The 112,619-nt window shown below is 55.3% G+C and carries 112 protein-coding genes, 1 tRNA gene, 2 pseudogenes and 1 other annotated feature (2 of these 116 only partly in view); of the genes and pseudogenes, 65 read left to right on the top strand and 50 right to left on the bottom strand.

Features of this window, described 5'->3' with window-relative positions:
• Together CU081_RS03680 and CU081_RS03675 are read left to right on the top strand one after the other, a co-directional pair.
• Positions 1-419, top strand: the 3' end of a protein-coding gene (locus CU081_RS03680; protein WP_000802152.1) for a replication protein RepA. It extends 535 nt beyond the left edge of the window; 419 of the gene's 954 nt are visible here — the last part of the coding sequence; its start codon lies beyond the left edge, outside the window; its stop codon occupies positions 417-419.
• 362 nt (positions 420-781) lie between these two features.
• Complete coding sequence (locus tag CU081_RS03675) at positions 782-1,108, top strand: helix-turn-helix domain-containing protein (protein WP_001158411.1); 327 nt, start codon at positions 782-784, stop codon at positions 1,106-1,108.
• 30 nt (positions 1,109-1,138) lie between these two features.
• Here the strand turns inward: CU081_RS03675 and CU081_RS03670 are convergent, their stop codons facing one another.
• From CU081_RS03670 to rpmH, 6 genes are all read right to left on the bottom strand, one after another.
• A complete protein-coding gene (locus CU081_RS03670) occupies positions 1,139-2,296 on the bottom strand; it encodes a site-specific integrase (protein ID WP_000868608.1) in 1,158 nt (385 codons plus the stop codon).
• A 196-nt stretch (positions 2,297-2,492) separates the two neighbouring features.
• Positions 2,493-3,857: a tRNA uridine-5-carboxymethylaminomethyl(34) synthesis GTPase MnmE gene (mnmE, locus tag CU081_RS03665; RefSeq protein ID WP_003861139.1), complete on the bottom strand. Its 1,365-nt coding sequence runs from the start codon at positions 3,855-3,857 to the stop codon at positions 2,493-2,495.
• 72 nt (positions 3,858-3,929) lie between these two features.
• Positions 3,930-5,573 (bottom strand): membrane protein insertase YidC, encoded by a 1,644-nt coding sequence (yidC, locus tag CU081_RS03660; RefSeq protein ID WP_003861138.1) that lies wholly within the window; start codon positions 5,571-5,573, stop codon positions 3,930-3,932.
• A 2-nt stretch (positions 5,574-5,575) separates the two neighbouring features.
• A complete protein-coding gene (gene yidD / locus CU081_RS03655; RefSeq protein ID WP_001307474.1) occupies positions 5,576-5,833 on the bottom strand; it encodes a membrane protein insertion efficiency factor YidD in 258 nt (85 codons plus the stop codon).
• Positions 5,797-6,156: a ribonuclease P protein component gene (gene rnpA / locus CU081_RS03650; protein WP_003861126.1), complete on the bottom strand. Its 360-nt coding sequence runs from the start codon at positions 6,154-6,156 to the stop codon at positions 5,797-5,799. The genes yidD and rnpA overlap by 37 nt, the downstream gene beginning before the upstream one ends.
• A gap of 16 nt (positions 6,157-6,172) precedes the next feature.
• Positions 6,173-6,313 carry a 50S ribosomal protein L34 gene (gene rpmH / locus CU081_RS03645; protein ID WP_000831330.1) on the bottom strand — a complete coding sequence of 47 codons (141 nt, stop codon included), beginning with the start codon at positions 6,311-6,313 and terminating at the stop codon, positions 6,173-6,175.
• A gap of 626 nt (positions 6,314-6,939) precedes the next feature.
• On the opposite strand from rpmH, the gene dnaA reads away from it, so the two are divergent.
• Genes dnaA through gyrB form a run of 4 tightly spaced genes read left to right on the top strand, consistent with a single transcriptional unit; the run spans position 6,940 to position 12,952 of the window.
• Positions 6,940-8,334, top strand: a complete 1,395-nt coding sequence (dnaA, locus tag CU081_RS03635) for a chromosomal replication initiator protein DnaA (RefSeq protein ID WP_003861124.1) — start codon at positions 6,940-6,942, stop codon at positions 8,332-8,334.
• Positions 8,335-8,338: 4 nt separating this feature from the next.
• Positions 8,339-9,439: a DNA polymerase III subunit beta gene (gene dnaN, locus CU081_RS03630; protein ID WP_003861122.1), complete on the top strand. Its 1,101-nt coding sequence runs from the start codon at positions 8,339-8,341 to the stop codon at positions 9,437-9,439.
• Entirely contained in the window at positions 9,439-10,512 is a 1,074-nt protein-coding gene (recF, locus tag CU081_RS03625) for a DNA replication/repair protein RecF (RefSeq protein ID WP_022646527.1), read from the top strand. Before dnaN ends, recF begins: the two co-directional genes overlap by 1 nt.
• A 28-nt stretch (positions 10,513-10,540) precedes the next feature.
• Complete coding sequence (gyrB, locus tag CU081_RS03620; protein ID WP_003861119.1) at positions 10,541-12,952, top strand: DNA topoisomerase (ATP-hydrolyzing) subunit B; 2,412 nt, start codon at positions 10,541-10,543, stop codon at positions 12,950-12,952.
• 33 nt (positions 12,953-12,985) lie between these two features.
• Here gyrB and CU081_RS03615 read toward each other — a convergent pair whose 3' ends face one another.
• Entirely contained in the window at positions 12,986-13,921 is a 936-nt protein-coding gene (locus tag CU081_RS03615; protein ID WP_003861115.1) for a LysR family transcriptional regulator, read from the bottom strand.
• Positions 13,922-14,035: 114 nt separating this feature from the next.
• Here CU081_RS03615 and CU081_RS03610 point away from each other — a divergent pair, with 114 nt between their 5' ends.
• The 8 genes from CU081_RS03610 (at position 14,036) to CU081_RS03575 (ending at position 22,323) form a co-directional block, all read left to right on the top strand.
• On the top strand, positions 14,036-15,061 hold the full coding sequence (locus CU081_RS03610; RefSeq protein ID WP_022650084.1) for a zinc-dependent alcohol dehydrogenase family protein: 1,026 nt from the start codon (positions 14,036-14,038) through the stop codon (positions 15,059-15,061).
• Between the two features lie 113 nt (positions 15,062-15,174).
• The gene (yidA, locus tag CU081_RS03605) at positions 15,175-15,987 is read left to right on the top strand and encodes a sugar-phosphatase (RefSeq protein ID WP_023295661.1); all 813 of its coding nucleotides are present in this window, start codon (positions 15,175-15,177) and stop codon (positions 15,985-15,987) included.
• Between the two features lie 226 nt (positions 15,988-16,213).
• Positions 16,214-16,903: a D-galactonate utilization transcriptional regulator DgoR gene (dgoR, locus tag CU081_RS03600; RefSeq protein WP_003861109.1), complete on the top strand. Its 690-nt coding sequence runs from the start codon at positions 16,214-16,216 to the stop codon at positions 16,901-16,903.
• On the top strand, positions 16,900-17,778 hold the full coding sequence (locus CU081_RS03595; RefSeq protein ID WP_022650086.1) for a 2-dehydro-3-deoxygalactonokinase: 879 nt from the start codon (positions 16,900-16,902) through the stop codon (positions 17,776-17,778). Before dgoR ends, CU081_RS03595 begins: the two co-directional genes overlap by 4 nt.
• Positions 17,762-18,379, top strand: a complete 618-nt coding sequence (locus CU081_RS03590; RefSeq protein ID WP_003861105.1) for a 2-dehydro-3-deoxy-6-phosphogalactonate aldolase — start codon at positions 17,762-17,764, stop codon at positions 18,377-18,379. The genes CU081_RS03595 and CU081_RS03590 overlap by 17 nt, the downstream gene beginning before the upstream one ends.
• On the top strand, positions 18,376-19,524 hold the full coding sequence (dgoD, locus tag CU081_RS03585; RefSeq protein WP_022650087.1) for a galactonate dehydratase: 1,149 nt from the start codon (positions 18,376-18,378) through the stop codon (positions 19,522-19,524). The genes CU081_RS03590 and dgoD overlap by 4 nt, the downstream gene beginning before the upstream one ends.
• Positions 19,525-19,704: 180 nt before the next feature.
• Positions 19,705-21,042, top strand: coding sequence for an MFS transporter (locus CU081_RS03580; protein ID WP_015570129.1), 1,338 nt, complete (start codon positions 19,705-19,707; stop codon positions 21,040-21,042).
• Between the two features lie 51 nt (positions 21,043-21,093).
• Complete coding sequence (locus CU081_RS03575) at positions 21,094-22,323, top strand: DUF3748 domain-containing protein (RefSeq protein WP_022650088.1); 1,230 nt, start codon at positions 21,094-21,096, stop codon at positions 22,321-22,323.
• Here CU081_RS03575 and CU081_RS03570 read toward each other — a convergent pair.
• On the bottom strand, positions 22,320-22,652 hold the full coding sequence (locus CU081_RS03570; RefSeq protein ID WP_003861096.1) for a YceK/YidQ family lipoprotein: 333 nt from the start codon (positions 22,650-22,652) through the stop codon (positions 22,320-22,322). The genes CU081_RS03575 and CU081_RS03570 overlap by 4 nt on opposite strands.
• A gap of 247 nt (positions 22,653-22,899) precedes the next feature.
• Positions 22,900-22,974: a sequence feature (ROSE (Repression Of Heat Shock gene Expression) occurs in the 5'-region of heat shock genes and acts as an RNA thermometer to modulate expression.), on the top strand.
• On the opposite strand from CU081_RS03570, the gene ibpA reads away from it, so the two are divergent.
• The 3 genes from ibpA (at position 22,968) to CU081_RS03555 (ending at position 25,794) form a co-directional block, all read left to right on the top strand.
• Entirely contained in the window at positions 22,968-23,378 is a 411-nt protein-coding gene (ibpA, locus tag CU081_RS03565) for a small heat shock chaperone IbpA (protein ID WP_003861094.1), read from the top strand. Its footprint overlaps the feature before it by 7 nt.
• Before the next feature lie 136 nt (positions 23,379-23,514).
• Positions 23,515-23,943 (top strand): small heat shock chaperone IbpB, encoded by a 429-nt coding sequence (ibpB, locus tag CU081_RS03560; protein ID WP_003861091.1) that lies wholly within the window; start codon positions 23,515-23,517, stop codon positions 23,941-23,943.
• 189 nt (positions 23,944-24,132) lie between these two features.
• A complete protein-coding gene (locus tag CU081_RS03555) occupies positions 24,133-25,794 on the top strand; it encodes a putative transporter (protein WP_022650090.1) in 1,662 nt (553 codons plus the stop codon).
• Here the strand turns inward: CU081_RS03555 and CU081_RS03550 are convergent.
• Positions 25,774-26,508 (bottom strand): GntR family transcriptional regulator, encoded by a 735-nt coding sequence (locus CU081_RS03550; RefSeq protein WP_003861087.1) that lies wholly within the window; start codon positions 26,506-26,508, stop codon positions 25,774-25,776. The genes CU081_RS03555 and CU081_RS03550 overlap by 21 nt on opposite strands.
• Before the next feature lie 222 nt (positions 26,509-26,730).
• Here CU081_RS03550 and CU081_RS03545 point away from each other — a divergent pair, with 222 nt between their 5' ends.
• From CU081_RS03545 to CU081_RS03530, 4 genes are all read left to right on the top strand, one after another.
• Entirely contained in the window at positions 26,731-28,353 is a 1,623-nt protein-coding gene (locus CU081_RS03545) for an alpha-glucoside-specific PTS transporter subunit IIBC (protein ID WP_022650091.1), read from the top strand.
• Complete coding sequence (locus CU081_RS03540; protein WP_003861082.1) at positions 28,350-29,672, top strand: 6-phospho-alpha-glucosidase; 1,323 nt, start codon at positions 28,350-28,352, stop codon at positions 29,670-29,672. Before CU081_RS03545 ends, CU081_RS03540 begins: the two co-directional genes overlap by 4 nt.
• A gap of 92 nt (positions 29,673-29,764) precedes the next feature.
• Positions 29,765-30,112: a YidH family protein gene (locus tag CU081_RS03535; RefSeq protein ID WP_003861080.1), complete on the top strand. Its 348-nt coding sequence runs from the start codon at positions 29,765-29,767 to the stop codon at positions 30,110-30,112.
• Positions 30,102-30,449, top strand: coding sequence for a DUF202 domain-containing protein (locus CU081_RS03530; RefSeq protein WP_022650092.1), 348 nt, complete (start codon positions 30,102-30,104; stop codon positions 30,447-30,449). The genes CU081_RS03535 and CU081_RS03530 overlap by 11 nt, the downstream gene beginning before the upstream one ends.
• A 32-nt stretch (positions 30,450-30,481) precedes the next feature.
• Here the strand turns inward: CU081_RS03530 and dsdA are convergent, their stop codons facing one another.
• Complete coding sequence (dsdA, locus tag CU081_RS03525; RefSeq protein WP_022650093.1) at positions 30,482-31,768, bottom strand: D-serine ammonia-lyase; 1,287 nt, start codon at positions 31,766-31,768, stop codon at positions 30,482-30,484.
• Positions 31,769-31,785: 17 nt separating this feature from the next.
• On the bottom strand, positions 31,786-33,123 hold the full coding sequence (gene dsdX / locus CU081_RS03520; protein ID WP_003861075.1) for a D-serine transporter DsdX: 1,338 nt from the start codon (positions 33,121-33,123) through the stop codon (positions 31,786-31,788).
• A 204-nt stretch (positions 33,124-33,327) separates the two neighbouring features.
• Here dsdX and dsdC point away from each other — a divergent pair, with 204 nt between their 5' ends.
• A complete protein-coding gene (gene dsdC, locus CU081_RS03515; protein WP_058647440.1) occupies positions 33,328-34,254 on the top strand; it encodes a DNA-binding transcriptional regulator DsdC in 927 nt (308 codons plus the stop codon).
• Between the two features lie 83 nt (positions 34,255-34,337).
• Positions 34,338-35,423: pseudogene (locus CU081_RS03510) on the top strand (cellulase family glycosylhydrolase); the annotation flags it as partial.
• On the opposite strand, the gene emrD reads toward CU081_RS03510, so the two are convergent.
• From emrD to tisB, 4 genes are all read right to left on the bottom strand, one after another.
• Positions 35,329-36,513, bottom strand: a complete 1,185-nt coding sequence (gene emrD / locus CU081_RS03505; protein ID WP_003861070.1) for a multidrug efflux MFS transporter EmrD — start codon at positions 36,511-36,513, stop codon at positions 35,329-35,331. The pseudogene CU081_RS03510 and the gene emrD sit on opposite strands and share 95 nt — an antisense overlap.
• A gap of 175 nt (positions 36,514-36,688) precedes the next feature.
• A complete protein-coding gene (locus CU081_RS03500) occupies positions 36,689-37,522 on the bottom strand; it encodes a DMT family transporter (RefSeq protein WP_022650096.1) in 834 nt (277 codons plus the stop codon).
• Positions 37,523-37,584: 62 nt separating this feature from the next.
• Positions 37,585-38,031, bottom strand: a complete 447-nt coding sequence (locus CU081_RS03495) for a GNAT family N-acetyltransferase (protein WP_003861064.1) — start codon at positions 38,029-38,031, stop codon at positions 37,585-37,587.
• 64 nt (positions 38,032-38,095) lie between these two features.
• Positions 38,096-38,185, bottom strand: a complete 90-nt coding sequence (gene tisB / locus CU081_RS03490; protein ID WP_022646551.1) for a type I toxin-antitoxin system toxin TisB — start codon at positions 38,183-38,185, stop codon at positions 38,096-38,098.
• A gap of 719 nt (positions 38,186-38,904) precedes the next feature.
• Here tisB and CU081_RS03485 point away from each other — a divergent pair.
• The 10 genes and pseudogenes from CU081_RS03485 to CU081_RS03435 all read left to right on the top strand — a co-directional run bounded on the left by CU081_RS03485 (position 38,905) and on the right by CU081_RS03435 (position 48,882).
• Entirely contained in the window at positions 38,905-39,618 is a 714-nt protein-coding gene (locus CU081_RS03485) for a hypothetical protein (protein WP_022650097.1), read from the top strand.
• Positions 39,619-39,816: 198 nt separating this feature from the next.
• Positions 39,817-40,296, top strand: a pseudogene (locus CU081_RS03475) (Hcp family type VI secretion system effector).
• Between the two features lie 107 nt (positions 40,297-40,403).
• On the top strand, positions 40,404-40,502 hold the full coding sequence (gene ivbL, locus CU081_RS03470; RefSeq protein WP_057979964.1) for an ilvB operon leader peptide IvbL: 99 nt from the start codon (positions 40,404-40,406) through the stop codon (positions 40,500-40,502).
• Positions 40,503-40,731: 229 nt separating this feature from the next.
• Positions 40,732-42,420, top strand: a complete 1,689-nt coding sequence (ilvB, locus tag CU081_RS03465) for an acetolactate synthase large subunit (RefSeq protein WP_003861056.1) — start codon at positions 40,732-40,734, stop codon at positions 42,418-42,420.
• A gap of 3 nt (positions 42,421-42,423) precedes the next feature.
• Entirely contained in the window at positions 42,424-42,711 is a 288-nt protein-coding gene (gene ilvN, locus CU081_RS03460) for an acetolactate synthase small subunit (RefSeq protein WP_003861055.1), read from the top strand.
• 82 nt (positions 42,712-42,793) lie between these two features.
• Positions 42,794-43,387: a transcriptional regulator UhpA gene (uhpA, locus tag CU081_RS03455; protein ID WP_003861054.1), complete on the top strand. Its 594-nt coding sequence runs from the start codon at positions 42,794-42,796 to the stop codon at positions 43,385-43,387.
• Positions 43,384-44,889: a signal transduction histidine-protein kinase/phosphatase UhpB gene (gene uhpB / locus CU081_RS03450; protein WP_003861052.1), complete on the top strand. Its 1,506-nt coding sequence runs from the start codon at positions 43,384-43,386 to the stop codon at positions 44,887-44,889. The genes uhpA and uhpB overlap by 4 nt, the downstream gene beginning before the upstream one ends.
• Complete coding sequence (locus CU081_RS03445) at positions 44,882-46,192, top strand: MFS transporter (protein WP_003861050.1); 1,311 nt, start codon at positions 44,882-44,884, stop codon at positions 46,190-46,192. Before uhpB ends, CU081_RS03445 begins: the two co-directional genes overlap by 8 nt.
• 132 nt (positions 46,193-46,324) lie before the next feature.
• A complete protein-coding gene (gene uhpT, locus CU081_RS03440; protein ID WP_022650100.1) occupies positions 46,325-47,716 on the top strand; it encodes a hexose-6-phosphate:phosphate antiporter in 1,392 nt (463 codons plus the stop codon).
• Between the two features lie 161 nt (positions 47,717-47,877).
• Positions 47,878-48,882, top strand: coding sequence for an alpha/beta fold hydrolase (locus CU081_RS03435; RefSeq protein WP_003861045.1), 1,005 nt, complete (start codon positions 47,878-47,880; stop codon positions 48,880-48,882).
• Here the strand turns inward: CU081_RS03435 and CU081_RS03430 are convergent.
• Positions 48,870-49,772 carry a LysR family transcriptional regulator gene (locus CU081_RS03430; protein ID WP_003861044.1) on the bottom strand — a complete coding sequence of 301 codons (903 nt, stop codon included), beginning with the start codon at positions 49,770-49,772 and terminating at the stop codon, positions 48,870-48,872. The genes CU081_RS03435 and CU081_RS03430 overlap by 13 nt on opposite strands.
• A gap of 99 nt (positions 49,773-49,871) precedes the next feature.
• Between CU081_RS03430 and CU081_RS03425 the strand changes: the two genes are divergently transcribed.
• The 3 genes from CU081_RS03425 to nepI all read left to right on the top strand — a co-directional run bounded on the left by CU081_RS03425 (position 49,872) and on the right by nepI (position 52,205).
• Positions 49,872-50,324, top strand: a complete 453-nt coding sequence (locus tag CU081_RS03425; RefSeq protein ID WP_003861042.1) for a DUF1198 domain-containing protein — start codon at positions 49,872-49,874, stop codon at positions 50,322-50,324.
• A gap of 97 nt (positions 50,325-50,421) precedes the next feature.
• Complete coding sequence (locus CU081_RS03420) at positions 50,422-50,949, top strand: SRPBCC domain-containing protein (RefSeq protein ID WP_003861040.1); 528 nt, start codon at positions 50,422-50,424, stop codon at positions 50,947-50,949.
• A gap of 65 nt (positions 50,950-51,014) precedes the next feature.
• Positions 51,015-52,205, top strand: coding sequence for a purine ribonucleoside efflux pump NepI (gene nepI, locus CU081_RS03415; protein ID WP_022650101.1), 1,191 nt, complete (start codon positions 51,015-51,017; stop codon positions 52,203-52,205).
• Between the two features lie 48 nt (positions 52,206-52,253).
• Here the strand turns inward: nepI and CU081_RS03410 are convergent, their stop codons facing one another.
• From CU081_RS03410 to CU081_RS03385, 6 genes are all read right to left on the bottom strand, one after another.
• Positions 52,254-53,159, bottom strand: coding sequence for an EamA family transporter (locus CU081_RS03410; RefSeq protein WP_023315096.1), 906 nt, complete (start codon positions 53,157-53,159; stop codon positions 52,254-52,256).
• Positions 53,160-53,303: 144 nt separating this feature from the next.
• Complete coding sequence (locus CU081_RS03405) at positions 53,304-54,683, bottom strand: carbohydrate porin (RefSeq protein WP_022650103.1); 1,380 nt, start codon at positions 54,681-54,683, stop codon at positions 53,304-53,306.
• Between the two features lie 138 nt (positions 54,684-54,821).
• Complete coding sequence (locus tag CU081_RS03400) at positions 54,822-55,124, bottom strand: PTS lactose/cellobiose transporter subunit IIA (protein WP_014168006.1); 303 nt, start codon at positions 55,122-55,124, stop codon at positions 54,822-54,824.
• Between the two features lie 5 nt (positions 55,125-55,129).
• A complete protein-coding gene (locus CU081_RS03395; RefSeq protein WP_022650104.1) occupies positions 55,130-56,506 on the bottom strand; it encodes a glycoside hydrolase family 1 protein in 1,377 nt (458 codons plus the stop codon).
• A 17-nt stretch (positions 56,507-56,523) separates the two neighbouring features.
• Entirely contained in the window at positions 56,524-57,852 is a 1,329-nt protein-coding gene (locus CU081_RS03390; protein ID WP_003861036.1) for a PTS cellobiose transporter subunit IIC, read from the bottom strand.
• An 11-nt stretch (positions 57,853-57,863) separates the two neighbouring features.
• On the bottom strand, positions 57,864-58,178 hold the full coding sequence (locus CU081_RS03385; protein WP_003861034.1) for a PTS sugar transporter subunit IIB: 315 nt from the start codon (positions 58,176-58,178) through the stop codon (positions 57,864-57,866).
• A 293-nt stretch (positions 58,179-58,471) separates the two neighbouring features.
• On the opposite strand from CU081_RS03385, the gene CU081_RS03380 reads away from it, so the two are divergent.
• The gene (locus CU081_RS03380; protein ID WP_003861033.1) at positions 58,472-59,422 is read left to right on the top strand and encodes a LacI family DNA-binding transcriptional regulator; all 951 of its coding nucleotides are present in this window, start codon (positions 58,472-58,474) and stop codon (positions 59,420-59,422) included.
• Between the two features lie 48 nt (positions 59,423-59,470).
• Here CU081_RS03380 and CU081_RS03375 read toward each other — a convergent pair whose 3' ends face one another.
• The 6 genes from CU081_RS03375 to CU081_RS03350 all read right to left on the bottom strand — a co-directional run bounded on the left by CU081_RS03375 (position 59,471) and on the right by CU081_RS03350 (position 67,369).
• A complete protein-coding gene (locus CU081_RS03375; protein WP_003861030.1) occupies positions 59,471-59,767 on the bottom strand; it encodes a YicS family protein in 297 nt (98 codons plus the stop codon).
• An 82-nt stretch (positions 59,768-59,849) separates the two neighbouring features.
• Positions 59,850-61,007 (bottom strand): multidrug effflux MFS transporter, encoded by a 1,158-nt coding sequence (locus tag CU081_RS03370; protein WP_022650105.1) that lies wholly within the window; start codon positions 61,005-61,007, stop codon positions 59,850-59,852.
• A gap of 49 nt (positions 61,008-61,056) precedes the next feature.
• Positions 61,057-62,421 (bottom strand): efflux transporter outer membrane subunit, encoded by a 1,365-nt coding sequence (locus tag CU081_RS03365; RefSeq protein WP_022650106.1) that lies wholly within the window; start codon positions 62,419-62,421, stop codon positions 61,057-61,059.
• Positions 62,421-65,531: an efflux RND transporter permease subunit gene (locus tag CU081_RS03360; RefSeq protein WP_100185456.1), complete on the bottom strand. Its 3,111-nt coding sequence runs from the start codon at positions 65,529-65,531 to the stop codon at positions 62,421-62,423. The genes CU081_RS03365 and CU081_RS03360 overlap by 1 nt, the downstream gene beginning before the upstream one ends.
• Complete coding sequence (locus CU081_RS03355; protein ID WP_022650108.1) at positions 65,531-66,652, bottom strand: efflux RND transporter periplasmic adaptor subunit; 1,122 nt, start codon at positions 66,650-66,652, stop codon at positions 65,531-65,533. The genes CU081_RS03360 and CU081_RS03355 overlap by 1 nt, the downstream gene beginning before the upstream one ends.
• Before the next feature lie 147 nt (positions 66,653-66,799).
• Positions 66,800-67,369, bottom strand: a complete 570-nt coding sequence (locus tag CU081_RS03350; protein WP_022646570.1) for a TetR/AcrR family transcriptional regulator — start codon at positions 67,367-67,369, stop codon at positions 66,800-66,802.
• A 185-nt stretch (positions 67,370-67,554) separates the two neighbouring features.
• Between CU081_RS03350 and CU081_RS03345 the strand changes: the two genes are divergently transcribed.
• Positions 67,555-67,974, top strand: coding sequence for a GNAT family N-acetyltransferase (locus CU081_RS03345; protein ID WP_022650109.1), 420 nt, complete (start codon positions 67,555-67,557; stop codon positions 67,972-67,974).
• On the opposite strand, the gene CU081_RS03340 is transcribed toward CU081_RS03345, so the two are convergent.
• Complete coding sequence (locus CU081_RS03340) at positions 67,971-68,618, bottom strand: TetR/AcrR family transcriptional regulator (protein ID WP_003861018.1); 648 nt, start codon at positions 68,616-68,618, stop codon at positions 67,971-67,973. The genes CU081_RS03345 and CU081_RS03340 overlap by 4 nt on opposite strands.
• Positions 68,619-68,696: 78 nt before the next feature.
• Between CU081_RS03340 and CU081_RS03335 the strand changes: the two genes are divergently transcribed.
• Together CU081_RS03335 and nlpA are read left to right on the top strand one after the other, a co-directional pair.
• Positions 68,697-70,196, top strand: coding sequence for an MDR family MFS transporter (locus CU081_RS03335; RefSeq protein ID WP_058647437.1), 1,500 nt, complete (start codon positions 68,697-68,699; stop codon positions 70,194-70,196).
• A 229-nt stretch (positions 70,197-70,425) separates the two neighbouring features.
• Positions 70,426-71,226, top strand: coding sequence for a lipoprotein NlpA (gene nlpA, locus CU081_RS03330; RefSeq protein ID WP_020480549.1), 801 nt, complete (start codon positions 70,426-70,428; stop codon positions 71,224-71,226).
• 33 nt (positions 71,227-71,259) lie between these two features.
• On the opposite strand, the gene CU081_RS03325 is transcribed toward nlpA, so the two are convergent.
• Positions 71,260-71,940, bottom strand: a complete 681-nt coding sequence (locus CU081_RS03325) for an EAL domain-containing protein (protein WP_022650111.1) — start codon at positions 71,938-71,940, stop codon at positions 71,260-71,262.
• A 75-nt stretch (positions 71,941-72,015) separates the two neighbouring features.
• Positions 72,016-72,636, bottom strand: coding sequence for a LuxR C-terminal-related transcriptional regulator (locus CU081_RS03320; protein WP_022650112.1), 621 nt, complete (start codon positions 72,634-72,636; stop codon positions 72,016-72,018).
• A 570-nt stretch (positions 72,637-73,206) separates the two neighbouring features.
• On the opposite strand from CU081_RS03320, the gene CU081_RS03315 reads away from it, so the two are divergent.
• Entirely contained in the window at positions 73,207-73,842 is a 636-nt protein-coding gene (locus CU081_RS03315) for a LuxR C-terminal-related transcriptional regulator (RefSeq protein WP_032608163.1), read from the top strand.
• 6 nt (positions 73,843-73,848) lie between these two features.
• Here the strand turns inward: CU081_RS03315 and CU081_RS03310 are convergent, their stop codons facing one another.
• From CU081_RS03310 to CU081_RS03295, 4 genes are read right to left on the bottom strand one after another with little or no spacing between them, the layout of a single operon-like run.
• Entirely contained in the window at positions 73,849-74,913 is a 1,065-nt protein-coding gene (locus CU081_RS03310; RefSeq protein ID WP_022650114.1) for a fimbrial protein, read from the bottom strand.
• Between the two features lie 15 nt (positions 74,914-74,928).
• Complete coding sequence (locus CU081_RS03305; RefSeq protein ID WP_039268671.1) at positions 74,929-77,421, bottom strand: fimbria/pilus outer membrane usher protein; 2,493 nt, start codon at positions 77,419-77,421, stop codon at positions 74,929-74,931.
• A 15-nt stretch (positions 77,422-77,436) separates the two neighbouring features.
• Positions 77,437-78,129, bottom strand: a complete 693-nt coding sequence (locus tag CU081_RS03300; RefSeq protein WP_001223973.1) for a fimbrial biogenesis chaperone — start codon at positions 78,127-78,129, stop codon at positions 77,437-77,439.
• Positions 78,130-78,181: 52 nt separating this feature from the next.
• Entirely contained in the window at positions 78,182-78,766 is a 585-nt protein-coding gene (locus CU081_RS03295) for a fimbrial protein (RefSeq protein ID WP_022646579.1), read from the bottom strand.
• A 374-nt stretch (positions 78,767-79,140) separates the two neighbouring features.
• Here CU081_RS03295 and CU081_RS03290 point away from each other — a divergent pair, with 374 nt between their 5' ends.
• The 15 genes from CU081_RS03290 (at position 79,141) to CU081_RS03220 (ending at position 93,831) form a co-directional block, all read left to right on the top strand.
• Entirely contained in the window at positions 79,141-79,953 is an 813-nt protein-coding gene (locus CU081_RS03290) for a winged helix-turn-helix domain-containing protein (protein WP_022650116.1), read from the top strand.
• An 18-nt stretch (positions 79,954-79,971) separates the two neighbouring features.
• Positions 79,972-80,442: a hypothetical protein gene (locus CU081_RS03285; RefSeq protein WP_003860998.1), complete on the top strand. Its 471-nt coding sequence runs from the start codon at positions 79,972-79,974 to the stop codon at positions 80,440-80,442.
• Positions 80,443-80,669: 227 nt separating this feature from the next.
• Positions 80,670-81,293 carry a common pilus major fimbrillin subunit EcpA gene (locus CU081_RS03280; protein ID WP_003860995.1) on the top strand — a complete coding sequence of 208 codons (624 nt, stop codon included), beginning with the start codon at positions 80,670-80,672 and terminating at the stop codon, positions 81,291-81,293.
• Between the two features lie 45 nt (positions 81,294-81,338).
• The gene (locus tag CU081_RS03275; RefSeq protein WP_022650117.1) at positions 81,339-82,016 is read left to right on the top strand and encodes a hypothetical protein; all 678 of its coding nucleotides are present in this window, start codon (positions 81,339-81,341) and stop codon (positions 82,014-82,016) included.
• 6 nt (positions 82,017-82,022) lie between these two features.
• On the top strand, positions 82,023-84,617 hold the full coding sequence (locus CU081_RS03270; RefSeq protein WP_032645952.1) for a CS1-pili formation C-terminal domain-containing protein: 2,595 nt from the start codon (positions 82,023-82,025) through the stop codon (positions 84,615-84,617).
• Positions 84,595-86,193: a hypothetical protein gene (locus CU081_RS03265; RefSeq protein ID WP_022650119.1), complete on the top strand. Its 1,599-nt coding sequence runs from the start codon at positions 84,595-84,597 to the stop codon at positions 86,191-86,193. The genes CU081_RS03270 and CU081_RS03265 overlap by 23 nt, the downstream gene beginning before the upstream one ends.
• Before the next feature lie 6 nt (positions 86,194-86,199).
• Entirely contained in the window at positions 86,200-86,853 is a 654-nt protein-coding gene (locus CU081_RS03260) for a hypothetical protein (protein WP_006812468.1), read from the top strand.
• 73 nt (positions 86,854-86,926) lie between these two features.
• The gene (locus tag CU081_RS03255) at positions 86,927-87,121 is read left to right on the top strand and encodes a hypothetical protein (protein WP_022646586.1); all 195 of its coding nucleotides are present in this window, start codon (positions 86,927-86,929) and stop codon (positions 87,119-87,121) included.
• 23 nt (positions 87,122-87,144) lie between these two features.
• On the top strand, positions 87,145-87,330 hold the full coding sequence (locus tag CU081_RS03250; RefSeq protein ID WP_001196016.1) for a hypothetical protein: 186 nt from the start codon (positions 87,145-87,147) through the stop codon (positions 87,328-87,330).
• 67 nt (positions 87,331-87,397) lie between these two features.
• On the top strand, positions 87,398-89,494 hold the full coding sequence (locus tag CU081_RS03245; RefSeq protein ID WP_003860971.1) for a peptidase domain-containing ABC transporter: 2,097 nt from the start codon (positions 87,398-87,400) through the stop codon (positions 89,492-89,494).
• On the top strand, positions 89,491-90,240 hold the full coding sequence (locus CU081_RS03240) for a hypothetical protein (RefSeq protein ID WP_003860969.1): 750 nt from the start codon (positions 89,491-89,493) through the stop codon (positions 90,238-90,240). The genes CU081_RS03245 and CU081_RS03240 overlap by 4 nt, the downstream gene beginning before the upstream one ends.
• Before the next feature lie 6 nt (positions 90,241-90,246).
• A complete protein-coding gene (locus CU081_RS03235) occupies positions 90,247-91,497 on the top strand; it encodes an HlyD family secretion protein (protein WP_022650120.1) in 1,251 nt (416 codons plus the stop codon).
• Between the two features lie 89 nt (positions 91,498-91,586).
• Positions 91,587-92,366 (top strand): MBL fold metallo-hydrolase, encoded by a 780-nt coding sequence (locus tag CU081_RS03230; RefSeq protein WP_022650121.1) that lies wholly within the window; start codon positions 91,587-91,589, stop codon positions 92,364-92,366.
• A 25-nt stretch (positions 92,367-92,391) separates the two neighbouring features.
• Positions 92,392-93,378: a GlxA family transcriptional regulator gene (locus CU081_RS03225; RefSeq protein ID WP_022650122.1), complete on the top strand. Its 987-nt coding sequence runs from the start codon at positions 92,392-92,394 to the stop codon at positions 93,376-93,378.
• 123 nt (positions 93,379-93,501) lie between these two features.
• The gene (locus tag CU081_RS03220) at positions 93,502-93,831 is read left to right on the top strand and encodes a hypothetical protein (RefSeq protein ID WP_022650123.1); all 330 of its coding nucleotides are present in this window, start codon (positions 93,502-93,504) and stop codon (positions 93,829-93,831) included.
• Here CU081_RS03220 and CU081_RS03215 read toward each other — a convergent pair.
• From CU081_RS03215 to CU081_RS03195, 5 genes are all read right to left on the bottom strand, one after another.
• The gene (locus CU081_RS03215) at positions 93,809-94,612 is read right to left on the bottom strand and encodes a DUF4225 domain-containing protein (RefSeq protein ID WP_039268673.1); all 804 of its coding nucleotides are present in this window, start codon (positions 94,610-94,612) and stop codon (positions 93,809-93,811) included. The genes CU081_RS03220 and CU081_RS03215 overlap by 23 nt on opposite strands.
• Before the next feature lie 175 nt (positions 94,613-94,787).
• Complete coding sequence (locus CU081_RS03210) at positions 94,788-95,876, bottom strand: AAA family ATPase (protein ID WP_006812462.1); 1,089 nt, start codon at positions 95,874-95,876, stop codon at positions 94,788-94,790.
• A gap of 147 nt (positions 95,877-96,023) precedes the next feature.
• On the bottom strand, positions 96,024-96,983 hold the full coding sequence (locus tag CU081_RS03205; protein ID WP_022650125.1) for a YbgA family protein: 960 nt from the start codon (positions 96,981-96,983) through the stop codon (positions 96,024-96,026).
• A gap of 102 nt (positions 96,984-97,085) precedes the next feature.
• Positions 97,086-97,496 carry a hydroxyisourate hydrolase gene (uraH, locus tag CU081_RS03200; RefSeq protein WP_022650126.1) on the bottom strand — a complete coding sequence of 137 codons (411 nt, stop codon included), beginning with the start codon at positions 97,494-97,496 and terminating at the stop codon, positions 97,086-97,088.
• 99 nt (positions 97,497-97,595) lie between these two features.
• On the bottom strand, positions 97,596-98,321 hold the full coding sequence (locus CU081_RS03195; protein ID WP_022650127.1) for a MerR family transcriptional regulator: 726 nt from the start codon (positions 98,319-98,321) through the stop codon (positions 97,596-97,598).
• A gap of 117 nt (positions 98,322-98,438) precedes the next feature.
• Here CU081_RS03195 and CU081_RS03190 point away from each other — a divergent pair, with 117 nt between their 5' ends.
• Positions 98,439-98,963: a lipocalin family protein gene (locus CU081_RS03190; protein ID WP_003860954.1), complete on the top strand. Its 525-nt coding sequence runs from the start codon at positions 98,439-98,441 to the stop codon at positions 98,961-98,963.
• Position 98,964: 1 nt separating this feature from the next.
• On the opposite strand, the gene CU081_RS03185 is transcribed toward CU081_RS03190, so the two are convergent.
• The 7 genes from CU081_RS03185 to CU081_RS26425 all read right to left on the bottom strand — a co-directional run bounded on the left by CU081_RS03185 (position 98,965) and on the right by CU081_RS26425 (position 104,998).
• On the bottom strand, positions 98,965-99,972 hold the full coding sequence (locus tag CU081_RS03185; RefSeq protein ID WP_022650128.1) for a fimbrial protein: 1,008 nt from the start codon (positions 99,970-99,972) through the stop codon (positions 98,965-98,967).
• Positions 99,972-100,490, bottom strand: coding sequence for a fimbrial protein (locus CU081_RS03180; RefSeq protein ID WP_022650129.1), 519 nt, complete (start codon positions 100,488-100,490; stop codon positions 99,972-99,974). Before CU081_RS03180 ends, CU081_RS03185 begins: the two co-directional genes overlap by 1 nt.
• Positions 100,481-103,006 carry a fimbria/pilus outer membrane usher protein gene (locus CU081_RS03175; protein ID WP_039268674.1) on the bottom strand — a complete coding sequence of 842 codons (2,526 nt, stop codon included), beginning with the start codon at positions 103,004-103,006 and terminating at the stop codon, positions 100,481-100,483. Before CU081_RS03175 ends, CU081_RS03180 begins: the two co-directional genes overlap by 10 nt.
• A 23-nt stretch (positions 103,007-103,029) precedes the next feature.
• A complete protein-coding gene (locus CU081_RS03170; protein WP_022650131.1) occupies positions 103,030-103,707 on the bottom strand; it encodes a fimbrial biogenesis chaperone in 678 nt (225 codons plus the stop codon).
• Positions 103,708-103,760: 53 nt separating this feature from the next.
• A complete protein-coding gene (locus CU081_RS03165; RefSeq protein ID WP_003860947.1) occupies positions 103,761-104,345 on the bottom strand; it encodes a fimbrial protein in 585 nt (194 codons plus the stop codon).
• Positions 104,346-104,397: 52 nt separating this feature from the next.
• Entirely contained in the window at positions 104,398-104,619 is a 222-nt protein-coding gene (locus tag CU081_RS26430) for a helix-turn-helix domain-containing protein (protein ID WP_226343063.1), read from the bottom strand.
• Positions 104,620-104,737: 118 nt separating this feature from the next.
• Positions 104,738-104,998, bottom strand: a complete 261-nt coding sequence (locus CU081_RS26425; protein WP_226343062.1) for a hypothetical protein — start codon at positions 104,996-104,998, stop codon at positions 104,738-104,740.
• Positions 104,999-105,832: 834 nt separating this feature from the next.
• Between CU081_RS26425 and CU081_RS03155 the strand changes: the two genes are divergently transcribed.
• The 3 genes from CU081_RS03155 (at position 105,833) to CU081_RS03145 (ending at position 108,226) form a co-directional block, all read left to right on the top strand.
• Positions 105,833-106,621 carry a winged helix-turn-helix domain-containing protein gene (locus CU081_RS03155; protein WP_022650133.1) on the top strand — a complete coding sequence of 263 codons (789 nt, stop codon included), beginning with the start codon at positions 105,833-105,835 and terminating at the stop codon, positions 106,619-106,621.
• Between the two features lies 1 nt (position 106,622).
• On the top strand, positions 106,623-107,102 hold the full coding sequence (locus tag CU081_RS03150; protein WP_017693981.1) for a hypothetical protein: 480 nt from the start codon (positions 106,623-106,625) through the stop codon (positions 107,100-107,102).
• A 353-nt stretch (positions 107,103-107,455) separates the two neighbouring features.
• A complete protein-coding gene (locus CU081_RS03145) occupies positions 107,456-108,226 on the top strand; it encodes a GlxA family transcriptional regulator (RefSeq protein ID WP_263740538.1) in 771 nt (256 codons plus the stop codon).
• A gap of 64 nt (positions 108,227-108,290) precedes the next feature.
• Here CU081_RS03145 and CU081_RS03140 read toward each other — a convergent pair whose 3' ends face one another.
• Together CU081_RS03140 and CU081_RS03135 are read right to left on the bottom strand one after the other, a co-directional pair.
• Positions 108,291-108,590: a helix-turn-helix domain-containing protein gene (locus tag CU081_RS03140; RefSeq protein ID WP_022650135.1), complete on the bottom strand. Its 300-nt coding sequence runs from the start codon at positions 108,588-108,590 to the stop codon at positions 108,291-108,293.
• A gap of 123 nt (positions 108,591-108,713) precedes the next feature.
• Entirely contained in the window at positions 108,714-109,055 is a 342-nt protein-coding gene (locus CU081_RS03135; RefSeq protein ID WP_022650136.1) for a SymE family type I addiction module toxin, read from the bottom strand.
• 128 nt (positions 109,056-109,183) lie between these two features.
• Here CU081_RS03135 and CU081_RS03130 point away from each other — a divergent pair, with 128 nt between their 5' ends.
• From CU081_RS03130 to CU081_RS03120, 3 genes are all read left to right on the top strand, one after another.
• Positions 109,184-109,348: a YlcI/YnfO family protein gene (locus CU081_RS03130; RefSeq protein ID WP_003860931.1), complete on the top strand. Its 165-nt coding sequence runs from the start codon at positions 109,184-109,186 to the stop codon at positions 109,346-109,348.
• A gap of 190 nt (positions 109,349-109,538) precedes the next feature.
• Complete coding sequence (locus tag CU081_RS03125; RefSeq protein ID WP_022650137.1) at positions 109,539-110,396, top strand: hypothetical protein; 858 nt, start codon at positions 109,539-109,541, stop codon at positions 110,394-110,396.
• Positions 110,371-110,817, top strand: a complete 447-nt coding sequence (locus tag CU081_RS03120) for a hypothetical protein (protein ID WP_032645954.1) — start codon at positions 110,371-110,373, stop codon at positions 110,815-110,817. The genes CU081_RS03125 and CU081_RS03120 overlap by 26 nt, the downstream gene beginning before the upstream one ends.
• Positions 110,818-110,826: 9 nt before the next feature.
• Here CU081_RS03120 and CU081_RS03115 read toward each other — a convergent pair.
• Positions 110,827-110,921 (bottom strand) — tRNA-Sec (locus CU081_RS03115).
• A gap of 288 nt (positions 110,922-111,209) precedes the next feature.
• On the opposite strand from CU081_RS03115, the gene CU081_RS03110 reads away from it, so the two are divergent.
• On the top strand, positions 111,210-112,601 hold the full coding sequence (locus CU081_RS03110) for a glycoside-pentoside-hexuronide family transporter (protein ID WP_022650138.1): 1,392 nt from the start codon (positions 111,210-111,212) through the stop codon (positions 112,599-112,601).
• A gap of 12 nt (positions 112,602-112,613) precedes the next feature.
• On the top strand, positions 112,614-112,619 hold the beginning of the coding sequence (gene yicI, locus CU081_RS03105) for an alpha-xylosidase (protein WP_003860927.1). 2,313 nt of this gene lie beyond the right edge of the window; 6 of the gene's 2,319 nt are visible here — the first part of the coding sequence; the start codon lies at positions 112,614-112,616; its stop codon lies off the right edge, out of view.

Genomic DNA, 112,619 nt, shown 5'->3' with positions numbered 1-112,619 from the left:
GTAAGCCAATCCAAAAATTTGAGGCTTGGATTGGTAACAATGATAATCAAGGTGCTTTATGGCCCGGTGTTATTACATTTTCTCAGGAGTACTTCGCGACGTTAAGCGAACATGCAGTGCCGCTTGATTTAAGAGCTTTAAATCAGCTTAATAGCAGTGCACTGGCAATGGATATTTATGCCATGCTTGCGGATCGTTTACATCGAATTAGTGGTAGGCCTGTTGTATTGTACTGGCGTAATTTACGTGAGCAGTTTGGTCAAGAATACACCGGAGACGACGCTGACAGGAATTTTAAAAAGGTATTCCTTCCTGCTTTAAAGAGAGTTCTTTCTGTTTACCCGGATGCAAAAGTTAAGAGAGTGACTGGCGGAATTTTGATGATGTCCAGCCCCCCACCGATTCCATACCGTAATTAAATTAATAACCGGCCCATGTGCCGGTTTTTTTTATGTTATTGCTTTGCAAAGTTGTGGAAAACCCTGTTGGTTTTGGATTTTATCCACGCATAATCGCCCCCCCTTTTTACGCATAATTACCCCCCCCTGACTACTGACGATCTGCGCATAATCCCCCCCCCTTGCCACGCATAATTACCCCCCCCCCTAAACCTATAGGTATTGCCTTTAAAAAATCCTATAAAGATACCTATAGTTGAACCATGTTCAGGTGTTAATAACTTTGTTCGCGCCCTAAAAGGGCAGATCCAGAGCCGAGGATCTGAAACCTGTGTTGGTAGACTAAACCAGTCGATTATTTATGGGTTTCAGTAGATATGACTATGCAAGAGACAGAGTTGCTTAATAGTGTTTTGAAAGAACTGGCTGAGATAAAAAACATGCTCGCTAGATCGTCAGGAGCAGACAAAGTTAATTTGGAAAAGGTAATGCTGAACATTGATGACTGTGCTGAGCTGACAGGGTTGTCAAAAGGTCATTTATACAAGTTAACCAGTCAAAATGTTATTCCGTTTTACAAACCAAATGGTTGTCGGATTTATTTTAAGCGGGAAGAAGTGATCGATTGGCTACAGTCCAACCGGGTCAAGACAAACACAGAAATTTCAAAGGAAGTGAGTTCGAGAATAATCAGGGGCCAAAGAAATTAATTTTTTTGGCCCTATGTCTATTGTTCTGTTTTAAAGACTGTCGGCAAAAATATCAGGAAAGCTCCGCATTGCGTCCCTTCTTCTTTGATCTAAGATATCAGCATAAATCTCAGTTGTTTTCAGTTCACTGTGGCCCAGCAAGCGTGATAATGAATAAATATCTAAGCCCCGCGCAAGCTGGTTAACTGCAAACGAGTGGCGACCGGCATGGAAAGTTACATGCTTGGTTATTCCAGCAAGCATTGCCCAATGAAGTAGCGCTACGTTGGTATAGCTGCTGTATCGCAATGCTTTAAACACGCGTTCATCGTTATCCTTGCGCTCTCCCATCAACCTTACCGCTGAATCTGGTAAGTCGAGGTATTGAAGTGCCGTTCCTCTATTCTGGATTTTTTTCTGCTTAAAAATGATTCGAAAATGGCCTTGCTCAAATTCTTCCACTTCTGACCAAACTAGCTTCTGTATGTCAGACCAGCGCAGTCCTGTTGTGCAGCTAAACAGAAAGGCTCGTTTAAGCACGTCATAGCGACATTCAGCTTTTGCCATAGCTTTTATCTCTTCCAGAGTCAGATAAACCCTTTGGTTTGTTTCTGGTTTAACGCTTTTCACCGTCCGAACAGGGTTATCTCTGATAATCCCCTCTTGGTATGCCTGATTCAGGGCCGCCCTTATTTTATTGAAGTAACTGCTTACTGTATTTCTTGACAGCAGTTGATCAGATTTCGTCGTTGCACTTTTCAAAAGATAAGTTTTAAAACCCTCAAGAAAGGCTCTATCAATATCTTCGAATGTGAGTTCTGCTCGCCCATGGTAGCGTCTCAGATGATGTCCGGCTGAGACCCAAATTGAATAATTGGATTTACTGCCAGAAGCTTTGCTATCGGTAACTGAATCGTAATAATCGAAGAAACTGGCAGAGAGTTTAGTTCGATCCTCCAGCTTATGCTTTGATGTCTCGCTTTCAAGCAGTCTCTTAGATCGCACAGCTTCAGCGATCCTTAAAGCTTCTTTATTGTGCTCTCGCTCTGCTGGAGAGCGCGGTTTGTCATAGATGAAGATGTCTAGTGGCTCGTGTGAACGTTTCAGTTTACGTTGCCCGTCTTCAACGTTGGAACCGTAGTAATATACCAAGCGCAAAGAGCGTTTTCCTTCGCGGTCTGGCTGTCGCTTTTCGATAGATACTTTCATTGATGGTTTTCCCCGTGTTCCCCACGATTATATGGCTGGGGAACACACAGGGCAATATATGACCAAAAGAACACAGGAGAAGTAAAAAGAAAACTAAAAAACATCGTTAGATTTATTTTTTTTGTGTTCAAAATCAATATTTTAGTTTGTTTTCTTTTGGTGTCTTTTGACTTCTTTTTCTTTCAAGTCTATAACTTCACTTCCCAATGCAGAAGCTCGAGAAAATCCGTCCAAGCAGATCGTCCGACGTAAACTCCCCGGTGATCTCGCTCAGATTCTGTTGCGCCAGACGCAGCTCTTCCGCCAGCAGTTCACCGGCCCACGCGCCGATCAGCTGGGCTTTACCCTGCTCAAGGTGGCGAGCCGCCTCTTCCAGCGCCTGCAAGTGACGACGACGCGCCAGGAAGCCACCCTCCATGCTGGTGTCGAACCCCATGCTCTGTTTGAGATGGCTACGCAGGGCTTCCACGCCTTCACCGGTACGGGCCGACAGGCGAATAAGTGAGTGACCATTCACATCGCTGATGCCCAGCGTTTCGCCGGTCACGTCGGCCTTATTGCGCACCACGGTGATCGGCAGTTTAGCCGGGAGACGGGCGATAAAGTCTGGCCAGATTTCAGCCGGGTCAACGGCGTCGGTTGTGGTGCCGTCCACCATAAACAGCACGCGGTCGGCCTGCTCGATCTCCTGCCAGGCGCGTTCGATACCGATACGCTCGACTTCATCGCTCGCATCGCGCAGGCCAGCTGTGTCGATGATGTGCAGCGGCATGCCGTCGATGTGGATATGCTCGCGCAGCACGTCGCGGGTGGTGCCGGCTATGTCGGTGACGATCGCCGCTTCACGGCCCGCCAGGGCGTTCAGCAGGCTCGATTTCCCAGCGTTGGGGCGTCCGGCAATGACCACCTTCATGCCTTCACGCAGCAGGCTGCCCTGGCGCGCTTCGGCGCGGACGGCATTGAGATCGTTCATCACCTGGTTGAGCTGAGCTTCAATTTTACCGTCTGAGAGGAAGTCGATCTCCTCGTCCGGGAAGTCGATAGCCGCTTCGACATAGATTCGCAGGTGAGTAAGTGCTTCCACAAGGTGATTCACGCGTGCGGAAAACGCGCCCTGCAACGAGTTCAGCGCGGAGCGGGCCGCCTGTTCGGAGCTGGCGTCGATCAGATCAGCAATCGCCTCGGCCTGCGCCAGGTCGAGCTTATCGTTGAGGAAAGCACGCTCGGAGAACTCACCCGGCTTCGCAATGCGCAGGCCAGGCAGGGTCAGAATACGTTTTAACAGCAGGTCGAGGATCACCGGGCCGCCGTGGCCCTGAAGTTCCAGCACATCTTCGCCGGTAAAGGAGTTTGGGCCGGGGAACCACAGCGCAATGCCCTGGTCCAGCGGTGTGCCGTCGGCATCCTTAAACGGCAGATAATCAGCGTAGCGCGGCTTTGGCAGTTTACCCAGCACCGCTTCGGCCACCTCACGCGCCTTCAGGCCGGAGATACGCAGAATGCCTACACCACCGCGTCCCGGTGGGGTTGCCTGGGCGACGATAGTGTCGTTATGGCTCATGGTTGCTCTCGTTCAATACAAATAAAAAAGGCGGTCAATCGACCGCCCTTATTTTAGCGTTAAGTTACCGAATCAGGACTTTTTCTTTTCGCGGCTATGCAGGCCACGTTTTTCCAGACCACGGTAAATCAGCTGCTGCTGGATGATGGTCACCAGGTTGCTGACGATATAGTACAGCACCAGACCTGACGGGAACCACAGGAAGAACACGGTGAAGATGACCGGCATAAAGGTCATGATCTTCTGCTGCATCGGGTCGGTCACGGTGGTCGGAGACATCTTCTGAATGAAGAACATCGTCACGCCCATCAGGATCGGCAGGATGTAGTACGGGTCCTGTGCGGACAGGTCATGGATCCACAGGGCGAACGGCGCGTGGCGCAGCTCAACGGAACCCATCAGCATGTAGTACAGCGCAAGGAAGATTGGCATCTGAATCAGCAGCGGGAAGCAACCACCCAGTGGGTTCACTTTCTCTGCTTTATACAGGGCCATCATCTCCTGGCTCTGACGCTGTTTGTCATCGCCCAGACGCTCACGCATAGCCTGAATCTTCGGCTGTAGCATACGCATCTTCGCCATGGAGGTGTACTGCGCTTTAGTCAGCGGGTACATGATGCCACGAACGATAAAGGTGATAACGATGATGGAGAAGCCCCAGTTACCCAGGAAGCTGTGGATGAACTTCAGCAGCTTAAACAGCGGCTGAGAGATGAACCACAACCAACCGTAATCCACGGTCAGATCCAGGTGCGGCGCAACGGCAGCCATTTTGTCCTGGATTTCCGGGCCAACCCACAGGGTGCTTGCCAGTTTACCGGTTTGACCCGGCTGCACCAGAACCGGCTGAGATTTGTAGCCGATGGCTGCAATACCGTTGCCGAGGTTCGCGGTGTAGAAGTTGTTGGTACCGTCGTTATTCGGTACCCACGCCGTCGCGAAATACTGTTGCAGCATTGCGACCCAACCGCCTTTAGAGCTGACGTTCAGGTTTTCGTTATCGGCAATGGTGTCGAATTTGTATTTCTCGTACTTGGTATCTGGCGTGGAGTAAGCCGCGCCACGGAAGGTATGCAGCGCAAAGTTGCTGCTTCCGGTATCACGGTGAGACGGCAGATTGATGGACTGCTTCAGCTGACCAAAGGTAGAGATTTCCAGCGGTTTCGCACCGGCGTTCTGTACGCTGTAGCCCACGTTCACCGCATACTCACCGCGTTTCAGGGTGAAGGTTTTGGTGAAGGTGTTGCCTGCCGCGTCGGTGTAGGTCATCGGGATAACCAGTTCGTTCTGACCATCAGCCAGTACAAACGTGTCATTCTCGACGTTATACAGTGGACGCGCACCGTTAGCCGGATTATCCGGGCCATCACGACCGGTCAGGCCGCTCTGCGCCTGGTAGATAAATTCAGGCGTGGTTTCCAGTAACTGGAACGGTTCGGTAGACTTCAGTTCTTTCGGGTAGGTCAACAGCAGCGCCTGCTCAACATCACCACCACGGGTGTTGATAGTCAGCTCAAGCACATCGGTCTTAACCGTAATCTGTTTCCCCTGGCCACTGGCCGGTACGCCCTGGTCGGCGGCGCTACCCGCTGCGGTGGTCGTGGTCTGCGTGGTCTGCTGCTGGGGTTGAGGATTTTTATCCTGCTCCCATGCCTGCCAGATCATGAAAGACACGAACAACAAAGCGATGATAAGAAGATTGCGTTGCGAATCCATCGTTAGTGTTCTCTGGTATCAAAAGGTCCTGGAGGGACGGGGTCGTCTCCACCTGGGTGTAAAGGGTGGCATTTTAATACGCGTTTCACCGTCAACCAACTGCCTTTTATCACTCCAAACCTGCGCAATGCCTCAATTCCGTAGCTTGAGCATGTTGGCGTGAAACGGCAGTGTGGCCCGAGTAGCGGACTAATCAGGCGTTGATAGACCCGAATGAGGGCTATCAGGACCCGCGAGCCAGGCGACAGTGGCGGCGCCATAATTTTTCCAACGCTTCCGAGAGAGCACGGTTATCGAGGTCGGCAACCCCTTTTTTCGCCACCACCACGAAATCCATTGAAGGCAGTTCGTGTTGACGTAAACGGAAACTTTCACGCGTCAGACGTTTAATCCGGTTGCGTTCATGCGCACGCTTAACGTTTTTCTTGGCGACTGTGAGACCGATGCGGGGATGCCCCAGCGAATTTTGGCGGCCGAGGATGGTGATTTGCGGCGTGCCAGCCCGTTGTGGCTGCTGGAAGACGAAAGTGAAATGAGTGGGAGTTAACAAACGTAACTCCCTGGGAAATGCGAGCTTAACCACTCAGGGGTTAGCTTTATTACTTGGAAACGGTCAGACGAGCGCGGCCTTTAGCACGACGACGTGCCAGAACCTGACGACCATTTTTAGTAGCCATACGAGCACGGAAGCCGTGAGAACGGTTGCGCTTCAGTACAGACGGTTGAAAAGTGCGTTTCATGGCGATTTCTACCTAAACTTGAATAAATTCACTGACTTTTGCGTATACCCGAACGAGATTCGAACGACTAACGCCTCAGCGTGGGTGATTAAAGAGGCCGGATTGTAATAATTGTACACTCCGGAGTCAATTCTCTTTCCTTATTTCCGCACGATTTCGCGTGGAAAATGAGCAACGGACGACGCAGGAAGATGAGCATCACGCGCCGGGTCGAGGATTATACGGGCTCGCCAACAAAGCGCAAGGATCGTCCCGGATCTTCGTTAGATCATTTAAGCCAAAAATTGTCTGTGCTCATTAAATTTTCCAATATGCGGCCTAAATCGCGAGGCACTCGCGTCAGGATCGTTTACACTTACCCGATTCCGGATCTTCCTGTGGATAAATCGGGAAGAATCTGTGAGAAACAGAAGATCTCTGGCTCAGTTTAGGCTATGATCCGCGGTCCCGATCGGGATCCAGCGATCCTGGTCGGGCATAAACACAACATCGTTCAGGCTGTATCAACGATAGCGTGTATAACCGCAGATAGCGGTTCGCACATCACCCTGATGGGGTCATGTCGATGTGCGCCAACAATCATGAATATTCAATAGTTTTCTTTTATTGTTCGAGTGGAGTCCGCCGTGTCACTTTCGCTTTGGCAGCAGTGTCTTGCCCGATTGCAGGATGAGTTACCAGCCACAGAATTCAGTATGTGGATCCGCCCGTTGCAGGCGGAACTGAGCGATAACACGCTGGCTTTGTATGCGCCAAACCGTTTCGTGCTCGATTGGGTAAGGGATAAATACCTTAATAACATCAATGGACTGCTGAATGATTTCTGCGGGTCAGATGCCCCACAGCTGCGTTTTGAAGTGGGCACAAAGCCGGTCACCCAAACCGTTCGTGAAGTTGTCAATGTGGCAGCCCCTGCACAGGCGGCGCCCGCTCCAGCGCCTCGCGTTGCACCGGCTCGTCAGGGCTGGGATAACGTTCCGGCCCCCGCTGAGCCTACCTACCGCTCTAACGTTAACGTGAAACACACGTTCGATAACTTCGTTGAAGGTAAGTCGAACCAGCTGGCGCGCGCGGCGGCTCGCCAGGTTGCCGATAACCCCGGTGGCGCTTACAACCCGCTGTTCCTGTATGGCGGCACGGGTCTCGGTAAAACGCACCTGTTGCATGCGGTGGGCAACGGCATTATGGCGCGTAAGCCCAATGCCAAAGTAGTGTATATGCACTCCGAACGCTTCGTTCAGGACATGGTAAAAGCCCTGCAAAACAATGCGATCGAAGAGTTTAAACGCTACTACCGTTCCGTTGATGCGCTGCTGATCGATGACATTCAGTTCTTTGCCAATAAAGAACGATCGCAGGAAGAGTTTTTCCATACCTTTAATGCCCTGCTGGAAGGCAATCAGCAGATCATTCTGACCTCGGATCGTTATCCAAAAGAGATCAACGGCGTTGAAGATCGTCTCAAATCCCGCTTCGGCTGGGGCCTGACCGTGGCGATCGAGCCGCCGGAGCTGGAAACCCGCGTCGCGATCCTGATGAAAAAAGCCGACGAGAACGACATTCGCCTGCCGGGTGAAGTGGCGTTCTTTATTGCCAAGCGCTTGCGTTCCAACGTGCGTGAGCTGGAAGGGGCGCTGAACCGCGTTATCGCTAACGCCAACTTCACCGGTCGTGCGATCACCATCGATTTTGTGCGTGAAGCACTGCGCGATTTATTGGCTTTGCAGGAAAAACTGGTCACTATCGACAATATTCAGAAGACGGTGGCTGAGTACTACAAGATCAAAGTGGCAGATTTACTGTCTAAACGTCGTTCCCGCTCGGTGGCGCGTCCGCGTCAGATGGCGATGGCGCTGGCAAAAGAGCTCACCAACCACAGCCTGCCGGAAATCGGTGATGCGTTTGGTGGCCGTGACCATACGACCGTGCTGCACGCCTGTCGCAAGATCGAGCAGCTACGCGAAGAAAGCCACGACATAAAAGAAGATTTTTCCAATTTAATCAGAACATTATCATCGTGACGCTATGAAATTTACCGTTGAACGTGAACATTTATTAAAACCGCTGCAACAGGTGAGTGGCCCATTAGGCGGCCGCCCTACGCTGCCTATTCTTGGAAACCTGCTGCTTCAGGTCGCGGACGGTACGCTGTCGCTGACCGGCACAGATCTGGAAATGGAAATGATCGCGCGCGTTACGCTGACTCAGCCGCACGACGCGGGCGCGACCACGGTTCCGGCACGTAAATTCTTTGATATTTGCCGTGGGCTGCCGGAAGGCGCTGAAATCGCCGTGCAGCTGGAGGGCGACCGCATGCTGGTGCGCTCTGGCCGCAGCCGTTTCTCCCTCTCCACGCTGCCCGCTGCGGACTTCCCGAACCTGGATGACTGGCAGAGCGAAGTTGAATTTACCCTGCCGCAGGCGACGATGAAGCGTCTGATTGAAGCCACGCAGTTCTCCATGGCGCATCAGGACGTTCGTTACTACTTAAACGGCATGCTGTTCGAAACCGAAGGTGAAGAGCTGCGTACCGTGGCGACCGACGGTCACCGTCTGGCGGTCTGTTCCATGCCGATTGGCGATTCACTGCCAAACCATTCGGTGATCGTACCGCGTAAAGGCGTAATTGAACTGATGCGCATGCTCGACGGCGGCGATACCCCACTGCGCGTGCAGATTGGCAGCAACAATATTCGTGCCCACGTGGGCGATTTTGTCTTCACATCGAAGCTGGTAGACGGTCGTTTCCCGGATTATCGCCGCGTATTGCCGAAGAATCCGGACAAAACGCTGGAGGCGGGTTGCGACATCCTCAAGCAGGCGTTTGCGCGTGCCGCTATTCTCTCGAACGAGAAATTCCGCGGCGTACGTCTGTACGTGAGTGAAAACCAGATCAAAATCACCGCCAACAACCCGGAGCAGGAAGAGGCAGAAGAGATACTGGACGTCACCTACGCCGGGGCTGAGATGGAAATCGGCTTCAACGTCAGCTACGTGCTGGATGTGCTGAATGCACTGAAATGCGAGAACGTTCGCATCCTGCTGACTGACTCCGTTTCGAGCGTACAGATTGAAGATGCCGCATCACAGTCGGCTGCTTATGTTGTCATGCCAATGAGACTGTAATGTCGCTCACCCGTCTGTTGATCCGCGACTTTCGCAATATCGAAAGCGCGGATCTCGCTTTATCCCCTGGCTTTAACTTCCTGGTTGGCGCGAACGGCAGCGGCAAAACCAGCGTGCTGGAAGCCATCTATACGCTCGGCCACGGCCGGGCGTTTCGCAGTTTGCAGATTGGTCGCGTGATTCGCCACGAACAGGATGCGTTTGTGCTGCATGGGCGTTTGCAGGGCGCAGAGCGGGAAACCGCCATCGGCCTGACCAAAGACAAGCAGGGCGACAGCAAGGTGCGCATCGACGGCACCGATGGCCACAAGGTGGCGGAGCTGGCGCTGCTGATGCCGATGCAGCTGATTACGCCCGAGGGGTTTACTTTACTCAACGGCGGCCCCAAATACAGAAGAGCGTTCCTCGACTGGGGATGCTTTCACAATGAAGCCGGTTTCTTTAACGCCTGGAGCAACCTGAAGCGTCTGCTTAAACAGCGTAACGCCGCATTGCGCCAGGTCACGCGCTACGCCCAGCTGCGTCCGTGGGACATGGAACTCATCCCTCTAGCGGAACAAATCAGCCGCTGGCGTGCCGAATACAGCGCAGGTATCGCCGAAGACATGGCCGACACCTGCAAACAGTTTTTACCCGAGTTCTCTCTCACCTTTTCTTTCCAGCGCGGCTGGGAGAAAGAGACGGATTATGCCGAGGTGTTAGAGAGAAGCTTCGAGCGCGACCGCATGCTGACCTACACCGCGCACGGCCCGCACAAGGCGGACTTCCGCATTCGTGCCGACGGTGCGCCGGTGGAAGACACGCTGTCGCGCGGGCAGCTGAAGCTCCTGATGTGTGCGCTGCGCCTGGCGCAGGGGGAGTTCCTCACCCGCGAAAGTGGGCGACGCTGCCTGTACCTGATAGATGATTTTGCCTCGGAACTTGACGACGCGCGGCGCGGGCTGCTTGCCAGCCGCCTGAAAGCCACGCAGTCGCAGGTTTTCGTCAGCGCCATTAGCGCTGAACACGTTATGGACATGTCGGACGAAAATTCGAAGATGTTTACCGTGGAAAAGGGTAAAATAACGGATTAACCCAAGTTGAAATGAGCGAGAAACGTTGATGTCGAATTCTTATGACTCCTCCAGTATCAAAGTCCTGAAAGGGCTGGATGCGGTGCGTAAGCGCCCGGGTATGTATATCGGCGACACGGATGACGGCACCGGTCTGCACCACATGGTATTCGAGGTGGTAGATAACGCTATCGACGAAGCGCTCGCGGGTCACTGTAAAGACATCGTGGTCACGATCCATGCGGACAACTCCGTGTCCGTTACCGATGACGGCCGTGGCATCCCAACCGGTATTCACCCGGAAGAGGGCGTATCTGCTGCGGAAGTGATCATGACCGTTCTGCACGCAGGCGGTAAGTTCGATGATAACTCCTATAAAGTTTCCGGCGGTCTGCACGGCGTAGGCGTATCCGTAGTAAACGCCCTGTCGCAGAAGCTGGAGCTGGTTATCCAGCGCGAAGGCAAAATTCACCGTCAGATCTACCAGCACGGCGTGCCTGAAGCGCCGCTGGCCGTCACGGGCGATACCGAGAAAACCGGTACCATGGTGCGTTTCTGGCCGAGCCTTGAAACCTTCACCAACGTCACCGAATTCGAGTACGACATTCTGGCGAAACGCCTGCGTGAACTGTCGTTCCTGAACTCCGGCGTGTCGATTCGTCTGCGCGACAAACGCGACAACAAAGAAGACCACTTCCATTACGAAGGTGGTATCAAGGCGTTCGTTGAGTATCTGAACAAGAACAAAACGCCAATTCACCCGAATATCTTCTACTTCTCTACTGAAAAAGACGGTATCGGCGTGGAAGTGGCCTTGCAGTGGAACGACGGTTTCCAGGAAAACATTTACTGCTTCACCAACAACATTCCACAGCGCGACGGCGGTACGCACCTTGCGGGCTTCCGCGCGGCGATGACCCGTACCCTGAACGCTTACATGGACAAAGAAGGCTACAGTAAAAAAGCGAAAGTCAGCGCCACCGGTGACGATGCCCGTGAAGGCCTGATTGCCGTGGTCTCCGTGAAGGTGCCGGATCCGAAGTTCTCCTCACAGACCAAAGACAAGCTGGTCTCTTCTGAGGTGAAATCGGCGGTTGAACAGCAGATGAACGAACTGCTGAGCGAATACCTGCTGGAAAACCCGTCCGACGCGAAAATCGTGGTGGGTAAAATTATCGATGCGGCGCGTGCCCGTGAAGCGGCGCGTAAAGCGCGTGAAATGACCCGTCGTAAAGGCGCGCTGGACCTGGCAGGCCTGCCGGGCAAACTGGCTGACTGTCAGGAACGCGACCCGGCGCTGTCTGAACTGTACCTTGTGGAAGGGGACTCCGCGGGCGGTTCTGCAAAGCAGGGCCGTAACCGCAAGAACCAGGCGATTCTGCCGCTGAAGGGTAAAATCCTCAACGTTGAGAAAGCGCGCTTCGACAAGATGCTCTCTTCTCAGGAAGTGGCGACGCTCATCACCGCGCTCGGCTGCGGCATTGGTCGCGACGAGTACAACCCGGACAAACTGCGTTATCACAGCATCATCATCATGACCGATGCGGACGTCGACGGCTCGCACATCCGTACGCTGCTGTTGACCTTCTTCTATCGTCAGATGCCGGAAATCGTTGAGCGCGGCCACGTCTACATTGCGCAGCCACCGCTGTACAAGGTGAAAAAAGGCAAGCAGGAACAGTACATTAAAGATGACGACGCGATGGATCAGTACCAAATCGCGATCGCCCTTGATGGTGCGACCCTGCACGCAAACTCCAGCGCGCCAGCGCTGGCCGGTGAGCCGCTGGAGCGTCTGGTCTCCGAGTTCAACGCCACGCAGAAAATGATTGGCCGTATGGAGCGTCGCTATCCGAAAGCGCTGCTGAAAGAGCTGATTTACCAGCCGACCCTGACCGAAGCCGATCTGAGCAACGAGCAGACCGTCACCCGCTGGGTGAACACCCTGGTGAGCGAGCTGAACGAGAAAGAGCAGCACGGCAGCCAGTGGAAGTTCGACGTTCAGCAGAACGCTGAGCAGCAGTTCGAGCCGATCGTCCGCGTGCGTACCCACGGCGTCGATACCGACTACCCGCTGGAGCACGAGTTTGTTACCGGTCCGGAATACCGCCGTATCTGCACCCTGGGCGAGAAGCTGCGCGGTCTGATCGAAGACGATGCGTTCATCGAACGTGGCGAGCGCCGTCAGCCGGTGGCAAGCTTCGAGCAGGCGCTGGAATGGCTGGTGAAAGAGTCCCGTCGCGGCCTCTCTATTCAGCGTTATAAAGGTCTGGGCGAAATGAACCCGGATCAGCTGTGGGAAACCACCATGGATCCGGAAAGCCGCCGCATGCTGCGCGTTACCGTTAAAGACGCGATTGCAGCGGATCAGCTGTTCACGACCCTGATGGGCGATGCGGTTGAACCACGTCGCGCCTTCATCGAAGAGAACGCCCTGAAGGCGGCGAATATCGATATTTAATCGTCGCTTTACGACAACATAACTGGCCGCGCTTTAGCGCGGCTTTTTTATGGACGCAGGAAACTCCAGCGACATCACTGCCGGTAAACGTTTGACCAGCATATCTATGGCAATTCTTACCCTTAGCGGCAGGTGTGGCGTCTGCTGCCAGACGGCATGAACGTCGAAGCGTACATCCGGGGCCTGCTTAAAGAGCGGGACAAGATTTCCCTGATGAATTTCTTTGATGACCATCCAGCAGGGTAACCATGCAATACCGTGGCCGGCCAGCGCCGCGTCGCAGATCGCCTGCAAATCATCCATATTGAGGGATGAGCGGGGAATAAACGTGCGCGACGTGCCATCGTAATCCATCAGCTGCCAGGGTAAGACTCTGCCCGCACGCGTGTAGTTAATGGCCGTATACTGGCGTAAATCATCAACGCTTTGCGGCTGGCCATTCTTAATCAGATAATCCGGCGCGGCACACAGAACCATTCGGTGCACTCCCAGCCTTCTGGCGACCAGCACGGCGCTGTCAGCCAGGGTGCCATTGCGCACCGCCATATCAAACCCTTCTTCCACAAGATCCACGATGCGGTCGCTAAAGGACATTTCAAGCTCAAGCCCGGGATGCTCCTGCGCCAGCTCTATTAGCAGCGGGGCGATACACTGGCGACCAAACAGCACCGGCATGGCAACACGCAGCCGACCGCTGACCTGATGTTTTCCGGTTTCAAGCTGCGATTCAGCGCCACGGATCTCTTCCAGCGCGCGCAGGCAGCGTTCATAAAAAAGCGCGCCGTTATCGGTCAGCCTCTGGCTGCGGGTGGTCCGATGAAACAGACGAACCCCCAGCCTCTCTTCAAGACGAGCAATGCTTTTTCCTACCGCCGAGCGCGACAAATGCAGACGGACGGCGGCCTGGGCAAAACTTCCTGCCTCAACGGAGGCAACGAAAACGGGAATATCTTTCAGCGTATCGGTCATGGACGAATTGTATCAATTTGGTCATCAATGAAGGGAAAACTTATCGCCACTGGTGACGCTGAGTCAACGGTAGACTGTCAGAACTGAACAATCATCTGATGACAGGAGAAAAAAATGACAGCAACAATGCAACGCTGGTCAATGGATGCCCTTGGTCGTGAAAGCCTCAGGCTCGTTCAGGAGCCTGTTCCACAGCCAGGCCCGGGTGAGGTCCGCGTACGGGTAAATGCCGTTGCGCTCAACTACCGGGATAAAATGGTGATTGAAGGCACGATGCCGATTCCGCTTTCCTTCCCGTTTACCCCAGCATCTGACATGGCAGGCGTGGTGGACAGCATCGGTGAAGGCGTTACGCGTTTCAAACCCGGCGCACGCGTCATCTCAACCTTCTTCCCGGAATGGATCGACGGCAAGCCGCAGGCAGTCGCGCGCGATTTGCCCTATAAAACGTCCGGTGGATACTTCCAGGGCATGCTGGCCGAATATGTGATTGTGAGTGAAAACGCGCTGGTGGCGTCCCCGGAAAGCCTGGATGACGCTGAGGCCAGTACGCTTCCTTGCGCGGGGCTTACCGCATGGTTCGCGCTGGTGGAGCGCGGTCATTTACGCGCCGGGCAATCGGTGCTGGTACAAGGGACGGGCGGTGTGGCGCTATTCGCTTTGCAGATAGCAAAAGCGCACGGCGCAGAGGTGTTTGTCTCCTCGGGAAGTGATGAAAAACTGGCGCGGGCCAAAAAGCTGGGGGCCAGCCAGGGCATCAACCGACTGAAAGGCGACTGGGCTGAAAATACGCTGGCACTGACGCAGGATCGCGGCATCGACCATATTATCGAAACCGTGGGTGGGGAGAACCTGAGACATTCCCTGCGCGCCGTTGCCGTTCATGGGCGGATATCGGTCATTGGCGTGCTGGCCGGGACAGAAATTTCTCTGCCTGCAAGCGAGCTGTTGCTGAAATCCCCCGTCATTCAGGGGATTGGGGTTGGACACCGCCGGGCGCTGGAAGATTTTGTCCGTGCTGTTGATGTCACGGAGTTAAAACCGGTGATTGAGCATCGCTACCGCTTTGACGAGCTGGAACAGGCGCTTGAGCATCTGGATCGCGGTGCGTTTGGCAAAATCGTTCTCACCCGCGAGTGAGTTCCCGTTCCCGGAATAAACGTAAAAGGGGCTTTTTGTTGCGCAAGGTAGCTCTATTTTTGTGTGCTTAATCGCGTTAGCATGAGGTAGCACTCATTTATCCCGGGGACCCCATGGCCATCAAACTCATTGCAATCGATATGGACGGCACGCTGCTGCTGCCAGACCACACTATCTCTCCTGCCGTTAAAAATGCGATCGCCGCCGCACGCGAAAAAGGCGTGAACGTGGTGCTCACCACCGGACGCCCGTATGCCGGGGTGCACAGTTACCTGAAAGAGCTGCACATGAACCAGCCTGGTGATTACTGCATCACCTATAACGGCGCGCTGGTGCAAAAGGCAGCCGATGGCAGCACGGTGGCGCAAACGGCACTGAGCTATGATGACTACCGGTTCCTGGAAAAACTCTCCCGCGACGTGGGCTCTCACTTCCACGCGCTAGATCGCAATACGCTTTACACCGCCAACCGCGATATCAGCTACTACACGGTGCACGAGTCCTACGTTGCAACCATTCCACTGGTGTTCTGTGAAGCGGAGAAAATGGATCCGGCGACACAGTTCCTGAAAGTGATGATGATTGATGAACCTGCGGTTCTCGACAAAGCCATTTCACGCATTCCGGCTGAGGTAAAAGAGAAATACACCGTACTGAAAAGTGCGCCGTACTTCCTCGAAATCCTCGATAAACGCGTCAATAAAGGCACGGGCGTCAAATCGCTTGCCGATGCGCTGGGCATCAAGCCTGAGGAGATCATGGCGCTGGGCGACCAGGAAAACGATATTGCGATGATCGAATATGCAGGCATGGGCGTGGCGATGGATAACGCCATCCCGTCGGTAAAAGAAGTGGCGAACTTCGTGACCAAATCTAACCTGGAAGACGGCGTTGCCTGGGCGATCGAGAAATTTGTCCTCTCCTAGCAGCTGTCTGTAATCATCAGCCTCGGTTATCTACCGGGGCTTTTTTTGACCCTGAATTTATCGAATTGTTCTTTTTGTGATCTGGATTGTAGTACAACATTAACTGATTGTACTACATTGTCACCACGGCAAAGACGAAAGGCCTCACGTTTGTACTGCAAAAGTGAGGCGAAATTCAGCGGTCGCGGTAAAGTAGTGATGGACTTACAGAGCACAAGGACTCTCCATGACACTCAATAAAACCGATCGCATTGTCATCACGCTGGGCACTCAGATTGTGGGTGGCAAATACGTTCCCGGTTCGCCGCTGCCAGCAGAGGCGGAACTGTGCGAGGAGTTTGAAACCTCGCGCAACATCATCCGGGAAGTGTTCCGCTCGCTGATGGCGAAGCGGCTAATTGAAATGAAGCGCTATCGCGGCGCGTTTGTGGCGCCGCGTAACCAGTGGAACTACCTCGATACCGATGTTCTGCAATGGGTACTGGAAAACGACTACGACCCACGGCTTATCGGCGCGATGAGCGAAGTCCGAAATCTGGTGGAACCGGCCATTGCCCGCTGGGCGGCTGAGCGCGCAACGTCAGGTGACCTGGCACAGATTGAGTCGGCTTTAAACGACATGATCGCCAATAACCAGAATCGGGAGGCGTTCAACGAGGCGGACATTCGCTACCACGAGGCGGTATTGCAGTCGGTGCATAACCCGGTGTTACAGCAGCTTAGCGTGGCGATCAGCTCGCTACAGCGAGCAGTATTTGAACGTACCTGGATGGGCGATGAGGCCAACATGCCGAAAACGCTTCAGGAACATAAAGCGCTGTTCGATGCGATACGGCATCAGGACGGCGATGCGGCAGAGCAGGCGGCGCTGACCATGATCGCCAGCTCGACACGAAGGTTGAAGGAAATCACATGACATCACGCTACATCGCAATTGACTGGGGATCGACCAATCTGCGCGCCTGGCTCTACCAGGGTGAGCAGTGCCTGGAACGCAGGCAATCAGAAGCAGGTGTGACGCGCCTGAACGGTAAATCCCCAGCAGCGGTGTTAGCAGAGGTGACACAAAACTGGCGCGACGGTACTACGCCAGTGGTGATGGCCGGAATGGTCGGCAGTAACGTAGGCTGGAAGGTTGCGCCTTATCTGTCGGTTCCGGTGCATTTCACTGCCGTTGGCGAGCAGTTAACGTCCGTTGGCGACAATGTCTGGATTATCCCCGGTTTATGCGTCTCTCGCGACGATAACCATAACGTGATGCGCGGTGAAGAGACGCAACTGCTCGGGGCGCGCACGCTTTCTCCTTCTTCTGTCTACGTCATGCCCGGGACGCACTGCAAATGGGTCCAGGCGGATGCTGAGCAAATTCATGACTTTCGCACCGTAATGACCGGCGAATTGCACCACTTGCTGCTTAAGCACTCGCTGGTGGGGGCCGGTTTGCCGGAGCAGACCCCTTCGCCGGAAGCGTTTGCCGCCGGGCTGGAGCGCGGGATCGCATCCCCTGCCGTTTTGCCGCAACTTTTTGAGGTTCGCGCCTCGCACGTGCTGGGAAATCTTCCGCGCGAACAGGTCAGCGAATTTCTGTCCGGCCTGCTGATTGGCGCAGAGGTCGCCACCCTGAGCGACGCGTTCGCCGGGCAGCAGGCCATCACGCTCGTCGCGGGTTCATCGCTGACGTCTCGTTACCGCCAGGCGTTCCACGCTATCGGACGGGATGTTGCTGCGGTGGAAGGCGACACGGCATTTCAGGCAGGCATAAGGAGCATCGCTCATGCAGTGGCAAACTGAACTTCCCCTGATCGCGATTTTGCGCGGTATCACGCCCGGTGAGGCCTTAGCGCACGTTGGCGCGGTGATCGACGCCGGGTTCGACGCGGTGGAAATCCCGCTCAACTCCCCGGAGTGGGAAAAAAGCATTCCGGCAATTGTGAAGGCGTTTGGTGATAAGGCGCTGATTGGCGCTGGTACCGTATTACAGCCGGAGCAGGTGGATGAACTGGCGAAGATGGGCTGCAAGCTTATCGTCACACCGAATATCAACCCCGAGGTGATCCGCCGGGCGGTGGAGTACGGCATGACCGTTTGCCCGGGTTGCGCCACGGCTACAGAAGCCTTTGCCGCCCTCGATGCAGGCGCACAGTCTCTCAAAATTTTCCCGTCGTCGGCCTTTGGTCCGGATTACATCAAAGCGCTGAAAGCGGTCTTACCCGCCAGCGTGCCGGTCTTTGCCGTGGGCGGCGTCACGCCGGAAAACCTGGTGCAGTGGATAAAAGCGGGCTGTGTGGGCGCCGGGCTGGGCAGCGATCTCTATCGTGCCGGACAGCCCGTTGAGCGTACCGCACAGCAGGCGGCAGCATTTGTGAAAGCGTATCGAGAGGCAGTGCAATGAAAATAACCAAACTCACCACGTACCGTTTACCCCCGCGTTGGATGTTCCTGAAAATCGAAACCGACGAAGGCGTGGTTGGCTGGGGCGAGCCGGTGATTGAAGGCCGTGCGCGCACCGTTGAAGCCGCGGTTCACGAGCTGGGCGAATACCTGATTGGCCAGGATCCGGCGCGCATCAACGACCTGTGGCAGGTCATGTACCGGGCGGGATTTTACCGTGGCGGTCCGATCCTGATGAGCGCCATCGCCGGTATTGATCAGGCGCTGTGGGATATCAAAGGCAAAGTGCTGAATGCCCCGGTCTGGCAATTAATGGGCGGCCTGGTGCGCGACAAAATCAAAGCCTACAGCTGGGTGGGCGGTGACCGCCCTGCGGAAGTGATCGACGGTATCCGGCAACTGCGCAACATCGGTTTTGACACCTTCAAACTCAACGGCTGCGAAGAGATGGGCGTTATCGACAACTCGCGCGCGGTAGGCCGGGCGGTGAATACCGTGGCGCAAATCCGCGAGGCTTTCGGCAACGAGATTGAGTTTGGCCTGGATTTCCACGGCCGCGTTAGCGCGCCAATGGCCAAAGTGCTGATTAAAGAGCTGGAGCCGTATCGCCCGCTGTTTATCGAAGAGCCGGTGCTGGCCGAGCAGGCGGAATACTATCCAAAACTGGCTGAACAGACCCATATTCCTATCGCCGCGGGTGAGCGTATGTTCTCGCGCTTCGAGTTCAAACGCGTGCTGGAAGCGGGCGGCATTGCGATCCTGCAACCGGACCTCTCCCACGCGGGTGGCATCACCGAATGCTACAAAATTGCCGGAATGGCAGAAGCCTACGATGTGGCGCTGGCCCCGCACTGTCCGCTTGGGCCAATTGCGCTGGCGGCCTGCCTGCACGTCGACTTCGTCTCGCGCAATGCGGTGTTCCAGGAACAAAGCATGGGCATTCACTATAACAAGGGCGCGGAGCTGCTCGACTTTGTGAAAAACAAGGAAGACTTCAGCATGGAAGGCGGTTTCTTTAAACCGTTAACGAAGCCGGGCCTTGGCGTGGAGATCGACGAAGCCAAAGTCATTGAGCTGAGTAAAAGTGCGCCGGACTGGCGTAACCCACTGTGGCGTCATGAAGACGGTTCCGTAGCCGAGTGGTAAATGCGCGTCATACTTCGCGCTGGTGATGCGTTGGCTGCGTTTTCTTACCCCGGTCACATACTTTTGTATGCTCCCGGGGATGCGAAAACTTGCCGCCTTCCCCCAGCACAAATTATTTAGCGCATTCCGTTTACGTTTTTAATTAAAAAAAACAAATACACCCTCTGTAAACTACAGGGCATGGTGAGCGGCTTCGCTATGCCCAAAATCTGGAGACAGATTGCGATGGATATTCCAGTTACTGCTGCAAAAACCGGGCGTCGTCGTTACCTGACGCTTATCATGATCTTTATTACCGTGGTCATCTGTTATGTCGACCGCGCCAACCTTGCCGTGGCATCGGCTCATATTCAGGAAGAGTTTGGCATCACCAAAGCGGAAATGGGCTACGTCTTCTCGGCGTTTGCCTGGCTGTATACGCTCTGCCAGATCCCGGGTGGCTGGTTCCTTGACCGCGTGGGGTCGCGTCTGACCTACTTTATCGCTATTTTTGGCTGGTCCGTGGCGACCCTGTTCCAGGGCTTCGCCACCGGGCTGATGTCACTGATTGGCCTGCGCGCCATCACCGGGGTGTTTGAAGCGCCCGCGTTTCCGACCAACAACCGCATGGTGACCAGCTGGTTCCCGGAACACGAACGCGCTTCCGCTGTTGGTTTTTACACCTCCGGGCAGTTTGTTGGCCTGGCATTTCTGACGCCGCTGTTAATCTGGATCCAGGAGCTACTGAGCTGGCACTGGGTGTTCATCGTCACCGGCGGGATCGGCATTATCTGGTCGTTAATCTGGTTTAAGGTCTATCAGCCGCCGCGCCTGACCAAAAGCATCACCAAAGCCGAACTGGACTACATCCGCGACGGCGGTGGCCTGGTGGACGGCGATGCGCCCGTGAAAAAAGAGGCGCGCCAGCCGCTGACCAGAGCGGACTGGAAGCTGGTCTTCCACCGTAAGCTGGTGGGCGTATATCTGGGCCAGTTCGCGGTGACTTCCACGCTGTGGTTCTTCCTCACCTGGTTCCCGAACTATCTGACCCAGGAAAAAGGGATTACCGCGCTGAAGGCGGGCTTTATGACCACCGTACCCTTCCTTGCGGCGTTTTTCGGCGTCCTGCTCTCGGGCTGGCTGGCGGACAAACTGGTGAAAAAAGGCTTCTCACTGGGCGTTGCGCGTAAAACGCCTATTATCTGCGGCCTACTGATCTCTACCTGCATCATGGGAGCGAACTACACCAACGATCCGGTGTGGATCATGACCTTGATGGCGGTAGCGTTCTTCGGGAACGGTTTTGCCTCCATCACCTGGTCGCTGGTGTCGTCGCTGGCGCCGATGCGTCTGATTGGCCTGACCGGCGGCGTGTTTAACTTCGTTGGCGGCCTGGGCGGGATCACCGTGCCGCTGGTCATCGGTTACCTGGCGCAGGACTACGGCTTTGGTCCGGCGCTGGTGTATATCTCTGCCGTGGCGCTGATCGGGGCGCTCTCCTACATCCTGCTGGTCGGCGACGTGAAACGAGTAGGCTAATCCCTTCGGATGTTTTACCCTGATGCGATAACCGCGCATCAGGGTATTTTCATGAAACAAATCACCTTCGCTTCCCGCAACCACCAGCTCACCAACATCAACACCTGGACGCCAGACAGCCAGTGGCTTGTCTATGATGTCCGCCCGTCCGGCGCGTCGTTTACCGGTGAAACCATTGAGCGGGTCAATGTTAGTACGGGCGAGGTTGAGGCGATCTACCGTGCGACTGACGGCGCGCATGTTGGCGTGGTAACCGTTCATCCGGCGCAGGACAAATATGTTTTTATCCACGGCCCGAAAAACCCGGATGCAGACTGGCAGTATGATTTTCACCATCGTCAGGGGGTGATTGCGCACAATGGTCAGGTGAGCAATCTTGATGCGATGGATATCACTGCGCCTTACACGGCAGGTGCGCTGCGTGGCGGCACCCACGTTCACGTTTTTAGCCCGAACGGGCAGTTCGTCAGCTTTACCTATAACGACCATGTGCTGCACGCGCGCGATCCGCAGCTGGATTTGCGTAACGTCGGGGTGGCGGCGCCTTGTGGTCCGGTAAACCCACAGGGGAACCATCCGCGGGAATATGCCGGAACCTTCTGGAGCGTACTGGTAAGCCGGACAACGCCGAACCCGAAACCGGGCAGCGATGAGATCAACCGCGCCTATGAAGAGGGCTGGGTGGGCAACGACAGGCTGGCGTTTATCGGCGATACGGTGTCTGCGAAAGGCGAGAAAGTGCCCGAACTGTTTATTGTCAATCTTCCCAAAGACGAGCAGGGCTGGAAACGAGCGGGCGATGCGCCGTTGCAGGGAACGCCGGATACAATGCCCGCGCCGCCTGCGGGCGTCATGCAACGCCGCCTTACCTTCACCCATCAGAAGGCGTATCCGGGGCTGGTGAACGTGCCGCGCCACTGGGTGCGCAGCAATCCACAGGGGACGCAGGTCGCGTTTTTAATGCGGGACGATAACGGCGTTGTGCAGCTGTGGCTTATCTCCCCTGAGGGCGGCGAGCCGCGCCAGCTGACCCACACTGAGCGTGATATTCAGTCGGCTTTTAACTGGCATCCTTCTGGCCGCACACTTGGGTTTGTGCTCGAAAGCCGTATTGCCTGCTGCGATGCGCAGACCGGTGAGGTGACGTTTTTGACCTCCGATCACGGCAATCCGCCGTCTGCTGACGCTGTGGTGTTTTCCCCGGACGGACGATTTATTACATGGATGGAAGAGAAGGACGGTTTCCGCCAGCTGTGGCTAACGGAAACCGCACAGAATTAGCGTGGAGGCATCGCTGCGGGCGGGATGACGGAGTTGGTTGCCAGCGTCTCCTGCTCGCTTTTCTCAACGCGCGAACGCACTGAGCTGTCGGTGCGGAACATATCCCACGGCAGCAAAAGCGTATCGGCAACCGCCGTAAACGGCATATCAAGAATCGCCAGAGATTTGGTACCCCAGTTTGTCTCATCATCAGAGATCATTGCGGCACTGGCGCGCGTCCCCGGATATGTTCCTTCTTTACCGCCGGTGTGCGACATCACGCTCGAACACCCGCAAAGTAAAACAACCCCGCTGAACGTCGCCAGCTTAATCAGAACATTTCTCATCATCACTCAGTCATCATTAGTAGCACGGCATTGACCTGCAACTCAGGGTTATAGCGAGGCGCGTCCAAAATGGATAGCTCCAAACTCCCGCACTGTGGTCGCCATCGCAATTTAACCCTTTGTGCTGTGCCCCTGAGTCTATGCGACAACCAGCAAAGTGCAAAAAAATCTCACATCAACAGGCTTGAAAAGGCCGTATCCATACCCATTTTAAGAATGTAACCCGATAACGGACACGCCTGATGGGTGTTCGGGGAAGCAGAAGCCTGTCCATGGTGGAAGGCTACATTTTCTCGCTGATTTCAGGAGCATTTATCTATGCGTAATTTCGATCTCTCTCCGCTATACCGTTCTGCCATTGGTTTTGATCGTCTGTTCAACCACTTAGAAAACAACCAGAGCCAGAGCAACGGCTATCCTCCTTACAACGTTGAACTGGTTGACGAAAACCACTATCGCATTGCGATTGCTGTTGCCGGTTTCGCGGAGAGCGAACTGGAGATCACCGCGCAGGACAATCTGCTGGTGGTGAAAGGCTCCCATGCGGGCGAGCAGAAAGAACGAACCTACCTCTACCAGGGTATCGCAGAGCGTAACTTTGAACGCAAGTTCCAGCTGGCTGAGAACATCCACGTCAAGGGCGCGAACCTGGTGAACGGCCTGCTGTTTATCGAACTGGAACGTGTGATTCCGGAAGAGAAAAAACCGCGTCGTATCGAAATCAATTAATTAAGCGGGTCGCGGCTGCGGCCCACCTGAAATTGCTTGCCGTAAAGGGAGCATATGCGAATCCGCAAGGGTTTGCAGGTACAACTGTGCACAAAATTAAACTGTGCCGAACTCGCTTCTCAGAAGGAGATTTAGTATGCGTAACTATGATTTTTCCCCCCTGCTGCGTCAGTGGATCGGTTTTGACAAACTGGCTAACGCGCTGCAAAGCGCAACCGAACAGCAGACCTTTCCGCCGTACAACATCGAAAAAAGCGATGATAACCACTACCGCATCACGCTTGCGCTGGCCGGGTTCCGCCAGGAAGATCTCGACATCCAGCTTGAGGGTGCGCGCCTGACCGTGAAAGGGTCACCGGAAAAACCAGACACCGAGACCAAATGGCTGCATCAGGGGCTTGTCACTCAGCCGTTTAGCCTGAGCTTTACCCTGGCAGACCATATGGAAGTTTCTGGCGCGACGTTCACTAACGGGCTGCTGAACATTGACCTCACCCGTAACGTGCCGGAAGCCATTGCGCCTCAGCGCATCGCCATTAGCGAACGCCCGGCGTTGAATAGCTAATCGTGTGCGGGCTGGTGCCCTCACCCCGACCCTCTCCCTGTGGGAGAGGGTGCAAACACTAAAAACGGTCACCTTCGGGTGACCGTTTTGCGTTTACCTTCGGCTTTTATGTGCGCCATCGCCCATACAACCGCCGCCAGTTCTGAGAGAATCCTTATCATAACTAAGGTTATACACAGGATGTGGAACATGAGTGATATCGCGTTAACCGTCAGCGTGTTGGCCCTTGTCGCGGTAGTGGGGCTATGGCTGGGGAATATCAAAATCCGCGGCGTCGGGTTTGGGATTGGCGGGGTGCTGTTCGGCGGGATTTTTGTCGGCCATTTTGCCGACCAGCTTGGGTGGGTGCTCAGCGCCGATATGCTGCATTTCATCCAGGAGTTCGGCCTGATCCTCTTTGTGTATACCATCGGTATTCAGGTGGGGCCGGGCTTCTTCGCTTCCCTGCGCGTCTCCGGTTTACGCCTTAATCTCTTTGCCTTCGGCATTGTTGTGATGGGTGGGCTGGTCACCGCGATCCTGCATAAACTCTTCGCTATTCCGCTGCCCGTCGTGCTGGGCATCTTCTCCGGCGCCGTCACGAATACGCCCGCGCTCGGGGCGGGCCAGCAAATTCTGCGCGATCTGGGTATCCCTGCTGATGTCGTCGATCAGATGGGGATGAGCTACGCCATGGCCTATCCGTTTGGCATTTGCGGTATTTTGCTCTCGATGTGGCTGGTGCGCGTGCTGTTCCGCGTTAACGTTGGACAGGAGGCGAAGGAGCATGAAAGCACGCTGACCAACGGCCATGCGCTCATTAAAACCATCAACATTCGCGTCGAAAACCCTAATCTGAACAATATGGCGATTCAGGATGTTCCCATTCTGAACAGCGCGACCATTATCTGTTCCCGCCTGAAACGTGATGACACGCTGATGGTGCCTTCACCGGATACCCTTATTCAGCACGGCGATCTCCTGCATCTGGTAGGGCAACCGGCGGATTTAAACAATGCCCGGCTGGTGATCGGTCAGGAGGTGGATACCTCACTCTCAACCCGTGGAACGGACATGCGCGTGGAGCGCGTGGTAGTGACCAATGAGAAGGTTCTGGGCAAGAAAATACGCGATTTGCAGGTTAAAGAGCGTTATGACGTGGTGATCTCCCGGCTTAACCGCGCCGGTGTCGAGCTGGTGGCCAGCCAGGATGCCAGCCTGCAATTCGGTGATATTCTCAACCTTGTCGGGCGTCCTTCATCTATTGATGCCGTAGCGGACATGGTGGGCAACGCCCAGCAAAAACTCCAGCAGGTGCAGATGCTGCCGGTCTTTATCGGCGTCGGGCTTGGCGTCATGCTTGGCTCCATCCCCCTGTACGTGCCCGGCTTCCCGGTAGCACTGAAGCTGGGTCTGGCAGGCGGGCCGCTCATTATGGCGCTTATCCTCGGGCGTATCGGCTCCATCGGTAAGCTCTACTGGTTTATGCCGCCGAGCGCTAACCTGGCGCTGCGGGAGTTGGGCATCGTGCTGTTTCTGGCGGTGGTGGGGCTGAAATCCGGCGGCGATTTTGTCGATACTCTGGTGAACGGCGAAGGGATGAGCTGGGTAGGATACGGCATATTTATTACCGCTATCCCACTGATAACTGTCGGATTATTGGCGCGTATGTTCGCTAAAATGAACTATCTCACGCTGTGCGGCATGCTGGCCGGTTCCATGACCGATCCGCCCGCGCTGGCGTTCGCCAATAACCTGCACGCCACCAGCGGCGCGGCGGCGTTATCCTACGCCACGGTTTATCCGCTGGTGATGTTTCTGCGCATCATCACCCCGCAGCTACTGGCGGTGCTATTCTGGGGGATGGGCTAATAAGTCTTCCGGGTGGATGCGCCGCAGATGGTAGTCCACCTGGTAATCGCTGGTGTTCCGGAACATCACGGAATAATTGAGGAACTCGCCGCTGTCGCTGTAGGAAAGGGAAGTGATGCGCAGCAGCGGCGTCTGTTCCGGCACATTCATATAACCGGCCAGCTGTTTATCTGCCAGCACCGGCGTCAGGCTCTCGTAGTTGCCGCTGATGGTGATCCCACACTCCTTCTCGATGTAATCAAACTTAGACCCTTCGAGATGCGCCAGGGAAAGATTGCGGAACAGCTTCACCGGCATAAAGCTGTCCTCCAGCATCAGCGGTTTTCCGTCCACGTAACGCACCCGCCTTGAAAAATAGATCCGCTCATCAACCTGAATCCGCAGCTGGCTGGCGATGGCGGGCGGCGCGGGCATCACTTCAAACTGCAACACCTTGCTTTGCACTTCTTTCCCCTGCTGGCGCAATACCTCCACCAGCCCAGTCAGGTTAGTCGTTTCATGATGAACGTCTTTGCGCGCCACGAACGTCCCGCTACCGTGTCGACGTTCAACCAGCCCCCAGCTTACCAGCAGATCCAGCGCTTTGCGGACGGTCATCCGGGCTACGCCAAACTCCTTTGCCAGCGCTTTTTCTCCGGGTAACGGACTGCCAATGTTGTAGTCCGAAGAATTCAGCCGCAGCCGTAGCCGATCGGCAATTGATTTGTAGATCACCAGTAGACCTCTCTGCGCACATCATGGCGTGGAATACGTCTTAACTTGTCCATGTTTAGTTTAAAAAGTAGACCTGATTGGTCAAATTAAAACCATGAATGCGATCACGAATCGCAGCGGCACGCCATGTTCCCGCATCAGTAACTTCTTATGCTCACCTCAGGCCAGTAAAAAACCATAAAGGCCTCTATCCCCTACAGGTTGTTTCATGAGGATTTAAAAATGCTCAGTCAAATACAACGTTTTGGCGGCGCCATGTTCACCCCGGTTTTGCTGTTTCCCTTTGCCGGGATCGTGGTTGGGATCGCCATCATGCTTCGCAATCCGCTGTTTGTCGGTGAGGCCTTAACCGCGCCTGATAATCTGTTCGCGCAAATTGTTCACATCATCGAAGAGGGCGGCTGGGCGGTGTTCCGTAATATGCCGCTGATTTTTGCTGTCGGCTTACCGATTGGCCTGGCAAAGCAGGCGCAGGGCCGCGCCTGTCTGGCGGTGCTGATTAGCTTTCTGACCTGGAACTATTTTATCAATGCGATGGGGATGACCTGGGGTCACTTCTTTGGCGTCGACTTCTCTGCTGAACCCACTGCCGGCAGCGGGCTGGCGATGATTGCCGGAATCAAAACGCTTGATACCAGCATCATCGGGGCGATTATCATTTCCGGGCTCGTCACCGCCATCCACAACCGATTTTTCGACAAGCCGTTGCCGGTCTTTCTGGGGATTTTCCAGGGCACCTCGTTTGTCGTTATCCTCGCGTTCTTCGTGATGATCCCCTGCGCCTGGCTGACGCTGCTGGGCTGGCCGAAAGTGCAGATGGGCATTGAGTCGTTGCAGGCCTTTCTACGTACCGCTGGCGCGCTGGGCGTATGGGTTTATACCTTCCTGGAACGCATTCTGATCCCAACCGGATTACACCACTTTGTCTACGGTCCGTTTATCTTCGGCCCGGCTGCGGTAGAAGGCGGCATTCAGGTCTACTGGGCACAGCACCTTCAGGAATTCAGCCAGAGCACTGTGCCGCTGAAAACGCTGTTCCCGGAGGGCGGATTCGCGCTGCACGGCAACTCTAAGGTGTTTGGCTCAGTCGGTATTGCGCTGGCTATCTGGTATACCGCGTCGCCGGAGAACCGCGTCAAAGTGGCAGGTCTGCTGATCCCGGCCACGCTTACCGCCGTGCTGGTGGGCATTACCGAACCGCTGGAGTTCACCTTCCTGTTTATCTCGCCGTTGCTGTTTGCCATCCACGCCGTGCTGGCCGCAACGATGGCGACGGTGATGTATATCTTCGGGGTGGTGGGGAACATGGGCGGCGGTCTGCTGGACCAGTTCCTGCCGCAAAACTGGATCCCGATGTTCCATAACCACGCCTCGACGGTATTCACCCAGATTGGCATCGGCCTCTGCTTCACCGGGATCTACTTCGTGGTCTTCAGAACGCTTATCGAACGTCTGAATCTCAAAACGCCGGGCCGGGAAGAGAGCGAAATCAAGCTCTACAGCAAAGCCGACTATAAGGCCGCTCGTGGGCAAACCACCGCCCCGGCGGCAGCCAGCCAGCAGGTCGGACAGGCCGCTGGGTTCTTACAGGCGCTCGGCGGCGCAGCGAATATCGAAAGTATCAATAACTGCGCCACCCGCCTGCGTATCGCCCTGGTGGATATGACGAAAACCCAAAGCGATGACGTCTTCAAAGCCCTGGGCGCACACGGTGTGGTGCGGCGCGGCAACGGCATACAGGTGATTGTCGGTCTGCACGTTCCTCAGGTGCGCGACCAGCTGGAATCGCTGATGAAAACCCCTTTAACAAACGAACAAACCACTCTGACAGAGGCTATATCATGAAAAAATTCTCAGTTGTTATTGCAGGCGGCGGCAGTACATTCACGCCTGGTATCGTCCTGATGCTGTTAGCCAACCGTGACCGTTTCCCGCTGCGTGCGCTGAAGTTCTATGACAATGACGGAGCACGTCAGGAGATCATCGCCGAGGCGTGTAAAATCATCCTTAAGGAGCAGGCGCCGGAGATTGAATTTAGTTACACCACCGATCCTGAAGCGGCCTTTACCGATGTGGATTTCGTGATGGCGCATATTCGCGTTGGCAAATATCCCATGCGTGAAAAGGATGAAAAAATCCCGCTGCGCCACGGCGTGCTGGGCCAGGAAACGTGCGGGCCGGGCGGCATCTCCTACGGCATGCGCTCCATCGGCGGCGTGCTGGAGCTGGTGGATTACATGGAGCAGTACTCCCCGAACGCGTGGATGTTGAACTACTCCAACCCGGCGGCGATTGTCGCGGAAGCCACGCGCCGCCTGCGTCCGAACGCGAAAATCCTCAACATCTGCGATATGCCGATCGGCATTGAAGGGCGTATGGCGCAAATCGTCGGCCTGAAAGACCGCAAAGAGATGCGCGTGCGCTACTACGGTCTGAACCACTTCGGCTGGTGGACGTCGATTGAAGATCAGAACGGCAACGATCTGATGCCGAAGCTGCGCGAATACGTGGCGAAAAACGGTTATGTTCCGCCTTCGGAAGATGTGCATACTGAAGCGAGCTGGAACGATACCTTCGCCAAGGCCAAAGACGTACAGGCGCTGGATCCGGACACCATGCCGAACACCTACCTGAAGTATTACCTGTTCCCGGACTATGTGGTCGCCCATTCCAATCCGGAGCGTACCCGCGCCAATGAAGTGATGGATCACCGTGAGAAGCATGTATTCAGTTCATGTCGGGCGATTATCGAAGCCGGTCATTCTTCTGCCGGTGAACTGGAAATTGACGAACATGCGTCGTACATCGTCGATCTGGCGACCGCGATTGCCTTTAACACCCAGGAACGCATGCTGCTGATTGTGCCTAACAATGGGGCTATCCATAACTTTGACGCTGACGCGATGGTAGAAATCCCTTGTCTGGTCGGCCACAACGGACCGGAGCCGCTGACCGTGGGTGATATTCCGCACTTCCAGAAAGGACTCATGAGCCAGCAGGTGGCGGTGGAAAAACTGGTGGTGGACGCCTGGGAGCAGCGCTCGTATCAGAAACTCTGGCAGGCGATTACCCTGTCGAAAACCGTACCGAGCGCATCGGTGGCGAAGGCGATTCTGGACGATCTGATTGAAGCGAATAAAGATTACTGGCCAGAGCTGCACTAATCTTTCTGACCGGCATCGCCTGATGCCGGTCTCCTTGTCGTGGCTGAATTACGCTATGCTGAAGCCTGCATGCAGCACGACAAGGAACTTTCATGAACATTTCCCGCCTCGGTGAAGCACCGGACTACCGCTTCTCACTGGCTAACGAACGCACGTTCTTAGCGTGGATCCGCACCGCCCTGGGCTTTCTGGCCGCAGGCGTCGGCCTTGATCAGCTCGCCCCCGATTTTGCCACCCCGTTGATTCGCGAAGTGCTGGCCCTGCTGCTGTGCCTGATTGCCGGCGTGCTGGCGATTTATGGCTATCTGCGCTGGCTGAGAAATGAAAAGGCGATGCGTCTGAAGCAGGATCTCCCCTACACGCGCGGCTTGCTCATTATCAGTACGATTTTGCTGATGGTTGCGGGCGTAGTGATGTTACTGGTGCTGTATGCCGGATAGCCGCAAAGCGCGGCGGGAAGCGGACCCCGGCCTTCAGCCAGAGCGAACCTCGCTGGCCTGGCTGCGCACGCTGCTGGGGTATGGCGCGCTGATCGCTCTTGCCATTAAGCACAACTGGCACCGCACGGGGGCGCCATTCTGGATCTCCATTGTTGTGCTGGCGCTGGTAGCCATCATTTTATGGCGCTACACCCGCAGCCGTAACCTGATGGACGTGTCGCAGAACGACTTTGCGCAGCCGAAAGCGGTGCGGGATAAGTTCCTCATCGCCCTGGCCGTGCTGTCGTTGTCACTGCTGTTTGCGGTAACCCACATTCAACAAATTTTGCACCTGTAGGCCGGGTAAGGCGCAGCCGCCACCCGGCATAATTACTTCCCTTTCGCTAAATATTTCGCCATCTCGTCTTCCGGCACCATGCCGCCGCCGGTCGCCCACACCAGGTGGGTAACGTTCTCATCGGCATCGACGCGCAGCGGCCCGGCCATCCCCGCCAGCGCCGACGGCTCCAGGCGAATCCTTTCCTCCTGCGCCAGCCAGCCGAGCATGTCGTACATGCTTTGATCGGAGAGGGTATAGAACCCGTCGAGCAGGCGCTCCATCGCGCGGCCCACGAAGCCGGAGGCACGTCCTACCGCCAGTCCGTCCGCCGCCGTCACGTTATCAATACCCAGGTCCTGCACGGCGATTTCATCGTGCAGCCCGGTATAAACGCCCAGCAGCATGCACGGTGAGTGCGTTGGCTCCGCAAAGAAGCAGTGGACGTTATCGCCAAAGGCCAGCTTCAGGCCAAAAGCCACGCCGCCGGGGCCGCCGCCGACGCCGCACGGCAGATAGACGTACAGAGGATGATCGGCATCCACCACGCGGCCCTGTTCGATAAACTGCGCCTTCAGGCGCTCGCCAGCAACCGCATAGCCCAGGAACAGCGTGCGTGAATTCTCATCGTCAATAAAGAAGCAGTTCGGATCGCTTTCCGCCGCTTTGCGTCCCTGCTCCACCGCCACGCCGTAATCCTGCTCATATTCAACGACGATCACGCCGTGGCTGCGCAGTTTGGCTTTCTTCCACTCGCGGGCGTCGGCGGACATATGCACGGTCACCTTAAAGCCAATGCGTGCGCTCATAATGCCGATGGACATCCCCAGGTTGCCGGTTGAGCCCACCGCGATGCTGTACTGGCTGAAGAAGTCCTTAAAGCGCGGCTCCAGCAGAACGCTGTAGTCGTCTTCAACGCTCAGCAACCCGGCTTCCAGCGCCAGTTTCTCCGCATGGGTCAGCACCTCATAGATGCCGCCGCGCGCTTTGATCGAGCCGGAAATCGGCAGATGGCTGTCTTTTTTCAGCAGCAGCGTGCCTGTAACAGGCTTCGCAGATTCTTTCTCCAGCCGCGCCTGCATCGCCGGGATCGCGACCAGGTCGGATTCGATAATCCCGCCCGTTGCCGCCGTTTCCGGGAACGCTTTCGCCAGATACGGCGCGAAGCGTTTCAGGCGCGCGTGCGCGTCGTCTACGTCGGCTTTCGTCAGCCCGACATACGGCAATCCTTCCGCCAGCGTCGTGGTGCGAGGGTTAAGCCAGGTGGTTTCTTTCAGGGCAATCAGATCCTCAACCAGAGGAAACTGTGCGGTTAAAGTAGTGATAGTTGCGTTTTCCATAATACGTCTCTTCGCGCTCAGATAATGAAAGAAAGCAGGAATGTGCCGCCAAGTGCAAGCACCGAGGCGATAAACGTCGCCGTCGTATAGTATTTGAAGGTCTCATTCAGGGTCGCGCCGCAGTACTGCTTCACCAGCCAGAAGAGAGAGTCGGTCACGATCGTGCAGCCAATAGCGCCGGACCCGATGGCAATGGTGATGATCTCCGGGCTTACGTTCGGGTAGAGCGGCAGCATCGGCGCCACTATCGCCGTGGCACCCATCATCGCTACCGTTGCCGAACCCACGGCGGCGTGCAGCACCAGTGCCACCAGCCAGGCGAGAAGGATAGGGTGCATATGCAGGTTCGAGAGAATATGCGCCAGCGTCTCCGCCAGACCACTGATTTTAAGGATGGCGTTGAACGCCCCGCCCGCACCGATAATCAGCAAAATGTTGGCGATAGAGCCAAAGCCGTGCTCCGTATGGATCAGCATTGCGCCCATGCCCATGTGCTGGCGGATCCCCAGCAGGTAGTAGGCGACAAACACGGCGATAAACATCGCGGTGATGGGGTTGCCGATAAACTCCAGCAGGGTATACAGCGAGCCTTCTTTTGCCATGTTCAGCTCGGCAATGGTTTTCACCAGCATCAGGGCAATCGGCAGCAGCACGGTGAACAGCGTGGCGCCCAGCGACGGCAGAGTGTGCTCTTCCCGCACCTTCAGGTCTGAAAATTCCGCCGGAACCGGCTTATAGGGCAGACGGTTGCCGAGCAGCTTCAGGAACAGCGGGCCACCAACCAGAGACGCCATCAGGCCCACCACCAGACCGTAGACAATCACCGTCCCGACGTCCGCCCCTAATTTGTTGGTGACAAATAGTGCGGCCGGATGCGGAGGCACCACGCAGTGCACTGCCATTAGTGCGGTACAGAGCGGAATGGCCAGCTTGAGCAGCGACGTGTTGGTCTTTTTGGCGATGGAAAACGCCAGCGGGATCAGCAGTACCACGCCCACTTCAACAAACAGCGTAATGCCGCAGATCAGGCCGACCAGGACCATAATCACGTCCGCCGACAGCCAGCGGCAGCGCTGCAACGTAATCCCGATGCGCTCTGCCGCGCCGGAGACTTCCATCATTTTGCCGAGAATAGTGCCAAGACCGATAACCGCCGCCAGGAAGCCCAGCGTACCGCCAATCCCGCTCTCAATGGCGTTAACCATATCCAGCGGGCTCATCCCCATCATCGCGCCAACGAAAAAGCTTGCCAGCAGCAGCGCGAGGAACGGGTGAAACTTCAGTTTTACGATGGTTAAAACAATCAACACGATGCTGACAAGCAGCGTTGCCACAACCCAGACCTGAGATCCCATATCTCACCTCACCCTTATGTCATCTGGGGATATTGGACGAAAAAACGGCTTGGGCTGACAAACGATATAAATTGGCGTTCAGATGAGCCAGATTGGATCAACTGAGTGACTGGACTCTAAAAAGCGCACTTATTTTGCCGTTGGTTCACATAAATTCATTCTTGAGCGGTATGCTGAACGCAGAAATTACGTGTGGGAATTGTGATGACCGATGCGAATGAAGGCAGAAACCGGCTGTTAAACGGCTGGCAGCTGTCGAAAATGTACACCTTTGAAGTGGCTGCCCGGCATGAGTCCTTCGCCCTGGCGGCGGCGGAGCTGTCGCTCAGCCCCAGCGCGGTGAGCCACCGCATTAACCTGCTGGAAGAGGAGCTGGGCATTCAGCTGTTTGTCCGCTCACACCGTAAAGTGGAGCTGACGCAGGAAGGCAAGCGCGTTTACTGGACGCTGAAATCGTCCCTCGACACCCTGAATCAGGAGATCCTGGACATTAAAAACCAGGCGCTGTCAGGTACGCTAACGGTGTACTCCCGGCCCTCGATCGCCCAGTGCTGGCTGGTGCCGATGCTGGGGGATTTTACCCGCCGCTACCCGTCGATTTCACTTACTATTCTGACTGGTAATGATTACGTCAACATGCAGCGAACCGGCATCGATCTGGCGCTCTATTTCGACGATACGCCGCCAAACCACCTTTCTCATCACTTTTTGATGGATGAAGAGATTTTGCCCGTCTGCTCGCCAGCGTATGCCCGGGAGCATGAACTGCTGAAAAACCCCCATAACCTCAGCCACTGCACGTTACTGCACGACCGTCAGGCCTGGAGCAATGATTCCGGTACGGATGAGTGGCTGAGCTGGGCGCAGCATTTCGCGGTGAATATGCCGTTATCATCGGGTATTGGCTTCGATCGTTCTGATTTAGCCATTATCGCGGCCATGAATAATGTCGGGGTGGCGATGGGGAGAAAGCGGCTGGTGCAAAAACGTCTCGAACGGGGGGAGTTGATCGCACCTTTTGATGGGGAAACCCTCAAGTGCCATCAGCATTATTACGTCTCAACGTTTCCCGGCCGTCAGTGGCCGAAAATTGACGCCTTTATCGGCTGGCTAAGAGAGCTGGCGGGTTGAAGAATTATTACGCTTTCGCTCTACACCAAATGTGAAAAAGCGTGCTAAATACAGGTAATGCTTTTGATTTTTCAGGGTAAACCGTGTTAAAGCCTTTTATTGCCACTGCGATCTTACTCTCTTCCGGCTGGGCGACTGCCGCTGAGCCGCCGCTGACGGCTGCCCGTTATGCGCAGCAGCTGGGCGTCGGGATGGATGTGGACTGGGCACGCACCGAGCGCGGTATCCGCGAATTCGACCCGCTGGTGGTCCGTGATTTTCAGGCGAAAGGCATACACCATGTCCGTATTCGGGTGGCGGGCGAACCGACGGAAGCGCGGCTGATTCACCTGCGTAAGCTGGTGGAGGCATGCGAGCAATACGGCGTCATCCCCATCATCGCTTATCAGGCCGATGAATATAAAAACGACCCGAAAGCGGATACCGAAAAAGAGGTGATTAACTGGTGGATTGCCGTGGCGCACTATTTTGGTCAGCGCTCGCCGTTGCTGGGCTTTGACCTGATCTACGAACCGGCGGACAAGCTCAACCACAACGTTGCTTCGCTCAACCGGGTGTATGAGAAAGCGATCAAAGACATTCACGCCATTGATGCCAGCCGCATGATTTTTATCGCCCCTCGTCTGCGCGCCGCGCCGGAGGATTTATCCACCCTGAAGCTGCCCGCGCACAGCCAGAATTACCTGCTGGCGGAGTGGCATATTTTCCCCTGGGGTCCGCTGAAAACGAACGGTAAATACCCGTGGACGTCCGGAACTGCGGCTGAGAAAGCGGCTATCCGTAACCGAATCAACGCCGCGCTGCACTGGCAACAAAAAACCGGGCATGTGAGCTGGGTTGGCGGCTGGGGGGTGGGCGAATCGAAAAGCCTGACGCCAACCGCCTCGCAGATGGCGTTTGCCACGTTTATGGCGTGCGAGCTGCAACATGCCAACATCCCGTATGCGATAAACGCCGATGTTCAGTTTTATGACGGGGAAGAGGGGGCGTGGCGGCCTGCCCCAGAGCGGCTATTGCAGGCGATGATTGCGCCCGTCTGTGAAAAGCCCGGCGAGAAGCCGGGCCATCATGCGGTTAAACCGGCTGTTCGTGATGCGAGACACGCGACGCCAGCGGCAGCCAGCACAGCAAAATCAGCAGCCCCATCAGGGTCATCAGCAAGCCTAAACTCGCCTGCCCGGTCTGCGGCATCATAGCCGAAAGCCAGGCCAGCGCGCCGGAACCGATGTTCTGCAAACCGCCCACCAGCGCGCCTGCCGTGCCTGCGAGGAACGGGAACGGCTCCATCGCGCCGCTGGTGGCGAGGGGAAACAGCATGCCCGCGCCGAAGAAGAACAGCGCTGCCGGGATGAGCAACGTCCAGACCGACATCACGTCAAACAGCCCCGGGATCCACATCATCAGCCCGGCCAGCAGACAGCTGATCACCGACTGCCACATCAGGGTGGAGAAACGCTTGTTCGGACGTCCGGCGAACCATGCGCCGAAGAACGCCGCCGGGATCGGCAGAATAAACAGAATACTCACCACCATACTGCTCAGGCCAAGGCCCGCGCCCAGCAGCACGCCGGAACAGGCTTCAAACACCGCAATGCCCGCCAGGCCGCCGATTAGCATCAACAGATAACAGGTAAAGGACCCATTACCGAACAGCGTTTTGTAGCTGGCGATGAGCTTCGTGCGCGGCGCGTCTTTTGGGCGGGTTTCCGGCATCCAGCGCCCCATGCTGAAGGTGACAATAATGCACAGCACCAGCAGGAAGGCATAACAGGCGCGCCAGGACCAGACGGTGTCCAGCAGACCCCCAATCAGCGGGGCCAGCAGCGGGCTGACCAGAATACCCATATTTAACAGACTGTTGGCGTGGCGAAGCTGTGTGCCCTGGTACATATCACGCGGCAGGGTACGCGCCATAACCCCGCCGACGCCGGTGCCCACACCCTGAAGGGCGCTGGCGGCAATCAGGACGGTCAGGCTGTGAGTGGTAATGGCGATCATCGTCGCTACCATGAAAATGCTCATGCCCACCAGAATGACCGGACGACGCCCGACGCGATCGGACAGGGGACCATAAACCAGCTGTGAAACGCCATAGGTTAGCAGATAGGCTGCCATCACGCTCTGGACTGCACCTTCGCGGACGCTCAGATCTTTTGCCATATCGGCAATCGCCGGAATGTAGATGGTTTGCGCCATCTGCCCGACGGCCACCAGTAACACCAGCATCAACAATAAGTTCACGTTCCGTTGCTTTTTCATGTCGCTGAATACTTTTGCCAAAAGAGATAAATGAAGAATAAGTGACTATGCATTCCCATAAATGCGCGAGGAATCTACCACAGAGAGATGACAATTTAAGCATTACTGTGATGAATGACAGAAGACGTGAAGGCAGGATTTGTAAACAAGATCGGCAACTAATGTTGCCAGCGAATTACGCCAGGCGCAGCAGGATCGCACCGGCAGCAATACCCAGTGCCGCCGCGATGCGCAGGCCGGCAACCTTCTCTTTTAAAAGCACAAATGCGATTAATGCGCCGAAGAGAATAGAGGTTTCACGCAGTGCGGCGACCACAGCCAGCGGTGCCTGGGTCATCGCCCAGAGTGCCAGACCGTAAGATCCCATCGTCCCGACGCCGCCGAGCAGCCCTTTTTTCCAGTGCAGGCGCAGGTAGCTGGACGCTTCGCGACGCCGCGCCACCATTGCCCAGCTCAGCAGACAGAAACCGTTCATGAAGAAGGTCCAGAGCGTGTAGCCCAGCGCAGTGTCCGAGAGTCGCACACCGGTGCCGTCCACCAGGGTATACCCGGCGATAAAACAGGCGTTCAGCAGCGCCAGCCAGATCCCCTTGCGTGACTGCATGCGGCCGTTCATCGCCATCGCCAGAATCGAAAGACAAATGACCCCGATGCCGGACCACGCAAGCCAGGAGAGATGATCCCCGAGCACCATTACGCTGATCAGCGCCACCAGCAGAGGGGCCGTCCCGCGCATAAGGGGGTAGGTCTGGCTCATGTCGGAGACCTGATAAGTTTTTGCCACCAGTACCGTATACACCACCTGTAACGCACAGGAGACGAACAAATATGGCCAGCTTGCGGCAGTTGGCTGAGGAGAGAAGGGCAGTAAAATCAGGGCAATAAGCGCGGCTGAACCGCTGACTCCGATCGCCGAGTAGAGTTTATCCGTTCCGGCTTTAACGATGGCGTTCCAGCTGGCATGCAGCAGTGCGGCGAACAGTAAAATGCAGAAAACGGTGATGGCCATGGCGTATCGGTTGGTGAAATGTCATCCAACTGTAACATTCACCCGTCGATGCTGCCAGCCGCTTACACTGCGCAAAAAAGGCGGTGCGTCACCCGGGGTTCGTCTGACACCAGCCTGAAGCCCGCCCGATGGTAAAATCCGTACGCGGTTTCCGGCGCATGGGTATTAAGAAAATCAAACCAGATGCTGGCATCCGCCATCACCACGGTCAAAAGTTGTTTGCCAATGCCCTGCCCACGGCACTTTTCGCTGACATAGAGATGACGAATACGTCCGGCGCGCGGCTGCTGGCTGAACGGATCGCGGTTGAGGCCGCACACGCCCACCAGCCTGCCGTTAAGAAACGCCCCCAGCAGCTTTTCACCCGGCGCGTTAAAGCGATTCTCACCGCGCTGCCAGTTCTCTTCCAGCCTGCGCAGCATATTGAAATTCAACGCGATACTCTCGGCCTTCAGGGCGATATAGCCCGGTTCATCAGGCGTAACAGGCTCAATTAACAGACGCGACATAGCATTCCCTCGTTATTAAAGAGGGGCGGTTGCCCGCCCCTCTCAGGTGCGACTTGAACCTGAATCACTTAACGTATTTCAGGACAGCATCAAGCAGTTGCAATACAGCAACAATGAGTTTGAGGACAAGTATGACCATATCCACGACGCTCATACGCGTCTCCTTTTGGTTAAAAGGAGCACGATGCTGGCGTACCTTTCCGCCGCCTGTGGCCAGCACCTGGATTGACGTAACACAGTGTGCTCACTTCAGGGGTTAAGGCACTGACGGCACCACCCGTTTCAGCCAGGACTTCGTTGCGCCGGTAAACTGCGGCCCCCTCGCTCACTGCGAACACCCTCAGTATAGATAAATACTGTATGCATGAACAGTATTTTATGGACAAATTTTGGAAGGCGATCCATACTCAAAAACGTCAAAATCCGTGCCGGAATTGCGCGTTCGTCTTCGATCGCGTATACTTTTCGCGTTGACGTAACACAGTGTGTTCTGCGGCAACCAACCGCAAAACCCTGATAAAAACCTCGCTTAGGCGGGGTTTTTTGTTTTCTGGTCTGCCCATAAAAAGACTGCTGTAAAAGCGAGGTTTCTGCTATTTAGCTTCGTTGTGAACGGGATAGCATCGCTTATGCAACTCTCTTTATAGAGATAGGTATTAGACTCATTTTGCAATGATTAAACTAAAAATGTGTGAACTAATAAAAACCGCTAATGCCCTTCAAGTAATTAAGTTGTTTCGTATATAACCTAATAAATAAAATCGTACTGACTTATTTTTTATGTGAATGTTTATGTAAAGCAATTTTACTGGTTTGAATTTCTGGACTTTTCAATGTATATTTCTATAGCCGCAATCATTGTGTGGACACATTATGCAAGCATCTGATTATTTAAAGATGAAGTTCCAGAGTGACAGGCAGTTGACTATTTATGGACAGCAAGGTGTTGCAGGAACATGGAGAGCATTAAAGGGGATCGGCTCTGATATTTACTCAGGAATTGAGCGTGTAAGTTGGTACTCATCATGCTTAATCCCCAGCTATCACGATGTATGTGACGAGCTTCTCTCAGAAGAAAAGAGAATGTACCTCTCAATTCTCTCGCTTTACCGTTATCGCGATGTAATAGCACACATGCTCTATCTTTATTTTGAACGTGTTATTTCCGATTCAGAAAATGGGAATGAACACAATCGCGTTCGTAAGATAGATTCAAAAGTAACAGGGCTTGTTAATAACATACCGACCAGCAAGGCCGCGCGTTTAGCAATAGCATGGGGTCTGGCCAAATCCCTGTCCGAATCAGGCCTGCTGTCTGAAATCGTCGTCGAACGGCTTGCACGCCGCGTACCTAACGTTGTCATGGCGCTTCAATTGATTGGAACGGAACAGAAGTGCGCTCTTGCTGCTCGCCGCCTGAAAACATTGGACCCTAAGTATTACGCCACCCTCTATGCCGCACAACTGGAGATGCTTTACTACTTTTTTGAGCCTTTCCTGTCTGAACTCATTAAGAAGGTGCAGTTGGGATTCTATAAGGATTTCGATGCAATTTATAAAGACTTAAAGAGCACGGAGCATGTTTAAGAGTCTGTTATCAATTCTATTCACGGATATTTTATTCCCTGTTTATATTTTTGCGTGCGCCTCTTTGTTTCTGTGGTTAGTGCCTGACCACTGGGTATTACTAACATTCATTTCTATCATTGTATTTATTATCGTACATCCGATAATTTTCGGCCACTTTGATAAGTACGATTAAATCATATAAAAAGGATTTTTTTTATGTCAAACCCAGCTTATTTGTTTTTAACAGATGAAAATGGTTCTCCCATGGTTGGCTCTTGCCTTGTGTCAGGGCGTGAAGGTGCAATTGAACTCAAATCGTTCACTCATAATGTCAATATCCCAGTCGACGGAAATACCGGGAAATTAACGGGCACGCGCATACACATGCCCGTCATGTTTCAGAAGGAATTTGATCGTGTAACCCCGATTTTATTTCGGGCGCTGAGTACGGGAAGAATGCTCAAGTCAGCCACTATTAAGATGTATCAGATTAATGAGGCGGGTTTAGAATAGGAATATTTTAATATCCTCCTTGAGAATGTGAAAATAACCTCAATCACACCAGACCTGTATCCCGGCGCAAACACCGGAACACACCTTAAAACGGTTCTTATACGCTACGAGAAAATCACCTGGAAGTATTGTGACGGCAATGTCATCTATAGTGATGCCTGGAATGAGCGAGCAACTTACTGAAACGTGATCCCTGACGCATTTTTGCGCAGATGAAAATATTTCCATTGTCACGCCCGAAAACCTGTGTTTGTATAAATCCAATCAATGATTCCAAACACAGGTCCCCAATGACTTCATCCATCTTCACTTCGACCCTACTAAAAACTGCGCAACCTGCCGCAGTGGTCGTCGTGCGTGTGGTGGTGGTCGTCGGCAATGCGCCGTAGGGACTGGATCAACACACGAATCCAAAACCCCGCCGGCGCAAACCGGGCGGGGTTTTTCGTTTAGGACCCCTCCCGGATACGCTAAGTAGTTCGGGTTGCAGGAAGGCGGCAAGTGAGCGAATCCCCAGGAGCGTACATAGGTACGTGACTGGGGTGAGGGAACGCAGCCAACGCATTTGCAACCTGAACTACGACGCGTAAAGCTGGCTCAGAAGAAAAGGACTGGAGCATGGCAAGTTCGGGCACAACATCCACCAAGACGCGTTTTACAGGCGCGCAGCTGATTGTTCATTTACTGGAACGACAGGGCATCACCACCGTTGCGGGCATCCCGGGTGGGACCGTGCTGCCGCTGTATGATGCGTTAAGCCAAAGCACACAGATCCGCCACGTGCTGGCGCGCCACGAGCAGGGCGCAGGCTTTATCGCCCAGGGCATGGCGCGTACCCAGGGTAAACCGGCGGTCTGTATGGCCTGTAGCGGGCCGGGCGCCACTAACCTGGTGACCGCCATCGCCGACGCGCGTCTCGACTCCATTCCGCTGATCTGCATTACCGGCCAGGTGCCGTCCTCGATGATCGGCACCGATGCGTTCCAGGAAGTCGATACCTACGGCATCTCTATCCCCATCACCAAACATAACTATTTAGTTCGCGATATCAGCGAGCTGCCTCAGGTTATCAGCGATGCGTTCCGCATTGCGCAGTCTGGCCGCCCGGGCCCGGTGTGGATAGACATTCCTAAGGATGTCCAGACCGCAGAGATCGAGATCGACATTCTGCCGGAGCCGGGCGAGCGTGCCCCCGCGCCGGAGTTCAGCGCTGAGAGCGTGCGCGATGCGGCGGCAATGATCAACGCCGCCAAACGCCCGGTGCTGTATCTGGGCGGCGGGGCGATCAACGCCGCGGATGAAATCCGCCAGTTTGCGGAAAAAGCCAACCTGCCGACCACCATGACCCTGATGGCGCTGGGTATGCTGCCCAAAGCGCATCCATTATCTTTAGGGATGCTGGGCATGCACGGCGCGCGCAGCACCAACTACATCCTGCAAGAGGCGGATTTGCTGATAGTTATGGGGGCGCGTTTTGATGACCGGGCGATTGGCAAAACCGAGCAGTTCTGCCCGAACGCCAAAATCATTCACGTGGATATCGACCGCGCCGAGCTGGGTAAAATCAAGCAGCCGCACGTGGCGATCCAGGGCGACGTGGCCGAGGTGCTGGCGCAGCTGATCCCGCAGACGGTGGCAACCGACCGCGCCGACTGGCGCCAGCTGGTGGCCGATCTGCAACGCGAGTTCCCGGGCGCTATCCCAACCGAGGGCGACCCGCTGAGCCACTATGGTCTTATCAACGCTGTTGCCGCCTGCGTGGATGACAGCGCGATTATCACCACCGACGTCGGCCAGCATCAGATGTGGACTGCCCAGGCGTATCCGCTGAACCGCCCGCGCCAGTGGCTGACCTCCGGCGGCCTTGGCACCATGGGCTTCGGCCTGCCCGCAGCGGTTGGCGCGGCGCTCGCCAACCCGGACCGTAAGGTGATCTGCTTCTCCGGTGACGGCAGCCTGATGATGAATATTCAGGAGATGGCGACGGCGGCCGAAAACCAGTTAGACGTCAAAATCATTCTGATGAACAACGAGGCGCTGGGTCTGGTACACCAGCAGCAGAGCCTGTTCTATAAGCAGGGCGTGTTTGCGGCGACCTATCCGGGGATGATCAACTTCATGCAGATTGCCGCTGGTTTTGGCCTGCACACCTGCGATCTGAACGCCGAAGAAGATGCCCACGCGGCGTTGCAGGATGCGATTTCTCGCCCTGGCCCGGCGTTGATCCACGTGCGTATCGACCCTGAACAAAAAGTGTATCCGATGGTGCCGCCGGGTGCGGCAAATACTGAGATGGTGGGAGAATAAGCCATGCAGAAACAACATGATAACGTCATTCTGGAACTCACCGTCCGCAACCACCCTGGCGTCATGACCCACGTCTGCGGGCTGTTTGCCCGCCGGGCATTTAACGTGGAAGGCATTCTCTGCCTGCCGATTCAGGGCAGCGAGCACAGCCGCATCTGGCTACTGGTCAACGACGACCAGCGTCTGGAGCAGATGATAGCGCAGATCGACAAGCTGGAAGACGTCACCAACGTGGCGCGCAACCAGTCCGATCCCACCATGTTTAACAAAATTGCGGTGTTCTTCGAATAGATCGCTTAAGGTAAGCGTCTTTCGCTCTTGTAGGCCGGATAAGCGCAGCGCCATCCGGCTTTTTCAGACCGCAGGAACACACATGACCACCATCGCCCTTATTGACGACCACCTTATCGTCCGCTCTGGCTTTGCCCAGCTTCTCAACCTCGAACCGGATTTCCAGGTCGTGGCCGAGTTTGGCTCCGGTCGCGAGGCGCTGGCGGGCCTGCCGGGGCGCGGGGTGCAGGTCTGTATCTGCGATATCTCAATGCCGGATCTCTCCGGGCTTGAGCTGTTAAGCCAGCTGCCGAAAGGAATGGCGACCATTATGCTCTCGGTCCACGACAGCCCGGCGCTGGTCGAGCAGGCGCTCAACGCGGGGGCGCGCGGGTTCCTCTCAAAACGCTGTAGCCCGGATGAGCTGATCGCCGCCGTGCGCACCGTCTCCACCGGCGGCTGCTACCTGACGCCGGATATCGCCATCAAGCTGGCGGCGGGACGGCAGGATCCACTCACCAGACGCGAGCGTCAGGTGGCAGAGAAACTTGCCCAGGGCATGTCGGTGAAAGAGATTGCCGTAGAGCTGGGATTGTCGCCAAAGACCGTTCACGTTCATCGCGCCAACCTGATGGAAAAACTCAACGTCAGTAACGATGTCGAGCTGGCGCGCCGTATGTTTGACAGCTGGCAATGAACTCCCTTTTTTCGCGGCTGATCGCCGTTGTCGCCAGCTTTTTTATCTTCTCCGCCGCGTGGTTCTGCCTGTGGAGTATCAGCCTGCATCTGGTGGAACGCCCGGAGCTGGCGGTGCTGCTGTTCCCCTTTGGCCTGCGTCTGGGGCTGATGCTGCAATGCCCGCGCGGCTACTGGCCGGTGCTGCTGGGCGCAGAGTGGCTGATGCTGATCTGGCTGGCGCAGGAAGTGGCGCTGGCGCATCTGCCGTTATTGATGACCGGAAGCCTGCTCACGCTTATCCCGGTCGCCCTGATTTCCCGCTACCGTCACCAGCGCGACTGGCGCACGCTGCTGCGTCAGGGGGCGGCGCTAATTGCCGCCGCGCTGTTGCAGTCCCTGCCGTGGGTGGGTGAAAAGGAGGTGCTTAACGCCCTGCTGCTGACCCTTACCGGCGGCCTGACGCTGGCCCCGACCTGCCTTGTGATCTGGCATTATCTTACAAGCACTGTCTGGCAGCCGCTCGGCCCGGCGCTGGTCTCCCAGCCGGTGAACTGGCGCGCCCGGCATCTCATCTGGTATCTGCTGCTGTTTGTGGTGAGCCTGTGGCTCCAGCTTGGTCTCCCCGCTGAATTATCACGCTTCACGCCGTTTTGTCTGGCGCTGCCGATCATCGCCCTTGCCTGGCACTACGGCTGGCAGGGCGCATTGATCGCCACGCTGATGAACGCCATCGCGCTGATTGCCAGCCAGACCTGGCACGATCATCCTGTAGATTTACTGCTTTCCCTGCTGGCCCAGAGCCTGACCGGGTTGCTGCTCGGCGCGGGCATACAGCGCCTGCGCGAGCTGAACCAGTCCCTGCAAAACGAGCTGGCGCGCAACCGCCGTCTGGCGGAGCGTCTGCTGGAGACGGAAGAGAGCGTGCGGCAAGAGGTTGCCCGCGAGCTGCACGACGACATCGGCCAGACCATCACCGCCATCCGTACCCAGGCGGGCATTGTTCAGCGCCTGGCGGCAGAAAACGCGGGCGTGAAGCAGGGCGGGGCGCATATCGAACAGCTTTCGCTGGGCGTCTATGATTCCGTTCGTCGCCTGTTAGGGCGGCTGCGCCCGCGCCAGCTTGACGATCTCTCCCTGGAGCAGGCGGTACGCTCCCTGATGCGCGAGATGGAGCTGGAAAGCCGCGGCATTGTCAGCCATCTCGACTGGCGAATTAACGAATCTGCGCTGAGCGAAGGCCAGCGCGTAACCCTGTTCCGCGTCTGTCAGGAGGGGCTGAACAATATCGTCAAACATGCCAGTGCCAGCGCGGTCACGATCCAGGGCTGGCAGCAGGACGAGCGCCTGATGCTGGTAATTGAAGACGACGGCTGCGGCCTGCCGCCGGGCTCCGGCCAGCAGGGCTTTGGCCTGGCGGGCATGCGCGAGCGCGTAAAGGCGCTTGGCGGCACGCTGAGCCTCTCCTGCACCCACGGGACGCGCGTCAGCGTCAGTTTGCCGTTAAGGACGCATCATGTTTAAAACCCCCGCCAGCGCCGCCCCGCTAAGCAACAAAGCGGAAATCGACTCCCGCTACCGCTACTGGCGTCGCCATATCCTGATTACCATCTGGCTCGGCTACGCGCTGTTCTACTTTACCCGCAAAAGCTTCAACGCCGCCGCGCCGGAGATCCTCGCGAGCGGCGTGATGACCCGCACCGATATCGGCCTGCTGGCGACGCTGTTTTACATCACCTACGGCCTGTCGAAGTTCTTCTCCGGCATCGTCAGCGATCGCTCCAACGCGCGTTATTTTATGGGCGTCGGGCTGATCGCCACCGGCGTGGTGAATATTCTGTTTGGCTTCTCCACCTCGCTCTGGGCCTTCGCCCTGCTGTGGGCGCTGAACGCCTTTTTCCAGGGCTGGGGCGCGCCGGTCTGCGCCCGCCTGCTGACCGCCTGGTACTCACGCAACGAGCGTGGCGGCTGGTGGGCGATATGGAACACCGCGCATAACGTCGGCGGGGCGTTGATCCCGATGGTGGTGGGTGCCGCGGCGCTGCACTACGGCTGGCGCGCGGGGATGATGATAGCCGGTGGCCTCGCGATTGTCGCCGGGCTGTTCCTCTGCTGGCGCCTGCGCGACAGGCCGCAGACCGTCGGCCTTCCACCGGTGGGCGACTGGCGGCACGACGAGATGGAGATCGCCCAGCAGCAGGAAGGGGCCGGGCTGTCCCGCCAGGAGATCCTCACCAAATACGTGCTGAAAAACCCCTACATCTGGCTGCTGTCGCTCTGCTACGTGCTGGTCTACGTGGTGCGCGCGGCCATCAACGACTGGGGCAATCTGTACATGTCCGAGACGCTCGGCGTGGATCTGGTGACCGCCAACTCGGCGGTGACCATGTTTGAACTGGGCGGATTTATCGGCGCGCTGGTGGCGGGCTGGGGCTCGGACAAGCTGTTCAACGGCAACCGCGGCCCGATGAACCTGATTTTTGCCGCCGGGATCTTGCTCTCCGTCGGCTCACTATGGTTGATGCCGTTCGCCAGCTACGTGATGCAGGCGGCGTGCTTCTTCACCATCGGATTTTTCGTCTTTGGCCCGCAGATGCTGATCGGCATGGCGGCGGCGGAGTGCTCCCACAAAGAGGCGGCCGGCGCGGCGACGGGCTTTGTCGGGCTGTTTGCCTATCTTGGCGCATCGCTCTCCGGCTGGCCGCTGGCGCGGGTGATCGACATCTGGCACTGGAGCGGGTTCTTCGCGGTGATCGCCATCGCGGCGGGCATCTCCGCCCTGCTTTTACTGCCGTTTTTGCACGCGCAGGCGCCGCGCGAAGCGTGACGCGCCTCACCTTTTGCTGCCGAGACGCGCAAAACTAAGAAATTTTCCCGGTTTCACCTGGACGCTGTCTCAGGCATCTCTCCTGGCTGGTTTTTACAATGCTGCAAAAATCAGCTCAGGAGTAAACCAACCATGCTGGCCTTCTTAAACCAGGTGCGCAAGCCGACCCTGGATCTGCCGCTCGACTTGCGGCGCAAGATGTGGTTCAAACCGTTCATGCAGTCTTATCTGGTGGTCTTCATCGGCTACCTGACCATGTATCTGATCCGCAAAAACTTTAACATCGCGCAGAACGACATGATCTCGACCTACGGGCTGAGCATGACCCAACTGGGGATGATTGGCCTGGGCTTTTCCATCACCTACGGCGTGGGGAAAACGGTTGTGTCCTACTACGCGGACGGCAAAAACACCAAGCAGTTCCTGCCGTTTATGCTGATCCTCTCCGCCATCTGTATGCTCGGCTTCAGCGCCAGCATGGGCGCGGGGTCCGTTAGCCTGTTCCTGATGATCGCCTTCTACGCCCTGAGCGGTTTCTTCCAGAGTACCGGCGGGTCGTGCAGCTACTCCACCATTACCAAATGGACCCCGCGCCGCAAGCGTGGTTCCTACCTCGGCATGTGGAACATCTCCCACAACCTCGGCGGGGCGGGCGCGGCTGGCGTAGCGCTGTTCGGCGCAAACTACCTGTTCGACGGCCATGTGATCGGCATGTTTATCTTCCCGTCGATTATCGCCCTGATCGTCGGCTTTATCGGCCTTCGCTACGGCAGCGACTCCCCGGAATCGTACGGCCTCGGCAAAGCCGAAGAGCTGTTCGGCGAGGAGATCAGCGAAGAGGACAAAGAGACCGAAGAGAACGAGATGACCAAATGGCAGATCTTTGTTGAGTACGTGCTGAAAAACAAAGTGATTTGGCTGCTCTGCTTCTCAAACATCTTCCTCTACGTGGTGCGTATCGGCATTGACCAGTGGTCAACCGTGTATGCTTTCCAGGAGCTGAAGCTTTCTAAAGAGGTGGCGATTCAGGGCTTCACCCTGTTCGAAGTGGGCGCGCTGGTCGGCACGCTGCTGTGGGGCTGGCTCTCCGACCTCGCCAACGGCCGTCGCGCGCTGGTGGCCTGCATCGCGCTGGCGCTGATTATCGCCACGCTCGGCGTTTACCAGCACGCCAGCAACCAGTACGTTTATCTGGCGTCCCTGTTCGCGCTCGGCTTCCTGGTGTTTGGCCCTCAGCTGCTGATTGGCGTGGCGGCCGTAGGGTTCGTGCCGAAAAAAGCGATCGGCGCCGCCGATGGGATTAAAGGCACCTTCGCCTACCTGATCGGCGACAGCTTCGCCAAGCTGGGCCTGGGGATGATCGCCGACGGCACGCCGATTTTCGGCCTCACCGGCTGGGCGGGCACCTTCGCGGCGCTGGATGCGGCAGCGATCGGCTGTATCGTCCTGATGGCGATGGTCGCGGTGCTGGAAGAACGTAAAATTCGCCGTGAAAATCGCGCGCAGAAATTAAAAACAGCCTGAGTGTGCAGGTAACTTCTTTGCCCGGTGTGTGATGCCGGGCTTTTTTATTTGCACGCCACACCTTTACCCCGCTTTACACACTCACCCTTCTCCATGCTCTACAGTGTTTTTGCTGCCGCCTTTCGTGCAGCCTTAGCCCCCTTTGCTAACGGAGAGCTTGCATGTTAACCCGACGATTGTCCTGCCTGGCGCTGCTGATGGCGCTGGCCTCCCCCGCAATGGCCGCGAATGCACCTACCTACGGCGAGAAGCTGGAAGGTTTTGACTACGGCTGGCCGGTAAAACACTTTAGGTTTACCTCGCAAAACCAGTCTCTGGATATGGCTTACCTGGACGTGAAGCCGGAAAAACCCAACGGCCGCACCGTGGTGCTGATGCACGGCAAAAACTTCTGCGCCGGTACCTGGGACGGCACGATCCGCGCGCTTTCAGCCAGCGGGTATCGCGTGATCGCACCCGACCAGATCGGCTTCTGCAAATCCACCAAGCCGGAGCATTATCAGTACACCTTCCAGCAGCTGGCGGATAACACCCACGCGCTGCTGAAAACGCTGGGCGTCGATCGCGTCACGGTCATCGGCCATTCGACCGGCGGCATGCTGGCGACCCGCTACGCGCTGATGTGGCCGCAGCAGGTGCAGCAGCTGGTGATGGTGAACCCAATAGGGCTTGAAGACTGGAAAGCGCGCGGCGTGCCGCATATCACGGTTGACCAGTGGTACCAGCGCGAGCTGAAAGTCAGCGCCGACGGCATTCGTCAGTACGAGAAAAACACCTACTACGCCGGGGAGTGGAAGCCGGAGTACGAGCGCTGGGTCACCATGCTTGCCGGGTTAAACAACGGGCCAGGCAAAGCGCGCGTGGCGTGGAACTCGGCGCTGCTCTACGACATGATTTATACCCAGCCGGTCGTCTATGAATTTAACGAGCTGAAGATGCCGGTATTATTGATGATCGGCACGAAGGACAACACCGCCATCGGGAAAGATCTCGCCCCGCCTGAGATCCGCAAAACGCTCGGCAACTATGCGGTGCTGGGAAAGGAGACGGCGAAGCGCATCCCGCACGCTACGCTGGTGGAATTTAACGACATGGGCCACGCGCCGCAGATGCAGGATCCTGAGCGCTTCCACGAGGCGCTGCTTAAGGGGCTTCAGGCCCGCTGACTGGTTTGCAGCAACAGCCCGCGCAGCCACGCCTGCGCGGGATTGCGGTGCGTTCTGCCGTGCCAGGCCATGCTCTTGGTAAAGCCTGGCACTGGAACTGGCGTCTCGCAGATGAACATCCCCGTCTGATTTTCCGCGATGCGTGACGGCACGACGGCAATCATATCGCTGAGGGCCAGCACGTCCGGCAGAACCAAAAAGTGGCTCACCGAGAGCCCCACGTGCCGCGTCCGGCCAATTTTCTCCAGCGCGCTATCGGTTACCCCGCGAAAGCCGTCTCCCTCGTAAGAGACCAGCACATGCTCAAGGGCGCAAAATCGGTCTAACGTCATTGGCTCTCCGGCGTTTGGATGATCGGCGCGCATCATGCATACGTACCGTTCTTCATAAAGCGCACGGCTGTGAAGCTCATCGGGCGTGGTGTGGGGGGTGATAAGCGCTACGTCAATAGCGCCCTGCTCAAGCTGGCTGACAAGGCTACCGGGGGTAACGGGCACCACGCGCACGCGTATGCCAGGCGCCTGTGTTTTAAGGGCGGCGATAAACGGCACAACAACCGCCCGAAGTGCATAATCCGTAGCGGCAAGAGTGAAGGTGAGGCGAGCGGTATTTGGGTCAAAGGCAACGGGCTGAAGCAGCACGTCGATATCCGCGAGAATGCGCTTCACCGGAGCGGCCAGCGCTTCCGCGCGCGTGGATGGCACCATGCCGTGCGGGGCGCGGATAAAGAGCGGATCGTCGAAGTAGTCCCGCAGGCGGTTGAGCATGCCGCTCACGGCGGGCTGGGTCAGAGCAAGACGCGCCGCCGCGCGGGTGACGCTGCGTTCATCCAGCAGAGCGTCAAGCGTTTTCAGCAGGTTTAGATCCAGCGTGCGCAGATCCGCTTTCATGATGTTTTGCTACCTCTTTTCCGTTCACTATTATGGCGCTGCCCGCTGTCGACGCGTTGCGTTTCCCGCTATGATGGGCGGCTAGTCTAAGGAGAACGCATGGTCTGGATAATGCTGGCAACGCTTGCCGTGGTGTTTGTAGTTGGGTTTCGTGTCCTGACCTCGGATTCCCGCCGCGCCATCAAACGCTTGAGCGAACGGCTGGGTATCACCCCGATGCCGGTAGAATCGATGATCGACCAGTTCGGTAAAACGCCGGGCAATGAGTTTATCCGCTACCTTGAGCGCCCAGACGAAGCGCACCTGCAAAACGCCGCCCAGGTCCTGCTTATCTGGCAGGTCTGCATCGTCGACGGGAGCGAAGAGAATCTGCATACCTGGCACCGCATGCTGCGTAAAGCCCGCCTGGCCGCACCGATCACCGATGCGCAAATCCGCCTCGCGCTCGGCTTCATGCGCGAGATAGAGCCCGATCCGCAGGAGCTTGACGCCTTCCAGCTGCGCTATAACCAGCTTTTCCTCCCGGAAGAGGGCGTGTTTTATCTGCACTGATATCACGAAACGTGATGAAGAGTATAAAGCATCGTCATTAGATTTATATCTGCCGCAGGCGCACCATCACTTCATCCACTCGCTGATGAGGTGAACCATGAAACAATCCGCCATTATCTGGCCAAACGACTACCTGCCAGGCACAACCGATAACTTTGCATCCAACGAAATCATCGTCGCCGGGCTGAGCGCAAAAGAGATTTGGGCGCAGCTTAACGACACTACCCTGTGGCCGAACTACTACAGCAACGCCGAAGATATTCGTTTTCACGACGGCAGCGGTCCGGAACTGAGCGCCAACGCCCGCTTCCGCTTTACGACCTTTGGCTTCCCGGTTGAGGCGCAGGTCACGGAGTATGTTCCGCCCGTTGACGGCGAAGCCGCACGGATCGCCTGGCACGGCTGGGTGGAGGGCGATGCCAGCTCGCGTCTGGATGTGATCCACGCCTGGCTGTTTGAAGACTTGCCGGGAAACCGCGTCCGTATTCTGACTCAGGAGTCGCAGAAAGGCGTTCCTGCACAGGAACTTGCTCGCACCGTGCCGAATCCGATGATCAACGGGCACCAGGAGTGGATCGTTGGGCTGGCGAATGCAGCGATGCAAGAAAAGTTGTCGAAACGTTAAATTCGTCACACTTTTGATGATAAACTGCGCGACTTTTCCGCACGTTTTTATCTTCAGGTGATGCCATGACAGAACATATCCAGCCCACAACCAGACCGCAGACCAAAGAGGTGTCGCGCCCCAACTGGTCGGCGGTTTTCTCCGTGGCGTTCTGCGTCGCCTGCCTGATCACCGTTGAGTTTCTACCGGTGAGCCTGCTGACGCCGATGGCGCAGGATCTGGGCATTTCCGAGGGCGTGGCGGGGCAGTCCGTTACCGTCACCGCGTTTGTGGCGATGTTCGCCAGCCTGTTTATCACTCAGGCGATCGGCACCATCGACCGTCGCAAGGTGGTTATTCTGTTCAGCGTGCTGCTGACGCTCTCCTGCCTGCTGGTCTCTTTCGCTGAAAGCTTCACCCTGCTGCTGCTCGGCCGTGCCTGCCTGGGGCTGGGATTAGGCGGCTTCTGGGCGATGTCCGCCTCGCTGACCATGCGCCTGGTGCCCGCGCGGACGGTGCCAAAAGCGCTTTCCGTTATCTTCGGTGCGGTCTCTATCGCGCTGGTGATTGCCGCGCCGCTGGGCAGCTTCCTCGGCGGGATTATTGGCTGGCGTAACGTCTTTAACGCGGCGGCGGTGATGGGCGTGCTGTGCATTATCTGGGTGTGGAAGGCGCTGCCGTCCCTGCCGGGTGAGGCGGCGCACCACAAACAGAACATGTTCGCGCTGCTGAAACGTCCGGGCGTGCTGGCGGGGATGACCGCCATCTTCATGGCCTTTGCCGGGCAGTTTGCCTTCTTTACCTATATTCGCCCGGTGTATATGACCATGGCGGGCTTTGACGTGGACGGCCTGACGCTGGTGCTCCTGAGCTTCGGTATCGCCAGCTTTGTCGGCACCTCACTGTCGTCTCAGTTCCTGAAGCGCTCCCTGAAGGTGGCGCTGGCGGGTGCCCCGCTGGTGCTGGCGATCAGCGCCGCGGTGCTGGTGTTGTGGGGTAGCGATAAGTGGGTGGCTTCGGCGATCGCGATTATCTGGGGCTTTGCCTTTGCGCTGGTGCCGGTGGGCTGGTCGACGTGGATCACCCGCTCGCTTGCCGATCAGGCGGAAAAAGCCGGGTCGATTCAGGTAGCGGTGATCCAGCTGGCGAACACCTGCGGCGCGGCGGTGGGCGGCGTAGCGCTCGACCATCTGGGGCTGACGTCACCGCTGGTGATTTCCGGCACGCTGATGCTGCTGACGGCGCTGCTGGTGGCGGGGAAGGTTAAGGCGAAGTAGTGCTTTTCTCCCTCTCCCGTGGGAGAGGGTTGGGGTGAGGGCATCAGGCTACGCCGATGCCTTAACCCTTCTGCGTGAATCCATCGAAATCAACACCACCGACGACACAATCAACAGCGTCCCCAGCCAGTCCGGCAGGGTGAATGCCACCCCCAGCAACACCACCGACAGCAGCGCGCTGCTCAGCGGTTCGGCGCAGCTCAGAATGCTCGCTTTCGGCCCGCCGATCATCTGTGCGCCTTTCAGATACAGGCTGAACGTCAGCGCGGTGCCAATCACCACCAGGTAGAAAAACGCCAGCAGCAGGCCGCCGTCGATCACGAAGGTGGTGCCGCGTCCGGCGTAGAACGGCGTCAGCATTAATCCCGCAATCAACATACTCCAGCCGACAATCGGCAGCGTGCCGTAGCGGGCAATCAGCGTCGATGGATAGGTGGTGTAAAACGCCGCAGCAAACGCTGAGGCGATACCGAAGAACAGCGCGGCAGGCGAGATGGAGAGCGACGTCGGGTCGCCGTGGGTGACCAGCAGGAAGGTACCCACAAGCGACGTGAAAATCGCGGATAAGACAAATATGCCGGGACGCGTTTTCCGCGCCAGCGCAAACCATGCCACGATAATGGTCGGCGACAGAAACTGGAGCACGGTGGCCGTCGCAGCGTTGGATTTTTCAATCGTCAGCAGGAAGGTGAGCTGCACGGTGAGCGCGCCAACCAGCGAGAAAAACAGCAGGCTGAGGGCGTCTTTGCGGTTTTTGATGACCGAGAAAATCTTGTCGCCGTGAACGAAGGAGAGCGTCAACAGGATCACGCCGGTAAACAGCAGACGAACCATGGTCAGGTAAGGCGAAGAAATGTGGCTTTTCTCCATGATGTACTGCGCGCAAACCCCGGAACTGCCCCATAAAACGGCGGCGATCAGGACGTTGAGCATCCCTTTGCGTGTGGAACCCATGTTCTCCCCTGTTATGTTGTCGTTAATTCGGTCAACAGCATAGCATGGTTGTGTGCGGCCTGATGCCCTCACCCCGGCCCTCTCCCACGGGGAGAGGGAGCGAACACTAAAAACGGCAACTTTCGTTGCCGTTTTGCTTTTACTTTAGAACCACGCCTCCCACATCGCGCCGACGTTGAAGTCGTCCAGCGTCTCATCTTTGGTGTTGTTCACGCGCGCGGTGCGTTCGTTATCCACCTTGCCGCCGGTCACGTAGAAGCGCAGCATCGGGCGGAACTCCGGCCCCATGGCGATAGACATGTTCTGCGACAGGGTCAGCTTCCAGCCCTTGTTGTCGCCGCCGTTGTCGTAATCCACGTGCTGCCAGCCCGCTTCCAGCCAGGTGGAGTGAACGTCGTTCCACCAGTGCATCGGGCGCACGATGGCATTGTAGTTCTTGCGGTTGTCGGTCTTATCGCGGCTATTGTCGTAATCGTGGAAGGCGAGGATGTACTCCACCTGCGTCGCCTGGGTGAATTTGTACAGCCCTTCGAAGCTGGCGTAGACCGTGGTCAGGTCTTCGGTTTTATTGAACACGCTGTTGTCCGAATTATCGGAGTAGCGGGCGATCACCTTGTTCACGCCGCTGTCGTTTGTGTGGCTCAGCACCACGCCACCCTGCCAGGCGTTAAGACGCTCGTCGCTCTCTACCGCTTTTGAATCAAAGCCGTAGTTGGCGTACAGCTCCAGATCCAGCGGACCGAGCTTCATGCCGTGGATTTTAGAGGTGGCCGCGTAGTTACCTTTGTCGCCCGTGCCGGACCCGCCGGTACAGGTGATGCGTGACGGGTTCGCTTCGTCTTCCATCACTTCCGGGCTACAGGATTCCACTGCCGCCACGGCAGCGACGTCAAACTGCACGCCGCCGATATCGAAGTTCTTCACCCCGGCGCCCTGACCGTCGTGGTTCATCCAGAAGTAATCGTTGATGCCCTGCTGCGGACGCTGGTGGAAGTCGCGACCCGCCCAGAAGTAGGCGTTCGGGTTGGAGGCCATAATGTTGGTCACGCCGGCGTAGGCTTTCTTGAGGTTAACTTCGTCGCCCCAGTGGTCGATCATCACGTTGATGTCCCAGATGGCGCCGTTTTCGCCCTTGAAGGCTTTAGAGAGCTGGAACTCGCCACCGTTGCCTTCGTTACCCAGACGACCAATGGCGGACGCGCCGTTGTAGGAGCCGTCCACCGCCACGTATTTCTGATCGGCAGCCTGGAAGTGCGCCCCGTAGCGGGCGTAGCCGGTAAATTTAACCCCGAACGGGATCGCCATATCCGGAGATTGCGCCGCGCTCTGCGGCTCGGTCACCACGTCCGCTTTTTTCGCGACCGCCGCATCCATTTTAGCCTGACGCTCGGCCAGGGCTTTATCCACCGCTTTCGCCACAATGGCGTCGATTTGCTCCTGCGTGAATTCCTGAGCGAGGACGGAAATTGGGCAAAGCGCGGCGATAACCGCCATGGTTAATGGAAGTTTTTTAATCGTATTCATGGTTATCTCAATATAGTTTAATTTTATTCAGACAATAACCATCCCGCTCCGATCTGACAGAATATGTCGCTATCATCAGAACAAGTGGATTTCTAGTTTTAGGTACAGAGGTATTACATTAAATTATTTCGCCATAGACTATCTCTGATATAAATGAATAATCTCTTCAGATAATTCACGCGCTAATAGCGAATTCATTAAATGATCCTGCGCGTGCACCATAATTAATGTCATCGGCTGGCGGGCTTCGCCCGCGTCCTGCTCAATCAGTTTGGTCTGCATCTTGTGCGCCTGGCGCGCGTAGCCGTCGGCTTCGCGCAGCAGGCTTTTGGCCTCGTCAAGGTTGCCCTGGCGCGCCGCGTGCAGGGCTTCAAAGCACAGGCTGCGGGACTGCCCGGCGTTGACGATAATTTCCATTACGGCTTCTTCTAGTGCGATCATTATCTTTACTCTTTATCAAAACTATTATTTAAGGCGGTGGCGGCAAACCACTCTCCGCTTTTTTTAATGGTGCGCTGCTGCGTCTCTACATCGAGCTGAATAAAACCGTAGCGGTTTTTATACGCATTACACCACGACCAGTTATCAATAAACGTCCACATATGGTAGCCAAGGCAATTGCAGCCTTCGCTAATACCTTTGTGCAGCCACGATAAATGCTCAGAAATAAAATCAATGCGGTATTGATCGTTAATCTGGCCGTTTTCAATAAAGCGCTGCTCATTTTCGACACCCATGCCGTTTTCCGAAATAAAGCAGCGGGGGTTGCCGTAATGGTCGCGCAGGTTAACCAGAATATCGTAAATACCCGGCGCGTAGATTTCCCAGCCGCGGTACGGATTCATCTTGCGGCCCGGCATCTCGTAATTATCAAAGAACCACTCCGGCATAAACGGCGCCTGCGGGTTCACCGCGCTGTCGCGACACTTCACGCGACGCGGCTGATAGTAGTTAATGCCGAGCAGGTCGATTTTCCCTTCCGCAATCAGGAAGCCGTCTTCCGGCTTGCAGGCGGGCAGCTGATCGTAAGATTTCAGCAATGCCACCAGGTCGGCCGGATACTCCCCGCGCAGCACCGGGTCGAGGAAGCTACGGTTAAACATTAAATCCGCAATGTGCGCTGCCTTCACGTCTGCCGGGTTCCGGGAGCGCGGGTAAGACGGCGTCAGGTTCAGCACGATGCCGATCTCACCCGCGTAGTGCCCGGCGCGGTAGGCCTGAACCGCCTTCGCATGGGCCAGCACCGTGTGATACGCCACGGTGGCCGCCCGACGAAAATCCACCACGTTCGGATAGTGGAAGTCGTACAGATAACCGCCTTCCACCGGAACAATCGGCTCGTTGAAGGTAAACCAGTGCAGCACGCGGTCCCCGAACAGCTCGAAGCATATCTGCGCATAGCGGGCGTAAGCGTCCACTACGTCACGGTTTTCCCAGCCGCCAATTTCCTGCATCGCCATCGGCATGTCGAAATGGAACAGGGTGATAAACGGCGTGATGCCCTGTTCATTCAGCTCATCAATAACCTGATTGTAAAAATCGACCGCGTCCGGGTTCACTTCACCGATGCCGTCGGGGATCAGGCGCGCCCAGCTAATCGAGGTACGAAAGCTGTTGTGGTTCAGCTGTTTTAACAGCTGAATGTCCGTTTTCCAGTGCTGATAAAACGTGGAGGTGTGCTGCGGCCCCACGCCGTTGTGAAAACGGTTCGGCTCGCGGGCAAACCAGTAGTCCCACGTGGTTTCACCCTCTCGTGTCCCTTCCGTCTGGAGAGCGGAGCTTGCGCTGCCCCACCAGAAGTTATCGGGAAATGCGTATTTCATGACCCTTCCTCTTTGACTTAATTGCTTGTGGCTTCAGCGGCACCCACGGTTGCAGCCTGGGCTTTCTGCTCTTCGTTTTTAATCAGCGTACGCTCATAGGCGCGCAGGAACGGCAGGTACATCAGCGCCGACATCACCATGCAGACGAGGCACATCACCACCGGGCTCAGCGCCCAGTTCGCCGCCCACGAGGCGCCAATCGGCGCGGGCGTGGTCCACGGGGTTAACGAAACCACCTGAGCCAGCCAGCCGAGTTTAGTTGCGCCGTACGCCAGGCAGGCGTTGACCAGCGGAACGAACACGAACGGGATAAACAGCATCGGGTTCATGATGATCGGCGCGCCGAACAGAATCGGTTCGTTGATGTTAAAGAAGCTTGGCACAACGCCCATTTTGCCGATGGTGCGCAGATGGGTAACGCGGCTACGCAGCAGGAGGAACGCCAGCGGCAGGGTCGAGCCTACGCCGCCAATCAGCAGGTAGTGATCCCAGAAACCTTGCAGATAAACGTGCGGCAGCGCCGCGCCCGCCGCCAGTGCCGCCTGGTTTGCAGAGAGGTTCGCCATCCAGAACGGGTTCATGATGCCGGTGACAATCAGCGACCCGTGGATACCCGCGAACCAGAAGATCTGGCACAGCAGCACGGAGAGCAGAATCGCGGGCAGGGAGTCAGACGCCGACACCAGCGGCTCCAGCAGGTGCATAATCGCCTGCGGGATGATCATCCCGGTCTGCGCTTCAATGAACAGGTTCAGCGGGTGCAGCGTTCCGATCACCACCATCACCGGGATCAGGATCTCAAACGAACGCGCCACGCCGGTCGGCACCTCTTTCGGCAGGCGGATGGTGACGTTGTTCTGCTTCAGCCACGCGTACACGCGGGTGGAGTAGATCGCGGTGATAAGCGCAGTGAAGATCCCCTGGCCGGAGAGATACTGGGTCGAAATTTTGCCATCGGCATAGGGTGCTGCGACCAGCAGGAAGGCCATAAAGGCCAGCAGGCCGGACATCACCGGATCGAGGTTAAACTGACGCCCCAGGCTCGCCCCAATCCCCACCGAGATGAAGAAGGTCATCACGCCCATGCTGAGGTTAAAGGGCAGCATCAGCTGTTCGCGGTAGGTCTCGGAGAAATCCAGCCAGCCGCGGGCGAAGCTGTTGGTGGTATCCGCCGAAAACGGCGGGAAGATAAACACCAGCATAAACGAGCCGATGATCATAAACGGCAGCGCGGCGGTAAAGCCGTCGCGGATGGCAATCACATACTTTTGCTGACCCAGCTTCGCGGCCAGCGGGGTAATTGATTGCTCAATGACCGCGACCATAGATTGATATAACGAACTCATGTGAACACCTTTTAGTGTGCCGCTTCGATAAGCGACAGAGCATAGTCCAGTACTTTATCGCCACGCTGCATGCCGTAATCCATCATGTCGATGGGCTGCACCGGAATGCCTTGCGTCGCTGCCTTGTCTGAGAGTGTCTTTAACATGTATTTCACTTGCGGTCCGAGAAGCACCACCTGATAGTGCGGAAACTGCGTATCAAATTCGGATACGCCATACGCATCTATCTTCACGGGCAAGCCCCGTTCTTTTGCAACATCGATCATTTTGCTGACCAGCAGGCTGGTGGACATCCCGGCAGAGCAGCACAGCATAATCTTGAACATCGACAACCATCCTCAAAATGTAAAAAGTTATTGCGAGGATGATTGGACATTATACGGAAACCGGTTTCCATTCATAAAAGACAGAACTGTGACAACCATCAAGATCCCTTACTTATGAGGCTAATTAACCGGATGTGGGTCACATAATTTGGCTGTTTTGGCATCAAATTGAGTGGAAACGGAAAATCGGTTTCCATGGAAAACGGAAACGGATATACTCCGTTCTGGCTATAATGTGAGCCGTAGCGGTGATGGAAATTACAGACGCCAGTTGCGTCTGACAGGGGAGAGAGATGTCTACAATCAACGATGTATCGCGTCTGGCCGGGGTGTCCAAAGCCACGGTATCACGGGTGTTGAGCGGGTCGCGTGGCGTTAAAGAAGCCAGCCGCCAGGCTGTTCTGAAAGCGGTGGACGAGCTGAACTATCGTCCCAATGTGATCGCCCAGTCGCTGCTCAGCCAGTCGACGGGCTGCATTGGGGTGATTTGCGCGCAGGAAAACATTAACCAGACCACCGGTTACCTGTACGCGCTGGAAAAACACCTCAGCCAGCATCAAAAACATCTGCTGCTGCGTTTCGCACACACGAAAACAGAAGTGATGAACGCCCTTGAAGAACTCTCCTGCGGCTTATGTGATGACATTCTGGTGATTGGCGCGCGTTTCCCGCTGGACGTGGACATGGACAACGTGATTCTGGTCGACTGTATGGAAGCCGATAACGCCAACAGCATTCAGTTCGATCACGCGTTCGCGGCTGAAACGGCCTGCAACTATCTCACCAGCCAGGGGCGTCGCCAGATAGCGCTCATCCACCCGCACGGCAGCGGCTTTGCCGATCAGGTGCTGTTGGGTTACAAACATGCGCTGGAGAAAAACTTCCTGCCCTTTAATCGCAACCTCGTGTTTATGGACGCAACTTCATCGTCCGTTGCGCTTCAGGAATTACTCAACAACGCGTCCACGCTGAACTTCAACGCGCTGCTGGTGGCGGATGAGCAGGAAGCCCAGCGGGTGATCCCGCAGTTACAGGCGTTTAATAAATCGGTACCGGAAGACATCATGGTCTTTAGCCTCGGCGGTTCGCTGCATCTGCCGGGTATTCCGGTGATCCCGGCCATTGAGTATTCCATGGACGCCATGGCGGCGCGCATCGTGAGCTGGCTGACAGAGAAAACGCAGATGCTCGGGTCCTACGTTCTGCGCGGGGATTTGATTATTCCGGATGTGCGGAAGCGTTAAACGTGTGATGTAGGCCGGGTAAGCGCGGCGCCACCCGGCGCTCAACCCTCAGTAATCTTCCATACAATCCACCTGACTGACTGCATCCCAGTAGGCGTCCAGGTTGTCACGCTTCACGGCGGTGATGGCGTTTTTGATCAGCAGCTGATTGGCCTCAGACGACAAAATCATCGCCTGCCAGGCTTTATCGCTCTGCTTTTTCTGCGGGGTACAGGTTTTCTTCACATCTTTCAGGACCTGCTGTTTTATCTGGGCCTCTTTCTCCGGAGCGCTCTTCTCCTGCGCGTGAACAAACGCAGCGAAAATCAGGCAAACGAGCAGGCAAACCAGGTGTGCAGATTTCATCGAAACCTCCTTTGAAAGTCACATGCTTCCCCTGAAATATATCGTTACATTCATCAACGCGATTCAAGCCAAAAGTATGAATTTACGCATTCTGCGTGCGGGATCCGATCGCCAGTGCAATGCCATAGCTTACTAACACCGCGAGACTCATTTTCAGCATCGTTTCTCCGCCGATACCCGCGAGAGGCGCTGCGATCCCGCCGAATAAAAACATCAGCATGCCCAGAATGGCTGACGCTGTGCCGGACTCCTTCGTGTCGACTGCGCTCATCGCTTCTGAACCCGCAATGGTGCTGATCCCGCTGTTAAATGCGACGGTGAAAAAGAGTGCAACCAGTGCCGGAACGGAAAGCTGCATCCACGCAAAGAGCAATGTCAGCCCCGCGCAGGACAACGCCAGAACGAGGCCTGTTCGCATCAATCTTTCCGCCAGATGGCGGCGTGCCAGACGGGAGAAAATCAGCGCTGAGACGATCAGGCCGATACCGTTCACACCGAACAGCAGGCTGAACTGCATGGCGCTCAGGCCATACTCGTTTTGCATCACAAAGGAGGATGCCCCGATATAGGCGAACAGCCCCGCCAGCATGAAGGCCTGGATCAGGCAGTAGCGCATAAAGCGACGATTTTTAAGTACCGTCCTGGCGGTTTGCGTCAGCGATCCCCTGCCCTGTTTCTCTGTGAGGGACTCGCGGATAAAAAGCTGGCTGGCGATCAGCAGCGCCAGACCCGCCCCTGCCATTACCCAGAACAGCATCCGCCAGTCGAAATGCGACGCGATATAGCCACCGAGTACCGGGGACACCACGGGCGCGATGCCGTTGACCGTCATCAGTAGGGCAAAAAACTGCGTTAGCATCGTGCCATGATAGTTATCGCGGGCGATGGAGCGGGCAAGTACGGAGCCGCCCGCCCCGGCAACGCCCTGCACAAATCGCCAGCCGATCAGGGCGTAAATATTCTGCGTGCTGGCGCAAAGCACTGAAGCCAGTACAAACAGCAAAAGTGAGAACAGCAGCGGCGTTTTACGTCCGATGCGATCGCTTAGCGGGCCGAAAAAGAGTTGTCCCAGCCCCAGGCCAATCAGCGCCGAGGTAAGAGAAAGCTGCGTCAGCGTTGTGGAGGTGTTGAGCTGGGTGGCGATCTCCGGCAGCGCCGGAAGATAAAAATCGGAACACAGCGGCCCGATCGCCGTCAGCAGGCCAAGGATGGCCGCGAAAGAAAAAGAGACTTTTGCCATAGGTATTTACTCTGATGGCCGGGCAACGTTGCGCCGCCCGGCAGTGATGTTACTGAATCCCGCCGCCCAGCGATTGCCACAGCGTGATGCGGTTTTCCAGGTCGGTTTGCTGCAAGGCAATCAGTGATTCCTGCGCCGACCACAGCGACCGCTGCGCGGTGAGCACCGTCAGATAATCGCCCGCGCCAGCCTTGTAACTGCGCGTCGCCACATCCAGCGTTTTTTGCTCCGCCGCCACGTATTCACGCTGGGCATCAAGCTGTTCACTCAACGTTTCGCGCCGGGCCAGCGCGTCGGCCACGTCCTTGAACGCGCTCTGGATGGTTTTCTCATAGGTCGCAATTAACCCTTTTTTCTCGGCTTCCGCATAGCGCAGCTGCGCCATATTGTTGCCGCCGCTGAACAGCGGCAGGGTGATGGAAGGTGCAAACGACCAGACCTTCATCCCGTGGCTGAACAGGGACGACAGCGAATCGCTGCCGGCGCCCGCGCTGGCGGTGAGCGAGATGGTCGGGAAGAAGTTGGCGCGCGCCGCGCCGATGTTGGCGTTGGCGCTCAGCAGGTTGTGTTCCGCCTCCTGAATGTCCGGACGACGCAGCAGCGCGCTGGAGCTAACGCCCGCCGGGATCAGCGTGATGGCGTTGTCGCTCAGGCTCTCCAGCGTGCCGGGTAGCAGGTTCTCGGGCACCGTATCGCCCGCCAGCAGGTTGAGAGCGTTTTTGTCCTGCATCACCAGCGTCTGGTAGCTCGCCACGCTGGCGCGCGCCTGCTGGTAAACCGCCATCGCTTCACTGACGTCCGTTGCCGCTGCCACGCCTACTTCCTGCTGGCGCTTCACAATCTTGAGTGAGTTTGCGGCGCTCTCCAGGGTGGACTTCGCCAGCGCCAGATTGCTGTTATCCGCCGCCAGCGTCACCCAGGCCGTGGTCAGCTCGCTGACCATCGTCAGGCGCGTGTTCTGCGCGGTGAATTCGCTGGCAAGCCAGGTTTCACGCGCGGCACGCGACAGGCTCTGGTTGCGGCCAAACAGATCCAGTTCGAAGCTGGAGACCGCGCCGTTGGCTTCGTCACTTGTCGCGACACCGCTCGCCAGCGTGCGGCTGCGGGTGTGGCTCAGTTCCGCGTCCACCGTCGGGAACAGGGACGAGCGCGTTTCGCCATACTGGGCACGGGCGGCGTCGATATCCGCAATCGCTTTTTGCACGTCGCGGTTGCTGTTGAGCGCCATCGTCACCACGCTTTTCAACCGCGCATCATTCATCACCTGCTGCCACTGGCTCACCACGGCGTTGGCTTCGCCATGGGCGCCCGGCAACGTCGTCGGGACGGGGGCGTCCGGGCGCTGATACGTGGGATCTAATGACACACAGCCCGCGCTCAGCAGCGCTAACGTTAATACGGTTACACGAAACATTATGACCTCCGGTTTGCGTGCTTACCGGAGAACAGACGTTTCACCAGTACAAAGAATAAAGGAACAAAGAAGATGGCCAGCAGCGTCGCGGCCAGCGTCCCGCCGATAATACCGGTACCGATCGCCACGCGGCTGTTGGCCCCGGCGCCGGTGGCAATCGCCAGCGGCGTCACGCCTGCGATAAACGCCAGCGAGGTCATGATGATCGGACGCAGACGCGTCTGGGCGGCCCGCAGGGCGGCGCGCGTCAGGGAGTAGCCTTCGGCCACTTTGGCTTCGGCAAACTCGACAATCAGAATGGCGTTCTTCGACGACAGACCGATGGTGGTCAGCAGCGCCACCTGGAAATAGACGTCGTTGTTCAGGCCGCGCAGGGAGGCGGCAACCGCCGCGCCCAGCACCCCTAGCGGGATCACCATGATGACCGAAATCGGTACTGACCAGCTCTCATACAGCGCTGCCAGGCACAGGAACACCACCAGGATCGAGAGGGCATAAAGGCTCATCGCCTGGCCGCTCGCCAGTTTTTCCTGCAACGACAAACCGCTCCACGCCCATGTGCTGCCGGACGGCAGGCTGTTTGCCAACTGCTCCATTTTGCTCATCGCCTTGCCGGAGCTGGCGCCACTGGCGTTTTCGCCCTGAATCTCATACGCCGCCGAGCCGTTGTAGCGCACCAGGCTTTCCGGGCCGTACTCCCAGCGGGTGGTGGCGAAGGCGGAGAACGGTGTCATGGTGCTGTCGCTGCCGCGCACATACCACTTGTTGAGATCCGACGGCACGGCGCGATAGTCGCTGTCGCCCTGGATGTAGACCTTTTTCACGCGGCCGCGATCGATAAAGTCGTTCACGTAGGTCCCGCCCCAGGCGCTGGAGAGGGTGTCGGTGACGTCGCTCAGGGACAGCCCCAGCGACACGGCTTTGTTGTTATCGATATCCACCTGAAGCTGCGGCATCTGCGGCAGATCGTTGGCGCGCACGGCGTGCAGCGAGTTGTCCTGGTTGGCTTCGCCAATCAGCTGGTTACGCAGTTTCAGCAGCGCGTCGCGGTCGGTGCCGCCGCTGGCCATCAGCTCAAAGGTAAAGCCGTTGCTCTGGCCTAAACCATCCACCGCCGGGGGCGTCATGGCGAAAATTGTGGCATCCCGAATGGTGCTCAGCTCCTGCGTGGCGCGCAGGGCAATGGCCTGGGCGGTATTCTCATCGCCTTTGCGCTCTGACCAGTTTTTCAGGGAGACGAACGCCATCCCGGCGTTCTGGCCGCTGCCGCTGAAGCTGAAGCCTTCAATGGTGAAGATCACGTCGGTATTGGCTTTCTCTTTGGTGAGGAACCACTCGCGTACCTGGCGGCTTACCTCGGCGGTACGCACCGCGGTTGCGCCGGCAGGCAGGGTGTACTGCACCATGATTTCACCCTGGTCTTCGGTTGGCAGGAAGCTGCCCGGCAGTTTTAGCATGGCGAACCCCATCGCGCCGCAGAGCAGGGCGTAGATCACCAGCATGCCACCGGAACGGCGCAGGGCGCGCAGCACCTTGTTCTGATAGCTGTGCTCGGTCTTACTGTAGAAGCGGTTAAACGCGCCGAAGAAGCCCTTTTTGTGCGGAGCGGTGTGATTCAGGATCGAGCCGCACAGCGCGGGCGTCAGGGTCAGCGCCACCACCACGGAGAGGAACATCGCCGAAATAATGGTGACCGAGAACTGGCGGTAAATGACCCCGGTAGAGCCGCCGAAGAAGGCCATCGGCAGGAATACCGCAGAGAGCACCAGCGCAATGGCGATCAGCGCGCCGGAAATTTCGCCCATCGATTTTTCGGTCGCTTCCCGGGCGGGCAGCCCTTCGTCGCGCATAATACGCTCGACGTTTTCCACCACCACGATGGCGTCATCCACCAAAAGCCCTATCGCCAGCACCATCGCAAATAGCGTCAGGGTGTTGATGGAGTAACCGAACAGCGCCAGCACGCCGAAGGTGCCCAGCAGCACCACCGGCACCGCCAGCGCCGGGATCAGCGTCGCACGGATGTTTTGCAGGAACAGGTACATCACCACCACCACGAGGATAATGGCTTCGAACAGGGTCTGAATCACGTCCTCAACGGAGATCTTGATGAACTCGGTGCTGTCTTTCGGGTAGGCCACGTCGTAGCCTTCCGGCATCGACTTTTTGAACTCGGCGATCTTATCTTTTACCGCCGTGGCGGTGTTAAGCGCGTTGGCGCCCGGTGAGAGCATCACCGCCATACCCGCCGCCGGGTGGCCGTTCAGCTTCGCGGTGGCGGTGTAATCTTCGCTGCCCATCTCCACGCGCGCGACGTCGCTGATGCGCACCACCGCACCGTTGGACTGGCTCTTGACGATGATCTTTTTGAACTCATCGACCGTTTGCAGACGCGACTGAGCGCGGACGGTGGCGGTCAGCTGTTGGGCGTTCGACGAGGGCAGCGCGCCGATTTTACCGGCGGAAACCTGCACGTTCTGCGCTTCAATCGCGCTCTGCACGTCGGAGGGCATCAGCGAGTACGACGCCAGCTTCGCCGGGTCGAGCCAGATGCGCATCGCGTATTCTGCACCGAACACCTGTAGGCTACCGACGCCATCCACGCGCGCCAGCGGATCCTGCATATTACTCACCAGCCAGTCGGCGATATCCGAGCTGCTGGCGGTGTCGGTTTTGTCATATACGCCCATGATCAGCAGGAAGTTGCTCTGGGATTTTTCGACGGTGATCCCGGACTGCTGCACCTCGGTCGGCAGGCGCGATTCTGCCTGCTGGACTTTATTCTGCACCTGTACCTGAGCGGTGTCCGGATCGGTTCCCTGTTCAAACGTGACGTTAATGCTCACCGACCCGTCCGAGCTGCTGGTGGAGGTGAAGTAGAGCAGGTTATCCAGCCCGGTGAGCTGCTGCTCGATCACCTGCGTCACGCTGTTCTCCAGCGTTTGTGCGGAGGCGCCGGTGTAGGTGGCGGATATTTTGATCGACGGCGGGGCAACGTCCGGGTACTGCGCAACGGGCAGCGTGCGGATCGCCAGTATCCCGGCGAGCATGATGAGAATGGCGATAACCCAGGCAAAGACCGGGCGACGCACGAAGAAACGGGAAAACATCAGGCGTTTCCTCCGTTGGTTTTCATCTCTTCAGCTTTCACTTCCTGCCCGGCGGTGACTTTGTCGGTGCCTTCCACAATCAGCTTATCGCCAGCCTTCAAACCGCTCAGCACCAGCCATTTGTCGCCGTAAGTGTCACCCGTCTCCAGCTGACGCTGTTCGACCTTGTTGCTGGCGTTCACCACCAGCGCGGTGGCGGTGCCTTTGGCGTCGCGAGTGATGCCCTGCTGCGGGGCGAGGATCGCGTCATTCATGATGCCTTCATCCACTCTGGCGCGGACGAACATGCCCGGCAGAAGCTGATGCTGCGGGTTCGGGAAGACGGCGCGCAGGGTAACTGAGCCGGTAGACTCATCCACCGCCACTTCGGTCAGCGCCAGGCGGCCTTTTTCGCTGTAGCTGCTGCCGTCTTCGAGAATCAACGACACGTTCAGCGTATCGCTGTTGCTGGCGAGGGTTTGCTTGCGTAAACGCAGCAGATCGGCGCTGGAACGGGTTAAATCGACGTACATACTGTCCAGCCCGCGAATGGTGGCCAGCGCGGTATCCTGCTGGGCGGTCACCAGCGCGCCAGGAGTCACAGAGGAGATGCCGATACGTCCGGCAATCGGCGCGGTGACGGTGGTCCAGTTGAGGTTAATGCGGGCGCTTTCCAGCGCGGCTTTCTTTGACTCGACGCTGGCCTTGTCCTGCGCACAGGTGGACTTCGCGTCTTCCGCATCCTGACGTGATACGCCGTCGTCCTTCACCAGCTGCGCATAGCGTCGGGCTTTCTGGCAGTCGGCCTGCACCAGCGCCTGCGCCTGTTTCAGTGCGGCGGCAGCTTCATTATAAGCGGCGCGGTAGCTGGAAGGATCGATCTGATACAGCGCCTGCCCGGCCTTGACCGTATCGCCTTCGGTGAAGAGCCGTTTCTGAATAATGCCGCCCACCTGAGGGCGCACTTCGGCGCTCATCGCGGCGGCGGTGCGGCCGGTCAGCTCGCTAACGACGGACACCGGCTGGCTCATGAGTGTGACAATCCCCACTTCCGGAAGAGGACGTTGAGGAGCAGATGTTTGCGCATTATCGCACCCTGTCAGGAGGAGTAATGCTGCGATGGAGGTTGTTATGGTTTTCATAATCTTTTTCCAGGGTGAACGAAGCCTGCCCTGTTAATCGCTTAACAGGGAGGAGGGCTAATTAAAAGCACAGCGATCCCGCATCTCTGGCAGAGCCAGAAATGAAAAAAGGGAAATTAATTATTTCCGCTAATTATTCACATGCGATTACTTCGCAGAGAAAAGCATATTTAAAATATTCTGGTATATGGGCTCTAATTGTTCTGACGGTACTTTTAAAGGCGTGAGTCGACGGTAAATCGTGCCTTCGATCATCACAGCGGTAATCTCCACGCAGCAGCGAATATGCTCATCGCTCAGGTGGGGGAACTGCTTTTTAAGGTGCTCACAGGCGTTGGCGAACATGCGGGCTTCGGCTTCGATCAGCATGTTTGCCACCAGCGGATTGCGCGTGGCCTCTGCGGACATTTCGAGCATTAGCGCGTCATCATCTTCGTTAAGCGTCTGGCGCCAGGCAAGCGCCTGCGGCATCCCTTCAACCAGGGTTTTGCCCTGCATCTCCTCAATACGTGAGTCGATAATGCGCCGGATCATCTCTTCAATGATCGCGTCTTTGTTACTGAAATAGCGATAGATTTGTCCGACGCTGAGCCTGGCTTCGCTGGCGATCTGCGACATGCTGGCAGCGTGAAATCCACTGGCGCGAAAGCAGCGGCGCGCGGCGGTGATGATTTCGTCCTGCCGTAGTTTTTGTCGTTCTTCCAGCTTTGTGCTCATCGTCGGCTACCGTAAAAAGTGAGAATGATCGTTCTCATTATACGTTTTCGGAGCCTATTGGAAAGGTTTTTTTTATTTACATATTGAATGAATATTTCCTTGTTTAAACAATGGAGGAAATAAGGAGTTTTTATGAAGGTTAAGCTGTGAGATATTCAGATTGCGCTGAAAATAAGGAGAGATTTATGCACCTGAGCATTACAGATAAAGTCACGGCTGAAGAAAAAGAAGAATTATTAACGGGGCTAAGAGCCTATAACGCGCAGTATTTAGATCTGGCGACGTTTAGTGGCGATATTGGCGTATATATGCGAGACGACAATGGCGTCATGCTGGGCGGGTTAATCGGCGTACGGAAAGGCGACTGGCTGAACATAGACTATCTGTGGGTCAGTGACAGCGTGCGGGGTACGGGTGTGGGAAGCCAGCTTATCAAAACGGCTGAAGAGGAGGCCCGTCGCAAAGGCTGTCGTCACGCGCTGGTGGATACGGTCAGCTTCCAGGCGCGTCCGTTCTATGAAAAACAGGGTTATCAGGTGCAGATGTCCTTGCAGGATTACCCTTATCAGGGAATGCAGAGACACTATCTGTCCAAAAATCTTTAACCGCCGATCCCGGTGCCTATCACGGCTAACACGTGGCGCACCACGATCTCCGGCGAGAGGGCGCTAAGCCTCTCGTCATTGCGCATGCGGGAGAACGGCACCAGCACCAGGCTCAGCAGCGTAGTGAACAGCAGTTCGGGGGCCAGCGCCGGATTCAGCTTTCCTTCCTGCTGCCAGCCTTTGATGGTTGCCAGCGTGGTGTGATATTTCTCATCGCCAAAGCGTGCCTGCAAATGGGTGCGCAGTACCGGCATCTCGCCAATCACCTCCTGCATCCACAGCGGGGCAAACCAGCGATACTTTTCCGCCAGTTCGGCCAGCACCCTGACCATTTCCGTCAGGGCATCCACCGGCGAATCCCGGTTGTCGGCGAAAATCGCCCCGATCCGCTCGCGTAACGGCAGGAAGCGCTCCTCAATCATCGCATCCAGCAACTGTTCTCTGGAGTTGAAGTAGTAGTGCAGCATGGCGGGCGTCACGCCTGCTTCGCGGGCAATAGCGTTCAACGACGTATTGGCGATCCCCTGGCGGGAAAAGAGATTCAGGGCGATATCCAGCAGCTGTTCACGGCTGGCGGTAACGCGCTTGCCGCCGCGTGGCCGACCGGGGCGGCGGGGTTCAGAATTGTCCTTTTGTGCTGACATGGTCACCGTATCTCTTGATCTTATTCATCACTTCCACAAATATTAATTATACGATTAATTAATTTCAAGTGATGTCTTATGGAGTCCGACGTAATGACTCAACCTGCGAAAAAGGCGCCGTCGATTAAGCTGCTGTTCAGCGCACTCCTGCTGGTGATGCTGCTCTCGGCGCTGGATCAGACCATTGTTTCCACCGCGCTGCCGACCATCGTGGGTGAGCTGGGCGGGCTGGATAAACTCTCGTGGGTGGTAACGGCCTATATCCTCAGTTCGACCATCGTGGTGCCGCTGTACGGCAAATTCGGCGATCTGTTTGGCCGAAAAATCGTTCTGCAAATCGCGATTGTGCTGTTCCTTGTGGGGGCCGCGCTGTGCGGTCTGGCGCAGAACATGACCCAGCTGGTGCTGATGCGCGCCCTGCAAGGGCTGGGGGGCGGGGGTCTGATGGTGATCAGCATGGCTGCCGTGGCGGACGTGATCCCGCCTGCCGATCGGGGTCGCTATCAGGGGCTGTTTGGCGGCGTGTTTGGCCTGGCGACGGTGATAGGGCCGCTGATCGGCGGGTTTATCGTTCAGCACGCATCCTGGCGCTGGATTTTCTACATCAACCTGCCGCTGGGGCTGTTTGCGCTGCTGGTGATTGGCGCGGTTTTCCACGGCAGCGCGCGGCGCAGCAAGCATGAGATTGATTACCTGGGGGCGATTTACCTCAGCATGGCGTTGCTGTGCATCATTCTGTTTACCACCGAGGGGGGGACGATCCGCCAATGGAGCGACCCGCAGCTGTGGTGCATTCTGGCCTTCGGCCTGACGGGGATCGCCGGGTTTATCTACGAAGAGCGGCTGGCGTGGGAGCCGATTATCCCGCTGTCGCTCTTCCGCGACCGCAGCTTCCTGCTCTGTAGCCTGATCGGTTTTATTATCGGCATGTCGCTGTTTGGCTCCGTCACTTTCCTGCCGCTCTATTTACAGGTGGTAAAAGACGCCACGCCGACGCAGGCCGGTTTGCAGCTCATCCCCCTGATGGGGGGGCTGTTGCTCACCTCCATCATCAGCGGGCGCATCATCAGCCGTACCGGGAAATATCGTCTGTTCCCGATCCTCGGCACGCTGCTCGGCGTGGTGGGGATGATGTTACTGACGCGCATTTCAATCACCTCCCCAACCTGGCAGCTTTACCTGTTTACCGGCGTGCTGGGCATGGGGCTGGGACTGGTGATGCAGGTGCTGGTGCTGGCGGTGCAGAACAGCGTGTCAGCCGATCAATACGGCGTCGCGACGTCTGGGGTGACGCTGTTCCGTTCCATTGGCGGGGCGATTGGCGTTGCGCTGTTTGGCGCGGTGTTCACCCATATTCTGCAATCAGGCCTGATCGACAGGCTGCCGGAAGGGGCGGAACTGCCGCGCGAACTTAATCCCGTTGCCATACACCATCTGCCTGATGCCCTGCGTCTGGACTATCTGGATGCGTTCGGCTCGGCGATCCATGCGGTATTCATGCTGGCGGCGGGGATTATGGTGCTGGCGTTTGTGCTGTCGTGGTTTTTGCGCGAAGCGCCGCTGCGTCGGCAGGCGTGAGGGAAGCGGTTCTGCTTGCGCCTGGACTACCGTAGCCTGATGCCCATCGCCCGGTGGCGCTACGCTTACCGGGCCTACACTTCCCCCGTCACGTAGGCCGGGTGAGCGCAGCGCCACCCGGCAACAGGCCGCATATAACTTAACCGTCTTACTGATTCCTTTTCGTTTTTTAGCCTGCCGTCTCGTTGTCGATATAGTCTTCAAAACGTCTATCAAAAGGAACTGTCTCGTGAAACTTCGATTGGGTGCGCTTCTCCTGACTGGCCTGCTGCTCGCGGGCTGTGATCAGGGCGGCAATGATGCCAGACACATTAAAGTCGGCGTGATCAATGGCGCTGAGCAGGACGTGGCGGAAGTCGCCAAAAAGGTGGCAAAGGAGAAATACGGTCTGGATGTTGAGCTGGTGGGCTTTAGCGGCTCGCTGCTGCCCAACGATGCCACCAACCAGGGCGAACTGGACGCCAACGTCTTCCAGCATCGCCCGTTCCTCGCAGAAGATAACAAGGCGCACAATTACAAGCTGGTCGCCGTGGCCAATACCTTCGTCTTCCCGATGGCGGGTTACTCCCGAAAGATTAAATCGGTCTCTGAGCTGAAGGACGGCGCAACCATTGCGATTCCAAACGATCCCACCAACCTTGGCCGCGCGCTGTTGCTGCTGCAAAAAGAGAAGCTGATTACCCTTAAACCGGATGTTGGCCTGCTGCCAACGGCGCTGGATATTACCGCGAACCCGAAAAACTTACAGATTATGGAGCTGGAAGGGGCGCAGCTGCCGCGCGTGCTGGACGATCCGAAAGTGGATGTGGCCATCATCAGTACCACCTATCTCCAGCAAACGGGGCTTTCCCCGGTACACGACAGCGTCTTTATCGAAGACAAAAACTCACCCTACGTGAATATTGTGGTCACGCGTGAAGAGAACAAAGACGCCGAAAACGTGAAGGAATTTATCCAGTCCTATCAGTCGCCGGAAGTGGCGAAAGCGGCGGAGACCATTTTTAACGGTGGCGCGGTGCCGGGCTGGTAAGCCCCGGTAAAAAGGCCAGCGCTCCGCTGGCCGTCAAAGCGTTACGCGGGCATCGGTTCGGCTTTCGGGCCACAGAAAACCCTGACCAGACTGTGCGCCGGACGCGCGGGCGCGCGCCAGATCCCGCGAGTTTTCGATGCCTTCTATAAGAATTGATTGCGCGATACCTGCCCTGACCTCCTGTACAAACGGGGCAAGCGGCGCGCGCTCGCACAGCGCTGAGCGGTCAATTTTCACCCCATCCAGCGGCAGCGCAAGCCGCGCGAACGCCTCCGCCAACTCCCGGGTTAAATCGTCCAGCCAGATTTGCCATCCCGCCTCTTTTAACCGAACAAGCGTGGCATGAAGGCGACGTTGCTCATCCTCGCTCAGCCGTGTGATGGTGAGGGGATCCTGAATTTCAATCGTTAACCGCTGCTGATGGCGTAACGCCAGCAACAACCGGATAGCGCGTTCGTTGAGAAGGTGTTCTGCCGGAAGGTTTAGCCAGTAAGCGTCCCGGGCGGGTATCTGTAACAGGGTGTTGGCCTGCCAGAAGAAGATTTGCAGCGCGCTGCGCGAGGGCAGCGAGGCAAACAGCACCTCAAGATTGACGTTATGGATCTCCACGAGAACTTCATGCGCGAACACCTGGCCCGAATGAAGATCGACAAGCGGCTGGAATCGCAGCCCTGAGATACGTTGCAACAGGGGAGAGGGAAGAACGGTATACATGGAACAGCCTTCAGGAAATGAAAAAAGGTTCCCGCGGACACGGGAACAAAAGGCAAACGACACACGGTCAAATTTTTAATTCAGGATCCAGCGAATGCTCTGGTAAAACGAGGGACCACGCACGGCCTTAAGCTTGTTCATGGCGTTGTTCTTATAAAAGTAAACCAGCCTGACGTTACACCCCAGCTGACGGGCGATTTGCTTGGTTTTGAGATTACAGGAATAGCCGCGCAATACGCTTGCCTCCTCGCTGGACAGCCTCGCCGGGGTGCGTAAGCGGGTCGTCATGCCTACGTTGTAACGGCCAGACTCTTGCGGCGTCTGGCTCATCAGTATTTGCCACAGCGCTTTGATATCCCCCAGGGAGACTCTTTTGCTGATGACTCCATCAACATGTTTGAATTTCAAATAGCCGGCGGATAACGAATAGATATAGATCTTCGCTGTCACTTGTTTCTGTTTAATACAGAGAATGTCGTCATTCGTCGTCACCCGGAAATGACGCGTATTCAACGGATCATAAATGATGATATCAAAGAGTTGTTCACACATAGCAAGTTCTTCGATATGGGTAAATCCATGAAAAATAACGTCGTGTTTTTCATCAGGCTCACGCTTTCCAAGCGATTGCAGGCCAATCATCGTGAATTCGCAGCTGTCAACAACGGCAACGTGAATTGTTTTTTTATTTTGCATTGGCATTCTCCTTTCGCTGAGTAAACAGTCCATATAAGAGAAAATGGCGGTTCGCACTCTCTTATTAAAAGAATAGCGAGCACTTTTTTAAATAACGCGATGCGATGGCATCAATGTAAGCCAATACAAACCGTCGAGTAAAGCTGATGCCAATTATTAGAGGAAGATAAAATTGAAAAAGGGTTTTAATGGTATATGCAATTGTTTTAATCTTCTAATAATATTCATGCCAGATTTTTATTCTGTAAATGAGCGGATAATAAGCATCGGGCGGTTAATTAATGGGGTTAATCCACCGTTTTTTCAGTGGCTTAATGCTATTCCTGTAAGAAAAATTGTGATCGTGGCAGAGTTATCGACAAGGCTTTATCTGCAAGGGGAAACGGCGCGCAGAATAAAATAGAATTTTTTCTATGAATTTAATGTCCTTGTTCAGATTTTTAAGCCTGAGAAGGATAAAATCCTGGCGCGAAGAGGTTGTGAGTGGTGAGTACATAAACTATTATCATTTTCCTCCGGTCACGAGAATTTAGAAAAGACATGAATAATACTGAACGTATCGTAAGGGTAATGGTGTTTTACAAAATAAATATATTTAAAGAGATAATATTCCGGGCGCTCCAGGATCTTTTACCCGATTACGTACTGAACATTACTCAGGTCGATTCCACAGAACAGGCGCTGGCGGCGGTGGCGGATAATAACGTGGATGTTTTCTTCACTGAATTTAATTATCTGCTTAATCATAAAGAGTGGAGTGCGGAGGTCAGCAGCCGTTTTACATCTTTATGTAAAACCCATCACGTCAGGCGTGTTCTGTTGGTGCCCGAGCTGCCTTACGGGCTGTTAAAAAAAGTTCTGGAGATGAAATTTGAATTAACCATCAGTCAGCAGGATGAATTGACTGAACTGAAAAAGGAATTACCCGCGTTGCTCATGGCGGACGGGCAAAAACCGTCGATCTCTTCGTGGCTCAGGCGGGTAATGCGGTCCGGCTCCCGGGCGCGCTCCATCCTCTCGGCCAGAGAGTGGGAGGTGCTTCATCTTATTGTGGAAGGATTTTCAACGACGGAGATTGCCCGTCATCGAAACCGTTCGGTCAGTACCATTGCGACGCAGAAGCATAATGCGATGAAAAAGCTGAATCTTTCCAACCACAGCGAACTGATTAAGTATGTGCAGACGGTTGGAAAGATGGAGGAATAGTCCACATCAGGGGTAGATAATATTCAGCGTAGCCGATGTATTGATCTTACCCTGGCTCACCTGGGCGGGTGCCCACACGTAATAGTACGCCGCCATCGGAAGGGTGAAATGTTCGTCCAGCGCCGCGCCAGCCGCCACGCTGAAAATCATTGTGGCGTTGCCACGGCTGGTGGTCGAGGTAGAGAAGGTCACCGGCGTTTGCGGGGCGTCACGTTTTATCAGGCGGAGCCCCACGCCCTGCGCCGCGCTACTGCTGCTGTCGATCAGCACCGAGCTGTCGGTCGAAAGCAGCTGCGTGCTGGACAGAAACATCTCAATTGCCCGATCGGAATTGCCATTAACCCCGACGTTCTGACAGCTCATGTTCAGTGAAAAAGGCGTCAGCCCCGGCTGTGAGGATGCACTGAGCTGGGGAATGCCGAGCGTCGGCAGCGCCACGGTCAGCCCCGCATTATCAAAGGAACAGGTAGTCAGTTTTGGCGCGTATTTGATGATCATCGGCTGACCAAACATATCGCGGTTGTCGTAAGGCCACTTGAACCCGCTGAATAACCACTGCGCTATCTTGATGACCTGATTGATTGGCCAGGTGATGATTTCCCAGATAGATAACCCGCTCATGTCGCTGACGAACAGAACGTCGCTCATGTTCGCCGTATCCCCCGTCAGGGTGGTGCCGCTCTGGTTAACGAGGGTGAAGCGAACCGTAAACGGTGTATTCAGCTCAGACGCCGTATGGCTACCGCTGGCAGACAGGGTTTTATTGGCCGGGGGATTGGTGATCTCCGCCCGCACCATATACTTGTTGTTGCTGAATCCGAGGATGGTCGCGTATTTGCTGTCGGTCGAGAGGATCGGCGTGTAAGAAAATTCACTGTTACCCGTCGTACAGTTGAACGAGCCGCTGTACTGGGTGGTGAAGCTGCCGGTCCATGTGGGCGTGGCCGGGCTCAGCTTATCCGATAAATCAATGGTAATCGGTGTGCCATAAACGATGCTGCTGCCGGAGCAGGTGGCATAGCTCATCCCGCTAACGCTGGTGAGGAGCAGGAACATGAATGATCGTAACATTTTGATAATCCGTAATTAATGGCAAACCGATGAGGGGCTGTTCAGCCCCCAGGCCGGGGAGGAGATTTCGCACTTTCCGCCGCGGAGATGCACGTTGAGCGCGCGTGGCGGCCGTTCAGCACGGATATACAGTACGCTGGCCTGTCCGACATACCCGACAGATTCACCATGTTCATCCAGCACTTCGGTGCCAAAGGGCAGCGGTTTGCCGTCGGCGCGCGTCGCATGAAGTACCCATGACTGGCGCTTGTCGGTTTCAAAGCGGATATAGCTCACCGCCCCGTCGTAAGGAGCCACGTTAGCCATATTGCCGATCACCTCCGCGCCAGCGCTGTTTTCCGTTTCAGTTAACGTAATGGCGTTTTTGCGATACGGGGTGGCGTAAGGCACCAGCGCCACGCCATCGCGGTTCGTCATAATGCTTTCATCGCCGTTCACCATCAGCCCCTCCGCCTTTGGCGCATCGACGATAGTCATGGTTGTGCCGGTTTCGTTTGAGGCGAGAACGTGCCACGGGTAGGCCACCAGGCTGCCGCGTCCGCTGAGCCCGGTCTGGCGGTAGTCGGAGGATTCGCTGTAAGAGCCACCGAGTGTCGCGAAGTTCGAACGGTACGCGGCGTTAACGCTTGCCGCATTTTTCCCTCCCCGCGCATTACTGCCGGAGAGGGTGTAGCTCAGTCGGTTCGACGCCAGCGCGTTCCCGCTCATGCTGATATTGCTCTGCTCGTAATGCGAATCGCTGGCCGTCAGGCTGGAGGTGATCCACGCATTATTATCAAACAGCGAGAACGGCAGGCTGAGGGAGAGGTAAAGGCGCGTCTCTTCTTCACTGTCCCTGTTCCGTACCCGGCTGGCCGACAGGGTATAGCTGGCGCGGCCGATGGCGTTGGAATAGCCCATCTGGTATTCGCGCGTGGTTTGCTGTGAGTTCCAGTAATCGCGCTGTGTGCCGGAGACAAACACCGTGCCCCAGTTATTGAGCAGGCGCTGATTAAGGTTAAGCGTAAAGGTATTCTTGGGCTGCGCCGCGCGCATGGCGTCCCAGGTGCTTAGCGACATGTCGGGCGCAACGCCAAACCGATCTTCATAGTCGTCGTACTGCGCTCTCAGGCGCTGATACCCTTCGCGCGAATAGAGCGCGTCGCTGAAGCTGTAATAGCCTTTAGTGGAATAGCGATAGGCCGCCAGGGTGAAGTTGGTGGCGGTGGTATCGATAAATTTGCTGTACGACACGCGATAACTCTGGCCGCTGCTGGTGCGATCCTGTAGGGTGGTTTTGGCGTGGGTGACATCAAACGAGACCGCGCCAAAGGGAAGGTTCCACCCGGTACCGACAAGCCCGGCCTGGTAGTTATCGCTAATAATCGTCCCGGTATACCCGGTGATGAGGTTATTAAACCCGTAGCGCAGCGTGGCCTGCATGAATGCGGGTTCGGCATCGAGCGTGTTCTGATGCACTTTACCCGCCACCACGCTGTACTGACTCACCCCTTCTTTTAGCATCCCGGGTACGGCGGAAAACGGCACCGTGAAGGACTGCTGTGAACCGTCCGCTTCACGCACCACCACCAGCAAATCGCCCGCGGAGCCGGTAGGCTGAATGCTGTCGAGGGTAAACTGGCCCGGCGGCACATTCTCCTGATAGATCACGTTGCCATTCTGGATAACTTTCACCAGGGCGTTCGTCCGTGCCACGCCGTGAACCACCGGTGAAAAACCCTGCTGTGAATTTGGGCGCATCTTCATGTCCGACGCCAGCGACACGCCGCGCACGCGCAGGGAATCAAACAGATCGCCAGGAATATAAAAGTCACCCAGCGTCAGGTTGGATTTCAGCGAGGCCAGGGGACGGCGCAGGTAGCGGGTATTATTCTGCCAGCTACTCTCTCCGCTGGCCGTTTTCCGCCAGGCGCTGCTGTCGCGAAACTGCCAGCCGAACAGGTTGGCGCCGGAATCCAGCCCGGCATAAAAATCATCATTTGTGTCTTTCGCAGCGCCTTTCGCGCGGGTGTTGTACCAGGTCGTGTTCCACGAGAGCATCAGCGCCGGTATCCCCTCGTCCCAGAACTGGGGGGCAATGTAACCTTCTTCAGTACGCAGCACGGCCGCCTGCGGAACGGTAAGCGCCAGACTCAGGGTGCTGGTATCGGTTTTGACTTCACCGCCCTGAACCAGATCGCGCAGCTGAACCTGCCCGTGCGCAATGGCGGGCGCAGGCACGGACGTGGTGTTGATGCCAAGCGACCGGGCATCTTTCCAGGCAATGCGGATGTCGTCACGCTGCTCGCCGTAGATGACGGTATAACGTCCCTTCCAGCTGCCGTTTACGTAGATATCCATCTCCTGGCTGCCGGCAGGCATGGCGTTGTTTTCGGAAAAGCGAGACAGATCGGACTCACCGGATGCGCCAGCAAGCAGGGAGGGATCAAACGAGACGGCCCCTGATTTATGCGAAAGCAGAAGCGTGCAGACTGCTAGCAGACAGAGTCTGTTTTGTTTCATTTTCATGGTGAGTCTTTCCGATCACTGACTGGTGAAAGTCCGGGTTTTATACGCGCCAAGATCGTCCACATACATCAGCTGGAAGGTCTGTCCGCGCTTAACCGTATTTTTTGCGGCGACCGTCAGCTGCCCAAACGGGGAAACCATAGGGGACTCCTGGAGCAATTTCGTTTTACCCAGCGAAATATTGGCGACCGTAATATGGAACGGACTGTTATTTGTAATGCGAAAGCGATCGCCTTCGGCGGCGAGCGTCAGTTTCGCCACCGCGTCATCCAGCGTGCCTTTCAGCGCAGCGGGCCGGTAAAAAAGTTTGATACGGGATTTAATCGCCAGCTGAACGGTATTCTGATTTTGCAGATTTTCAGGTCTGGGCGGAATGTCGAGAACATTCAGGAAAAAGACGGATTCGCGATCCGCAGGCAAGCTGGACGGCAGCTTTTTAATACGAAGCTGTTGGCCATTATGTTCGTTAACCTTTATCACTGGCGGCGACAGCAAAAACGGCACATTGGCTGTTTCCGGCGTGGAATTAATATCACCGTCATCTATCCAGGATTGCACCAGAGCGGGCGCATCGCCCGTATTCATTAACTGGACGATCACCTCTTTGTTATTTTCAGGATAAAGGACACGGGTGCCATTAATGACAATATTGGCCCACGAGTGACCGGTGCTTAGCAGTAAACCTGCCAGCAAAATTGCCTTGCGCATGATTGCAACCTTAAATACAGGCTCTGCGAAAACAGAGCCTGAATAATCATTATTACAGGTAGGAAATGGTATACGTTACGTTGGAGCTTAACTCGCCCACGGTGGCGGCAGCGGCGTTCGTTTTATAATAATAAACATCCAGCGTCAGCGTCTCGGAATCTGGCGCGGTCGCTGTACCCATAATATCCGTGGTGTAAGGCTGGTTCAGGGTAATTGGCGTGGACGAACCTGGCTCCACTAGCGCAAAACCGACATTACGTGCCACGCTGGCATCGCTTTCGTTCACGCTGTTATTGAGCAGGTATTTACCGTCAGTGGAAATATTATCCGCGCTGGAGAAATACACTTTCAGCGGGGTGCCGGTCGTTCCGGCTGCTGGTGAACAACCTGAGAAAGTCAGCGCAATAGATTTTTTATTCTTAGTGATCAGGCCAACCGTGGTGCCTGCATCTTTTACCGAAATAGGGGAAAGCGCAACGGTAAAGTCTGCGCTTTTACCGCCGTTAATGGTACAGGTTGTATCGGTAATAGCGCCGGTAAAGTTAATGATACCACCCGCTGAATTGTCTGCGGCCACTGCGCTGGTAGAGGCAATAGCAGCGGCCAGCAGTGATACGGTCATGATCGATTTGAACATGATAAACTCCATGAAGATTTGTGTTATTTAAAATGAATGTTAATCGGCTACACATGTCCCTGATGTACCGGCTAGACGCATGGCGACTCGGGAGAATGCTTTGACGATATTATGTTGCACTAAAAAAGTACATAACAAAACATTATTCCAACAATTTCTAAAGTTTAAGATTATAATCTTGTGTGTTAGTTTTTTTTAATGTTTTAACCTAAATGCGTTGGTTCAAATATTTTTATTAATGATTTAATAATTGTTAATTAATGAAGCTTTATGAATTCATCTCTCAATTAATATCACGCGACTTGACCACACAAACTTTAGACTTATTATTGCCTGGCAAATGCACATAATTTTAACAATGGCGTAATAATAATATGAAGTATCTCATTGATCTTACAATGCTTTATGAAGTCGACACCGGTATGATCATGATTAATGGAGAGGAAGAGTCATCCATTAAGTTATCTAACCAGGCGGGTCGTCTGCTTTATGAACTTATCATCAATAATGGTAAAACTCTCGACAGAGACGACCTGATAAAGAAGGTCTGGGAGGATCATGGTTTCTCTGGTTCTTCGGTGAGTCTGAATGTTGCCATAAGTGAAATCAGAAAAGCATTTCGTACATTAGGATGCGACCCTTTACTGATAAAAACGATACGTGGCAAGGGATTTAGCCTTGCCGCGCATATTGAACACCACACGGTCAGGCCGCCGGTTGTTTCAACGCTTAGTGAACAATCTGCCTCTGAATCATTCGATACGCTAGCGCATAAGAAAGATGCCGATCCGCCTAAACAATTAATATCGCTGCACAGACTCTTTATTTCTCTCTGCACCTTATTACTGATTACCGTTATCGGCACCGCTGTTTTACTGTTGCACCAAAGGGATTCCTATGCCGAGAGCCTGAAAGATTCTGATATGCATCTGCTCGGTAAAGTGGACCGGTGTACGGTATACCTGATCGATAAGAATATGTATCAGCCGCGACAGCACTACTTTAATCACGTAAAAGAGGTCATCGCCAGTCAACATATCGACTGTCAACATCAGGTTGCAGATGCTTACTATTCCAGGTTTAAAAAGTCGCAGATAGAAAATTATTTCTTGGCCATCTGTTATCAGCAGGACAGTATCGACGATTATAAGAACTGCATTTCTTACAGAAGCCTGACCGGGAGTTAAAATATGTCAAGGACTAAAATGAGTGTACTGTTCAGTATCGTACTGGCGCTGTCTGTCATCGCGTTGTTATGGATCTATTTTACCAGAACGCAGGATGAGGGGTTTGGCTGCCAGTCAGATACCATTTCCTGGAAAACATATTCCACGGGTGAGTCAACCGATATGTCGCTAACCACGCTTTTCCTGTTTAACAACAAAGATGTTGTGACGGTTATTCATAAAGGCGTGCTCAAGAAAGAGGGCAAAAGCTACCTGATTGACCGAAATTACACGCTCAGCGTGGAAAAAGTCGATGGAAGCAATATCTTTTATATTAAGGATAAAAAGCTGAATAAATCTGAAGATGATGCGGCGCCGGATGGCGTTGTAAACGAAATGTTACTTGATAATATCAACTTCTTCTATATTACCAGCGTAAAAAAACATGCGTGGTTAATTAAGGGGCTGGTGTTGCCTGTAATGATGTGTGTGGCTGTCCCGACGTCCTGATATTTCTCTTTATTAAAAAATCGATATTTATCTATTACTCGGGAAGGTGAGTAATTTACTCAATACGTAACAATAAGATACGAGAAATTTATTTATATTTTTATTGTTGCTCTCCGTCGAGTGAATTTTTCTGTATTGCCTCGTTATTTTGCGGCTGTCTATACTCCGCCTCGAAAAAGGGGCTCCCCTTTTTATACACGTGGATTCTTTTTTGAAGGACTAAATAAATGAACAAACTGAACGCTATCGTTCTGGGCTCCCTGCTGTCTGTTTCTGCCCTGAGCGCAGTTAATGCAGCAGAAACGACGGCTTCTGCCACATGGCAGGCAACCGCGACCAAAGACAGCGAATCCGATCTGGTTGTTACGCCAACGCGTGCTCTGAACTTTGTTTACAGCGCCAACACCAAATCTTTCAACACCGACACCGGTCTGTTTGATGTGGCTATCCGTGGCGATCACTCTACGGCGACCAGCTTCAAACTCGAAGCTATCCTCGACGATTCAAACAACACGCTGTTCAGCGTGGGTGGTGAAGCGACCAAGCTGAAAGTGGGTGCGCGTTGGGGCGGTAACGACCTGGGCTCTATCGGTGGCACCGTGGGGGCGAAATCAACCGCATGGACCACGCTGGTTGATTCCTCTTCTAACACCGGCGTCTCTTCTGGCCTGTGGAACCTGACCACCAGCGCAGGCGCGGCGGCAGATACCGAAATTACCGGCCAGGACAAATTCGTCTTCTACGTTGACTCCGCTCAGGACAATGCCGGTACGGCGAAAGAGTTCAAAGACCTGACCAACAGCCTGTGGGAAGGGACCGTGTCTGTTGCGTTCCGCGCAACCTGGGGCTAAGGCCTGATCGATCCAGGGGCGCAAGCCCCTGTTTAGGGAAATAGCATGTTTAACCTCAAATCCGCCTTCTTATTTTTATTATTTATCTCTTCCTCCGCGCTGGCCATTAATGTGGGAAAAGTCACCACCATTATTTCTGCGGATGCTGACTCCACCGCCAAGGAAATAAAAAACGAAGCAGACAGCGTGCGTATTGTTTCTGTTCGCGCACAGCGGATCAGCAGCCCAATGGATGAAGGGATCGTCATTAATCCGGAGAAAGTGGACGAACTGTTGCTGACGCCCACGCGCATGGTGATGCCCGCCGGTACCAGCAATATCGTCAAATTTTACTATCACGGAAACGCCGATAACAAAGAGCGTTACTACCGCATTACCTTCACGGATGAAGGGGTAAGCGAAGAGGTGGACAGCGGTTCGCCAAAAAACGGCACCGGGATGACGCGCGCGGTGGTGAGCACCATTCTGGTGGTTCAGCCCCGGGATAAGAAGATTGATTTCGTCTATGTGGCGGGAAAAATAACCAATAAAGGGAACACCTCGTTTCGCGTCAATGCGACCGGGACCTGCCTGAAGCCGAATCCGGAATCCCCCGGCACGCCGTGTAGCAAAAACTTCTACCTGATGCCAGAGACCTCGCGCGCTATTGAGGATATCAACGTTACGGATAACCATTTTCATCTCGGAATATGGGACCTGAAACAGTTCATTCCTGTTAAGTAAGGATGCATGGTGAAAAATAAATTAGTGTTGCCGGTGATGATGGCTTGCGCATCCGGCACGCTGCCCGCGCTTGCGCATGCAGCCTCAAGCTCCGTGGTTATCGCTAATTACCGTTTTCCCGACTCGCTTTATGCACTGCTGGAGCAGGGGATCAAAATTCCCGTCTATCTGGTGAATACGCGTCCACACTCAGCACAACAAGGGAACCACGAAGGTACGGCGAGCGAATATGTTCGTATCGGTGACGTGACGCTCTTTGCAAAAGATCTGAAGCTGGGGCTGAGGGACGTTCAGGTCCAGGAGTCTGATAACGGCATTCGTCTGTCAAAAGAGATGAGAACGTTATTGCAGAGCATTAACGATAAGCAGTTTGATGACCAGATGCGCATTCCGGTAAGTACGGGGTCCGCGTTCGAGCTGGATCAGAAAAAAATGCGCCTGTTGCTGAATCTGTCGCAGAGCGACTACGGGGTGAATATTCGCCCGCGTGAGGTGGACATTGATGCGCCGGAGTCTGACGACCTGAGCGGCACGTTCTCCTACAACCTCGGGGCGTATCACACCGAGAGCGGCTACGGTGACAGCTGGTCGTCGGGCTATCTGAACGCGAGAAACTGGATCTCAATGGGCGTCGATCATGTGCTGATCGACGGCTCTGGCTACGTCAACGAGAGCAGCAGCGATACCCAGATGAATGCGGTTATGTGGGAGCGCGACTATCAGGGGATGCGCTACGCCGCAGGCATGCTGAACGGCTGGGCGATGCAGTCTCTGGCGAGCGTCAGCGGGATTTCCGGCGGTGAAGTCTACGGCGTTTCCATGGGCAACCAGGCCAACTCCCGCAAACGCGATAACACGCTCTCTCTGACGCCGGTGGTGGTCTATTTCCCCACGGCGGGCGAGGCCCGTATTCGTCGTGACGGGCAGCTTATCGGCATTCAGCGCTTTGACGTCGGCAACCATGAAATTGACACCAGCAGCCTGCCCTACGGGATCTACAGCATCGAAGTTGAGGTGGTGAGCGGAAGCCGCACCGTGTCGCGTAGCATGTACACCGTAAATAAGCCGTTCTCCAGCAACGTGTCGGAAACGCTGCGCTGGCAGATGTGGGGCGGGATGTATAGCCGCGATAAATCCGTCGTCAATTATAAAAAATACGCGAAACGCAAAAACGAGCAGGACAACACCTACTACTACGATTACGACACCAAACATAAAGACACCATGTCGCTGGTGGGAGCCTCGTTCAGCAAGCGCAGCGGGATGGTCGACTGGAACGCCTCCACCTACATGATGCGGGAACACATCGTCAGCGAGCTGTGGGCCTCCCTGAACCTGACGGGCTATTTCTCGGTGAATACCCAGACCATGGCCGCCTCCGACGGAACCTATCGCGCCAACTATGGGGCGAATCTCAGCCTGCCGTGGCAGATCGGCTCGGTGTGGTACTCCCATGAACAGCTCTCCAGTGGCAAGTTCCTCGATATCTATGAGAGCAAGGGCAATACCTGGGGCGCCTCCTTTAGCCTGCCGTCGTTCGGTCTGCCCTCGGCGGGCAACCTGAGCCTGATGCGCCAGGAGGACGACCTCTATCGCTATAAACGCTATCAGCTGGACTACTCCCAGGGGTTATACGCCGGTCGCTACGGTACGGCGCGCCTGCGGGTGGGAATGTCGCGCAACAAATACGACGGGTATTACGAAGAGAAAGATCGTTACGTGATGCTCGATTTAGCTATACCGCTCGGCAATACCGTGTCGGTTGGCGTTTCCCACAATCGCGATACCGGCACGGCGCTGAACGTCAGCGCCAGCCGCCAGTTTGAAGGCGATTACCTGAAATCGGCTACCGCCAACGTCTCGAAAGCCTTTAACAGCCGCCAGGATCGCAGCGTAAGCGGCGGCGGCAGCGTGAACTTCGACACGCCGTGGAACAGCAACATCCTCAGCGTCCAGAGCGGCATGAGTAAAGGCTGGAACTCCACGCTGACCAGTGACGGCAGCGTGGGCTGGTCCAAAGAGGCCATCGCCGCCGGGAAAGGCACCGAAAGCGCAGGGGTGATTGTCAGTACCGGTCTCAAATCTGATGAAGCGCTGACCCTGAAGCTTAACGGCCGGGCAGAACGCATCAAAGGGGATAAGACCTGGCTGTCGCTGCCGGCATACCAGGCTTATGACCTGGAAGTGATGAACAGTGAAACCGGTACGGAAAGCTATGAGATTGGCGCGAATGCGCGTCGCCATATCACGGTTTATCCGGGCAATACCGTGGTGATGAAGCCGCAGGTGAAGAAAATCGTCACTCTGTTTGGTCGTCTTGTGGATGCAAACGGGGCCCCGATTGGCGCCATGCAGATCAAAAACCACGTCGGGCTGACCCGGACGGAAAACGACGGACGCTTCGTGATCGACGTTGATAAGAACAACCCTGTCCTGAGTATCGCCACGCCGGACGACAGCGTCTGCGAAGTGCGCCTGGACATCGAGTCTAACCGCGGTGCGCTGTGGCTTGGGGACATCTCCTGCGACAAAGGCGATTTCGTCTGGCAGGAAGCAAAAGGAACGCAGGAACGTGACGATGAAAAAGATATTCGCTCTTAATTTACTGCTGATGAGCGCGGCGGCCCAGGCGCAGGAGCTGCCCTATTTCGCCATTAATAACCCGGACAATAACGGTACGGGAAACAGCGCGGGGCTGTTTAGTCTGAACAGCACGTCGACCGCGTTTTTACACGGTTCGCGCGAGTGGCCGACCCTGAGTGCGAAAACGAATAACGGTATCGCCACTTACATCCCGGACAACAGCTTCAACGGCCCGGCAGGCAGCGCGTTAACTATCGACTTTTCGGTGACCGGTTCCAGCGCTTCTCCGTTCTTTAAAGGGACGGCGTGTTCCTCGTCCTGCGGCAACACGGGGTACACCCCGACGACCAGCTATACCGACACGTCGATGGTGGTTAAGCCGCCGGTGATGGAGCCCGGCACGTCATACGGGCGCTGGGTACTGGGCGATCCGTTCTTTAACTATTTGCTCAACGCCGCGCCAGGGGATGAAGTGACCATCACCTCCACGCCGCAAATCAGCTCCATCAACAAAGTGACCACCACCAATACGCTTCACAAGGTGGGCACGCTGACCATGACCAACTCCAGAGCGCTTAACCTGGGTATTGACCCGATCAGCGGCGAGGTGACGATTGTCGATGGATCAACGGGGGCCACCTGCACCAAGTACACCCGTAATACGGTCTCTGGCGTCCTGTGCGACCTGCTCGAATACACGTTTGTTGGGGAAGATATCTCCGGTTACAACGGAGGGCTGGCGCTCACCTCTTCCCGCGTCAACAGCGTGCTGCAATCGCACATGAGCGGCGGCACCGGGCTTGCCGCCGAGCTGACCTTCGATGAAAACACCTGGTACAGTATCTCCGGCGGTATCCTGAGCGATACGCGTGTCCTGGCGAACACCTTCCTTGCAGCGCCGCAGAAAAACGGCGGCAAAGCGTACCTTAAAATCTTTTTGCCGAAAGCGTTAATTCTGAGCGTGGCGCAGGCGGGGGACGGCAGCAACATTGGCAATATCGTCAGCCTGTGTCTGACGCCCGGCAACAGCTCGCTGGCGGCGGATTTCTGCTTCCAGCCGGGGGGCGGCCTGGTGATTAACCCGATCGAACCCGGGCTGGAAATTGTGCCAGACAACCCGGATTACACCCTCGATCCTGACGGTCTGGGCGGCTCAGGGAAAGGCATTATCGGCGAAGCGCCCATTGAGATCCCCTACACCATCACCTACAGCGGGGCGCAAAAAGATGCGGCGATTGCGGTCACGGTAAAAGTCACCGGGCCTACCCAAAGCCTGAATGGGGTGGACTACTGCGCCTTTAGCGGCAACGGCTTTACGGTTCCCATTCCGGGCAACATGCTGGTGGGGAAAAGCCAGACGCTGATGGCGCACAACTGTAAAGGCGAAGTACTGTCGATCCCGGCGCCGGCCACCCATGCGGAAGAGTGGGACAAAATGAGTTCCGGCGTGACCGATATGTGGCTCTGGAAAACACCGCTGATCCTCCAGTTCGTTATGGATAATCCGGTATCGAAAACCACCTATGACGGAAATAGCTGGTTTGGTGAAGTGACCGCGCAGGGAAGAATAGATGTTAGCGCATCCTGGAATTAATCAACCATGACTGGAAAATTCCTGGCTATTTTTGCAATAAATTGCTTCATTTCCACAGGGGCAAATGCTTTAATTATCGAAAGTCTGAATATTGATTTTCTTCCCGAAAGAGAAGTTGTTTTTCAGCCGATAAAAAACGATACCAGCGAGCGTCAGAATTATACCGTGTCGCTTATTCAGGTAGACGTTCCTAAAGAGAAGGGAAAAGAAACCGAAATAAAAGACGGCGAAGTCATGTATTCGCCTAAGCAATTAACGCTGGGGAGCGGTGAACGCGCGGGTTTTAAATTTTATTATACCGGCCCGCATGACAACAAAGAGCGATACTATCGCGTAAAATTCACCGAGACGCCGCTCCAGGCAAAGGTGATCACGCGCAAAGGCCAGCGCATCCAGTCGGATGTGGTGGTCTCGCTTGAGGCTATTTTGATTGTCCGCCCATGGACACGACATTTTGATTATGCGTTTAGCAACGGGGTGGTGAGTAATACCGGGAATACCTATTTTAAATATGTTTCCTCGGTCGGGTGCAGTACGCAATACAACAATTCAAAATATATTCCACCGGGGCAACGGCTGGAAATAGATAATGCCGGGCAGGCTGCAAGGCGGATGATTATTTATGGCAATAAAATCATTCCGCTGACCACCTGCCCGTAGCAACCGCTTTCCTTCATAAAAGGAAATTAGCCTTTAGCATCATGCTAAAGATCCATCACTACAGGAGATAAAAATGAAAGCGATTTCATTCGTAGAAGCGAAAGACATTATTGGCGGCGCGTTAAACCCGTTCGCTGGTCTGGTTAAAGGTGCACAGCTGGGTTACGACACCGGCGCCAGCATCATGGGCATGGTTGGCGGTGTGGTTGGCGGAGTTCTGGGTGGCGCAATGGGCTTCCTGGGCGCGCTGGTTGGTAGCTACAACTAATTCACGTTAACAGGAAAAGTATCATGCAAGTTATCGATTTCAAAAAAGCACAGGCCATCATCGGTGGTTGGGATCCGTTTGCTGCCGCTATTCAGGGCGCAAGCGCGGGCTATAACGCGGGCAGCCAGATGTTAGGCGCGCTGGGCGGCACCATCGGCGGCGTATTCGGCCTGGTGGGCGGCTTCATCGGCGGTTTCTTCAGCGCCTAAGCGAGAAGCACGTTGTACGCATGGCCCGCATTGCCGGGCCATTTTTTTATTTCAGCCACGGATCATTATGTTTTCGCTCTTTCAGTATAAAAAACAGGGTAAGACCCCTGTTATTCGCCAGCATGAATTTACCGAATGTGGACTGGCCTGCCTGGCGATGGTGTTGGGGCACTACGACCACCATGTCTCCGTCAGCCAGCTGCGCCGGGAGATTTCCGTTTCCGCCGATGCGGGAACCTCAATGGCGGAATTGATGACCCTTGCCAGCGATAAAAATATGTCTGGCCGGGTGCTTAAAGGCGAAATCACTGAAATAGAAACGTCTGAGCTGCCGCTCATCGCCTTCTGGCGCGGCAACCATTTCGTGGTCATCGTGAAGATCGACAGCCGCAGCGTGACCGTTCACGACCCGGCCAGCGGCGTGCGTCGTTACCGTCTGAAAGAGGCGGAAAAACTCTTTTCCGGCTATGTGCTTGAGCTTAAGCCCACGCCGTGCTTCGAAAAGAAATCCCCGGATGAAAAGCTCACGCTTGGCCGTTTAGCCAATAAATCTCCGAGCCTGTTCCAGCGCCAGCTGCTGCTGTTTGTGCTCTGTATTTTTACTCTCATCACCATGCTGGCAAGCCCCACCTACGTGCAGCTGATTATGGATGAGGCCATTTCCCGCAGCGACAGCGATCTGGTGATCCTGCTCACCGCGATCTTCGCTATCGTCTTTATCTTTGAAGTCATCGGTAAATTCCTCAAGCAGCTGCTTGAGATCCTGATGCGTAACATTGCCTATGACGATTTAAGCCAGTCCGTGCGCCACTACATGCTGCGCACCCAGACCAGCTGGTTCCGCTCGCGCCCGCCGGGCATCGTGCTGGCTATTGAGAAATCGCTCCACGCCTGCGCGGAGTTCATCAGCAATGGTTACGTGCAAATTCTCTTTTCCAGCCTGATCGCCGTCACCAGCCTGCTGTTTATGCTGCTGTATAACGTCAAAATTGCGCTGCTGACAATGCTGCTGATGGGCGTGTTTTTCCTGATCCGCTTTTCGCTGATCGGCCCCTATCAACGCGCGGTGGATGACTCCATCGAGCGCACCGCCCAGTATGAGTCCCTGCTAGTGGAGACGCAGAAAGGGATCATAACGCTCAAAGCGAACAACATGGAGCAGGCCCGGGATGCGGTGATGGACAAATCCCAGCGCGAACACATCGCCGGGCTGATGCGTAAAGAGCGGCTACTGGCCCGCTTTGACGTGGCTTCGCTGCTGGTGATCAATGCCGAGCAGCTGCTGGTGGTCTGCTTTGGCGCGTGGCTGATCCTGGAAGGGCAGATGAGCATCGGGATGCTTTACGCCTATATCAGCTATAAGCGCTATTTTTCCGATGCCATGGTGCAGGTGGCGCAGAAGCTGCTGGACAAAAATGCCCTCAAGGGGCCGCTGGATCGCGTGGGCGACCTGCTGTTTGCTCCCTCTGAAACCAGCCAGTTTGGGAAGCGGATTGTCACCTCGCCGGTCTGTCTGCAATTTGAGGATGTCTCATTTGCCTATCCTGGCCGGGAGGCCACGCTACAGCATATCAACATGACCCTGAAGCAGGGCGAAGAGGCGGTGATTGTGGGCCAGAGCGGGTCGGGAAAAACCACGCTGCTGCGTCTGATCTCCGGCATGCTGCTGGCATCGTCTGGCACGCTGCGGATCAATAAGATCCCCATTGAGGGGTGCGATCTTTCCTCGCTGCGTCAGCACATCCGCATCGTCCATGCGGACGATATTCTCTTCACCGGCTCGATTCTGGACAACATCGCCTGCTTTGACAGCGCACCGGATAAAGAGCAGGTCATTGCCGCGTGTCGGCTGGCGGAGGTGGATCACGTCGTCGCCCGGCTGCCGCACGGCTACGAAACGGAGATGCTGCCGGGGAACACCTTTTTCTCTGCCGGGGAGATGCAGCGTCTGGTTCTGGCGCGCGCCCTGTACAGCCAGCCTAAGCTTCTGCTCTGTGACGAAGTGACGGCGAATCTGGATAAAACGACCGCGCAGAAAGTGCTGGCGAACCTGCGTAGCCTGGGGATTGGCCTGGTGTTTGTCACCCACTCGCCGGACGTGGTGGGCTGTCAGGGGCGTCTCTATACCATGGAAAACGGCACCCTGCGGGAGAGTGAGCAATGATGCTTTTGCCGCGTCTCTATGCGCGACTCTGCGCGCGCCAGGCCGGGCGCACGCTGCTGGCAAACCGGATCACGCAAAACTACAGCCAGTTTATGCGCTGCCCGGAGGCCGATGTTCCGGCTGATTTTCTGCATCAGAATGCGCATGAGCTGAGCGGGTTTAACTTCGTGGAGCAGATCTTCCCGCCCGCGCTTTGGGCGCGCAACGTTAGTTTTGATCTGCACGGGTACGTGGCGCAGTGGACGCGGGAGCAGGCATTTTACAGTTCATCTCGCACCCTGCTACTGGGCATGCGCTGGGCGGGCTTTGGTCTGATCGTGGATGCGCTGCTCGCCACCGCGCCAGCTGATGTGCGCTTTCAGTTTATTACCCGTCACCCTGCGCTGCATAAGCTGATGGCCGCGCACGAAGGCCGACGCGCCAGCTCGTTTTTCGCCCCTCACCGCCTGGTGACGGTGCTGCTGATGGACGAACGCCTGCCGGATGCGCCGCTGTTCTCCACCCAGGCAGGGGATCAAAAGGCGTGGTTAACGGACGTCTCAACGCGGTTTTTATCGCGCTATGGCTACAGCGTCCGAACGCTGCTGCCGATCTGTTCGCTGCACGCGGCGGAGTTTGGGCTGGAGAGTCAGGCGTATGCGCCGGAGGATTACCGTCAGGCCGCCGCCGACACGCTGAACGCGCTGCGCAAAACCCCCACGCTCTGGAGTGCATGGGATGATCTTTCAGTGATTTATCATGGATGACATATCGTGAAATTAAAAAACCGAAGCGGACAGCGGCGGGCGCTGATCCCGCATCACTTCTCAAAAAGCTATCACATCAACGCGCCACGGCTGAAAGCCGTGCTGACCTTGTTCATCGCCTTTTTTCTCTGCCTGCTGGTCTTTGCGATTGTCTTTAATTTTTCGGAAACCACGCTGGCACGCGGGGTGCTGATCCCGGCGCAGGGCGATGTGGAGGTGCGCGCCAGAGAGTCCGGAACCCTTGTTGATTTTGCCGTCCGGCCCGGCCAGTACGTGAAGGAAAACGATCCGCTGTTCACCGTGTCGCAGGACTATGGCGGCAAGCAGGGCTCGGTGGTGCAGTTTGACCGCCAGCAGATGGAAGCGGAGAAGAAGCGCAGCGAGCAGCGCATTCAGGCCATTGAGGACTCGATTGCGTCGTATCGCAAAAATCTGGCGCAGCAGCTGGCTCTCACCGACAAGCAGATCGCCGTTTCCCGCGATAAGGTGAAGAAGCTGCGCGCGCTGTTAAAAAACAGCACCGACACCTACGAGGCGTGGAAATCCGTCTCCGGGAAGGGCTATGTCTCCAGAGTGGATCTCGATAAAAGCCACAATGATGTGCTCAATGCGCAGCTCAACCTGACGCTGGAGGAGAGCACTATTCTTGAGCTTGAGGCACGCAAAACCAGCCTGACCGACAGCACCCAGTCGCAAATTGACTCTCTGAGCGAAGAGCAGCTGTATGTGAAAAACCGCATCAGCGAAATCGATCGCAACCTGTCCAGCCGGGGAAGTTCCACCATGGCGATGCTGGCCCCTTCCGATGGTTACGTGGTGGCGATTAACTTCCCGCCTGGCCGGGCCATTACGCAAAATAGCGAGGTGGTGGTGGTGATCCGTAAAAATACCGCGGCGACGATGGAGGGGTACCTGTATGTTCCGGCAACGGGGGTGGGGCGCGTGGCGAAAGGCGATAAGGTTAAGCTGCGCTTCGACTCCTGGCCCGTGGACAAATACGGTTCGGTGGAGGCGACGCTGTCCGATTTCTATGAGGTAAACATTGATGCCCATTCGGCGCTGATCCCGCTCCAGGAAGGGCAGAACTACTACCTGGCTAAAGTGCGCGTCCCCTCCTGGTTTACCGACCCGGACAAGAAAAAGCGCATGCTGATGGGCGGGATGACGGTGAACGCCGATATCGTTATCGATCGTAAGCCGCTTATCAATCTGCTGATTGCCCCGCTGGAAAGGGTGCGCAAGCGGTTTATCGATTGACCCGATTTCATCGATCATCGCCCTTTGGCCCACATTCTTAACGGCACCCTGGGGCTATTCTCCTTCTCATACCAACCGGAGGATAGCCCATGAACATTACGCAAATTCGCAATGCCACCCAACTGATCACTTACGCGGGAAAACGCTTTTTAATCGACCCAATGCTGGCGCCAAAAGGCACTTATCCGGGTTTTCCCGGCACGGCGCGGGCTGATATTCGCAACCCGATGGTCGAGCTTCCCGTTGACGTTCAAACGCTTCTGGATGCTGACGCGGTGATCGTCACCCATACCCATGCCGATCACTGGGATCAGTACGCCGTTGAGCTGATCGCCAAAGGCAAGCCGATCTACGTGCAAAATGATAGCGATGCCGCGCTGCTGCGCAGCCAGGGATTTACCAACCTGACGATCATGACCGGGGAAACAACATACGGCGATATCCGGATAGTGAAAACCCACGGCGGCCAGCACGGTACTGACCGCGCTTACGCCGTGCCGGAGCTGGCAGAGTTTCTGGGGGAAGCCTGCGGCGTGGTGTTCCGTCATCCCGATGAGAAGACGCTTTATATCGCAGGGGATACCATCTGGCGCGATGCGGTGGCGGCCGATCTGCAAAAGCACCAGCCGGATATCGTCGTGCTCAACGCCGGTTACGCTCATGTCATTGGGTTTGGGCCGATTATCATGGGGGAAGAAGATCTGCTTAACGTGCATTTCCTGCTGCCGCAGGCGAAAATCGTGGCGACCCATATGGAAGCTATCAACCACTGCCTGCTGACCCGCCGCGCGCTGCGCGAGTATGTTGACGCCAACGAGATAAGTGACGCGGTGAGCATTCCTCAGGACGGCGAAACCGTTATATTCTGAGTGTTAAAGGGGAAAGGAGAGACAGATGCCGCTTGTTAACGTTGCTATTGTCGCGGTGGACGGGTTTAGCCCGTTCCACTACTCCGTCCCCTGCATTCTGTTTGGCGATACGGTATCCGGGGAAAAGCGCTTTAACGTTACGATCTGCGCTGAAAAACCGGGATTCCTGACCTCGAAAGACGGTTTTGCCCTGCATGCGACGCAGGATTTTTCTGCAATCGCATCGGCTGAAATTGTGGTTGTACCCTACTGGCAGCACGTGCTGGAGCGCCCGCCTCAGACGCTGCTCGACAGCCTGGTTCAGGCCAGAGACAACGGGGCGGAAATTGTTGGGCTGTGTCTGGGATCGTTTGTACTGGGCTATGCGGGCATACTCAGCGGCAAACGGGCCGCCACCCACTGGGAGTTTGAACACCAGTTTCAGACGCTGTTTCCGGACGTTCGACTGGACATCAACGCCCTCTACGTGGATGACGGCAATGTGATCACCTCGGCGGGTACCGCCGCCGCGCTCGACTGCTGTTTGTACATCATCCGCCAGCGCTTTGGCAGCGTCGTCGCCAATCAGATTGCCCGCCGGATGATCGTCCCGCCGCACCGCGAGGGCGGGCAGGCGCAGTTTATTGCGCAACCTGTGCCGAAAGATACCCGCGACGGGCGGATTAACTGTCTCATTGACTACCTTCAGCAGCACATTTCCGAGCCGCATAACCTGGATTCGCTGGCGGACGTGGTGTCGATGAGCCGACGCACGCTGACCCGCCATTTTATCAAGGCGACGGGCATGAGCGTTGCCGACTGGCTTACCGCCGAGCGCCTGCGGCGCAGCCAGATCCTGCTGGAGTCCGGCAGTCTGCCAATCGAAAGCGTCGCTGAGCAGGTGGGGTTTTTATCAGCGGTGACGTATCGGCAGCAGTTTAAGGCGCGCTTTGGTGTCAGTCCGGCGGAGTGGCGTAAGACGTTTCGCGTTAAGCCGTATGCAGCGAAAAATAATGCTGGCGCGATGGAATAAAAAGACGTGGGCGGCTTCTTTGCCTTTAAAGCTGGCGGCAATGGATATGCATCAGACGGGTTACAAGCACTTCTCTTCCGGTTAAGATAATCCACGTTACTTTCCAGAAGAAAAGGTAGTGGCATGAACAATATTGAAACGCAGTTACTTGGATCAGGTTTCACCGTAAAAGAATTAGCGTATCTGAACCGAAACATTAGCCGTTATGGTTCATCCCTGCTCGAGGTAGTGCTTGAGTTAGGTAAGCGATTTATCATGGTTCTGTGTATTACTGCGACTGTGGCCCTGATTTTCCTGGCGCTTCTTTTTTTCGCTGAACATTATAATATTGTTTCCGGTGGCATTTCTCTTTTCATCGTATTGATTATTGCCTGGTTTTTTCAACCCCCGATCATTACCTACAAAGCCTGGCGCTTCAGAAAGAAATACATTAGTTCTGTCCAGACGCATTAGAAATTAAATCAAACGAGACTTTTGCAGAGACACCCCAGCCGACAATTTTCATAGTGAGCGCTGCGCGATTCATTCCGTCGACTTTGCGGTAGAAATCCAGCGGGAGATAACGAAACAGACGCCATGATTCGGGTTTCCGGATGGCGCCAAATACCGTATAGACGCTTGCTGCCAGGCTTACGCTATTGAATACCCCAAGTGCTGATTCACGTTTAAATCCCATAAACTGAGCGATATCCATGACGCCATCTGCCAGCATACCTTCGGAGTTTGGTTGATGTTGAAGCGTTCTGTTAATTTCTTTTGAAATGGCATTTGCACCATCCATAACCAGAATCGCTCCTGCAAGCGCACCCACTGGATTCATTGTCATCATTGCACCAACACCTGCAACAATCTGTAACCCTGAAAGCACAACCTTAATCGATGAGATAACGTAACCGACGACTTTGTTATTTTCTTTAACCAGTTCAATCTGAGCAAAAAGCTGAGCTGTACGGGAGCGAAGCATTCTGCTTTGCTCAAGAAGACTTTCGTTCTCAGCCCGGATGTTTTTCAGGCATTCCATGCACTCCTCATCACTTCTGGCTGCCCGGGTAGCACTAAATTGTTGCATCACAAACTGCCGAATATCATCCATAAATTTAATCCGTGCGAGTCCGTCGCTGAGATGTTGCCCTCCGACAATATTCGCAGTATTGATGAGCTTGCGGGCTTCAAGATTTATCATTGTTTCAGCCCATGCGCGGGCGTTCTGACCAGGGAAAATTACAATATCCATTTTAATTTTCTCATCTGATAACCAACGTTTACAGATTATCCTGACATCAGAAACTGGCAACAATAAATTGGATAATCTGTCGCGAGCGCAGAATTCGCCGAAGGTATATACCGACGGAAATCATCTTCGTCGTTGATGGCGACCTTGAAAGTGGTGACAGCATAAAAGAAGTGCATTACCCCAGCCGCTCCATCCGTGTCTCCCCCTCCGCCATCGACAGCTGATACAGCGAAAACGATCGGTGCTTCTCAATCAAATGCGCCAGCTCCGGCGAGTGGCTGGTGAGCCAGATCTGCGAATAGCGGCTGGCCTCGGCAATGAGGCTTGCCAGGGCGGGCAGCATCTGCGGATGCAGGCTGTTTTCCGGTTCGTTGAGGGCGATAAATGCGGGAGGGCGCGGGCTTAACAGCGCCACCGCCAGGCATAAAAAACGCAGCGTGCCGTCGGAGAACTCTGCCGGTTCCAGCGGTCTGCTCAGCCCCTCGCGCTGCATCATCATGCGGAAGCGCCCGCCGGTGTTGTCGCTGTAAAACACGCAGCCGGGGAAGGCCTGGTCGAGAATGCGCATCAGCAGCAGCTCGTCGCCAATTTCGACAATGGTCTGAAACGCGGCGGCCAGGTTCGCGCCGTCGCTGGCCAGCACCGGGGAGCGGAAACCCACCTGCGGCGCGCGGATCGCCGAGCCGGATGAGACGGAAAACTCATGATAAAATCGCCAGTTACGCAGGGACTCGCGCATCTGCGACACTTCGGGGTAGAGGTGCGGTTCGCCGAGCTGCCCGAACACCGACTCGTTCTCATACAGCGTACCGCTGTGGGTCACTTTTTCGTGATGTACGTTGTTCAGGAATACGGCCTGGTTCTTACGCTTCATCAGCTGTGACGACGGACGACGGTGCTGGCCGCTCAGCCAGATAGATTCCTCTTTGATCACCGGATCGAGCTGAAACTGTGAGGGGTAGGGCAGCTTTTCCACGAACCCGACCTGAAGCTCATATTCATAGGTTTCCGTTTCCACCGCCAGGTTCATGCGCCGCAGCTGGTCGCTGCGGGTTTTGCCCGCCCAGAACACTTTCAAAATGCCCCCCTCGTTTGCCAGCGCCTGGGAGAATTGCCCCTGCGCCGCGCTGTGCATCAGGTAAATCGCTTTATAAATATTGGATTTTCCGGTGCCGTTGGGGCCGAACACGATATTGAGTTGTTCCAGCTCAAGCGACATATCGCGAATTGAGCGGTAGTTTTGAATATGCAGATTTTTGATCATCGGGGTACTCCGCTGTGCACGCTTAACCTGTACAGAATTACAGTATTTTACGCTGGGTGCAAAAAAAAAGACGACAGTGAGGGTGTCGTCTAAACGGGGTACAGCTTTGGGCCTCTGTGGGTCAATGGGGCCTTCGCTTCTTTCTTATCAGGTAACGGCCAGACGCAGACCCAAATCATCAGGATAGGGATCAAAGTAGTTTTGCGTCATCAGATACCGGTCAGGGTATTCAGCCAGATAATGCTTAAGCAGCGTCAGCGGCGCGAGGATCGGCAGCAGTCCGTCCCGGTAATGCAGGATCACATCACGCAGTTCTCCGCGCTGGCGGCTGTTCAGCTGGTTACGGAAATAGCCCTGAATGTGCATCAGCACGTTAGTGTGATTCTTCCGCGAAGCAGGTTTTTTCAGGATGGTCATCAGTTTGTCGCGATAGGCCACGAAAAACGCGTCCAGATCGTCCCACTCGTGCAGTGATGCCACGAACGGGCCAATTTCACGGTAGCCTGCCTGATGGTGCGCCAGAAGCTGAAGCTTATAGCGGCTGTGAAAGTCCAGCAGAGCACGGCGCGTCAGGCCATTTTTACGCATTACGTTCAGTTCGTGGAGGGCAAAAACGCGCTCAACAAAGTTTTCCCGCAGTACCGGATCGTGCAGGCGACCGTCTTCTTCGACGGGCAGCCAGGGGAAAGTTTCAAGGAGGGCGGCGGTGAACAGCCCGACACCCTCCTTGCGGCCCCGGTTGCCGTTTTCGTCGTACAGCCGCACGCGCTCCATGCCGCAGCTGGGGGATTTTGCACAGACGATAAACCCCGACAGATCGCCGATTTTCGGCAGATAATCTGCCGTAAATGCGGCCATCTTCTGCGTGACGTCATCGTGGGGCGCTTTGCTGAACCGCATTTCTGTCTCGCCGCCGGTGGTCATCACCAGGCGCAGCGCCGGACGAGGCGTGGGCAGGCCGATAGCCATTTCAGGGCATACCGGGCGGAAAGCGACCCACTGCGCCAGCTCATCCATCACAAAGCCCATACGCTTATGCCCGCCGTCAAAGCGAACGGCGGAACCGGTCAAACATCCGCTAATACCCAGCACAGGTTTTGTTGTCATGGTGTGCACCTCCCGATCTCATATCTAAAAGTTACACAACAATGCGAGTTTGTCCAAGTATTGGCGGGATTATTTTTTAATCGTCTTTAAAATCAAGAGCAATCAGCTGCCCTTGTAGGTTGAGTAACCGTACTGGCTGAGCAGAAGCGGGATGTGCAGTTTTTCATTGGTGCGGGTGACGGTGAACAGCACCGGCACTTCCGGGAAGAAGGAGTCCAGCTTTTTGCCGTGGAAGTAATCGGCGGTTTTGAAGGTCACTTTATACACGCCAGGTGCCATATCCTGATCCTGCGGATAAAGCGATTTAATGCGCCCGTCGTGGTCGGTTTTACCGCTGGCAATCGGGGTCCACTTGTCCTGCTCCTGCTTCTCCAGCGTAACGGTCACATCTGCTGGCGGCATACCGGTTTGCTGGTCCAGAACGTGGACGCTCAGGGTGCCTGCCGGGGCGCTGAATGCGGCAGGCGCGAAAGCCATGGCAGCCAGCATCATCAGAGGGAGTGTCTTTTTCATCGTGTTTTCCTGTTGAGTTGTCGGTGACAGGAAAACGTTAGCACTCGCTGCGCGAAAAAATATTCAACTTTTCGTGAAGATTGCCACAGCAGAAAATAATCAGAGGATAATTACCTCAAGGGAAACCTGCTGCTGCCACTGCGCAACCTGCTTTTTCCGCGCGGCGGTGAGTTTGCCGCTGGTGACCAGCAGCCATTTGCGATCCGGGAAAATTTCCGGGGCCAGCGCGGCAGGGGGAACCGGCAGGATGTCGATGCGGTGGCCCTGGCCGGTGCGCGTCAGGGCTTCAAGCCAGATTTCACACGGGTCGTTGAGGTACCAGCCGCTGATGAGAACGTTATCGCCCGGCGCTTTTTTATCGCCCTCAAGGCAAAACGAGGTATAGGCGATGAGGATGCCGTCGAGGATCTCACGCAGCGTCATGGCGGCGGCGACGTTGGCCGATATCTGGCTGCGCAACGGACGCAGCACGTTAGTGACCAGCTCTGGCCTTGGGTATTCGCGTCCGGCGTCGTAAATCATCTGACGCAGGGATTCAATTTTCCCCTCCTGCAACTTTTGCATCATGGCCTGTTGCAGGGTTTGCCAGTTATTGGCGCGGCGCGGCGCAGGGCGTTCCAGCAGTGATTTAACCTGACCGATGGGTACGCCTTTTTTTACCCAGTCGAGGATTTTCAGCGCCTGCTGAACGTCCTCATCGCTGTACAGGCGGTGACCGCCGTCCGTACGCTCGGGTTTGAGCAAGCCATAGCGTCGCTGCCACGCCCGCAGCGTGGTGGCGGTGATGCCGCTGAGTCTGGCGAATTCGCCGATGGAGTAAGCCATGTCTGCATCCGAAGAGAAGGAGTTGTCTCAATATACTACGAATATTCCCCGACGGGATGAAGCGCCGCACGGGTGCGCTACACTTAACGTCCAACCGCGTAAATGAAAGGAGTTCTCATGAGGCTATGGCCTGTAGTTACCGGTGTCGCCATTGCGCTGACTCTGGTTGCCTGTAAATCTCCCACGCCGCCGAAAGGCGTGCAGCCCATTACCGGCTTTGATGCCAGCCGCTATCTCGGCAAATGGTATGAAGTCGCCCGACTGGAAAACCGCTTTGAGCGCGGTCTGGAACAGGTCACCGCGACGTACGGCAAGCGCAGCGATGGCGGTATCAGCGTACTGAACCGCGGCTATGATCCGGTGAAGAACAAATGGAATGAGAGCGAAGGAAAGGCGTACTTTACCGGCGAACCGACTACGGCTGCGCTGAAGGTATCGTTCTTCGGCCCGTTCTACGGCGGCTATAACGTGATCAAGCTGGACGATAAGTACCAGTACGCGCTGGTCAGCGGCCCGAACCGTGACTACCTGTGGATTTTATCGCGCACCCCGACCATTCCGGATGCGGTAAAACAGGACTACCTGAACACCGCACGCGGTCTGGGCTTCCGGGTCGATCAGCTGGTGTGGGTGAAGCACTAACCTACTGATACGAAAAGGTGATGCTTGCCAGGGCATTGGCCGAGCCGGGGACCAGGTCTCCGGTTCGGATGTACTGCGCCTGGAACGGCAGGGATAGCGTTTGTGCTGCGCTGGTGGTCTGGATGAAAAACTGTCCCGTCGTGCCTGCGGCCGAGCTGTCTGGCCCCATCATCAGCGGCCCGGTACCGTTATAGAAAAACTGCACGCCAATGCCGGAGGCCGTGGAGTCCCCGGTCAGCGTCACGACCGACGAGATATTTGACGGTGTGGTCTGATCGGTCATCACTGCGTTAACCGCCACGTTCTCATCGCAGGTCAGGCTGACGTTAAACTCCCCCGACGGCGAGGTGCTGCCTACGCTGGGCAGCGTGTGAACATCAATGGTGCCCAGGTCGACGTTGGCGCTTTTTGTGCCTACCGTGCAGCCGCTTGCCGTCACCGTGATGGTGGTGGGGTTGATGATCACCTGCGCGGTTTTCACTTCGTTGTTATAGGCCGTCAGGATCGCCGCGTTAATGGTCGGGGTCTGGTATACGCCGGATTTCAGCGGAACGCCGGTCTTGATAAACGTCACTTTTGCCGACCAGCCCAGTGCGGTGGCGTAACCGTTAGTCCCATCGGCCGGATAGCTCTGCGTAATGCCCGTCTGCATCGGCACATAGGTGGTGCCGTTATAATCTTTGAGCCCAAGAATGAAGCCGATGCCGGGCACGCCCGTTTCAAATACCATGTAATTTGCGCCATCAAGAATAACCGTGATGCCGGTGGCGGTTATACTGCTGCTCGGCTCCAGCGTCCCTTTGGAGCAGGTAAATACCAGGCCGCACCAGAACACTTCCGAGACGCTCGCAGAGGCGCTCCATTCAGAGCCGATCGTCTTTCCAGGCACGATGGAGTCTGCCGGGCCGGACCATGACATGGGTGTTGGCGAAAGGGTGATATCCGATGTCCAGGAGAGGGCAAGCGCCTGAGAGGACATGAAAAATAGGGCTAAAAACAGTAAACGCATTATTGATACTCCGTCGTCCAGGTCGCCACTGCCGAAACGTCTCCGGCATTGACCGGCGCACCCGTGGCGGCCAGTCGCGCATAGAAGGTCATTTTTACGCTGTCATCCCCCGCCGCGCCGTAAGCAGCGGTTTGGGTGTCCAGCGGGATAAGTACGCTGTCTTTATCCAGTATCTGCACTGCCACGCCGGTCGCGCCGCCGTCAGCGACTTTCAGAAGCTGCGGGTTTTCGTCATCCGGCGTACCGCTGAAGCGGATTTTCACGCCAGCAAAGGTGGGGCCGCACGCTTCAAGGGTGAGCGTGAAGGGCGTTTTGATATTGCTGACCGCCCCCGCCTCGCTAAATTGCTTCACGCCGAGGGTGCCCAGCGGCACGTTTTGCTCCTTCGAATCTTCCGAGACAATGCAGGTATTGCCGATCACGTTGCCGGTCACGGAAACCAGCACGTCATAGCCGCGCGCGGGGACGGTGATGACCATCAGCAGGATCAGGGGGAGGAAACGGACGGTTACTGACATATGGCCTCCTGGGAATAAAGCCCGGTGCGGGCGTGATAATTCTGCGGGTTCAACGCATAGCGGATCGTGCAGCGCTGGGCGCTGTCGCGTCCCCATACGGCATGCAAGGTTCCCTGCGCTGACAGGCCGGTCAGATACACGCTGCCGCCGTCGCCGACGATACCGCTGGCTTTGTCATCCTCTGACGAGACCAGCGTGCCGAAGGGGAGCACGTCTTTAGCGTGACGTACGATAAACATCGCTTTTGCTCCCTGACGCGTGGTGAGGGTGGCGCGAACCAGTGCCCCGTCGGTGGGGATTTTATTGGCGATGGCGTTCTCAAGTTCCACGTCATTGCCCACGGTGGTGACATCCAGCGCAACCTGATTAACGCGATACGGCGTGGCGTACGGGATCACCGCATAGCCCCGGCTGTCGGTTTTGATGCCCTTGTGGTTGAGCACGGCGACATGGCTGGCGCCCGGGGCTTTCACCAGAATATTGGTGTTCCCGAGCGGCTGGCTCAGCGTCAGACCATCCTCATGCAGCACCGCTCCGCCGCTCATCCCGTAGCTGAGGTTGCGGGAGTCACCGGCGTAGCTGTAGCCCAGGTTATAGTCTCCCCACGCGCCCTCGTATTGCAGCGCGGCATCGCCGCCGTAGTGCTGCTGCGCGCTGTAGCGCTGGTTGACGCTATAGAAAAGATTTTCCTGCCCCGGCAGATAACCACTGACACCGGTACTGGCGGTGGTGCCAGCGGGATCCGCATGGGTAGCGGTAAAACGGAGACGGGTCGACAGCGCCGGGTTACCCAGCGGCACCGACAGGGACAACGCGAGGATATTGTCTTTCTTGTTGTCGTACAGGCCAGAGCTACGCTGGGCGCTGATGCCAAGCGACAGGTTACGAAACGTCGCGTTCCACGCGAACTGCAAACTTTGCGTGGTTTTTGACGTATTCCAGTAGGTTTGTTGATCCCAGGACAGCGACAGCGCGCCGTATTCGCCCATCGGCTGCGACAACAGCAGCTGATTTTTTGCCTTACGCGACATATGCAGGTTGTAAACCGTGTCGTAGTGAGTGGTGACGGTGCCATCGTCTTCCACGGTCTGTTCTGGCGCTCCGCCCGCCATGCCTTTGTAAGTGGTATCGCTGAGGGTATAAAACCCTGCCGTTGAGTAACGCAGCGAGAAGAAATTGACCCGCGTCCCGATATCGTTCAGCAGCTTGCTGTACCGCAGGCGCACCGAATCACCGGTGTAGTGCTGGTTATCAGCCAGCTGGCTGCGGGCATGGGTGAGGTCGAGAGAGTAGGCGCCAAAGTGGCCGAGATTCTGCCCGATCCCGAAGGCCAGGCCGGTGTAGCGATCGGAAAACTGCGCCCCGCCATAAAAGGTGAGGCCGTATCGCCAGCCCAGGAACAGCTCGCCCTGCGCGAAGGAGGGCGAGATCTGATTGCCCGCAGGACGGTATTTCCCCGCCCCCAGAGCATATTTGACCTGACCGTTACGCACCAGATTCGGCACGCTGGCAAAGGGCAGGGTGTATTGCGTCTGGCTACCGTCGCTCTCCTGAATGGTGACCGCGAGGTCGCCGCCGGAAGAGGTCGGATAGAGATCTTTCAGCACAAACGCCCCCGGCGGAACGGAGGTTTGATAGATGACGTTACCGTTCTGGCGAACCGTCACCGTGGCATTGCTGCGCGCGATGCCGCGCACTTCAGGCGCGTAACCGCTCAGGCTGGCGGGCAACATATTGTCATCGGTCTTCAGGGCAATCCCACGCAGGCCAACGGCGTCAAACACCTGCGAGGAGGTGAACGTTTCACCGGCGTAAACCTGGGCACGCAGGGCGCGGATATCCCGCTGTAGCCAGGTCTGGACGTGGGTGAGCTCGTTACTCTCTTTGGTCCACGTGGTGAAATCACGCAGCCGCCATGCGCCCAGGTTGGCGCCGCTGTTCAGGCTCACAAACAGCTGTTGTTCCCGCGTGCGTATCTCGCCCCGGTAGTCATTATTCGCGCCATTGACCACATAGTTCAGCCACGCGGCAGGGATGCCGGATTCCCAGCTCTCCGGGCTGACGTATCCGCGCGGCAGAGCGCGCATCGCGCTTTGCGGTACGGTGAAGTTGAGGGTAAGCGTCCTCTGGTCAAAATCAAACCGGGTATCGGCGAATGACTGGGTTAAAAAAATGCAGCGCTGCGCAGGCGGCAGCTCACCCCCTTTAGCCTGACGGCTGTCGATGCCAAGTGCGGCGAATTGTGCAGGCGTAAGGCACGGCAGGGCTTCACCGGCGGTGCTTTCAGCGACGCGAAACGTGACGTTACCTGTGAACGCGAACTGGGTGTTGATATACACGTTAAGATTGTACTCGCCCGGCGGCAACGCGCTCCCGGCGTTGACCCAGGCGAGATCGGCGCTGTTGGCGCGCTCGCCGTTGAGAAACGCAGGATTAAATTGCAGCTCGCTTTCGGCAGCCACGGCTTGCCGAATCACCAGGGCGATCGCCGTGGCGCACAGGATTTTAATTTTCATGTGGTCACGCCTTACTGTTTTTATTATTGGGACAATGACGTGCGGGTGACGGGCGTCCAGGCCCCATAATCGTTAATCGTCTGGTAGCTTAAGCTGCTCGCATGGCTGAAGGTGTCTGCCAGCGTCACGCTGGCTTTCGGCGGCACCATGACGGGCGACACCGGCCTGCCATCAATTTTCACGTTAATGGTGGTGAGGTAATACGGCGTTGGGTTGGTCAGCGTGACCTTGCCCGCGCGGTAGGCGCCGGCAAGGTTTTTCCATGCCTCCCCTGCACCTTCCCTGAGCCGCTCCGGGCGATAAAAGACCTTGATGCGGTTGGCAGAGGCGAATTGCAGCGAATTGCCGGAACCGTTTTTAACCTGCTGTGGGATAGCTTTGACCGTCATCCAGTACAGCGTCTCGCGATCGGCTGGCAGGGCGTTGCCGCTGAACATGATTTTCACCGCGCTTTCGCTGGCGGGCTTCATGACGTACAGCGGCGGCGTGATGACGAAGTCGTTGGTACGGCTCCCTTTCTCGTCTTCCATCCATGACTGGATCAGGAACGTGGCATCAGGGTGGGTATTTCTTACCTGCATCATCGTCTGCGTAGCCGCGCCGGTGTAGACCAGCCGCGTTGCGCCTAACCCCACGCCGCCTGCATACACGGCGGATGAACATAACGTGCCAGCCAGACAAATCCATGTGTTTACGCGCATTGTGCGTCTCCTGAAAGCTGAGTCAGACCCGGCCAGCAGACCGGGCCTGAAGATTACGAATAGGTCACGGTGTAGGTGGCGACCGCGCTGGCATCACCCGCCGTGGCGTTGCCCAGTGGGGAGTAATATTTCGCGCTGAAGTTCAGGGTGTTCGCCCCCGCACGCAGGGGGATCGCTGCTGCCGGCTCACCCAGCCTGACGACGTTGCCCTGTTCGTCATAAAGACGGATAGCGACATGCTGCGCCGAGCCCGCGCCGCCGTTTACTCCCGCGGCCAGGCTATTCACATCGGTACTGTCCGGCGTACCGGTGAAGGTGATAGCCACGGTCGTTGCGGCGATGGGGTTATTTTCCGTGGACGCGGAGGTATCGGCGATTTCGCAATCCTCCAGGGTGATGGAGAAGGCTTTTGCGGTACTGGCTTCACTGCCTGCGGCAGCCAGCGTGGCGGTACGCACTTCCCCCATGTCGACGTCGATATTGGCGCTACCGGCGCTGATGGCACAGGCGGAGGTCACCACTTTACCGCTGAAGTTAACCGTGCCGCCGCTGGTGGCGGCGGCCAGTGCTGAGCCCGCTGGCAGCAGGGCGGCAATGCTTAATGCCAGCAGAGAATGGCAAGTAAGGCGTGCTTTCATTTCATAGTTCCTTGGTTTTTTTATTACGAGATTTGCTCTGAAAGCGGCAGGTCTAACTGGTTAAAAAGACCAGCAAATCTGTCTTATTCCTGAGCCCGAGTTTCCTTATCGCTGAGCTTTTTAAGGCGCTCACGCGGCGATAAGAAAGTTTCTCCAGTTCTGCGATGTAACGTATATCCAGTCCGTTCCTGAGTTCCTTTAATACCCTCCTTTCTCCAGGCGTCAGCGATAACGCCGCTGGCTGCTTTTGGGGCCGATAATGGCTATCGACCATTTTTGCTAGCTTTATCCGCCACTGATAAACCGTGTTCTGTAGCGAGATATAGGCATCAATATCTTCCCGGACCCATAACAGGGAATGGGCAGAGGTTGAGTACAGGCAGATCATCACTTCAGGGTGCGTGGCTTTGATTTTTTTTAAATTTCAGTGAGTCATACCCTGTATGGTATTTCTCTGCGCCGGATATAAATAAGATATCGACACGAATCGATGACAGCGCCTTATCCAGTTCCTGATAACCTCCTTCGATGATAATGATGTGAAGGTCGTCGCGGATGCTGCTTAATAATGTTTTAATGCCGTTTCTTGCATAATGATCGCCGCCCATCAGTGCAACAGTTATATGCTGTGTTATTTGGCTATTGTTCGTCATGTTAATCCTCGATTTATAATAGTAATCAGGCGAATTATTTATAAGGTTATCGCCAGTATTCTCGAAGCAATGACGTATTGCATAGTGTAGGCCTACTATACGTCGGCCAATAAAGAGGTAATCTGAATTAATCTAAAATTGTATTAATTACTAAGATCGAGACCGGTTACGACGCTTCCCTCTGATTGGTCTTATTCCGCTTCGCTTTCTGTAAATTATGATAGCTTCTATTTTTAATGAAAATTTAGCTTTGATAAATGTTTTGTAAGGAGTTTGTCGTCTGGTGTCAGTGCGGGTGTGAAGTTGCTGACGGGGAATAACAATTTACGAATGTTATCATCGATAAAAACTGATAGAAAGGTGGCTGAAAAGCATACAAAAACCATATAAGTTATTGATATTGTTCTGGTTGAGAAAAGTTAAGGCTTAAGAGTGCTGAATATTTCAGACACGCATGTCCGTGGCGTACAATGTTTTTTTATGTAGGTATTTGTCAATGTCAAGAGGCGAGGAGTGCGCCAAAAGGTGAGGCTCTGATAAATGAGATGCTGCCGGTAGTGAGATACTTCTGTGGAGCGGAAATTCACTTCACAAAACATCATAATGAGGATGATCGCGGATGAAGTGGCTCTGCAAGCCGCATTCTACAAGGGTTGAGTTCTTATGCAGGTTCAGTGAAGCTTAAGGGATGAAATATAAATTAAGATTTTTCGCCAATGGCGAAGATATACAGCATGCCGTTAATCAGTCACATTAATCCCGACGTGAATGTCATCCCATACATGCGGTGACCCAGGTTCAACATCTGTTAACCGGAGAATTCATACTGCCCCTATGCATAAGCATTACATTATAAATAATATCGTCGAATTTCATCCTGCGGCCAGCACGTTACGTGATATCAACAATCCTGACCGTGTGGTTGTGTTAAATTCGCCAGCAGGCCGATGCCTGTTGTTATTAATCGACAGAGCGGGGTCGATTGTCACTCAGCAAGAGTTCCTTGATATTGTCTGGCAAAGCCGCGGCATGCTTGTCTCCTCCAATACCTATTACCAGAACATCTCCATCCTGCGCAAAGGGCTCAAAAAGATTGGTTTTGAAACTGACCCTATCGTTACCATTCCGCGGATTGGGTTGACGCTGGCAAGCGACACGCAAATAACCGTCAGAGAGTCTTCACCTGTCGCGCCTCAACCCGCAGAGGAACAATGTGTGGAGGCGCCAGCGATCGAGGAGGTCTCTGCATCCTCCGCGCCAGCAACGCCCGTTGCCAGGAAGCCCACGCGCTGGCTGGCTGTTGTCATGGGGCTATTGATCGTCCTGGCCGGGGCAGGCGTGACGGGATATATGAACGCCACAGAAAACCGTTTTGTTGAGGATTACCGTTTTGCGGCATCCGTCGGAGCCTGTCGCGTTTATCTTGCGAACGACATTCAGACTCACGCTGAACGCGCTTCCGCGCTGACCTATGTGGAACAATTCAAGGCTGAATGCGCGCAATATCCCTGGGTTTACATCAGCTGGTACGCTCTGCTTCCTCGTGCGTCGGTTATTCGCTGCGACCGGCCAATGAAAGAACCGAACCGCTGTATATCTGATTATTTCCTGAAGGATAGCTAGCATGACTCGTTTTCGGCAGATGCTGTATATCATCGTGACGGGCCTCGTCACCGCAGGCGTGCTGACGGGTTATTACCTGTGGCACCGAACTTACGTTCAGCCTTTTTCATGCCAGGCTAATCTGGTCCAGCACCATCCGGATGAGACGCTGACGGTCTGGCTGAATTACACCTTCGACGGGAAATTCGGCACCCTGAGCATGAATGGCCGGGCAAAGAGCGATCCGGGTAAAACCATCGACAGGAAAATTTCCTTTCGGGTGGAGAGGCAAGATCATCTCTATTTGCTGACGTCAGAAAAAAATATGACGTTCCCGGACGATAATGTTGACGACAGCTGGCTGGAAAAATATGAACCGCAATTTTTTGTCTATCCGGGCAAGAGTATTTATATGCGGATCAATGAACAACATAATGGTAACTATATCTTTACCTTAGGAACATTACCGACATATGTGTGTCGTGGTTCAAAAAAAGAATGATATAAACGAGAAAAACATTATATTTTCCTCCCTTCTCATTTATGCTTGATTTAAAATATCAGGATTATCTTAGAAATATAAAGTGCGACAGATCATGTTGCGATAATGTAATTAATTTTAAATTTGGCAAGTAAATGAAAAGTGTATTTGACTCCTCCGATGGGGGGAAATCAGTACCGGAAAAGTGTCTGCATATTGGGTTGATATTATGGCCCCGTTATTCACTCCTGGCCGTCTCCGGATTGCTGGAGGCGCTGCGTTATGCAGCGAAAGCTCAGGATAAATTAGCATTTAAAATCAGCCTGATAAGTGAATTTCCTGATATCCCGATTATCAGCAATGCGGGGATTATCATGAGACCGGATTCCACCCATGCGCCGCCGGACAGTTTTAACTACCTTGCTGTTATCGGCGGTGAATTGCAGTATCTGGACTTAGGGTATCAGGGGGATAAAGCGTATCTGGCACATGCCCACCATGCCGGGGTTCCGCTCATTGGCATTGGCACCGGCAGTTTTGTCCTCGCACAGGAAGGATTGCTGAATGAACGACGAGCGTCCATCCATCCTTTCCACCTTGATGCATTTCGGCAGGCTTTCCCGCTGGTTTATGCTGAGCAAGGGTATGATTTCATCGACGATGGCGATGTGCTGACCTGCCCGGGCGGTATTTCCACCCTGACGCTGGCAACTGAGCTTATCCGCGCCCATGCCGGGGATGATATCGCCAGCACCACCTGCCAGCGTTTGTCGCTCGTTCCGCATGAAATTGCCACCCCGCGTCCGGCGAATCTTGCGCTTATCCCTGACTCGCGGTTGCGCCGCGCCGTCATGCTGATTGAACAGTTCCTGACCCGGCCGCTCACCACCGCCGGGCTTGCGCGAGAAGTGGCATTGAGTGAACGCCAGCTCAACCGCCTGTTCCACGCAGAATTCGGCAAAACGGCCCGCGAATTTATCCGCAGCGCCAGGCTGCGCTATGCTTGCTGGCTGCTGAAGAACTCACAGCAAAGCGTGACGGATATTGCGCAGCGGATGGGATTCAGCGACTGCGCGCACTTTATTCGTCATTTCCAGACGGAGTATGGTTGTACGCCTGGGGTGTGGCGCACGTCGCAGAGCTGAATGTCTGATGTGGATGTAAAATGCGGCTTATGTAGTTGCGCCATTAACTGTGGATACTATCGCGCTAGAGATGAAACGCAACCCGCTTGCCAGTGGAAAGTTCCACGTTAATGGAAAGCTTTCCGCCCATCGCTTCGATGTAACGCTTAAGCGTAGCAATTTTCAGATCGTTTCCACGCTGCTCCAGCTGTGTTACCGCAGGCTGACTTACGCCCATAAGATCGGCGACATGTTTTTGCGAGAGCTGGAGCTCTTCACGCAGAAGTTGCAGGCCGGTTTCGAGGAACATTTCCTCTGCCATCTCCTGAATGCGCTGTTGGCTTTCCGGTGAGCGTGACGCAATCACTTCATTTAAGGTTTTCACTTGGCTGCCTCGCTGGCAGTTGTTCGATAAAACCGAACAACTGCATTTTCGACCCGTCCACCCTTATCAGAAATGCTTCATAAGGATAATGTCTGTAAGCTCGTAGTATGCCAGAAACAGCCGCTAAGCCAGGTGGTTTGTATTTGATTTTGCGAGGCGCTTTCCAGCATGTGGAATTTGGATCGCTGCAAGCGCGTCCTCTATCTCAATAAGCTTTGCTTTCGTCCGTTTATAATCGTCCTGCAAACGCTGCTCCTGCTCGTTATACGCCACCAGAACGATGCATCCTTTCATGACCTTTACCGTGACCTGCTGTCCAGTATCAAACCCCGCCGCGCGCAGCCACTTGCCGGAAAGGATGATTTTCGGCGTAGATTTGTCGTAAACATTCGGGCGGTATCCCACAATTAATGAACGCTCGATTCCGGATTGGTCGGTGTCTGGGGTAGAATGCGAATCAGCCATAATCAACTCCTTGATAGTTGGTGAGGTTAGACGCCCTTTAGTGCTCCAACACTGTTGGGCGTTGTCAGAATTCCGAATCCATGTGGTAGGTACCACATGCGGATAAATTAACCGAATTGGTACCTACCATGCAAGAGAAAAAGAAACCAAATTTTGACCGTACCAAAAGCACTATGAAGAACATCCGGTTCGAGGATGAGCTTTTGGAGCAGATTGAGAAGGCTGCGGGGAAGGGGAATTTTAGTAAGTGGGTTAAAGAGGCTTGTAAAGCACGATTGGAAACCTTTAAGTAATTGAAATTATATAAGTAAATTCTCAAATAATATCAATTACTGTATTTTTACACAGTATTTTATTGAAGTACTACTTCTGATCCGATATTGTCTTGCATTGTGGGGTTGTTGCTCTTGTGGGACTGATATCACATTAATTGATAAACGCTTGTAAATAAATCAATTTTGCTATCAATCAACGAGGTACGTCATGGAAGCAAATGTTTTTATAAAAATAGACTATAAAAAGGATAGACCAAACCCCAGCCAACTTTTTGAAGCTATGAGTTTGTACATTGCTGCGTATGAGCAGTTTGGACAAATTTTGGCTAAATCAATTGATGTAAAGCAGGAATTTAAATTTCATCTCGAAGATATACAAATATCTTCCATTAAAGCCAAGTTGATTCAGTCACCTGGCCTAGTACATGATTTTTTTATTAATAGAGTGGCTTCTGCTGGCTCAAAATTATTTGAGCAATTACTGGAAACTGATGAGACAGAGACAGAAGAACAAGTCGATCAATTAGCTGCAAATATTGAAGAAACATTAATTAATGATGGATTGGGCAATGAAATCGATTCACATATTGATCGAAAAGCGCTTTCTCATATGTTAGGAACAGTCTCAAAAGCTAATAATCTTATACTTAAGGATGAAATTGTCGAGTTTGGAGGTTCTTCTTATTCACAAAACATTAATACAAAGTGGCGATTCGCGGGAGACCTTTCAACTATGTTCTTAGGGTTGAAAGAAACCGTTGTCGCAAAAGATTATTTATATGTGAAAATCGCAATAAATGAAGGTAAGCAATTATGGACGTTTAAGAGTTCCAGAATGAATAAAACTTTTACTGCACGAATTCTTGTTAAGGATTGGATAAAGAATTATCAATCTGGTCTGATACCTCCTATTGGGCCTAAAGATACTTTATTGGCAGAGTTTACTTATGATCTTTATAAACCTTATGATAAACGAAAAACAGCAGAAGTAAGAAATGTGAAGATTATAAAGATCGAGGATATCGTTAGGGGTGGAAGCGATGAGCAATTCGAAATACCAGCTTAGTGCGTTACAGAAAAAAGGTTACGTATCAGATCTGAAAGCTGAGTATTTATATATTTGTGTGCCTTTTTTAATTCTTATTTTGGTTAAGATATATTTTGGTCCTTTACGTGACATAATATATACTTCTGATTGGAGTCTTGCTGCTTCAATAATTCTTGGGCAAAATGCAGCAAAAATCTCACGCTCTATTTCACAGGTCAAACAAAAAATCAATGATAGTAACTTTAGTTGGTATAGCGCCAAAAGATTTATTTTTGTAATTGTAGCCTTGTTTTTTTATTTTGGAATGATCTTCAAACCAAATATCTATATTGCTTGTTCCCAGATCTTTATATTCCTAATTGCCAGTTGGTTACATTTTTCAGATGGATTTACAATAAAGATGCTCGAGAGGCAAGTGAAAAATGAAGGAGCAAAATAGATTGATTTTTGGCGGAAGATCACAGGAGTCGAACCTGCCCGGGAACGCTGGCGCCCCCAACTGGATTTGAAGTCCAGCCACCTCACCGGAGATGTCGATCTTCCGCGCCTGCATTGCTACATGGAGGCGGGGCGCATTATAGCTACTTTCAGGCATTTACCACATACCCCACACCACTTTTTTCACCTCTCTTTTGACCTTAACCCCCCGGTTTCAGCTAATTCTTAAGAAAATCCTCAGGTTAGCATTTCGTGCTCATCAACTTTTATCCCGATCACAAAAAACAAGAAACGTAATCTCTTAACCAGAAAACGCAATACCCGCTCCTGAAACAATGGTTTAAAACCAATGCAACCGGTCTCAGCGCCCCCTACAGCGTGAAGGATAAAAATATGAGCGAAGTACTGTCAGTAAAAGAGAGGATTGGCTACGGCATGGGAGACGCCGCCAGCCATATCATTTTTGATAACGTCATGCTTTATATGATGTTTTTCTACACCGATATTTTTGGTATTCCCGCCGGGTTTGTCGGCACCATGTTCCTGCTGGCCCGCGCGCTGGATGCGATCTCCGACCCGTGCATGGGGCTGATTGCCGACCGCACCCGCAGCCGCTGGGGCAAGTTCCGTCCATGGATTTTGTTTGGCGCTATCCCGTTCGGCATCGTCTGCGTGCTGGCGTATACCACGCCGGACCTGAGCCTCAACGGCAAAATGGTTTACGCCGCCATCACCTACACGCTGCTGACCCTGCTCTATACCGTGGTCAACATCCCGTACTGCGCGCTGGGCGGCGTGATCACCAACGACCCGACGCAGCGTATCTCCCTTCAGTCGTGGCGCTTTGTGCTGGCGACGGCGGGCGGCATGCTCTCCACGGTGCTGATGATGCCGCTGGTGAACCTGATTGGCGGCGACGATAAAGCGTTCGGCTTCCAGGGCGGGATCGCCGTGCTGTCGGTGGTCGCGTTCCTGATGCTGGCGTTCTGCTTCTTCACCACCAAAGAGCGCATCCAGGTGCCGCCGAGCACCACCTCCATGCGTGAAGATCTGCGTGATATCTGGCAAAACGACCAGTGGCGCATCGTCGGCGTGCTGACCATACTCAACATCCTCGCCGTCTGCGTGCGCGGCGGCGCGATGATGTACTACTGCACCTGGATCATGGGCTCGCCGGAAGTGTTCGTCGCGTTCCTGACGACCTACTGCGTCGGCAACCTGATTGGCTCCGCGCTGGCAAAACCGCTCACCGACTGGAAGTGCAAGGTCAGCATTTTCTGGTGGACCAACGCCGCGCTGGCGGTGGTCAGCGTGGCGATGTTCTTCGTGCCGATGCATGCCACCGTGCTGATGTTCGGCTTCATCTTCGTTATCGGCGTGCTGCACCAGCTGGTGACGCCGATTCAGTGGGTAATGATGTCCGATACCGTCGACTACGGCGAATGGACCAACGGCAAACGTCTGACCGGCATCAGCTTTGCGGGCACGCTGTTCGTGCTGAAGCTCGGCCTGGCGCTGGGCGGGGCGATGATCGGCTGGATGCTGGCAGGCGGCGGCTACGACGCGGCGGCCAAAACCCAGAGCAGCGCGACCATCAGTATCATTATCGGCCTGTTTACGCTGGCACCAGCGATCTGCTACGTGCTGAGCGCCATCATCGCCAAACGCTACTACACGCTGAAAACCCCCTTCCTGACCAAAATCCTGCGCGAGCTGGCGCAGGGTGCGCGCCGCAATCAGCAGGAGTTTGAAAACCTGCCGGTCAGTAAAGAATTGCAGAACTAAGAGGACGAAAGCATGAAA

The sequence above is a fragment of the Enterobacter sp. CRENT-193 genome (assembly GCF_002787395.1).
GTDB lineage: Bacteria > Pseudomonadota > Gammaproteobacteria > Enterobacterales > Enterobacteriaceae > Enterobacter > Enterobacter hormaechei_C.
Note: the sequence above shows the minus strand (reverse complement) of the source record. Positions and strands in the feature narration are given on the sequence as shown.

What these genes read in the sequence shown, in the direction of transcription:
- yidD (WP_001307474.1), bottom strand. Translation starts at nt 5,833, where the DNA reads ATGGCGCCGCCACTGTCGCCTGGCTCGCGGGTCCTGATAGCCCTCATT.
- CU081_RS03285 (WP_003860998.1), top strand. Translation starts at nt 79,972, where the DNA reads ATGAGTGTACTGTTCAGTATCGTACTGGCGCTGTCTGTCATCGCGTTG.
- CU081_RS03270 (WP_032645952.1), top strand. Translation starts at nt 82,023, where the DNA reads ATGGTGAAAAATAAATTAGTGTTGCCGGTGATGATGGCTTGCGCATCC.
- CU081_RS03295 (WP_022646579.1), bottom strand. Translation starts at nt 78,766, where the DNA reads ATGTTCAAATCGATCATGACCGTATCACTGCTGGCCGCTGCTATTGCC.
- CU081_RS03185 (WP_022650128.1), bottom strand. Translation starts at nt 99,972, where the DNA reads ATGCGTTTACTGTTTTTAGCCCTATTTTTCATGTCCTCTCAGGCGCTT.
- CU081_RS03610 (WP_022650084.1), top strand. Translation starts at nt 14,036, where the DNA reads ATGACAGCAACAATGCAACGCTGGTCAATGGATGCCCTTGGTCGTGAA.
- CU081_RS03375 (WP_003861030.1), bottom strand. Translation starts at nt 59,767, where the DNA reads ATGAAATCTGCACACCTGGTTTGCCTGCTCGTTTGCCTGATTTTCGCT.
- CU081_RS03555 (WP_022650090.1), top strand. Translation starts at nt 24,133, where the DNA reads ATGAGTGATATCGCGTTAACCGTCAGCGTGTTGGCCCTTGTCGCGGTA.
- CU081_RS03170 (WP_022650131.1), bottom strand. Translation starts at nt 103,707, where the DNA reads ATGCGCGTAAACACATGGATTTGTCTGGCTGGCACGTTATGTTCATCC.
- CU081_RS03425 (WP_003861042.1), top strand. Translation starts at nt 49,872, where the DNA reads ATGGTCTGGATAATGCTGGCAACGCTTGCCGTGGTGTTTGTAGTTGGG.
- rpmH (WP_000831330.1), bottom strand. Translation starts at nt 6,313, where the DNA reads ATGAAACGCACTTTTCAACCGTCTGTACTGAAGCGCAACCGTTCTCAC.
- emrD (WP_003861070.1), bottom strand. Translation starts at nt 36,513, where the DNA reads ATGAAAAAGCAACGGAACGTGAACTTATTGTTGATGCTGGTGTTACTG.
- uraH (WP_022650126.1), bottom strand. Translation starts at nt 97,496, where the DNA reads ATGAAAAAGACACTCCCTCTGATGATGCTGGCTGCCATGGCTTTCGCG.
- CU081_RS03120 (WP_032645954.1), top strand. Translation starts at nt 110,371, where the DNA reads ATGAGCAATTCGAAATACCAGCTTAGTGCGTTACAGAAAAAAGGTTAC.
- CU081_RS03345 (WP_022650109.1), top strand. Translation starts at nt 67,555, where the DNA reads ATGCACCTGAGCATTACAGATAAAGTCACGGCTGAAGAAAAAGAAGAA.
- CU081_RS26430 (WP_226343063.1), bottom strand. Translation starts at nt 104,619, where the DNA reads ATGGTCGATAGCCATTATCGGCCCCAAAAGCAGCCAGCGGCGTTATCG.
- CU081_RS03385 (WP_003861034.1), bottom strand. Translation starts at nt 58,178, where the DNA reads ATGTTCAAGATTATGCTGTGCTGCTCTGCCGGGATGTCCACCAGCCTG.
- tisB (WP_022646551.1), bottom strand. Translation starts at nt 38,185, where the DNA reads ATGAGCGTCGTGGATATGGTCATACTTGTCCTCAAACTCATTGTTGCT.
- CU081_RS03335 (WP_058647437.1), top strand. Translation starts at nt 68,697, where the DNA reads ATGGAGTCCGACGTAATGACTCAACCTGCGAAAAAGGCGCCGTCGATT.
- recF (WP_022646527.1), top strand. Translation starts at nt 9,439, where the DNA reads ATGTCGCTCACCCGTCTGTTGATCCGCGACTTTCGCAATATCGAAAGC.
- CU081_RS03215 (WP_039268673.1), bottom strand. Translation starts at nt 94,612, where the DNA reads ATGGATATTGTAATTTTCCCTGGTCAGAACGCCCGCGCATGGGCTGAA.
- CU081_RS03265 (WP_022650119.1), top strand. Translation starts at nt 84,595, where the DNA reads ATGAAAAAGATATTCGCTCTTAATTTACTGCTGATGAGCGCGGCGGCC.
- CU081_RS03430 (WP_003861044.1), bottom strand. Translation starts at nt 49,772, where the DNA reads ATGAAAGCGGATCTGCGCACGCTGGATCTAAACCTGCTGAAAACGCTT.
- CU081_RS03175 (WP_039268674.1), bottom strand. Translation starts at nt 103,006, where the DNA reads ATGAAAATTAAAATCCTGTGCGCCACGGCGATCGCCCTGGTGATTCGG.
- CU081_RS03360 (WP_100185456.1), bottom strand. Translation starts at nt 65,531, where the DNA reads ATGTTTTCCCGTTTCTTCGTGCGTCGCCCGGTCTTTGCCTGGGTTATC.
- CU081_RS03390 (WP_003861036.1), bottom strand. Translation starts at nt 57,852, where the DNA reads ATGAGTTCGTTATATCAATCTATGGTCGCGGTCATTGAGCAATCAATT.
- uhpB (WP_003861052.1), top strand. Translation starts at nt 43,384, where the DNA reads ATGAACTCCCTTTTTTCGCGGCTGATCGCCGTTGTCGCCAGCTTTTTT.
- CU081_RS03395 (WP_022650104.1), bottom strand. Translation starts at nt 56,506, where the DNA reads ATGAAATACGCATTTCCCGATAACTTCTGGTGGGGCAGCGCAAGCTCC.
- CU081_RS03535 (WP_003861080.1), top strand. Translation starts at nt 29,765, where the DNA reads ATGAACATTTCCCGCCTCGGTGAAGCACCGGACTACCGCTTCTCACTG.
- CU081_RS03125 (WP_022650137.1), top strand. Translation starts at nt 109,539, where the DNA reads ATGGAAGCAAATGTTTTTATAAAAATAGACTATAAAAAGGATAGACCA.
- CU081_RS03300 (WP_001223973.1), bottom strand. Translation starts at nt 78,129, where the DNA reads ATGCGCAAGGCAATTTTGCTGGCAGGTTTACTGCTAAGCACCGGTCAC.
- CU081_RS03155 (WP_022650133.1), top strand. Translation starts at nt 105,833, where the DNA reads ATGCATAAGCATTACATTATAAATAATATCGTCGAATTTCATCCTGCG.
- CU081_RS03380 (WP_003861033.1), top strand. Translation starts at nt 58,472, where the DNA reads ATGTCTACAATCAACGATGTATCGCGTCTGGCCGGGGTGTCCAAAGCC.
- CU081_RS03280 (WP_003860995.1), top strand. Translation starts at nt 80,670, where the DNA reads ATGAACAAACTGAACGCTATCGTTCTGGGCTCCCTGCTGTCTGTTTCT.
- CU081_RS03420 (WP_003861040.1), top strand. Translation starts at nt 50,422, where the DNA reads ATGAAACAATCCGCCATTATCTGGCCAAACGACTACCTGCCAGGCACA.
- CU081_RS03350 (WP_022646570.1), bottom strand. Translation starts at nt 67,369, where the DNA reads ATGAGCACAAAGCTGGAAGAACGACAAAAACTACGGCAGGACGAAATC.
- CU081_RS03135 (WP_022650136.1), bottom strand. Translation starts at nt 109,055, where the DNA reads ATGGCTGATTCGCATTCTACCCCAGACACCGACCAATCCGGAATCGAG.
- CU081_RS03180 (WP_022650129.1), bottom strand. Translation starts at nt 100,490, where the DNA reads ATGTCAGTAACCGTCCGTTTCCTCCCCCTGATCCTGCTGATGGTCATC.
- CU081_RS03310 (WP_022650114.1), bottom strand. Translation starts at nt 74,913, where the DNA reads ATGTTACGATCATTCATGTTCCTGCTCCTCACCAGCGTTAGCGGGATG.
- ibpA (WP_003861094.1), top strand. Translation starts at nt 22,968, where the DNA reads ATGCGTAATTTCGATCTCTCTCCGCTATACCGTTCTGCCATTGGTTTT.
- CU081_RS03240 (WP_003860969.1), top strand. Translation starts at nt 89,491, where the DNA reads ATGATGCTTTTGCCGCGTCTCTATGCGCGACTCTGCGCGCGCCAGGCC.
- CU081_RS03165 (WP_003860947.1), bottom strand. Translation starts at nt 104,345, where the DNA reads ATGAAAGCACGCCTTACTTGCCATTCTCTGCTGGCATTAAGCATTGCC.
- dsdX (WP_003861075.1), bottom strand. Translation starts at nt 33,123, where the DNA reads ATGGGATCTCAGGTCTGGGTTGTGGCAACGCTGCTTGTCAGCATCGTG.
- CU081_RS03670 (WP_000868608.1), bottom strand. Translation starts at nt 2,296, where the DNA reads ATGAAAGTATCTATCGAAAAGCGACAGCCAGACCGCGAAGGAAAACGC.
- CU081_RS03570 (WP_003861096.1), bottom strand. Translation starts at nt 22,652, where the DNA reads ATGATGAGAAATGTTCTGATTAAGCTGGCGACGTTCAGCGGGGTTGTT.
- CU081_RS03495 (WP_003861064.1), bottom strand. Translation starts at nt 38,031, where the DNA reads ATGTCGCGTCTGTTAATTGAGCCTGTTACGCCTGATGAACCGGGCTAT.
- CU081_RS03365 (WP_022650106.1), bottom strand. Translation starts at nt 62,421, where the DNA reads ATGTTTCGTGTAACCGTATTAACGTTAGCGCTGCTGAGCGCGGGCTGT.
- CU081_RS03110 (WP_022650138.1), top strand. Translation starts at nt 111,210, where the DNA reads ATGAGCGAAGTACTGTCAGTAAAAGAGAGGATTGGCTACGGCATGGGA.
- CU081_RS03540 (WP_003861082.1), top strand. Translation starts at nt 28,350, where the DNA reads ATGAAAAAATTCTCAGTTGTTATTGCAGGCGGCGGCAGTACATTCACG.
- ilvN (WP_003861055.1), top strand. Translation starts at nt 42,424, where the DNA reads ATGCAGAAACAACATGATAACGTCATTCTGGAACTCACCGTCCGCAAC.
- CU081_RS03530 (WP_022650092.1), top strand. Translation starts at nt 30,102, where the DNA reads ATGCCGGATAGCCGCAAAGCGCGGCGGGAAGCGGACCCCGGCCTTCAG.
- CU081_RS03325 (WP_022650111.1), bottom strand. Translation starts at nt 71,940, where the DNA reads ATGTATACCGTTCTTCCCTCTCCCCTGTTGCAACGTATCTCAGGGCTG.
- CU081_RS03305 (WP_039268671.1), bottom strand. Translation starts at nt 77,421, where the DNA reads ATGAAAATGAAACAAAACAGACTCTGTCTGCTAGCAGTCTGCACGCTT.
- CU081_RS03130 (WP_003860931.1), top strand. Translation starts at nt 109,184, where the DNA reads ATGCAAGAGAAAAAGAAACCAAATTTTGACCGTACCAAAAGCACTATG.
- CU081_RS03230 (WP_022650121.1), top strand. Translation starts at nt 91,587, where the DNA reads ATGAACATTACGCAAATTCGCAATGCCACCCAACTGATCACTTACGCG.
- gyrB (WP_003861119.1), top strand. Translation starts at nt 10,541, where the DNA reads ATGTCGAATTCTTATGACTCCTCCAGTATCAAAGTCCTGAAAGGGCTG.
- CU081_RS03410 (WP_023315096.1), bottom strand. Translation starts at nt 53,159, where the DNA reads ATGGGTTCCACACGCAAAGGGATGCTCAACGTCCTGATCGCCGCCGTT.
- dgoD (WP_022650087.1), top strand. Translation starts at nt 18,376, where the DNA reads ATGAAAATAACCAAACTCACCACGTACCGTTTACCCCCGCGTTGGATG.
- CU081_RS03400 (WP_014168006.1), bottom strand. Translation starts at nt 55,124, where the DNA reads ATGATCGCACTAGAAGAAGCCGTAATGGAAATTATCGTCAACGCCGGG.
- CU081_RS03500 (WP_022650096.1), bottom strand. Translation starts at nt 37,522, where the DNA reads ATGGCCATCACCGTTTTCTGCATTTTACTGTTCGCCGCACTGCTGCAT.
- CU081_RS03355 (WP_022650108.1), bottom strand. Translation starts at nt 66,652, where the DNA reads ATGAAAACCATAACAACCTCCATCGCAGCATTACTCCTCCTGACAGGG.
- CU081_RS03575 (WP_022650088.1), top strand. Translation starts at nt 21,094, where the DNA reads ATGAAACAAATCACCTTCGCTTCCCGCAACCACCAGCTCACCAACATC.
- CU081_RS03195 (WP_022650127.1), bottom strand. Translation starts at nt 98,321, where the DNA reads ATGGCTTACTCCATCGGCGAATTCGCCAGACTCAGCGGCATCACCGCC.
- CU081_RS03190 (WP_003860954.1), top strand. Translation starts at nt 98,439, where the DNA reads ATGAGGCTATGGCCTGTAGTTACCGGTGTCGCCATTGCGCTGACTCTG.
- ivbL (WP_057979964.1), top strand. Translation starts at nt 40,404, where the DNA reads ATGACTTCATCCATCTTCACTTCGACCCTACTAAAAACTGCGCAACCT.
- dgoR (WP_003861109.1), top strand. Translation starts at nt 16,214, where the DNA reads ATGACACTCAATAAAACCGATCGCATTGTCATCACGCTGGGCACTCAG.
- CU081_RS03445 (WP_003861050.1), top strand. Translation starts at nt 44,882, where the DNA reads ATGTTTAAAACCCCCGCCAGCGCCGCCCCGCTAAGCAACAAAGCGGAA.
- CU081_RS03225 (WP_022650122.1), top strand. Translation starts at nt 92,392, where the DNA reads ATGCCGCTTGTTAACGTTGCTATTGTCGCGGTGGACGGGTTTAGCCCG.
- CU081_RS03545 (WP_022650091.1), top strand. Translation starts at nt 26,731, where the DNA reads ATGCTCAGTCAAATACAACGTTTTGGCGGCGCCATGTTCACCCCGGTT.
- mnmE (WP_003861139.1), bottom strand. Translation starts at nt 3,857, where the DNA reads ATGAGCCATAACGACACTATCGTCGCCCAGGCAACCCCACCGGGACGC.
- ibpB (WP_003861091.1), top strand. Translation starts at nt 23,515, where the DNA reads ATGCGTAACTATGATTTTTCCCCCCTGCTGCGTCAGTGGATCGGTTTT.
- dsdC (WP_058647440.1), top strand. Translation starts at nt 33,328, where the DNA reads ATGACCGATGCGAATGAAGGCAGAAACCGGCTGTTAAACGGCTGGCAG.
- dnaN (WP_003861122.1), top strand. Translation starts at nt 8,339, where the DNA reads ATGAAATTTACCGTTGAACGTGAACATTTATTAAAACCGCTGCAACAG.
- uhpA (WP_003861054.1), top strand. Translation starts at nt 42,794, where the DNA reads ATGACCACCATCGCCCTTATTGACGACCACCTTATCGTCCGCTCTGGC.
- CU081_RS03675 (WP_001158411.1), top strand. Translation starts at nt 782, where the DNA reads ATGCAAGAGACAGAGTTGCTTAATAGTGTTTTGAAAGAACTGGCTGAG.
- yidC (WP_003861138.1), bottom strand. Translation starts at nt 5,573, where the DNA reads ATGGATTCGCAACGCAATCTTCTTATCATCGCTTTGTTGTTCGTGTCT.
- CU081_RS03485 (WP_022650097.1), top strand. Translation starts at nt 38,905, where the DNA reads ATGCAAGCATCTGATTATTTAAAGATGAAGTTCCAGAGTGACAGGCAG.
- CU081_RS03615 (WP_003861115.1), bottom strand. Translation starts at nt 13,921, where the DNA reads ATGACCGATACGCTGAAAGATATTCCCGTTTTCGTTGCCTCCGTTGAG.
- CU081_RS03315 (WP_032608163.1), top strand. Translation starts at nt 73,207, where the DNA reads ATGGTGTTTTACAAAATAAATATATTTAAAGAGATAATATTCCGGGCG.
- CU081_RS03220 (WP_022650123.1), top strand. Translation starts at nt 93,502, where the DNA reads ATGAACAATATTGAAACGCAGTTACTTGGATCAGGTTTCACCGTAAAA.
- CU081_RS03250 (WP_001196016.1), top strand. Translation starts at nt 87,145, where the DNA reads ATGCAAGTTATCGATTTCAAAAAAGCACAGGCCATCATCGGTGGTTGG.
- CU081_RS03145 (WP_263740538.1), top strand. Translation starts at nt 107,456, where the DNA reads ATGAGACCGGATTCCACCCATGCGCCGCCGGACAGTTTTAACTACCTT.
- CU081_RS03370 (WP_022650105.1), bottom strand. Translation starts at nt 61,007, where the DNA reads ATGGCAAAAGTCTCTTTTTCTTTCGCGGCCATCCTTGGCCTGCTGACG.
- CU081_RS03590 (WP_003861105.1), top strand. Translation starts at nt 17,762, where the DNA reads ATGCAGTGGCAAACTGAACTTCCCCTGATCGCGATTTTGCGCGGTATC.
- CU081_RS03435 (WP_003861045.1), top strand. Translation starts at nt 47,878, where the DNA reads ATGTTAACCCGACGATTGTCCTGCCTGGCGCTGCTGATGGCGCTGGCC.
- CU081_RS03290 (WP_022650116.1), top strand. Translation starts at nt 79,141, where the DNA reads ATGAAGTATCTCATTGATCTTACAATGCTTTATGAAGTCGACACCGGT.
- yidA (WP_023295661.1), top strand. Translation starts at nt 15,175, where the DNA reads ATGGCCATCAAACTCATTGCAATCGATATGGACGGCACGCTGCTGCTG.
- CU081_RS03340 (WP_003861018.1), bottom strand. Translation starts at nt 68,618, where the DNA reads ATGTCAGCACAAAAGGACAATTCTGAACCCCGCCGCCCCGGTCGGCCA.
- CU081_RS03255 (WP_022646586.1), top strand. Translation starts at nt 86,927, where the DNA reads ATGAAAGCGATTTCATTCGTAGAAGCGAAAGACATTATTGGCGGCGCG.
- dsdA (WP_022650093.1), bottom strand. Translation starts at nt 31,768, where the DNA reads ATGGAAAACGCAACTATCACTACTTTAACCGCACAGTTTCCTCTGGTT.
- CU081_RS03275 (WP_022650117.1), top strand. Translation starts at nt 81,339, where the DNA reads ATGTTTAACCTCAAATCCGCCTTCTTATTTTTATTATTTATCTCTTCC.
- CU081_RS03205 (WP_022650125.1), bottom strand. Translation starts at nt 96,983, where the DNA reads ATGACAACAAAACCTGTGCTGGGTATTAGCGGATGTTTGACCGGTTCC.
- CU081_RS26425 (WP_226343062.1), bottom strand. Translation starts at nt 104,998, where the DNA reads ATGACGAACAATAGCCAAATAACACAGCATATAACTGTTGCACTGATG.
- CU081_RS03260 (WP_006812468.1), top strand. Translation starts at nt 86,200, where the DNA reads ATGACTGGAAAATTCCTGGCTATTTTTGCAATAAATTGCTTCATTTCC.
- CU081_RS03150 (WP_017693981.1), top strand. Translation starts at nt 106,623, where the DNA reads ATGACTCGTTTTCGGCAGATGCTGTATATCATCGTGACGGGCCTCGTC.
- CU081_RS03245 (WP_003860971.1), top strand. Translation starts at nt 87,398, where the DNA reads ATGTTTTCGCTCTTTCAGTATAAAAAACAGGGTAAGACCCCTGTTATT.
- CU081_RS03580 (WP_015570129.1), top strand. Translation starts at nt 19,705, where the DNA reads ATGGTGAGCGGCTTCGCTATGCCCAAAATCTGGAGACAGATTGCGATG.
- CU081_RS03210 (WP_006812462.1), bottom strand. Translation starts at nt 95,876, where the DNA reads ATGATCAAAAATCTGCATATTCAAAACTACCGCTCAATTCGCGATATG.
- CU081_RS03320 (WP_022650112.1), bottom strand. Translation starts at nt 72,636, where the DNA reads ATGCAAAATAAAAAAACAATTCACGTTGCCGTTGTTGACAGCTGCGAA.
- CU081_RS03405 (WP_022650103.1), bottom strand. Translation starts at nt 54,683, where the DNA reads ATGAATACGATTAAAAAACTTCCATTAACCATGGCGGTTATCGCCGCG.
- CU081_RS03595 (WP_022650086.1), top strand. Translation starts at nt 16,900, where the DNA reads ATGACATCACGCTACATCGCAATTGACTGGGGATCGACCAATCTGCGC.
- nepI (WP_022650101.1), top strand. Translation starts at nt 51,015, where the DNA reads ATGACAGAACATATCCAGCCCACAACCAGACCGCAGACCAAAGAGGTG.
- uhpT (WP_022650100.1), top strand. Translation starts at nt 46,325, where the DNA reads ATGCTGGCCTTCTTAAACCAGGTGCGCAAGCCGACCCTGGATCTGCCG.
- ilvB (WP_003861056.1), top strand. Translation starts at nt 40,732, where the DNA reads ATGGCAAGTTCGGGCACAACATCCACCAAGACGCGTTTTACAGGCGCG.